113 protein-coding genes and 1 tRNA gene (2 of these 114 only partly in view) are annotated in these 115,343 nt (G+C 45.3%); 52 read left to right on the top strand and 62 right to left on the bottom strand.

The window, feature by feature from the left end:
- Positions 1 to 1,802: the 3' portion of a DUF4153 domain-containing protein gene (locus ABD960_RS14945; RefSeq protein ID WP_345331952.1), read on the top strand. It extends 82 nt beyond the left edge of the window; only the last 1,802 of its 1,884 coding nucleotides appear in the window; its start codon lies beyond the left edge, outside the window; the stop codon is at positions 1,800 to 1,802.
- A 125-nt stretch (positions 1,803 to 1,927) separates the two neighbouring features.
- Here the strand turns inward: ABD960_RS14945 and ABD960_RS14940 are convergent, their stop codons facing one another.
- Positions 1,928 to 3,580: a S8 family serine peptidase gene (locus ABD960_RS14940; protein ID WP_345331951.1), complete on the bottom strand. Its 1,653-nt coding sequence runs from the start codon at positions 3,578 to 3,580 to the stop codon at positions 1,928 to 1,930.
- A gap of 417 nt (positions 3,581 to 3,997) precedes the next feature.
- On the opposite strand from ABD960_RS14940, the gene ABD960_RS14935 reads away from it, so the two are divergent.
- The gene (locus ABD960_RS14935) at positions 3,998 to 5,401 is read left to right on the top strand and encodes a tetratricopeptide repeat protein (RefSeq protein ID WP_345331950.1); all 1,404 of its coding nucleotides are present in this window, start codon (positions 3,998 to 4,000) and stop codon (positions 5,399 to 5,401) included.
- Between the two features lie 58 nt (positions 5,402 to 5,459).
- Here the strand turns inward: ABD960_RS14935 and ABD960_RS14930 are convergent, their stop codons facing one another.
- Genes ABD960_RS14930 through ABD960_RS14920 form a run of 3 tightly spaced genes read right to left on the bottom strand, consistent with a single transcriptional unit; the run spans position 5,460 to position 7,764 of the window.
- Positions 5,460 to 6,452 carry an MBL fold metallo-hydrolase gene (locus ABD960_RS14930; protein ID WP_345331949.1) on the bottom strand — a complete coding sequence of 331 codons (993 nt, stop codon included), beginning with the start codon at positions 6,450 to 6,452 and terminating at the stop codon, positions 5,460 to 5,462.
- 44 nt (positions 6,453 to 6,496) lie between these two features.
- The gene (locus ABD960_RS14925; protein WP_345331948.1) at positions 6,497 to 7,330 is read right to left on the bottom strand and encodes an alpha/beta hydrolase family protein; all 834 of its coding nucleotides are present in this window, start codon (positions 7,328 to 7,330) and stop codon (positions 6,497 to 6,499) included.
- A 47-nt stretch (positions 7,331 to 7,377) separates the two neighbouring features.
- Positions 7,378 to 7,764 carry a DoxX family protein gene (locus ABD960_RS14920; protein WP_345331947.1) on the bottom strand — a complete coding sequence of 129 codons (387 nt, stop codon included), beginning with the start codon at positions 7,762 to 7,764 and terminating at the stop codon, positions 7,378 to 7,380.
- Between the two features lie 301 nt (positions 7,765 to 8,065).
- On the opposite strand from ABD960_RS14920, the gene hemA reads away from it, so the two are divergent.
- A complete protein-coding gene (gene hemA / locus ABD960_RS14915; protein WP_345331946.1) occupies positions 8,066 to 9,292 on the top strand; it encodes a glutamyl-tRNA reductase in 1,227 nt (408 codons plus the stop codon).
- A gap of 3 nt (positions 9,293 to 9,295) precedes the next feature.
- Here the strand turns inward: hemA and ABD960_RS14910 are convergent, their stop codons facing one another.
- Positions 9,296 to 9,787: a hypothetical protein gene (locus ABD960_RS14910; protein WP_345331945.1), complete on the bottom strand. Its 492-nt coding sequence runs from the start codon at positions 9,785 to 9,787 to the stop codon at positions 9,296 to 9,298.
- Positions 9,788 to 9,870: 83 nt separating this feature from the next.
- Here ABD960_RS14910 and ABD960_RS14905 point away from each other — a divergent pair, with 83 nt between their 5' ends.
- The 13 genes from ABD960_RS14905 (at position 9,871) to ABD960_RS14845 (ending at position 22,551) form a co-directional block, all read left to right on the top strand.
- Positions 9,871 to 10,701, top strand: coding sequence for a TlpA family protein disulfide reductase (locus tag ABD960_RS14905; RefSeq protein ID WP_345331944.1), 831 nt, complete (start codon positions 9,871 to 9,873; stop codon positions 10,699 to 10,701).
- 117 nt (positions 10,702 to 10,818) lie between these two features.
- Positions 10,819 to 12,393 (top strand): hydroxymethylbilane synthase, encoded by a 1,575-nt coding sequence (gene hemC / locus ABD960_RS14900; RefSeq protein ID WP_345331943.1) that lies wholly within the window; start codon positions 10,819 to 10,821, stop codon positions 12,391 to 12,393.
- Positions 12,394 to 12,481: 88 nt separating this feature from the next.
- On the top strand, positions 12,482 to 13,453 hold the full coding sequence (gene hemB / locus ABD960_RS14895; protein WP_345331942.1) for a porphobilinogen synthase: 972 nt from the start codon (positions 12,482 to 12,484) through the stop codon (positions 13,451 to 13,453).
- A 149-nt stretch (positions 13,454 to 13,602) separates the two neighbouring features.
- On the top strand, positions 13,603 to 14,973 hold the full coding sequence (gene hemL, locus ABD960_RS14890; protein ID WP_345331941.1) for a glutamate-1-semialdehyde 2,1-aminomutase: 1,371 nt from the start codon (positions 13,603 to 13,605) through the stop codon (positions 14,971 to 14,973).
- A gap of 47 nt (positions 14,974 to 15,020) precedes the next feature.
- Complete coding sequence (locus ABD960_RS14885) at positions 15,021 to 15,896, top strand: sensor histidine kinase (protein ID WP_345331940.1); 876 nt, start codon at positions 15,021 to 15,023, stop codon at positions 15,894 to 15,896.
- A 10-nt stretch (positions 15,897 to 15,906) separates the two neighbouring features.
- Positions 15,907 to 16,614, top strand: a complete 708-nt coding sequence (locus tag ABD960_RS14880; RefSeq protein ID WP_345331939.1) for a response regulator transcription factor — start codon at positions 15,907 to 15,909, stop codon at positions 16,612 to 16,614.
- Positions 16,614 to 17,141 (top strand): tetratricopeptide repeat protein, encoded by a 528-nt coding sequence (locus ABD960_RS14875; RefSeq protein WP_345331938.1) that lies wholly within the window; start codon positions 16,614 to 16,616, stop codon positions 17,139 to 17,141. The genes ABD960_RS14880 and ABD960_RS14875 overlap by 1 nt, the downstream gene beginning before the upstream one ends.
- A gap of 75 nt (positions 17,142 to 17,216) precedes the next feature.
- Positions 17,217 to 18,242: a uroporphyrinogen decarboxylase gene (gene hemE, locus ABD960_RS14870; protein ID WP_345331937.1), complete on the top strand. Its 1,026-nt coding sequence runs from the start codon at positions 17,217 to 17,219 to the stop codon at positions 18,240 to 18,242.
- Between the two features lie 417 nt (positions 18,243 to 18,659).
- Positions 18,660 to 19,193: a protoporphyrinogen oxidase HemJ gene (gene hemJ, locus ABD960_RS14865; RefSeq protein ID WP_345331936.1), complete on the top strand. Its 534-nt coding sequence runs from the start codon at positions 18,660 to 18,662 to the stop codon at positions 19,191 to 19,193.
- 66 nt (positions 19,194 to 19,259) lie between these two features.
- Positions 19,260 to 19,829, top strand: coding sequence for an RNA polymerase sigma factor (locus ABD960_RS14860; protein WP_345332844.1), 570 nt, complete (start codon positions 19,260 to 19,262; stop codon positions 19,827 to 19,829).
- The gene (locus tag ABD960_RS14855) at positions 19,801 to 20,607 is read left to right on the top strand and encodes a hypothetical protein (protein ID WP_345331935.1); all 807 of its coding nucleotides are present in this window, start codon (positions 19,801 to 19,803) and stop codon (positions 20,605 to 20,607) included. The genes ABD960_RS14860 and ABD960_RS14855 overlap by 29 nt, the downstream gene beginning before the upstream one ends.
- 31 nt (positions 20,608 to 20,638) lie before the next feature.
- The gene (locus tag ABD960_RS14850) at positions 20,639 to 21,481 is read left to right on the top strand and encodes an outer membrane beta-barrel protein (RefSeq protein WP_345331934.1); all 843 of its coding nucleotides are present in this window, start codon (positions 20,639 to 20,641) and stop codon (positions 21,479 to 21,481) included.
- Between the two features lie 71 nt (positions 21,482 to 21,552).
- Complete coding sequence (locus ABD960_RS14845) at positions 21,553 to 22,551, top strand: ABC transporter ATP-binding protein (RefSeq protein WP_345331933.1); 999 nt, start codon at positions 21,553 to 21,555, stop codon at positions 22,549 to 22,551.
- 17 nt (positions 22,552 to 22,568) lie between these two features.
- On the opposite strand, the gene ABD960_RS14840 is transcribed toward ABD960_RS14845, so the two are convergent.
- From ABD960_RS14840 to ligA, 10 genes are all read right to left on the bottom strand, one after another.
- Positions 22,569 to 24,452, bottom strand: coding sequence for a CocE/NonD family hydrolase (locus ABD960_RS14840; RefSeq protein WP_345331932.1), 1,884 nt, complete (start codon positions 24,450 to 24,452; stop codon positions 22,569 to 22,571).
- A gap of 79 nt (positions 24,453 to 24,531) precedes the next feature.
- Positions 24,532 to 24,792, bottom strand: coding sequence for a hypothetical protein (locus ABD960_RS14835; protein ID WP_345331931.1), 261 nt, complete (start codon positions 24,790 to 24,792; stop codon positions 24,532 to 24,534).
- A 148-nt stretch (positions 24,793 to 24,940) separates the two neighbouring features.
- Complete coding sequence (locus ABD960_RS14830) at positions 24,941 to 26,131, bottom strand: phosphoglycerate kinase (RefSeq protein ID WP_345331930.1); 1,191 nt, start codon at positions 26,129 to 26,131, stop codon at positions 24,941 to 24,943.
- A 184-nt stretch (positions 26,132 to 26,315) separates the two neighbouring features.
- On the bottom strand, positions 26,316 to 26,750 hold the full coding sequence (locus ABD960_RS14825) for a GNAT family N-acetyltransferase (RefSeq protein WP_345331929.1): 435 nt from the start codon (positions 26,748 to 26,750) through the stop codon (positions 26,316 to 26,318).
- On the bottom strand, positions 26,747 to 27,745 hold the full coding sequence (gap, locus tag ABD960_RS14820) for a type I glyceraldehyde-3-phosphate dehydrogenase (protein ID WP_345332842.1): 999 nt from the start codon (positions 27,743 to 27,745) through the stop codon (positions 26,747 to 26,749). Before gap ends, ABD960_RS14825 begins: the two co-directional genes overlap by 4 nt.
- A 72-nt stretch (positions 27,746 to 27,817) precedes the next feature.
- Positions 27,818 to 28,816, bottom strand: coding sequence for a GTPase ObgE (obgE, locus tag ABD960_RS14815; RefSeq protein WP_345331928.1), 999 nt, complete (start codon positions 28,814 to 28,816; stop codon positions 27,818 to 27,820).
- Between the two features lie 106 nt (positions 28,817 to 28,922).
- Positions 28,923 to 29,495, bottom strand: coding sequence for an adenylate kinase (locus ABD960_RS14810; protein WP_345331927.1), 573 nt, complete (start codon positions 29,493 to 29,495; stop codon positions 28,923 to 28,925).
- A 60-nt stretch (positions 29,496 to 29,555) separates the two neighbouring features.
- A tRNA-Arg gene (locus ABD960_RS14805) sits at positions 29,556 to 29,629 on the bottom strand.
- Positions 29,630 to 29,764: 135 nt separating this feature from the next.
- Positions 29,765 to 30,316: a hypothetical protein gene (locus tag ABD960_RS14800; RefSeq protein ID WP_345331926.1), complete on the bottom strand. Its 552-nt coding sequence runs from the start codon at positions 30,314 to 30,316 to the stop codon at positions 29,765 to 29,767.
- 52 nt (positions 30,317 to 30,368) lie between these two features.
- Positions 30,369 to 32,378, bottom strand: coding sequence for an NAD-dependent DNA ligase LigA (ligA, locus tag ABD960_RS14795; RefSeq protein ID WP_345331925.1), 2,010 nt, complete (start codon positions 32,376 to 32,378; stop codon positions 30,369 to 30,371).
- A 221-nt stretch (positions 32,379 to 32,599) separates the two neighbouring features.
- Between ligA and ABD960_RS14790 the strand changes: the two genes are divergently transcribed.
- Positions 32,600 to 33,070, top strand: coding sequence for a hypothetical protein (locus ABD960_RS14790; RefSeq protein WP_345331924.1), 471 nt, complete (start codon positions 32,600 to 32,602; stop codon positions 33,068 to 33,070).
- Between the two features lie 68 nt (positions 33,071 to 33,138).
- Here the strand turns inward: ABD960_RS14790 and ABD960_RS14785 are convergent, their stop codons facing one another.
- The 3 genes from ABD960_RS14785 to ABD960_RS14775 form a co-directional block, all read right to left on the bottom strand.
- Positions 33,139 to 33,885: an EcsC family protein gene (locus ABD960_RS14785; protein ID WP_345331923.1), complete on the bottom strand. Its 747-nt coding sequence runs from the start codon at positions 33,883 to 33,885 to the stop codon at positions 33,139 to 33,141.
- A gap of 105 nt (positions 33,886 to 33,990) precedes the next feature.
- Positions 33,991 to 34,620: an outer membrane beta-barrel protein gene (locus ABD960_RS14780; RefSeq protein WP_345331922.1), complete on the bottom strand. Its 630-nt coding sequence runs from the start codon at positions 34,618 to 34,620 to the stop codon at positions 33,991 to 33,993.
- A gap of 241 nt (positions 34,621 to 34,861) precedes the next feature.
- Positions 34,862 to 36,754 (bottom strand): DUF885 domain-containing protein, encoded by a 1,893-nt coding sequence (locus ABD960_RS14775; protein WP_345331921.1) that lies wholly within the window; start codon positions 36,752 to 36,754, stop codon positions 34,862 to 34,864.
- Positions 36,755 to 36,865: 111 nt separating this feature from the next.
- On the opposite strand from ABD960_RS14775, the gene ABD960_RS14770 reads away from it, so the two are divergent.
- Positions 36,866 to 37,342 (top strand): DinB family protein, encoded by a 477-nt coding sequence (locus ABD960_RS14770; protein ID WP_345331920.1) that lies wholly within the window; start codon positions 36,866 to 36,868, stop codon positions 37,340 to 37,342.
- A 48-nt stretch (positions 37,343 to 37,390) separates the two neighbouring features.
- On the opposite strand, the gene ABD960_RS14765 is transcribed toward ABD960_RS14770, so the two are convergent.
- Positions 37,391 to 38,695, bottom strand: a complete 1,305-nt coding sequence (locus ABD960_RS14765) for an alpha/beta hydrolase (RefSeq protein WP_345331919.1) — start codon at positions 38,693 to 38,695, stop codon at positions 37,391 to 37,393.
- A 162-nt stretch (positions 38,696 to 38,857) separates the two neighbouring features.
- Between ABD960_RS14765 and ABD960_RS14760 the strand changes: the two genes are divergently transcribed.
- The gene (locus tag ABD960_RS14760) at positions 38,858 to 41,302 is read left to right on the top strand and encodes an outer membrane beta-barrel protein (protein WP_345331918.1); all 2,445 of its coding nucleotides are present in this window, start codon (positions 38,858 to 38,860) and stop codon (positions 41,300 to 41,302) included.
- Here the strand turns inward: ABD960_RS14760 and ABD960_RS14755 are convergent.
- From ABD960_RS14755 to ABD960_RS14745, 3 genes are read right to left on the bottom strand one after another with little or no spacing between them, the layout of a single operon-like run.
- Positions 41,299 to 41,514 (bottom strand): KTSC domain-containing protein, encoded by a 216-nt coding sequence (locus tag ABD960_RS14755; RefSeq protein ID WP_345331917.1) that lies wholly within the window; start codon positions 41,512 to 41,514, stop codon positions 41,299 to 41,301. The genes ABD960_RS14760 and ABD960_RS14755 overlap by 4 nt on opposite strands.
- Before the next feature lie 37 nt (positions 41,515 to 41,551).
- The gene (locus ABD960_RS14750) at positions 41,552 to 41,911 is read right to left on the bottom strand and encodes a DUF1634 domain-containing protein (protein WP_345331916.1); all 360 of its coding nucleotides are present in this window, start codon (positions 41,909 to 41,911) and stop codon (positions 41,552 to 41,554) included.
- 3 nt (positions 41,912 to 41,914) lie between these two features.
- Entirely contained in the window at positions 41,915 to 42,751 is an 837-nt protein-coding gene (locus tag ABD960_RS14745) for a sulfite exporter TauE/SafE family protein (protein WP_345331915.1), read from the bottom strand.
- A gap of 145 nt (positions 42,752 to 42,896) precedes the next feature.
- Here ABD960_RS14745 and ABD960_RS14740 point away from each other — a divergent pair, with 145 nt between their 5' ends.
- Positions 42,897 to 43,847, top strand: a complete 951-nt coding sequence (locus ABD960_RS14740) for a 1-phosphofructokinase family hexose kinase (protein ID WP_345331914.1) — start codon at positions 42,897 to 42,899, stop codon at positions 43,845 to 43,847.
- A gap of 47 nt (positions 43,848 to 43,894) precedes the next feature.
- Positions 43,895 to 44,650 carry a L,D-transpeptidase family protein gene (locus ABD960_RS14735; protein ID WP_345331913.1) on the top strand — a complete coding sequence of 252 codons (756 nt, stop codon included), beginning with the start codon at positions 43,895 to 43,897 and terminating at the stop codon, positions 44,648 to 44,650.
- Between the two features lie 57 nt (positions 44,651 to 44,707).
- Here ABD960_RS14735 and ABD960_RS14730 read toward each other — a convergent pair whose 3' ends face one another.
- From ABD960_RS14730 to ABD960_RS14720, 3 genes are all read right to left on the bottom strand, one after another.
- Positions 44,708 to 48,097 (bottom strand): ThuA domain-containing protein, encoded by a 3,390-nt coding sequence (locus ABD960_RS14730; RefSeq protein ID WP_345331912.1) that lies wholly within the window; start codon positions 48,095 to 48,097, stop codon positions 44,708 to 44,710.
- 71 nt (positions 48,098 to 48,168) lie between these two features.
- Positions 48,169 to 50,268, bottom strand: coding sequence for a plastocyanin/azurin family copper-binding protein (locus ABD960_RS14725; RefSeq protein ID WP_345331911.1), 2,100 nt, complete (start codon positions 50,266 to 50,268; stop codon positions 48,169 to 48,171).
- Between the two features lie 21 nt (positions 50,269 to 50,289).
- The gene (locus tag ABD960_RS14720) at positions 50,290 to 51,735 is read right to left on the bottom strand and encodes a 3-keto-disaccharide hydrolase (RefSeq protein ID WP_345331910.1); all 1,446 of its coding nucleotides are present in this window, start codon (positions 51,733 to 51,735) and stop codon (positions 50,290 to 50,292) included.
- A 205-nt stretch (positions 51,736 to 51,940) separates the two neighbouring features.
- Here ABD960_RS14720 and ABD960_RS14715 point away from each other — a divergent pair, with 205 nt between their 5' ends.
- From ABD960_RS14715 to ABD960_RS14705, 3 genes are read left to right on the top strand one after another with little or no spacing between them, the layout of a single operon-like run.
- Positions 51,941 to 53,146 (top strand): glycosyltransferase family 4 protein, encoded by a 1,206-nt coding sequence (locus ABD960_RS14715; RefSeq protein WP_345331909.1) that lies wholly within the window; start codon positions 51,941 to 51,943, stop codon positions 53,144 to 53,146.
- Positions 53,143 to 54,147, top strand: coding sequence for a lysylphosphatidylglycerol synthase transmembrane domain-containing protein (locus tag ABD960_RS14710; protein WP_345331908.1), 1,005 nt, complete (start codon positions 53,143 to 53,145; stop codon positions 54,145 to 54,147). Before ABD960_RS14715 ends, ABD960_RS14710 begins: the two co-directional genes overlap by 4 nt.
- Positions 54,122 to 55,315: a glycosyltransferase family 4 protein gene (locus ABD960_RS14705; protein ID WP_345331907.1), complete on the top strand. Its 1,194-nt coding sequence runs from the start codon at positions 54,122 to 54,124 to the stop codon at positions 55,313 to 55,315. The genes ABD960_RS14710 and ABD960_RS14705 overlap by 26 nt, the downstream gene beginning before the upstream one ends.
- Here ABD960_RS14705 and ABD960_RS14700 read toward each other — a convergent pair.
- The gene (locus tag ABD960_RS14700) at positions 55,278 to 56,147 is read right to left on the bottom strand and encodes a phosphatidylinositol-specific phospholipase C/glycerophosphodiester phosphodiesterase family protein (protein ID WP_345331906.1); all 870 of its coding nucleotides are present in this window, start codon (positions 56,145 to 56,147) and stop codon (positions 55,278 to 55,280) included. The two genes, ABD960_RS14705 and ABD960_RS14700, sit on opposite strands and share 38 nt — an antisense overlap.
- A 180-nt stretch (positions 56,148 to 56,327) precedes the next feature.
- Between ABD960_RS14700 and ABD960_RS14695 the strand changes: the two genes are divergently transcribed.
- Positions 56,328 to 57,224 (top strand): magnesium transporter CorA family protein, encoded by an 897-nt coding sequence (locus ABD960_RS14695; protein ID WP_345331905.1) that lies wholly within the window; start codon positions 56,328 to 56,330, stop codon positions 57,222 to 57,224.
- A 114-nt stretch (positions 57,225 to 57,338) separates the two neighbouring features.
- Here the strand turns inward: ABD960_RS14695 and ABD960_RS14690 are convergent, their stop codons facing one another.
- From ABD960_RS14690 to ABD960_RS14680, 3 genes are all read right to left on the bottom strand, one after another.
- Positions 57,339 to 57,734 carry a DUF1801 domain-containing protein gene (locus ABD960_RS14690; RefSeq protein WP_345331904.1) on the bottom strand — a complete coding sequence of 132 codons (396 nt, stop codon included), beginning with the start codon at positions 57,732 to 57,734 and terminating at the stop codon, positions 57,339 to 57,341.
- A gap of 76 nt (positions 57,735 to 57,810) precedes the next feature.
- The gene (locus ABD960_RS14685) at positions 57,811 to 58,053 is read right to left on the bottom strand and encodes a hypothetical protein (RefSeq protein ID WP_345331903.1); all 243 of its coding nucleotides are present in this window, start codon (positions 58,051 to 58,053) and stop codon (positions 57,811 to 57,813) included.
- Between the two features lie 47 nt (positions 58,054 to 58,100).
- Positions 58,101 to 58,727 carry a hypothetical protein gene (locus tag ABD960_RS14680; protein ID WP_345331902.1) on the bottom strand — a complete coding sequence of 209 codons (627 nt, stop codon included), beginning with the start codon at positions 58,725 to 58,727 and terminating at the stop codon, positions 58,101 to 58,103.
- A 156-nt stretch (positions 58,728 to 58,883) separates the two neighbouring features.
- Between ABD960_RS14680 and rpsF the strand changes: the two genes are divergently transcribed.
- The 4 genes from rpsF (at position 58,884) to mtgA (ending at position 60,846) form a co-directional block, all read left to right on the top strand.
- Positions 58,884 to 59,249, top strand: coding sequence for a 30S ribosomal protein S6 (gene rpsF / locus ABD960_RS14675; RefSeq protein WP_345331901.1), 366 nt, complete (start codon positions 58,884 to 58,886; stop codon positions 59,247 to 59,249).
- Positions 59,249 to 59,512 (top strand): 30S ribosomal protein S18, encoded by a 264-nt coding sequence (gene rpsR / locus ABD960_RS14670; RefSeq protein WP_095705209.1) that lies wholly within the window; start codon positions 59,249 to 59,251, stop codon positions 59,510 to 59,512. Before rpsF ends, rpsR begins: the two co-directional genes overlap by 1 nt.
- A 17-nt stretch (positions 59,513 to 59,529) precedes the next feature.
- Positions 59,530 to 59,973: a 50S ribosomal protein L9 gene (rplI, locus tag ABD960_RS14665; RefSeq protein ID WP_345331900.1), complete on the top strand. Its 444-nt coding sequence runs from the start codon at positions 59,530 to 59,532 to the stop codon at positions 59,971 to 59,973.
- A gap of 162 nt (positions 59,974 to 60,135) precedes the next feature.
- Positions 60,136 to 60,846, top strand: a complete 711-nt coding sequence (gene mtgA, locus ABD960_RS14660; protein WP_345331899.1) for a monofunctional biosynthetic peptidoglycan transglycosylase — start codon at positions 60,136 to 60,138, stop codon at positions 60,844 to 60,846.
- Here the strand turns inward: mtgA and ABD960_RS14655 are convergent.
- From ABD960_RS14655 to ABD960_RS14645, 3 genes are all read right to left on the bottom strand, one after another.
- Positions 60,843 to 61,316: a hypothetical protein gene (locus ABD960_RS14655; RefSeq protein ID WP_345331898.1), complete on the bottom strand. Its 474-nt coding sequence runs from the start codon at positions 61,314 to 61,316 to the stop codon at positions 60,843 to 60,845. The genes mtgA and ABD960_RS14655 overlap by 4 nt on opposite strands.
- A gap of 14 nt (positions 61,317 to 61,330) precedes the next feature.
- A complete protein-coding gene (locus ABD960_RS14650; protein ID WP_345331897.1) occupies positions 61,331 to 61,957 on the bottom strand; it encodes a YdeI/OmpD-associated family protein in 627 nt (208 codons plus the stop codon).
- Between the two features lie 98 nt (positions 61,958 to 62,055).
- Positions 62,056 to 62,526, bottom strand: coding sequence for an ABC transporter ATPase (locus tag ABD960_RS14645; RefSeq protein ID WP_345331896.1), 471 nt, complete (start codon positions 62,524 to 62,526; stop codon positions 62,056 to 62,058).
- A gap of 46 nt (positions 62,527 to 62,572) precedes the next feature.
- Here ABD960_RS14645 and ABD960_RS14640 point away from each other — a divergent pair, with 46 nt between their 5' ends.
- Positions 62,573 to 63,058 carry a hypothetical protein gene (locus ABD960_RS14640; RefSeq protein WP_345331895.1) on the top strand — a complete coding sequence of 162 codons (486 nt, stop codon included), beginning with the start codon at positions 62,573 to 62,575 and terminating at the stop codon, positions 63,056 to 63,058.
- 4 nt (positions 63,059 to 63,062) lie between these two features.
- Here the strand turns inward: ABD960_RS14640 and ABD960_RS14635 are convergent, their stop codons facing one another.
- From ABD960_RS14635 to ABD960_RS14625, 3 genes are all read right to left on the bottom strand, one after another.
- Positions 63,063 to 65,444: an ATP-binding protein gene (locus tag ABD960_RS14635; RefSeq protein WP_345331894.1), complete on the bottom strand. Its 2,382-nt coding sequence runs from the start codon at positions 65,442 to 65,444 to the stop codon at positions 63,063 to 63,065.
- 71 nt (positions 65,445 to 65,515) lie between these two features.
- Positions 65,516 to 65,884: a response regulator gene (locus ABD960_RS14630; protein WP_345331893.1), complete on the bottom strand. Its 369-nt coding sequence runs from the start codon at positions 65,882 to 65,884 to the stop codon at positions 65,516 to 65,518.
- A 122-nt stretch (positions 65,885 to 66,006) separates the two neighbouring features.
- Entirely contained in the window at positions 66,007 to 66,576 is a 570-nt protein-coding gene (locus ABD960_RS14625) for a thymidine kinase (RefSeq protein WP_345331892.1), read from the bottom strand.
- A 74-nt stretch (positions 66,577 to 66,650) separates the two neighbouring features.
- On the opposite strand from ABD960_RS14625, the gene ABD960_RS14620 reads away from it, so the two are divergent.
- Genes ABD960_RS14620 through ABD960_RS14610 form a run of 3 tightly spaced genes read left to right on the top strand, consistent with a single transcriptional unit; the run spans position 66,651 to position 68,765 of the window.
- A complete protein-coding gene (locus ABD960_RS14620) occupies positions 66,651 to 67,823 on the top strand; it encodes a hypothetical protein (protein ID WP_345331891.1) in 1,173 nt (390 codons plus the stop codon).
- A 34-nt stretch (positions 67,824 to 67,857) separates the two neighbouring features.
- The gene (locus ABD960_RS14615) at positions 67,858 to 68,241 is read left to right on the top strand and encodes a YxeA family protein (RefSeq protein ID WP_345331890.1); all 384 of its coding nucleotides are present in this window, start codon (positions 67,858 to 67,860) and stop codon (positions 68,239 to 68,241) included.
- Between the two features lie 5 nt (positions 68,242 to 68,246).
- Positions 68,247 to 68,765, top strand: a complete 519-nt coding sequence (locus ABD960_RS14610; protein WP_345331889.1) for a hypothetical protein — start codon at positions 68,247 to 68,249, stop codon at positions 68,763 to 68,765.
- A 12-nt stretch (positions 68,766 to 68,777) separates the two neighbouring features.
- Here the strand turns inward: ABD960_RS14610 and rodA are convergent, their stop codons facing one another.
- The 6 genes from rodA to purH all read right to left on the bottom strand — a co-directional run bounded on the left by rodA (position 68,778) and on the right by purH (position 76,104).
- Positions 68,778 to 70,046 (bottom strand): rod shape-determining protein RodA, encoded by a 1,269-nt coding sequence (gene rodA, locus ABD960_RS14605; RefSeq protein WP_345331888.1) that lies wholly within the window; start codon positions 70,044 to 70,046, stop codon positions 68,778 to 68,780.
- Entirely contained in the window at positions 70,036 to 72,033 is a 1,998-nt protein-coding gene (gene mrdA, locus ABD960_RS14600) for a penicillin-binding protein 2 (RefSeq protein WP_345331887.1), read from the bottom strand. The genes rodA and mrdA overlap by 11 nt, the downstream gene beginning before the upstream one ends.
- Positions 72,034 to 72,549 carry a rod shape-determining protein MreD gene (locus tag ABD960_RS14595; protein WP_345331886.1) on the bottom strand — a complete coding sequence of 172 codons (516 nt, stop codon included), beginning with the start codon at positions 72,547 to 72,549 and terminating at the stop codon, positions 72,034 to 72,036.
- Positions 72,542 to 73,375 (bottom strand): rod shape-determining protein MreC, encoded by an 834-nt coding sequence (mreC, locus tag ABD960_RS14590; RefSeq protein ID WP_345331885.1) that lies wholly within the window; start codon positions 73,373 to 73,375, stop codon positions 72,542 to 72,544. Before mreC ends, ABD960_RS14595 begins: the two co-directional genes overlap by 8 nt.
- 83 nt (positions 73,376 to 73,458) lie before the next feature.
- Complete coding sequence (locus ABD960_RS14585) at positions 73,459 to 74,481, bottom strand: rod shape-determining protein (protein ID WP_194100907.1); 1,023 nt, start codon at positions 74,479 to 74,481, stop codon at positions 73,459 to 73,461.
- A 96-nt stretch (positions 74,482 to 74,577) separates the two neighbouring features.
- The gene (purH, locus tag ABD960_RS14580) at positions 74,578 to 76,104 is read right to left on the bottom strand and encodes a bifunctional phosphoribosylaminoimidazolecarboxamide formyltransferase/IMP cyclohydrolase (RefSeq protein ID WP_345331884.1); all 1,527 of its coding nucleotides are present in this window, start codon (positions 76,102 to 76,104) and stop codon (positions 74,578 to 74,580) included.
- Positions 76,105 to 76,213: 109 nt separating this feature from the next.
- Here purH and ABD960_RS14575 point away from each other — a divergent pair, with 109 nt between their 5' ends.
- Positions 76,214 to 76,462 carry a hypothetical protein gene (locus tag ABD960_RS14575; protein ID WP_345331883.1) on the top strand — a complete coding sequence of 83 codons (249 nt, stop codon included), beginning with the start codon at positions 76,214 to 76,216 and terminating at the stop codon, positions 76,460 to 76,462.
- An 11-nt stretch (positions 76,463 to 76,473) separates the two neighbouring features.
- Positions 76,474 to 76,758: a type II toxin-antitoxin system RelE/ParE family toxin gene (locus ABD960_RS14570; RefSeq protein ID WP_345331882.1), complete on the top strand. Its 285-nt coding sequence runs from the start codon at positions 76,474 to 76,476 to the stop codon at positions 76,756 to 76,758.
- Between the two features lie 33 nt (positions 76,759 to 76,791).
- Here ABD960_RS14570 and purN read toward each other — a convergent pair whose 3' ends face one another.
- On the bottom strand, positions 76,792 to 77,370 hold the full coding sequence (purN, locus tag ABD960_RS14565) for a phosphoribosylglycinamide formyltransferase (protein WP_345331881.1): 579 nt from the start codon (positions 77,368 to 77,370) through the stop codon (positions 76,792 to 76,794).
- Positions 77,371 to 77,434: 64 nt separating this feature from the next.
- Positions 77,435 to 77,944 carry a hypothetical protein gene (locus ABD960_RS14560; RefSeq protein ID WP_345331880.1) on the bottom strand — a complete coding sequence of 170 codons (510 nt, stop codon included), beginning with the start codon at positions 77,942 to 77,944 and terminating at the stop codon, positions 77,435 to 77,437.
- Between the two features lie 151 nt (positions 77,945 to 78,095).
- On the opposite strand from ABD960_RS14560, the gene ABD960_RS14555 reads away from it, so the two are divergent.
- Complete coding sequence (locus tag ABD960_RS14555; protein ID WP_345331879.1) at positions 78,096 to 79,139, top strand: NAD(P)-dependent alcohol dehydrogenase; 1,044 nt, start codon at positions 78,096 to 78,098, stop codon at positions 79,137 to 79,139.
- A gap of 92 nt (positions 79,140 to 79,231) precedes the next feature.
- Here ABD960_RS14555 and ABD960_RS14550 read toward each other — a convergent pair whose 3' ends face one another.
- Together ABD960_RS14550 and panB are read right to left on the bottom strand one after the other, a co-directional pair.
- Entirely contained in the window at positions 79,232 to 79,930 is a 699-nt protein-coding gene (locus ABD960_RS14550) for an RluA family pseudouridine synthase (protein WP_345331878.1), read from the bottom strand.
- 103 nt (positions 79,931 to 80,033) lie between these two features.
- Positions 80,034 to 80,849 carry a 3-methyl-2-oxobutanoate hydroxymethyltransferase gene (gene panB / locus ABD960_RS14545; protein WP_345331877.1) on the bottom strand — a complete coding sequence of 272 codons (816 nt, stop codon included), beginning with the start codon at positions 80,847 to 80,849 and terminating at the stop codon, positions 80,034 to 80,036.
- A gap of 289 nt (positions 80,850 to 81,138) precedes the next feature.
- Here panB and carA point away from each other — a divergent pair, with 289 nt between their 5' ends.
- From carA to ABD960_RS14520, 5 genes are all read left to right on the top strand, one after another.
- Positions 81,139 to 82,239: a glutamine-hydrolyzing carbamoyl-phosphate synthase small subunit gene (gene carA, locus ABD960_RS14540; protein ID WP_345331876.1), complete on the top strand. Its 1,101-nt coding sequence runs from the start codon at positions 81,139 to 81,141 to the stop codon at positions 82,237 to 82,239.
- A 196-nt stretch (positions 82,240 to 82,435) separates the two neighbouring features.
- On the top strand, positions 82,436 to 83,332 hold the full coding sequence (locus ABD960_RS14535) for a LiaF transmembrane domain-containing protein (protein ID WP_345331875.1): 897 nt from the start codon (positions 82,436 to 82,438) through the stop codon (positions 83,330 to 83,332).
- A gap of 53 nt (positions 83,333 to 83,385) precedes the next feature.
- A complete protein-coding gene (locus ABD960_RS14530) occupies positions 83,386 to 83,721 on the top strand; it encodes a DUF4288 domain-containing protein (RefSeq protein WP_345331874.1) in 336 nt (111 codons plus the stop codon).
- Between the two features lie 17 nt (positions 83,722 to 83,738).
- The gene (locus ABD960_RS14525; protein ID WP_345331873.1) at positions 83,739 to 84,773 is read left to right on the top strand and encodes a sensor histidine kinase; all 1,035 of its coding nucleotides are present in this window, start codon (positions 83,739 to 83,741) and stop codon (positions 84,771 to 84,773) included.
- Positions 84,770 to 85,519 carry a LytR/AlgR family response regulator transcription factor gene (locus tag ABD960_RS14520; RefSeq protein WP_345331872.1) on the top strand — a complete coding sequence of 250 codons (750 nt, stop codon included), beginning with the start codon at positions 84,770 to 84,772 and terminating at the stop codon, positions 85,517 to 85,519. The genes ABD960_RS14525 and ABD960_RS14520 overlap by 4 nt, the downstream gene beginning before the upstream one ends.
- A 115-nt stretch (positions 85,520 to 85,634) precedes the next feature.
- On the opposite strand, the gene ABD960_RS14515 is transcribed toward ABD960_RS14520, so the two are convergent.
- The 5 genes from ABD960_RS14515 to ABD960_RS14495 all read right to left on the bottom strand — a co-directional run bounded on the left by ABD960_RS14515 (position 85,635) and on the right by ABD960_RS14495 (position 89,636).
- Positions 85,635 to 85,811, bottom strand: coding sequence for a hypothetical protein (locus tag ABD960_RS14515; RefSeq protein ID WP_345331871.1), 177 nt, complete (start codon positions 85,809 to 85,811; stop codon positions 85,635 to 85,637).
- Positions 85,812 to 86,166: 355 nt separating this feature from the next.
- The gene (locus ABD960_RS14510; RefSeq protein WP_345331870.1) at positions 86,167 to 86,466 is read right to left on the bottom strand and encodes an FtsB family cell division protein; all 300 of its coding nucleotides are present in this window, start codon (positions 86,464 to 86,466) and stop codon (positions 86,167 to 86,169) included.
- 115 nt (positions 86,467 to 86,581) lie between these two features.
- On the bottom strand, positions 86,582 to 86,794 hold the full coding sequence (locus ABD960_RS14505; RefSeq protein ID WP_345331869.1) for a hypervirulence associated TUDOR domain-containing protein: 213 nt from the start codon (positions 86,792 to 86,794) through the stop codon (positions 86,582 to 86,584).
- 106 nt (positions 86,795 to 86,900) lie between these two features.
- Positions 86,901 to 88,235 carry a M16 family metallopeptidase gene (locus ABD960_RS14500; RefSeq protein WP_345331868.1) on the bottom strand — a complete coding sequence of 445 codons (1,335 nt, stop codon included), beginning with the start codon at positions 88,233 to 88,235 and terminating at the stop codon, positions 86,901 to 86,903.
- Between the two features lie 18 nt (positions 88,236 to 88,253).
- Positions 88,254 to 89,636 carry a M16 family metallopeptidase gene (locus tag ABD960_RS14495; RefSeq protein ID WP_345331867.1) on the bottom strand — a complete coding sequence of 461 codons (1,383 nt, stop codon included), beginning with the start codon at positions 89,634 to 89,636 and terminating at the stop codon, positions 88,254 to 88,256.
- 266 nt (positions 89,637 to 89,902) lie between these two features.
- Here ABD960_RS14495 and ABD960_RS14490 point away from each other — a divergent pair, with 266 nt between their 5' ends.
- From ABD960_RS14490 to ABD960_RS14450, 9 genes are all read left to right on the top strand, one after another.
- Positions 89,903 to 91,225, top strand: a complete 1,323-nt coding sequence (locus ABD960_RS14490) for a DEAD/DEAH box helicase (RefSeq protein ID WP_345331866.1) — start codon at positions 89,903 to 89,905, stop codon at positions 91,223 to 91,225.
- A gap of 175 nt (positions 91,226 to 91,400) precedes the next feature.
- Positions 91,401 to 92,162, top strand: a complete 762-nt coding sequence (locus ABD960_RS14485) for an ABC transporter ATP-binding protein (RefSeq protein WP_345331865.1) — start codon at positions 91,401 to 91,403, stop codon at positions 92,160 to 92,162.
- A 97-nt stretch (positions 92,163 to 92,259) separates the two neighbouring features.
- A complete protein-coding gene (locus tag ABD960_RS14480; RefSeq protein WP_345331864.1) occupies positions 92,260 to 93,441 on the top strand; it encodes an ABC transporter permease in 1,182 nt (393 codons plus the stop codon).
- An 89-nt stretch (positions 93,442 to 93,530) separates the two neighbouring features.
- Entirely contained in the window at positions 93,531 to 94,271 is a 741-nt protein-coding gene (locus tag ABD960_RS14475; protein ID WP_345331863.1) for a DUF2490 domain-containing protein, read from the top strand.
- A 95-nt stretch (positions 94,272 to 94,366) separates the two neighbouring features.
- On the top strand, positions 94,367 to 95,662 hold the full coding sequence (eno, locus tag ABD960_RS14470) for a phosphopyruvate hydratase (RefSeq protein ID WP_345331862.1): 1,296 nt from the start codon (positions 94,367 to 94,369) through the stop codon (positions 95,660 to 95,662).
- A gap of 76 nt (positions 95,663 to 95,738) precedes the next feature.
- Positions 95,739 to 96,143, top strand: a complete 405-nt coding sequence (locus tag ABD960_RS14465) for a hypothetical protein (RefSeq protein ID WP_345331861.1) — start codon at positions 95,739 to 95,741, stop codon at positions 96,141 to 96,143.
- A gap of 56 nt (positions 96,144 to 96,199) precedes the next feature.
- Positions 96,200 to 97,729 carry a glutamine-hydrolyzing GMP synthase gene (gene guaA, locus ABD960_RS14460; RefSeq protein WP_345331860.1) on the top strand — a complete coding sequence of 510 codons (1,530 nt, stop codon included), beginning with the start codon at positions 96,200 to 96,202 and terminating at the stop codon, positions 97,727 to 97,729.
- Positions 97,716 to 98,963, top strand: a complete 1,248-nt coding sequence (locus tag ABD960_RS14455; RefSeq protein ID WP_345331859.1) for an ABC transporter substrate-binding protein — start codon at positions 97,716 to 97,718, stop codon at positions 98,961 to 98,963. The genes guaA and ABD960_RS14455 overlap by 14 nt, the downstream gene beginning before the upstream one ends.
- Complete coding sequence (locus ABD960_RS14450; protein ID WP_345331858.1) at positions 98,960 to 100,129, top strand: RsmB/NOP family class I SAM-dependent RNA methyltransferase; 1,170 nt, start codon at positions 98,960 to 98,962, stop codon at positions 100,127 to 100,129. The genes ABD960_RS14455 and ABD960_RS14450 overlap by 4 nt, the downstream gene beginning before the upstream one ends.
- A 2-nt stretch (positions 100,130 to 100,131) precedes the next feature.
- On the opposite strand, the gene ABD960_RS14445 is transcribed toward ABD960_RS14450, so the two are convergent.
- The 5 genes from ABD960_RS14445 to ABD960_RS14425 form a co-directional block, all read right to left on the bottom strand.
- Positions 100,132 to 100,707 (bottom strand): MarC family protein, encoded by a 576-nt coding sequence (locus ABD960_RS14445; protein WP_345331857.1) that lies wholly within the window; start codon positions 100,705 to 100,707, stop codon positions 100,132 to 100,134.
- Between the two features lie 21 nt (positions 100,708 to 100,728).
- Positions 100,729 to 101,877 (bottom strand): MFS transporter, encoded by a 1,149-nt coding sequence (locus ABD960_RS14440; RefSeq protein ID WP_345331856.1) that lies wholly within the window; start codon positions 101,875 to 101,877, stop codon positions 100,729 to 100,731.
- Positions 101,878 to 101,971: 94 nt separating this feature from the next.
- Positions 101,972 to 103,456, bottom strand: a complete 1,485-nt coding sequence (locus ABD960_RS14435; RefSeq protein WP_345331855.1) for an amino acid permease — start codon at positions 103,454 to 103,456, stop codon at positions 101,972 to 101,974.
- 138 nt (positions 103,457 to 103,594) lie between these two features.
- Entirely contained in the window at positions 103,595 to 103,993 is a 399-nt protein-coding gene (locus tag ABD960_RS14430; RefSeq protein ID WP_345331854.1) for a response regulator, read from the bottom strand.
- Positions 103,994 to 104,189: 196 nt separating this feature from the next.
- Positions 104,190 to 106,424 (bottom strand): sodium-translocating pyrophosphatase, encoded by a 2,235-nt coding sequence (locus ABD960_RS14425; protein ID WP_345331853.1) that lies wholly within the window; start codon positions 106,422 to 106,424, stop codon positions 104,190 to 104,192.
- 251 nt (positions 106,425 to 106,675) lie between these two features.
- Here ABD960_RS14425 and ABD960_RS14420 point away from each other — a divergent pair, with 251 nt between their 5' ends.
- Both ABD960_RS14420 and dacB read left to right on the top strand, forming a co-directional pair.
- Positions 106,676 to 108,130 (top strand): APC family permease, encoded by a 1,455-nt coding sequence (locus ABD960_RS14420; protein ID WP_345331852.1) that lies wholly within the window; start codon positions 106,676 to 106,678, stop codon positions 108,128 to 108,130.
- Positions 108,105 to 109,514, top strand: coding sequence for a D-alanyl-D-alanine carboxypeptidase/D-alanyl-D-alanine endopeptidase (gene dacB / locus ABD960_RS14415; protein ID WP_345331851.1), 1,410 nt, complete (start codon positions 108,105 to 108,107; stop codon positions 109,512 to 109,514). Before ABD960_RS14420 ends, dacB begins: the two co-directional genes overlap by 26 nt.
- A 3-nt stretch (positions 109,515 to 109,517) precedes the next feature.
- On the opposite strand, the gene ABD960_RS14410 is transcribed toward dacB, so the two are convergent.
- The 7 genes from ABD960_RS14410 to ABD960_RS14380 form a co-directional block, all read right to left on the bottom strand.
- On the bottom strand, positions 109,518 to 110,105 hold the full coding sequence (locus ABD960_RS14410; RefSeq protein ID WP_345331850.1) for a DUF4230 domain-containing protein: 588 nt from the start codon (positions 110,103 to 110,105) through the stop codon (positions 109,518 to 109,520).
- A gap of 207 nt (positions 110,106 to 110,312) precedes the next feature.
- Entirely contained in the window at positions 110,313 to 110,732 is a 420-nt protein-coding gene (locus tag ABD960_RS14405) for an OsmC family peroxiredoxin (RefSeq protein WP_345331849.1), read from the bottom strand.
- Between the two features lie 178 nt (positions 110,733 to 110,910).
- Positions 110,911 to 111,981 carry an NADPH dehydrogenase NamA gene (namA, locus tag ABD960_RS14400; protein WP_345331848.1) on the bottom strand — a complete coding sequence of 357 codons (1,071 nt, stop codon included), beginning with the start codon at positions 111,979 to 111,981 and terminating at the stop codon, positions 110,911 to 110,913.
- A 99-nt stretch (positions 111,982 to 112,080) separates the two neighbouring features.
- The gene (locus tag ABD960_RS14395) at positions 112,081 to 112,446 is read right to left on the bottom strand and encodes a hypothetical protein (RefSeq protein WP_345331847.1); all 366 of its coding nucleotides are present in this window, start codon (positions 112,444 to 112,446) and stop codon (positions 112,081 to 112,083) included.
- A 26-nt stretch (positions 112,447 to 112,472) separates the two neighbouring features.
- Positions 112,473 to 113,723, bottom strand: a complete 1,251-nt coding sequence (gene ilvA / locus ABD960_RS14390; protein ID WP_345331846.1) for a threonine ammonia-lyase IlvA — start codon at positions 113,721 to 113,723, stop codon at positions 112,473 to 112,475.
- Positions 113,724 to 113,729: 6 nt separating this feature from the next.
- On the bottom strand, positions 113,730 to 114,893 hold the full coding sequence (locus ABD960_RS14385; RefSeq protein WP_345331845.1) for a 2-isopropylmalate synthase: 1,164 nt from the start codon (positions 114,891 to 114,893) through the stop codon (positions 113,730 to 113,732).
- Between the two features lie 131 nt (positions 114,894 to 115,024).
- Positions 115,025 to 115,343, bottom strand: partial view of a class I SAM-dependent methyltransferase gene (locus ABD960_RS14380; RefSeq protein ID WP_345331844.1) — the 3' portion only. 440 nt of this gene lie beyond the right edge of the window; 319 of the gene's 759 nt are visible here — the last part of the coding sequence; the start codon falls outside the window, past its right edge; its stop codon occupies positions 115,025 to 115,027.

The following is a 115,343-nucleotide window of genomic DNA, read 5'->3' as shown; positions in this document are numbered from 1 at the left end:
TTACGGCAACTATAGCCACCACCGTAAATATCGAGCTGAACACAATTGCCCGCGAAGCCGAAAGCTGGTGCCTGCGCCTTATCATGATGGGTAACCTGGGTTTGCTGCTCAACCTATCGGCCACGTTGTTTGCCGAGGCGAACGGCTATAACCGTACTAAAAAATTGTTGCTCAATGTGGTTGCATCTGGCATTGCCATAGCTATTCTACTCCTTATTAACCCGGTAGAACGCGAGGCCGACTATACCCGTTTCTTTTTGCTGAGCATTGCGCTGCACCTGGCAGTGGCGTATGCGGGTTTTACGCAAAGCGGGCACATACAGGGTTTTTGGCAGTTTAATAAAACGTTGTTTCTGCGGTTTTTAACATCGGCATTGTATTGCGTTGTTTTAGGCCTGGGCATTTCGGCGGCTGTTGGCGCGGTCAACTATCTTTTCGGGGTTAATTTTGAGTTTGATACCTACCGGATCATCTGGACATGGATCGTGTTCATGTTCGGCACCATCTTCTTTTTGTCGGGCGTGCCAACTGATTTTTGGGTTTTAGACGGAGACTTCAGTTATCCGAAAGGATTAAAAGTATTTACCCAATATGTGCTCATTCCGCTGGCTACCATTTATGTAGCTATATTATTAGCTTACGAGGTTAAAATATTAGTGGAATGGAACCTGCCTAAAGGGAATGTAGGCTACCTTATTATGGGTTATTCTGTATTCGGCATACTATCATTATTGCTGGTTTACCCTATACGCGAGCATGCCGAAAACAAGTGGCTTAAAACCTACGCCCGCAGTTTTTACTTTTTAATGCTGCCTTTGCTGGTGCTGTTGTTTGTAGCCATTGGCACAAGGGTATTTAAGTATGGTATCACCGAGTTCAGGTACTTTTTAGTGTTGCTGGCCTGCTGGCTGCTGTTTATTACCATATACTTTTTGCTGTTTAAAAAGCAGAATATAAAGTTGATACCAATAACGCTAAGCGTGCTTGCACTGCTATCGGTTTATGGTCCGCAAGGTGCGTTTTCGGTATCGGAGTTTTCTCAACGACGTATTTTAGTAAACATCATGGAGCGCAATGGTAGTTACCGCGATGGTAAATTCATTCCTGTAAAAAAGATAAGCAAGCAGGATGGTAACCGTGCGGCAGCCGTATTAGAGTATTTGGTACTTCGGCACGACCTTGCCTCTTTGCAACCTTATTTTAAAACGGATCTGCAAGTAGCAGGCGATTCATTAGGCAAACAAAAAAGCAAATGGAATAGCGGTTTTGTAGTAGATCGATACGAGTTAAAAAGCAATAAGTTAGCATGGGCCAAAAAGAGGTTGAATCTAAATATGTACAGCGGGAGGTATTATGATGGTGAAGTTTTAGATACCGATCATCAAGCGCCGTACAGCAACTTTGTTAATCAGGATGTTGTATTATCATTGGCAGGTTATGATTATAGTTTAAACCTTGATGCGTATGACTCCGTTGGTGTAACAACCCGGTCGGCGGGCTTAAACGTAAAGCAGGGCATAAGCAAGGCTCAGTTTAGCCTGTGGATCAATAATGAACAGATTACGCTGAATACCATGAAGATTATTCCTCAGTTAGATACTATTAAACTTAAACGCGCAGCAGAAGCTACTGAACATGAATATGACCCTATCAGCGTACCAGCTTCAAAACTTACCCTTACCGGCCAGTCTAAAAGCTTTGAGGTGAAGCTGGTTTTTAAAAATCTAAACTATGTTTACTATGATAACACAAAGGTTGACCAAGTAAACGGAACAGGCACTTACCTCATCAAGCGCAAATAAAATAAGCGGAGGCCCGGTAATTTACCGGGCCTCCGCTTATTTTATTTGCAATGGTCATTAGTCATTAGGCAATTGTAATTAGTAGTTTGTTTAATGACTAATGACCACAATGACCAATGCCCAAACTATTTTCTTTCGCCTTTTAAGGTAGCGGCTATCTCCAAGGCTTTTTGAGCGTTAACAATGCCGCCTGTTTTTGATAGGGTGGTAAAGTCAACTTTATCTGTTTTGCTGCCCGGTTTTAATACCATGGTACCGTTAAGCGGCGCTGCCGATTGCAGGATAACCTGTTTTAACTGTTTAGCGCTTAGCTTAGGGTAATACTCTAACACCAACGCTGCAACACCTGCTGTAATTGGCGAGGCAAAGCTGGTACCATCGGCGGTGTTAAACTCAGCATCCTTGTCAATTGACGTTACTTTTACGCCCGGCGCAAAAACGTCCACATTCTTTTTACCATAATTGCTGAATGATCCGGCCAGTTCCTGGTCGTTCTTCGCGGCTGATGCACCTACCACAATCACGTTGTCCATATCGGTAACCGAGCCATCCTCAAAAGTATCATTCGGGAATTGCGGCTTGGCATCAACATCCTGATTATCATTGCCCGCGGCCTGCACTAACAATACATCTTTTGATGCCGCATATTTAAAAGCTTCGTCGACCCATTTTTTGTGTGGCGACAGTTTTTTACCAAAGCTCATGTTGATGATCTGGGCGCCATTATCCACCGCGTAGCGTATGGCTTTGGCAATATCTTTATCATATTCATCACCATTCGGCACAGCCTTTATACCCATCAAACGCACATTGTCGGCAACGCCATCAATGCCATAGCTATTGTTACGCACAGCGCCGATCAGGCCGGCGACGCCAGTACCATGTGATGCATCCGGGAATTTAAGGATGTTGCTGCCGTAGGGCTTGGTATCCCATACATCCGGGTTATCGCCTACTATGCGCTGGCGCGAGGTAAGGTCGGGGTTAATATCGTTATTAAGTTTAGTAAGGTACTCGCTCAACTCTTTAATAACACCTGCGGCATCATCATCTCCGCCTTGCTGTGTAAATATCGACTGCCAGATGGCCTTGCTCTGCATTATTGTATCATTAGCCGAGGTGATCTTCTCCAGGTCGCCTTTCTTAAACGAGCCCTCAGCGTTCAACTTAAGTTCGCGTTTTATATAACCGCTGGTAGCCATCAACACATTCAATACCGGCGATAACTGGTCCGTCTCGGTTTTGGCTTTAGCAACGGTAGTATCGTGGGTTGCCTTTACCTTTTGCCAGTAGGCGAATTCTTTTTTATCGGTAGCGTTAGCCGCGGTAATGATGGCGTATTTGCCCTTCAGGCGATTGTACTCACGCACTTCTTCCGTAGTTTCGGTATAGTCGGCTTTGCCGCCCGGGCCGCCTAAAAAGTTCCAGCCGTGTACATCGTCGGTATAGCCGTTCTTGTCGTCATCCTTTCCGTTAGCAGCTTTTTCTTTCGGGTTTACCCACAGTACTGATGTAAGGTCTTTTTGTGCAGTATCAATGCCGCTGTCAATCGTTGCTACTATTACTGTTTTGCTTTTTTTGCCTTTTATCAATTCATAGGCAGGAGTAAGGCTTATGCCAAAATAACCATCAGTTTTCAGGTCGAGCAGGTGCCAGTTTTTAGGTAATTCGGCAGCCGGCGCAGCGGGTGCCGCAGGCGTTTGGGCATGTGCGCCAAGTGTAAGCAGTAAAGCGCCGGCCAGCAAAGGGGCGGCTATCGTATTTTTTAAATTAAGCATGTATAACTGTATTTTTTAAAGTGTTTGATGTATGATAACGGGCTGGCACTGATAATTTTCGGGGTAAAATACCTTTATGCGCGGCCATGTTTGCAGGTTGTACTAAATTTATAGTTTTTGTCGTTTATATGTAAACAGTAAACGGAATAACAACAAGGTTGCGTATAATGTTGTATCTTTATCAAAGGTAATTTTTTAATCCGATTTCGGCCATCAACTCTCCGCCGTATTCTATCCCTTTAATATTTGTTTATTATCAGGTAGTTACAGCTGCAGGTTGTTAGCTAATGTGCGGATGTGGAAAACTAAATAAATACCGCGTTGATTTTAGTTGTTAAATTCAATGCAAATAAGCCTTAAAAGCAATTTTAAATGATATTGCTTTATAAGCGAGATGTTCTGCAAACAAATAAGTGAATGGAAGAAGAATTTGAATTTGGTTTTACTGAGGATCCCAAGTTCTCGGTAGAACGTTACGAAGAGATGATTCGTAACCACGACCAGTACTTTTTTGATGCCCAGGCGTTTGAGAACATTATCGACTACTATATCGAGAAGAACGATCCGCCGAAAGCATTACAGGTAGTGGAGTATGCCCGTAACCAGCACCCGTTTGCCGCTGTGTTTTTAATAAAGCAGGCGCAATTGCTGATGGTTACCAACCGTGCGAGTGATGCTTTTGAAGCCCTTGATAAAGCTGCCATGCTCGAAGCGTCTGACCCGGATATATACATCATCCGCGGCAACCTTTACGAGAGCATGGAGCGTTACAGCGAAGCACTTGAGAATTATGAAAAGGCATTACAACTAGCTGATGATACTGACGAGGTGTTATTACACATGGCCTACGTGCATCAAAACATGGGCGAGTATGAGCAGGCTGTAGTGTACTTAAAACGCTGCCTTGAGCAGAATATGGAAAACCAGGATGCCCTGTATGAGCTCGCTTTTTGCTATGACGTGCTGGATAATCAGGAAGAAAGCGTACAGTTTTATCAGCAATATATTGATAACGAACCTTACAGCTATGCCGCCTGGTATAACCTGGGCAATGCCTTCACTAAGCTCGGTTTGTTTGAAAAGGCTATTGATGCCTATGATTATGCTATCCTGATTAAGGACAGCTTTGCATCAGCCTACTTTAATAAGGGTAACGCACTGGTTAACCTTGAAAAATATGCCGAGGCTATAGAGGTGTACCGCCAAACTTTTGAGTACGAGCAGCCTAATGCCGATACTTACTGTGCCATTGGCGAGTGCTATGAGAAGCTGGAGCAGATGGATGATGCCCGCGCCTTTTACAAAAAATCAGTTAAAATGGACCCAAAGCTGGCTGATGCCTGGTTTGGTATAGGGGTAACCCTTGATTTTGAGGAGCGATATTTTGAGGCACTGCACTTTTATAAAAAAGCGCTCGACCTCGACCTGTCAAACGCGGATTACTGGTTTGCCATTGCTGATGCCGAATATAAACTGGGCCATATTGAGGAAGCAGAAAAAGCTTACGAAAAGGTTGTGGAACTGAACCCGGTTGATGTTGATGCCTGGCTGGATTACTCCTCTATATTATACGAGCAGGAAAAGCTGGCGGACGCAATAGAGGTGATGACGCAGGCCATTAAGAACAATCCTGACGCTGCCGAGCTGTATTACCGTATGGTGGCTTACCTGTTTGCCCAGGGCGACTATAACGAGGCGCTTAACCAACTGGAACTGGCGCTTTCAACCGATCCTGAAAAACATTATATCCTGTTTGATTATTTGCCGCAGCTGCAAAAAAACAAGGTGATTATTGATATCATCAGCAGGTATACAAGATAGTTTTTTGATTAATGCTTTATTTTTATTCAGCGGCCGGTATAACCCGGCCGCTGTTTTTTTATAGGCTCATGTATGGCGTCCACCAGTTGGAGATCAGGTTTTCGCTAACCTCAGTAGGGGTCCCGGGCGATGGCATAAATAAACTGATGCCTTTTTGCGCGGCATAGTTGATCACCTTTTCGGCAGGCTCGTACCAGGCGTGCGGGGCAAGATTGAAAGTGCCCCAGTGTATAGGCATCATTATTTCACCCTTAAGCGCTAAATGGGCGTTTGTAGCATTATCAGGCCCCATGTGTATATCGGGCCAGTACTTTCCGTAAGCACCAACTTCAAGCATGGTCAAATCAAACGGACCAAACGCATCGCCGATATCTTTAAAGCTCGGTGAGGGTCCGGAATCAGCTCCGAAATATATATTATGCTGCGGCCCTTTGATCACAAATGAAGACCACAGTGTTTCATCGCGGTTAAACAGTCCCCTGCCCGAAAAATGCCTGGCCGGAGCGGCGGTTATCGTTAGGTGGCCCAGCGTAGTGCTATCACCCCAGTTTAATTCGGTAACCGTTTTTACACCCCATTTGCGCAGGTACCGGCCTATACCTAATGAGCAGATAAACGGAATGTTTTTAGTAGCAAGGTATTTAATTGTGTTCTCATCCAGGTGATCATAATGATCGTGCGAACTGATGACGGCATCAATATGCGGTAATTGGTTTAAGGATAGTGGTGCATCAAAAAAACGCTTGGGCCCCATGCGTTGCGTAAACGATACCCGCTGGCTCCAAACCGGATCGGTAAGCAGGCGTTTGCCATCAATTTCGATGATAATGCTGGAGTGGCCTATCCAGGTAATGCGCAGGCCGGTGGCGGGCGGTGTACTATATAAAGCGGCATCCGTTTTAAATGGGCCTAACGTTTTTTTAGGTACGTTTTCCTCTTTATTAAGCATGTACTCGCGCAGTATCGGCAGCATGCGGCCAAGTCCGGCGGCATCAGTAGGTATAATATTTGCAAATTTTTTGCCCTCTTTTTTGGCGGGTTGTATGCCCATAGTGTGGTGTGTTAATTATAAACACTAATATGGTGCTTTGTAAATCAATCGCTTTGTAAAAAAGTAATGCATTTGTCGCAAAAGTTTTTTAGTATCTGCGGCAGTTCTTTAGCAATATAAGGATGCGTGCCGCCAAACACATGGTCGCCACCTGGAATGATATAGAGTTTTGTGTTTGGTTGTGCCGCATGTAATTCTTCCGCATGGTTCAGTGGTACCGTTGGGTCCGCATCGCCATGCGCTATAAGCCAGGGCTGCGTGATCTCCGTAGCACGAACAATAATGTTCAGCCGTTCTGGGTTTTTATCCAGATCGTCCAGCAATGTGGATTTTACCGGCATTTGCTGCCCGGTACGGTAATTAGGGAAGTGCATTACCCCCGTTAGCTTCCATTGTTTTTCGGCCTGGCGCGGCCACAGGTTTCTAAAGGTGGCCACCGCCGCCATGGTGATCAGCTTTTTTATCCGAGAATCCTCTGCCGTATGTATAATGCTGATGCCGCCGCCCATACTGTGACCAATCAGGTAAACTTCATCAGTGCGTTTAAATGCCGCGCCACTTGCTGCAAAATCGAGCACATGTTTCAGGTCATCCAGTTCAATCGAAAAAGTATTTTCGCTGAAACTGGTCAGATCAGCAAATTCAGTGGGCTCTTCGGCCGTAGTGCCATTATGCGAAAAATTAAACTTCAGGAAACGATAACCATTTTGCGCGAAGTAGCGCGCTACCAGGTTATGCGTGCCCCAATCCTTAAAGCCTTTAAAACCATGCGCAAAAATAACAAGCGGTGCATCACGATTATCCGTATCAACAGTAATGTCAAGCGAGATGGGGCGGCCTTTGGCGCCAGGGGTAACAAAATGGTCCTGTACTATCATTCGTAATAAACGGTTGTAATGGTGTAACGGTGCGCCGGTTGTTTTGTTTAAGCAGGGCGTTCGTCGGTAACCGATGCGCACCACCAGGCCCAGGCAATCAGCAAAGGCTGCAATGCAATCAACCTTATCCAGGCCAGCAGAGGCGTTACGGTTATGCTGCCTAATTGCAAAGGTGCATGGATAACCATATCAATATGTACCGGCAAAAACGCGATCAGCATCAGTATAATGCCATGGGCAGCTAACTTTCTTGTTCGCTCAAATATCAGCATCAGGGCAAAAAGCACTTCAAAAGCGCCTGCCAGTATATTAAGCACGGCTGGCATGGGCAGGTAAGGGGGGATAATTTTGATGTATGATGCCGGGTGTACAAAGTGATTAATACCTGCAAGCAGGTAGCCGATTATCATGATAATTAATGGAGCTTTTTTCATGTATCAGTTTTGTAGCCGGATAATAACCTGTTGAAAAGCACCGCCCTGCATAATTATAAATTAATGCAGGCAACCATGTAGCCAATTAACAGGTACTTGCTAATATGGATAAGTGATAAGCGGCAAACGCAAAATATTGTTTTGCCATGTTGCAGGTGCGGGCTGAAAAATGTTTATTTGCGGCCCCGTAATCAAGAAATGTATGTTATTTATATACATTCTAAATACGGCTGTTTGACAAAGTGTTGACATAAGGGGTTTTTATTCCTGTTATTTTTGTTGGGTTAAATTTAAAACTGCTTTGAAGTATTTAAAGGTTATAGCTTTTACGCACAAACAGATCGAGCTGAAGGAGTTGGGGAAATTGGTGATATGCCAGGAGGATCTGACCGTTAAACTTCAAAGGGTTAAGGTTGAATTTGGCATCTCCGAATTATTTTATCTGGCTACCTGTAACCGTGTAGTATTCGTTATGGCTACCTCGCAGGAGGTTGACAGGCCTTTTGCAGAGAAATTTATTGGTTCGCTTGAGATGGGCTTATGCTCACACTACATGGGTACCTTTATGGATGCTGCTGTTATTTACGAAGGCCAGGACGCATTGAACCACTTGCTACGTACCTCCTGCTCGTTAGAAAGTTTGGTAGTTGGCGAAAAGGAAATCTTGGCCCAGATACGCAAAGCTTACGAGCAAGGCAGGGAAGGCGGCCTTACCGGCGATTACCTGCGTATGGTGATGGGTTGTGTAGTTAAAACCGCAAAAGAGGTATATACACATACCAATATCTCTAAAAACCCAATCTCTGTAGTATCACTGGCTTACCGTAAATTAAAGGATCTTAAGCTTTGCTCAAACGCACGCATCCTGATTATCGGCGCCGGCGAAACCAACCGTAACCTGAGCAAGTATCTTCAAAAACATAAATTCAGTAACTTCACCGTGTTTAACCGGACGGTAGGCAACGCCGAGCAGTTAGCTGCTGATCTGGGCGGCAAGGCTTACGGACTTGAAGAGCTGGCCAACTATAAAAACGGGTTTGATGCTATCATTACCTGTACGTCAGCAACATTGCCTATCATCACGCCTGAATTATATGCATCATTATTAAATGGTGAAACCGGACGAAAAACCATAGTTGACCTTGCTGTGCCTAATGATACAGCTGCCGACGTATTGGAGCAGTTCCCGGTAAACTTTATCGAGGTACATTCGCTTAACGAGGTGGCTAAACGCAACCTGCAGGAGCGTTACCAGGAACTGGTACACGCCGAAGCGATTATTGACGAAAACATCACTGAGTTTAACCTGCAGCTTAAGCAACGCCGTGTGGAGATAGCCATGCGCCAGGTGCCCGAAAAAATTAAGGAAATTCGCACTACGGCCTTAAATACCGTTTTTGTTGATGAAGTACAAAGCCTTGACCAGCAATCGCGCGAGGTGTTGGAGAAGGTGATCAGCTATATGGAGAAAAAATATATCAGCGTACCCATGGTTATGGCGAAGGATATATTGATCAACGGTAATTAATACTTATCGTATAACCCGGGTCAGGTTTCCATTCTTGTCAAAACACAAAATATACTTATTTAGTAAAGCGGCACCGCTGCTATCTGTAACCGTAAAGTGGTGATCTACCTTGTAGCCTATAAAATTTGGCTCTACCTTTTGCTTAATACGCTCCTGCTTTTTCCGGTATTCGGCTTGTTTCTTTTCATAATATCCGCTCTCTTTTCGCTCGTTAAATAACTTGAAATTCTCGCCCATTTCCTGGAAACGCAAGGCCTCTATCTGCATTATTGAATCCTCAAGGCGGATGTACGCGCTATCGTTTCGATAGGAAAGAACTATGCTATCTATGCGGCTATAGTTAACAGATTTGTAGCCCGGCTTATCGGCGAGGTTTTTAACTACCCAATTTTTTGCGTTGCTATCTATCGTTGCCGCTATGTGCTCGTCCACCTTCTCATTGGAGCAAGCCGCTGCCAAAATTGTGAGCAATAATAAGCAAAAGGGTAAACGCATGGCGCAATTTAGCTTTTTCAGGGTGCTTTGATAGTTTAAGTATTGTATTATTTACGATGTAATTATTTTATTTACATTGCAATATGATAAAATCAAGGCTTTTTTGGGTGGCGGCAATTATGCTGGCGGTTATTCCGTGGTTGGGTATTGATATTGCCGAACATCGCCTGGCTTGGGAGAAAGATGTACGCGAAGAAATGATCAACGTAGTACAAAGTGTTTATGACCTCAGCCGTGAACAAAAAGCACATATTCTAGACAACATCCTCGAGCGTAATTCCACCCTGAATATGCTGATCTATCTGAAAAGCTTATTGGTATTAGCATTGTTAATAGGGGGAGTGTGGTTGCTTATAAAGTATAAACGGGCAACCGGTAAAATAGCTAAGCCGCTGGCCTTAACCTTTGTGTTGATGGTGTTGTTTACCGGAGCCAAATTTGTTTGGGCACTAACGCTTGATCCGCAAAATAAAAAGATAAAGTTTGTAGATATTGATGAAAGTGAAGCTGATCTTAATAAAATTATAGTCGATAATTTTAAAGGCAAAGTAGTTTACGTTGACTTTTGGGGTACAACCTGCGGCCCTTGTATGGCCGAATTCAGGGATTTTACAAAACCGTTGAAGGATAAATACCGTCAATCCGGCAAAGTGGGTTACCTGTATATCTCACAAGGAAACAAATATCTTTGGAAAAAGCAGGTAGACAAATACGATGTGGAAGGCACGCATATTTTTGTAAGTGATGAAAAATACGCCCGGCTGTTTCAGGATGCTGTGCATGACACCTCAAGACGCATATTAATGCTTACCTACGTTATTGTAAACGCTGCCGGAAAAATTGTTGATACCGATGCCAAACGCCCGAGCGATAGTAAAGCATTGTTCGCGCAGTTAGATAGACATCTGCGATAACAACAGCTATAGCGTTAGCTTGCAGGCTTTTCAGTCACTTCAATTTCATATCGTTAATAATTAAATAAATCAAAGCCGTAAAAAACTAAATTTGTGGTCGCTAATACATAATATCTTTTGGATAGGACACTCATAATAGGAACCCGCGGAAGCGACCTCGCGCTATGGCAAGCCAACTTTGTTAAGGATAGTTTGGCAGCTATAAATATTAAAGCCGAATTAAAGATCATTAAAACCCAGGGCGACCGCATACTGAACCTGAGTTTTGATAAACTGGAAGGCAAGGGCTTTTTTACCAAGGAACTGGAAGAAGAACTGCTTGCCGGTACCATTGACCTGGCCGTGCACTCGCATAAGGATCTGCCGACCGAAAACCCGCCGGGGCTCATCATCGCCGCGGTATCTGAACGTGAGGACCCTGCCGAGCTGTTGCTTATATTGAAGGATTGTGTGGATGTGCGCCAAAAGCTGTCGGTTAAATATGGCGCTATTGTAGGCACATCATCCAACAGGCGCAAGGCGCAGTTATTAGCTGTTCGCCCTGACCTGGAGATCGAGGATCTGCGTGGTAACGTGCCGACCCGCATAGGTAAACTGCGCGACGAGGATTATGATGCCATTATGCTGGCCAAGGCCGGTGTTGCCCGTTTAGGGTTAGACCTGAGCGAATTTCATGTAGAAGAATTAACACCAACCGAACTGATACCTGCGCCCGCACAAGGTGCGTTGGCCATACAAATAAGGGAAAACGACCCGGAGCTATTTGAGACGCTGCAAGCCCTTAACCATGCCAATGTTGCCGAAGAACTGGCGGTAGAGCGCAAAGTGCTTAAGCTGTTTGGCGGTGGCTGCCACCTGCCATTAGGTTGCTACTGCCGTAAGGATGAAAATAAATTCCAGGTATTTACTTCAAAGGCCGATACCGGCGAGGGTTTCCCCGACCGTTTATTTGTAGAAACCGATACCACCGAAGGCCTGGCCGAAAAAATTGTGGCCCGGTTTAGTGCCGAACGCAAGCATCCGGCTAAAGTGTTCATCTCGCGCGAGGTGAGCGAGAATAGTTATTTCCGTAAAGCGTTATCAAAAAACAATATTGAGATTGAGGCCCGCTCGCTGATACGTACCGTAGCGGTAATTACCAAGCTCGATCCGTTTATACTGCGTAATACCGACTGGGTGTTTTTTACCAGCAAGAACGCGGTGGAATACTTTTTTAAACTCGACCCGCAACTGCCTAAAAAAGTAAAGTTCGGAGTGATGGGCAGCGGCTCAGAAGATGCGCTGCGCCGCCACGGCTACTTTGCCGACTTTACCGGCGAAGGCACCGATACAGCCGATGTTGCGGCGGAGTTTGCCGCGTTAGCCAACGGTACTACCGTAACTTTCCCGGGGGCGGCAAGCCCGATGCGGAGTATTCACCAGGGTTTATCAGCCGATACCAGGATCATCGATCTGCCGGTTTACGAAACCGTGCTGGAAGAAGACGTGGAAGCCAGCTCGGCAGATGTGGTAATATTCACCAGCCCATCAAACGTTGATGCTTATTTTGCGGATAACCTGCTCGATCCACATCAAAAAGTGATCGCTATAGGCAAATCGACCGGTAAGAAATTTGAAGAAATGGGTGTACGCTACACGCTGCCTTTCTCGCCCGATGAGGTAGGATTGGCCGAAGCGGTGTTTGGAATTTAGTCCATGGTCCATAGTCGATAGACCATAGATATTTTAGATATATACAAGAAAACCATGGACCATCGACTATCGTCCAAGGACTGAGCTTATGTTACAACGACCAAGAAGAAACAGGAAAAGTGAAGCGATACGCCAAATGGTGCAGGAGACACATGTGAGTGCAGCTAACCTGATATTTCCGCTGTTTATTGTGGATGGTGAAAACCAAAAAACGGAGGTAGCCTCCATGCCGGGCATTTACAGGTATTCTATTGATAACCTGCTGCGCGAGGTAGAGAGCTGCATGAAGCTGGGCTTAACGTCGTTTGATTTGTTCCCAAATATTGAGGAAGCGCTGAAAGATAAACTCGCTACCGAAAGCCACCGCGAAGGAAGCCTTTACCTGCGAGCGATCAGCCAGGTAAAAAAGGAATTTCCGGAAGCCTGCATAATTACCGACGTGGCCATGGACCCATACAGCAGCGATGGCCACGATGGTATTGTGGAAAACGGTGAGATACTGAATGATGAAACGTTGGAGGTATTAGGCAAAATGGCCCTGGCACATGCTCAAAGCGGTGCTGACATTATCGCTCCGTCGGACATGATGGACGGCCGTGTGGGTTACATACGCCGGGTGCTGGATGAGAATGGTTTTAAACACGTAAGCATCATGTCGTATTCGGCTAAATATGCCAGTGCATTCTATGGTCCGTTCAGGGATGCGCTGAACTCTGCACCTAAATTTGGCGACAAAAAAGGTTACCAGATGAATCCGGCTAATCAGCGCGAGGCATTAATCGAGGCCCGTTTAGATGAAGCCGAGGGTGCCGATTTCCTGATGGTTAAACCGGCATTGCCTTACCTGGATGTGATCAAGCTATTAAAGGATAGCACCGAGTTGCCCATAGCGGCCTACAACGTAAGCGGTGAATATGCCATGATCAAAGCCGCCATACAAAACGGCTGGCTTAATGAACAGCGTGCCATTACCGAGGTATTGCTGAGCATCCGCCGGGCAGGCGCTACCGCCATTTTAACCTACCACGCTAAGGAAGTGTTGGAGAATAAGTGGCTGTAGGCTGTCACCCATGGCGTGTCGAAAGGTGCGAGCGAAGGACTAACAAAGCGGCCAATGCTTCGACAAGCTCAGCATGACAATGGCGATGAATAACGAAAACAAACAAAAGCTTTAAGCTTTATGCTTTCAGCTTTCAGCAAATAAATAAAATGTTCGATTCAATAAAGAAGATATTTTCAGATGACGAGGGTAAGCCGGTGAGCACTACTGCCAAGCCGGATATAAGCAGGGAAAAATCTGCCGAATTGTATGAGAAGGCTAAAACCTACTTTCCGGGTGGGGTTAACTCGCCGGTAAGGGCGTTTAAGTCGGTTTACGGTACGCCGCTTTTTATACAAAAAGGCGATGGCTGCCATGTGTGGGATGCCGACGGTAACCAGTTTATTGATTTTTGCTGTTCATGGGGTCCGCTGATCCTTGGCCATAATAATGCCAAAGTGCGCGAAAAGGTGGTTGAAACTATCCAAAATGGTATGTCGTTTGGTGCGCCAACAGCATTGGAGAATGAGCTGGCCGAACTCATCCTGAAAAATAATAAATACATTGAAAAGATACGCTTTGTGAGCTCGGGTACCGAGGCAGTAATGTCGGCCATCAGGCTGGCAAGGGGTTATACCAAACGCGATAAGATATTAAAGTTTGAAGGCTGCTACCATGGCCACTCCGATTCGTTACTGGTTAAAGCAGGTTCAGGCCTGGTAACCTTTGGCGAAACATCATCGGCAGGCGTACCTAAATCATTCGCTGATGAAACTATAGTGGTATCATTAAATGATAAGGAAGCGCTGCAAAAAGCCTTTGAAGAATTTAAGGATCAGATAGCCGCCGTTATTATCGAGCCCATACCGGCTAACAACGGTTTGCTTTTACAGCATAAAGAGTACCTGCAATTTCTACGTGAGATATGTACCGCCAACGGTACCATGCTGATATTTGATGAGGTGATATCAGGTTTCCGTGTAGGCTTTGAGGGTGCTGCAGGTTATTACCAGATCAAGCCGGATATTATTACTTATGGTAAAATTATCGGCGGCGGTATGCCTGTGGGCGCTTACGGTGCATCGGCACAAATTATGGATCATATATCGCCGGTGGGCAGCGTTTACCAGGCAGGTACATTATCGGGCAACCCGGTAGCTATGGGCGCAGGCATTGCGCAAATTACCGAGCTGCTACGCATGGGCTTTTACCGTGATCTGAACAACAAAGCGCAAGAGTTTACCGAGGCGATACAGCGCTTTGCAACAGCCCGTAATTATAAATTAAAAATATTCAGCATAGGCTCCATATTCTGGTTCGCGTTTACGGATAAGGATATCCGCACGGCGGAAGATATTGACCCGGCAAGTATGGAGAAATTCAAAAAAATGCACCGCGAACTGTTGAACCGGGGTGTTTATTTTGGTCCTTCGGGCTACGAAGTAGGTTTTATTTCATCAGCCCATACCAAAACTGATCTCGAAAAAGCTAAACGTGCTATATTTGATAGTCTGGATGTAGTGTTCAGGCCTAATAATTAATAAATTAGCGGTATTGGTTATATAAAAGCATATCAGAATTGTAGACGATGAAAAGGTCATTAATCATATTTTACGCGTTAATTACTTACGCTGTAGCTGAGCTGATCTGGTGGGGATATATGCTGGTTAAAATGCAACCAGAGCGCAGCGGCATGATCATGGGCGAAGGGTGCATGTTTGTAGGCGTGTTCTTTTTGGGCGCGTTCTATCTGCATAAATCAATGAACCGTGAGCGCAAGCTACAGGAGCAAAAGAAGAACTTTTTACTATCCGTAACGCATGAGCTGAAATCGCCGCTGGCATCTATCAAACTGTTGTTGCAAACTATACAAAAGCGCGATCTGACTAAGGCTCAGGTGCTTGATTTTATTGACAAGTCGCTTAACGATATTGAACGTTTGGATGATATGGTAGAGAATATGCTGCTGGCCTCAAAAATTGAGAACAGTTCTTACACTTTTCCAAAGGCAAGTTTCAACCTGTCAAACCTTGTTGATAATATTGTTAACCGTTTACAGATCAGCAAATGCGATTGTAACCAGCAGATCATCAATGCCGAGATCGAACCTAAAATTGAAATAACCGGCGACAAATTCGCCCTTACCTCGGTAGTTACCAATCTGATAGAAAACGCGGTAAAATACTCAAGCCCTTGCCAGTCTGTAGATGTAAAATTATACAAAAACGACGGACAAATATTTTTTGAGGTGGCGGATAACGGCATCGGTATAGCTGATACCGAAAAGGCCCGTATATTTGACCGTTTTTACCGCGTAGGCAGCGAAGAAACCCGTAACACAAAAGGCACTGGTTTGGGGTTATACATTGTTAAGCAGGTGCTTGATAAACATCAGGCCAGCATAAAGGTAAAAGATAACAATCCATCAGGCAGTATATTTGAAGTTACTTTCGGATTAACCTAAAACACATAACATGCAACACAAAAAACGTATATTATTAGCAGAGGACGAAGAACACCTGCTGGAAGCTATAAAACTTAACCTTGAGCTTGAGGGCTACAAGGTATCAACCGCCAAAAACGGAAAAAAAGCGCTGCAACTGTTTAAAGAGGAGCGCTTCAACCTGATTATACTGGATGTAATGATGCCCGAAATTGACGGCTTTGTGGTTGCCGAAACCATCAGGCTGGAGAACAGCGAGGTACCGATCATGTTCCTGACCGCTAAAAACACCAATGAGGACAAGATATCAGGCCTAAAAAAAGGCGCTGATGATTACCTGACCAAGCCTTTCAATCTGGAAGAGTTGATACTACGTGTTAATAACCTGGTAAAACGCAGCCTGAAAGGTGAGGACCTGAAAGAATTTAACAGTTATAAGATTGGCGATAAAACCATCCACTTTAACTCGTTTGAGCTGGTTAACGAGGATGGCTCTATCACTGCTCTTACTAAAAAGGAAACCATGCTGCTTAAGCTGCTGATAGAGCGCCGCAATGAGGCGGTATCGCGCGAGCAGATATTGGAGACTGTATGGAATTATGATGTATATCCGTCAACCCGTACAATTGATAACTTTATACTCACCTTCCGTAAATATTTTGAACCTGATCCTAAAAATCCGGTGTATTTTCACTCGATACGTGGGGTAGGTTATAAGTTTACCGAAGATCATCACTAATGTTCACTAACAAAGCGCGTATTATAGTAACGCTTTTGTTTTTGGCTTTGGCCGTTGTGTTCGCATATTATCAAACCTATCAGCTCACCGCGGTTGCGGTAATGCTGGCAGGTTTGGTAGTGTGGGGATATTTTAAGGAAGGCACCGTTATTTTAGCCGCCAAGCAATTTCACCATAAGGAGTTTGATAAGGCCGAAAAGCTGCTGCTTCAAATTCATAACCCTAATTATTTGGGTAAAAAGCGGCGCGGGTTTTATGAATTTATATTTGGTAGCATCAGCCTGCAAAAGCGGGATTATGAGGAAGCCGAAAAGCATTTTGAAATAGCCGCCCAATATCCGCTGCGTACGGTTAACGATCATGTGGCGGCGCTGGTACATGTAGCCACCATAAGTTATCGCAACGGTAATTATGAAAAAGCCACCGCCTTTTTAGGCCTGGCCGAAAAGCATCGTGACAACATAACCGCCAAAATGCGCGAGGTGTTGAACACATTAAAACAAGAGTTAAACAACAAAAAGAAATAGTACCTGCCATTATTAAGATGACAGGAAAAAAGTCCTCTCCTTTGGAGAGGATTTAGGAGGGGTTTTAAGAGGTTTATGAAAGATTCGTTATTTATAAAGGCAGCTTTTTCCGAAAAAACAGAGCGCCCACCCGTATGGATGATGCGCCAGGCAGGCCGCTTTATGAAAGAGTATTGGGACATAAAGAATAAATACTCGTTTTTAGAGATGTGCAAAACGCCGGAGATCGCCGCTGATGTTACCATGTTGCCGGTTGATCTGTTGGGTATTGATGCCGCTATTCTGTTCTCGGATATACTGGTAACCGGCGAAGCTATGGGTGGCGATTTGAGCTTTACCCAGGGCGTAGGCCCAAAGTTTGCAAACCCGGTACGTACCGCTGCCGATATTGACGCATTGGAGACTGATGTTAACCACCGTCTGCAATACGTTGCCGATGCCATTAAGGTGATACAGCAGCGTTTAGATGGTAAAATACCGCTGATCGGTTTTGCTGGTGCGCCGTTCACGGTAATGAGTTATTTGGTTGAGGGCGGATCGTCAAAAGATTTTAAGCTGACCAAACTGTTAATCCACAACCAGCCGGAGCTGGCTCATCGCCTGTTAGCAAAAATTGCTACCGTAACCGCCGATTATCTTAACCTGCAAATCGCTGCCGGTGTAAACGCCGTGCAGATATTTGACAGTTGGGCGCAGGCGCTATCATGGGATGATTATACCGAATTTTCGCACCGCTACATCACCGAGATCATTAGCAAATTGAACCGTAAGGATATCCCGGTAATATCGTTCTGCAAAGGTAGTTCGGTTTTCGCGCCGTTGATGTCTGAAGCTAAGCCAGACGTGATCTCTATCGACTGGAATGTTGACCTGAAGGATATAAAACAACGTTTACCGCAAGGCATCGCTGTACAAGGTAATCTTGACCCGCATATTTTATATGCTGATAAAAAAGTGATCAAGGAACGGATACACCGCCTCTTCGAGCGTATGCGCGGCGAAGATGGTTTTATATTCAACCTCGGCCATGGTATTATGCCCGATATTCCGTTTGATAACGTGAAGTATGCGGTTGAGGTGATAAAGGAGTTTCGCTATTAGAGACCCCCTAACCCCCTGAAGGGGAATGTACAGATAATAATAAACAGTGGTGGCTTGTCACCCTGAGCTTGTCGAAGCGTACGAGCGCGGGGGAATTAGCCAGGCGGTGAGTGCTTCGACAAGCTCAGCATGACAATAACAAGTAACGTTATCACGCGGCAATGACTTGTGGTGTTGAATTGATAAGTAGTTAAGAAAATAAAAGTAAAAACCTCTCATAACCCAATCCTCCGGCCTCTTAATTTTCGGGTAGCAGGTTGAAGCACTACCGCTAATAGAAAATTAAAAAGCCGGCGATTTATTCGTTGTGTTGTTTGTTTTTAGTGGCACTCATGATACCGCTGACGCTAAGTTTTGTTCTTTTGATCGCTCAAAAGAAATTTAGGACAGGTAATTAAGCTGTTTAACCGGGAAGACATGTACGAATACATTAAAGCCATACACATCATATTTGTAGTCTGCTGGATGGCGGGGCTGTTTTACATTGTGCGCCTGTTTATTTACCATACTGAGGCGCAGCAAAGACCCGAGCCGGATCGCCGTATCCTGTCGGAGCAGTTCGAGATTATGGAGCGGAAGCTGTGGTATATTATTGCCGTGCCATCTATGGTGCTTACCGTGCTGGCCGGTATAAGTATGCTGGTAATGGTACCTGCCTGGCTGCATCAGGGCTGGATGCATATTAAGCTCACCTTTGTTATAGGACTGATCGCTTACCACCACATCTGCCAGAGCAAAATGAAACAGATGCGCAAAGGCATCTTTAAATGGACATCAACACAGTTACGCATCTGGAACGAACTGGCCACCATATTTCTGTTCGCCATTGTGTTTTTGGTGGTACTCAAAAACTCGCTGAACTGGATCTTCGGCGTAATCGGCATTATCGTTTTCTCGATGATCATCATGTCTGCCGTGAAGATCTATAAGTACTTCCGCGAGAAAAAATAAAATTCTTGTCTTTTTTTCTTACCCCTTGCAACCATTTCCTGCAAACATTCATCTTACCTTTAAATGATGTTTTTGGAGCCAACCTTTACAATTGATGATGTGATACAGCGATGCCAAACGGGCGACCGTAAAGCGTGCGAAATGCTGTATAAGCAGTATGCTTCAAAAATGCTGGCGGTTTGTATGCGCTACGCGGTGGACAGGATGGAAGCCGAAGATATGTTGCAGAATGGTTTTATCAAGGTATTTAAAAACCTGGTAAACTACCGCGGCGAAGGATCATTTGAGGGTTGGATACGGCGCATCATGGTGCACAGTTCTATCGAATACTACCGCAAGCATCACAAAATGATGCAGGTGGTTGATATCACCGAGCATGGGCACGAACAATCGGTTAACCCCGCAGCCGTGGCTAACCTTGACGCGAGGGACCTGATGGGTATGGTACAGCAACTGGCTCCGGGTTACCGTATGGTTTTTAACCTGTACGCTATTGAGGGTTATACCCACAAGGAGATAGCCGAAATTGTGGGTATAACTGAAGGGGCATCAAAATCGCAGCTATCAAGGGCGCGCACTATTTTAAAGGAATTAATTGCTAAAAGCGATGGAAAAAGGTATGAATATGCAGGATAACGAACTCGACGATCTGTTCAGAAACAAGCTGAATGGTTTGGAAGTAGAACCATCCGGCAATGTGTGGGGCAATATAGTGGCCGGGCTCGATGGAGACAAAAAGAATAAACCGCTTTGGGCTTACATCAGCGCCGCCGCATCTGTAGTGGTAATTGTTACGGCAGGCATATTATTTATACAGCAGGAAGATAAGCCCGAAGAACACACCCAGCGTATTACTAAAGTACAACCCGCCAAAAAAGTGGCTGATAATATGGCTAAGGGTGAGCAACCGGCTATAGCTCAAAATATTAATAAGAGTGAGCCTCCGGTAACAACGCCGGTTGAGGAAGTAAGCAAAGAGGATAGTAAAAAGGAAAAACCCGCCCCGGCTAAGTTAGCCAGGGTACGCGCAACCCCTTTAAAACCGATAGCGGGCATTAAATCAAAACCTGTACTTATTGCCGAGGTAACGCCGGAACCGCAGAAAAGTATTAATACCCCTGTGCTGCCTGATGCAACGATAACGCTTAGCGAAAAAAGTATTTCGGCCGAGCCCGAACCATTTAAAACAAAGCCTGTTGTAATTGCTTCGGCAGGGTTGCCGCAAACCGGAAAGGCGCAGGCTGATGAGCCGGTGAAAAAGAAGCGCAGAGGCTTTGGTGGACTGCTGAACGCCATCGTGTCAAAAATTGATAAACGTAAGGATAAGATAATTGAATTTGAAGATAACGGCGATGGGCAAAGGCTTACGGGCATTAACCTCGGCATTATAAAAATAGAAACGGAAGAAGAATAGATCAACCTAAAATAACTATACAATAATATATATGAAACGCCTGATTTTTACCCTAATAGCCGCCGGCTTTACTACGGCCCTGTTCGCCCAAAATAATGCCGACAGCGTATTTACCACTACTACTACTATAACTACTACCACCACCGCCAAAGGTACGGTTACCGATACCGTGATCCGTAAAAAACGCAAGCTGAAATTCAGCTTCAGTACTGAAAACCGCGATACGGTGTACAAAGAAGCGTCCAAACATCCGGGATGGTCGTTCACGCCTACATTTTCACGGGTTGATATCGGTTTCGCTACGTTGGTTGATAACGGCAGCTTTACCCTGTCGCCCGAGAATGAGTTTTTGCGCTACCGCTCATGGAAGAGCAGCAACTTTGGTTTCGACCTGCTGGAGTTGGGCTACCGCTTTAACAGCTCGTTTAAAATATACGCCTCAGCCGGTTTCGACTGGACACGCTTCCGCCTGCGTGAAAACGTTACCCCGCTGCGTTTCCAGGATCAGTTAACGTATAGCGTTGATGATATTGACTATGATAAAAATGTATTTTCATCAACCTACCTGCGCTTACCGCTATCGTTTTACTGGCGAAGCAAAAATGATAATGCAGGTCATCGTTTCCATATTGTGGCAGGCCCCATATTCGGTTTGCTGATAGATGGCCACGTACGCCAAAAAAGCCTGGAGAACGGTGATCAGCACTTCAGGGCAGGCTTTAACCTGGCCAAGGTAAGATACGGTGGCTTTTTACGCGCGGGCTACGGCGGCATAGGTTTCTTTGCCAAGTATTATGCTAACGATATGTTTGAGGATAGTCCGGCACAAAAAGGCTTAAAAAACTTCTCGTTCGGCGCTACCGTTGGTTTCTAACCTATCAATTATCATACGCTATAACAAGGCTGCCCTCGGGTGGCCTTTTGTTTTGTGTATATTTGCCGGTGATGACTGATAATTCATTTTTGCAGGCCGCAAACGTAAGTATGCGTTATCCCGGCGTACATGCTGCGGGTGTAAACAATGTGGACCTGCATATAAAGCCTCATGCCATTACCGCCATTGTAGGCGCGAGCGGTAGCGGCAAAACAACCTTGCTGCGATTGCTTTATGGCTTGATTTCGCCTGATTCGGGGCTGATCACCTTTAAACGCGAACGTATTTGGGGCCCGGAGGAAAAGCTGATCCCTGGCCATGACGGTATGAAGATGGTAACTCAGCATACCGATGACCTGAACCTGTTTGCCAAGGTGGCCGATAACGTTTCCATCCTGTTACCCAGCACCAACCTGAAGGCGAAAAAGGAAAAGACCGAGAAAGTACTACAGCAGCTCAATATGCTGCATCTTGCCGGTAAGCGTATAGCCGACCTGAGCGGCGGCGAAAAGCAGCGTGTAGCCATAGCCCGCGCGCTGGTTACGCAGCCTGAAGTGTTATTTCTGGATGAACCCTTTAACCAGGTAGATACTTCCTTTCGGGATGGTTTGCAGCGCGACATCAGGCAGGTGGTAAAGGAAACCGGAATCACCGTTGTAATGGTATCGCACGACCCGGCAGAGGTACTCTCGATGGCTGACGTGCTGGTGGTGATGAAGGATGGCGAGATTATCGAATCCGGCACTCCGCAGGAGTTATACCGGCATCCGGGTAGCCTGTATACCGCCAAGCTTTTAGGCAATTGCAACGTACTTACCGCTGAGGAAGCAAAGCTGCTCCATATATCCGCAGAAAAACAAACCGTAGTTATTTACCCCGATGAGTTGACGTTGACCAATAGCTGGAGCCACCGCGACTGGATAGTAAAGGAAATACTGTTTAAAGGCTTTTACGAAGAACTCTTACTGGGGCGCGATGGCGTGGCTATCCATGCTTATAACATTAAAAAAGGAACCCACCATATAGGCGAAAAGCTACATGTAAAAGCAAACAGGTGGCTTGAATATTAAGCCACCTGCTGTAAGATCTATTTCTTTTCTATCACCCGTACCTTTAAAAAGCTCGGGCTTGATTTCGATGTATAAACTTTGTGTGTAGCCTTTTTAAAGTCGCTATCCTTAGCTTTCATAATATCCTGAAACTGCTGCGTGTTTCTGTCAATAAGCGGGAACCAGGTGCTTTGTACCTGTACCATAATGCGGTGCCCCTTTTTAAAGGTGTGCAGCACATCCTGCAACTCAAAGTTTACAGGCGTGATCTCTCCGGGCTTAAAAGGTTCAGGTTTTTCAAAGCTGTTACGGAACTTGCCGCGCATAGCCTCGCTGCGCACCATTTGCTGGTAGCCCGACATTACCACACCTTTTCCGGTGAACTTGTTGCTGCTTGCCGAGTCCGGGTAAACATCAATTACCTTCACAATCCAGTCAGCATCGGTACCTGTGGTTGATACTTTTAGGTTGGCCCAAATATCACCGGCTAGGGTAATATCATCCGCCAATACATCGGTTTGGTAAACCAGTACATCAGGGCGTTGTGCTGCAAAACGCTGATCGGCAGTCATGTACTCACGGTTCATATCCGTGCTAATGCCGTTAATAAATGGTACGGGCTTGTTCGAGTCTGACACGAACTCGTCAAAACTCTCCCCGGCAGCGGGTGCCGTGAAGGATAATTTGCCGTTGGGTAAAAAGTACAGGTTTTTCTCGGCAGCCTCTTTTGGCGGCCAGGTAGTGTAAGTGTTCCACTTGTTGACGCCGGTTTCAAAGGCGTTTATTTTAGGCAGATTAAAATCGCCGGTGCCTTTGAGGTAATGGCTAAAGAATTTAAACTCTATGCTCTCGCGATAAAAGGGGCTGGTTTCGCCCCCGAATTCTACATCACCTAAATGATCACCTGCGCCGCGTGCCCAGCCGCCGTGTACCCAAGGGCCAATGGCCCAGTACACCGGTGTTTTCGGGTTGTTTTTAGCTAACACTTTATAGGTATTGATGCCACCGTACAGATCCTCCGCATCATACCAGCCTCCGGTAACCAGCACGGCCGTTTTTATATCGTGCAGGTGGGTTAATACATTCCTGTCCTGCCAGTGTTTATCATGGTTAGGATGATCCATCATCTCGTTCCACAGGCGGATAGTATCTTTAAAATACTTCACGTTACTGTTACGCATCGAACCCATTTCCAAAAAGAATTTATAACCATCCTCGGTACCAAAATCAACCCGGCTGCCGCGGCGCTGGGTTGGCTTATCATCCTGGCGGTTGGTAAAACCGGGGTAAAACCCAAAGTTGGCAACCAGCATAAACGCGCCGTTGTGGAAAGCATCATCGCGATACAGATCAGCAATGGGTGCCTGCGGCGATGCGGCCGCTAATGCCGGGTGACGGCTCAATAAAGCCGTTGTGGTATAAAAGCCGGGGTAGGAGATGCCCCAAACGCCCACCTTGCCGTTATTACCGGCAACGTTTTTCAGCAGCCAGTCAATGGTGTCGTACGTGTCGGTTCCCTCGTCAACATCCTTTTTAGTTTTGTGCTTTTCAAGTTCGGGTGTCATTTCTTCATAAATGCCCTCGCTCATCCAGCGGCCACGCACATCCTGGTAAACAAATATGTACCCATCCTTTAAAAACAGCGGCGAAGGGCCAAGGCTACCCTTGTATTTATCGGTACCATAAGGCGCAACGCTGTAAGGTGTGCGGTCCATCATGAAAGGATATTTTTTCGTTCTATCCTTAGGCACATACACTGAGGTAAACAGTTTAACCCCATCGCGCATGGGTATCTGGTACTCAAATTTTTGGTAGTTGGCTTTTACATACTCGGCATCAGGATTAACAGATTGAGCCTGTAGGCCCGGTATGCCGAAAGCTAAAAGCAGCAGGCATAAAGCTATGGTGTAGCGTTTTTTCATGTATGAGGGGTGTAGTTAATAGTATGCCAAATTAACCATAAAAACATGAAATTAATAGTGAAGGCAACACGTGCTACACCTAAAAAGTGAGCAGGTAAGCTAACAGCAGACCAAATAGAAACTCTGTTTTATAGTCGAGAGCTTTTTTATGAACTATGAAAATGCCCAACGTTAAAAAAGTAGTTAATACCACGGGTTTTTTAAACGCAGCAACTAACGATATATGGATAAAGTTATCCATGCCAACTCTTTTGGCAAACGCATAAAAATTATCATGGCTAACGTTAAAATTGAATCGATAGGTATAATAAGCAATTATTGATAACCGTGCTATTTCCATCAATAAATAATAGCAGCAGATAACAAAGAGCATAGCTAATATGCTTTGGTATATGTTTTTATTAATCGATAAGGTATTCATTGTTGAGCTAAAGTAAACAAAAAAGGCGACCAAATGGCCGCCTTCCGTTTATCTCGACATGCAGATATTACTCATTGATTGCTTTTACGCCCGGTAACTCTTTGCCTTCCATGTACTCCAGCAAAGCGCCACCACCTGTTGACATGTAGCTAACCTCGTTTGACAGGCCGAACTTGGTTACAGCCGCGGCTGAGTCACCGCCACCAATCAGCGTGAAAGCACCGTTTTCAGTAGCTTTAACTACTGAGTCGGCAACCGCTTTGGTGCCTTTATCAAAGCTTTCCATCTCAAAAACACCCATCGGGCCGTTCCACAGAACCGTTTTTGATTCTTCGATCACCTTGGCAAATGCCTCTCTTGATTCAGGACCGATATCCAGGCCCATCCAGTCAGATTTAATAGTGTTATTTGGCGATACCGCTGTTTGCGCATTGTTGTCGAATTTATCAGCAACTATACAGTCGGTAGGTAAAATCAGGTTAACGCCTTTGGCTTTAGCTTTTTCAACCAGCTCGTTAGCCAGGTCAAGCTTATCGGCCTCTAATAATGAGGTGCCGATTTCGCCGCCTTGCGCCTTAACAAAAGTGTATGCCATACCACCACCGATGATCAGGTTGTCTACCTTCTCCAGTAACGACTCGATCAGCTGTATCTTGTCAGACACCTTGGCACCACCCATAATAGCGGTGAAAGGGCGTGCTGCGTTGTTCAATACTTTTTCGGCATTGTCAAGCTCTGCCGCCATCAGGTAACCAAAGTATTTAGCCTCAGGGAAAAACTGTGCTATAACGGCTGTTGAAGCGTGTGCACGGTGAGCCGTACCAAAGGCATCATTCACGTATACATCACCCAATTTCGAAAGTTTTTCGGCAAAATCCTTGTCGCCTTTTTCTTCTTCCTTGTAAAAGCGCAGGTTTTCCAGTAAAAGCACTTCGCCTTTTTCAAGCTCAGCAGCTTTTTGGGTAGCTTGTTCGCCAATGCAATCGTCAGCAAACTCAACTTGCTGGCCCAGCAGGTCAGACAAATGCGCTACAATATGTTTTAGGGAATATTTATCAGTCGGACCATCTTTTGGCCTGCCCAGATGCGACATCAGGATAACCGCGCCGCCATCATTTAATATTTTTTTGATGGTGGGCAATGCCGCGGTAATACGGCTATCATCGGTAATTTTATAATCGCCGTCAAGCGGAACGTTAAAATCAACCCTAACAAGGGCTTTTTTGCCCGAAAAACTTATCTGATCAATTGTTTTCATATTCAAACTGGTTGTAAATTTCAGCAGTGCCGCAAAATCAGCAATTTATTTTAAATACGGAACGCAAATGTTAAAAAACGGGCAGCTTTTTGGTAAAATTCATGGTAGGTTAACAATGGGCGAATGGTGTGCAGATATCTCCTCGTACCTCGTCGATATGACAATAAATAAAATGTTGTGCAACTTACCTGATACGTAAATACATTACATGGTGAGGCCCTATGCCCGGTACATCAAACTCGGGTGATATCACCTCGAAGCCGATATTGTGATAGAAAGCCAGTGCTTTTTTACGGGCATTGCACCACAGGTAGTCTGCCTTTTGGCCGCGTAGGTAAACAATCGCAAAGTTTAACAACTGGTTACCCAACCCCTTGCCACGATATTTTTCGATAGTGGCCATACCACGTAATTGATAACCAGTGCCGGAAAAGTCGCCGTAGCTTTGCGGGTGGAATGATGCTATGCAAGCCAGTTCATCATCAACATACCAGCCCAGGTGAAATGCCCCGTCAATTTCATCCGTCGGGAAGATACATTCATGTAACTGGAGCCTGCCTTCGCGCAATACCTCATTGCGCACCGCTAATAACTCCTCAACCTCAATGAATTTTATCATGATTTGAGGGCGCTTATTTTTACAACTAAGTCGGCAAGGCGGCTGGAGTAGCCCATCTCGTTGTCGTACCAGCCTACCACCTTTACCAGTCCGCCCACTATGGAGGTTAGCTGCGCATCAAATATGCAGCTATGCGGGTTGTCCAGTATGTCGGTTGATACGATAGGGTCTTCGGTGTATTCCAGTACGTTTTGCATTGATCGCGTTGCGGCCTGTTTAAATGCGGCGTTGATCTGCTCAACTGTAGTATCTTGCTTCAGGCTGCAGGTAAAATCCGTAAGTGAGCCGTTAAGCACGGGAACGCGTATGCCGGCTCCGCCCAGCTTTCCTTCCAGGTGCGGAAAAATATTGGTAATGGCCTTCGCCGCGCCTGTAGTAGTAGGAATGATGGATGCTGACGCCGCGCGTGCGCGCCGCAGGTCTTTATGCGGAGCGTCGTGCAGGTTTTGGTCGCCCGTCATGGAGTGAACGGTGGTGATATAACCATCCACAATACCCCAGTTGTCATCCAGTATTTTTACCATTGCCGCCACGTTATTTGTTGTGCAGGATGCGTTGGATAATATGGGCGCGGTAAGATCAATTTGCTTATCATTAACACCAAGAACTACAGTAGGTACACTTTTATCAGTTGGCGGGGCAGAGATGATTACCTGTTTAGCACCAGCCTTTAAATGTTGTTCAGCACCCTGCTGTGAGGTAAACTTCCCGGTTGATTCGATCACCAGGTCGATATCAAGCTCAGCCCAGGGAAGTTGTGATGGGTCACGCTGCGCGAAAACTTTTATTGTTTTTCCGTTGATAATAAGTTCAGTATCGGTATGTGCAACTGATCCCTTAAAGCCACGATGCACAGAATCATACTTAAATAAATGAGCAAGGGTATGGGTATCTGTCAGGTCATTTATCGCGACAACCTCTATGCCGGGTATATCAAGAATGTTTCGCAAAAATATACGGCCAATTCGCCCAAATCCATTTATAGCAATCCTCATCATCATTGCACAGATAATTTAGGCGACAAAGCTACATAATTACGCAGACTGTAATTTCAGCAGGGCGCAATATTACTGATTGATTGCCTGCCAAAGCAAGTCCTTCAGCTTATCCAGATTTTTTTGCGCTACTGACGAAATGAATACGTAAGGGATGCCTTTTGGTACTTGCTGTTTCATCTCCTCGGTCAGCTCATCATCCAGCATGTCTGACTTGGTGATTGCTAATACACGTGGTTTGTGCATCAGTTCGGGGTTGTACTCCTGTAATTCATGCTGTAATATTTCATACTCTTGGGTAATGGTACGTGTGGTATCCGCAGGTACCATGAATAATAATACAGAGTTACGCTCTATGTGGCGAAGGAAACGGAAACCCAAACCTTTACCTTGCGATGCCCCCTCGATAATGCCCGGAATATCGGCCATTACGAATGATTTGTTATCGCGATACGATACGATGCCCAGGTTAGGTACCAACGTGGTAAAAGCGTAATCGGCGATCTCCGGTTTGGCGGCAGATACCACCGAAAGCAGTGTTGACTTACCCGCGTTAGGGAAGCCTACCAAGCCTACATCCGCAAGTAATTTTAGTTCGAGAATGTTCCACACTTCCTGGCCCGGCTCGCCGGGTTGCGCAAAGCGGGGAGTTTGTTGGGTTGACGTTTTAAAATGCCAGTTGCCTAATCCGCCGCGGCCGCCCGGTGTCAATATTTTGGTTTCGCCATCGTGCGATATCTCAAATATCACTTCTCCGGTTTCGGCATCTTTAGCAATAGTGCCCAGGGGCACTTCCAATATCTCGTCGCGACCGGTTTTGCCGGTACACAGGGCGCTGCTGCCCGGATCACCGTTGCCGGCAATTACGTGCTTGCGGTATTTAAGGTGCAGCAGCGTCCATAACTGGGCGTTGCCCTTTACAATAACGTGTCCGCCACGGCCGCCGTCGCCACCATCCGGACCACCTTTAGCGGTATGCTTATCGCGGTGTAAATGCGTAGAGCCTGCACCCCCATGCCCTGAGCGGCAGCATATCTTCACATAATCAACAAAATTGGAGCCCTGAGCCATGGTGTTGTAAGTTTATTGTCCAGAAGTCCGATAGACAATAAGTCCGGAAGACCGAAAGATTTACTTACTTTCTGACTTCCGGACTTACTGACTTTTGGACTGAATATTAATATTTTTCAATTACCGCTACAATGGCGCTAAATATCTCATCTATTGAGCCAATGCCGTTAATGCTGGTAAATTTATCCTGGTTTTTGTAGTAACCGGCAACCGGTGTGGTTTTATCGTTGTACTCTTTAATGCGTTTACGGATGATGGCCGGGTCGGCATCGTCAGGGCGGCCTGAGTCTTTACCGCGAAGCAAAAGGCGGCGTTCCAGTTCATCGTCATCAACCTCAAGGGCTATCATGCCTGAAATGGCTGATGCTTTTGATTCAAGCAATGCGTCTAAAGCTTCGGCTTGTGCAACCGTGCGTGGAAAACCGTCAAAAATAAACCCTTTAGCATCCTTATTCGCATCCAGCTTATTACTGATCATGCCGATAACTACGGCATCAGGTACTAATAAACCTTCGTCCATCAGTTTTTTGGCCTCTAAACCAAGCTCGGTGCCCTGCGAAATTTCGCCACGCAGCAAATCGCCGGTTGAAAGGTGAATCAGCCCGTATTTGTCAATAAGTTTTTGTGATTGAGTGCCCTTGCCTGCGCCGGGAGGGCCGAACAAAACCAAGTTTAGCATGCTTGTTAAATTTAAATAGCCTTTCTGTACGATTACGGAAAGGCTATATTATTATTTGAGTGAACTTGAAGGGAGTCGAACCCCTAACCTTCTCATCCGTAGTGAGATGCTCTATCCAATTGAGCTACAAGTCCGTATCGTTTATCCCTTTTGATTGGGACTGCAAAAATACGTTTCTTTTTAATCGATGCAAATTTTTTTTAAAAAATAAGCGGTTTGACAGGCTATTTGCCTCATAGCAAGGCTGATTATTGTTGGAGATACAACTGCTATTGCTCGCTTTGTAATTTAGGTAAAGCGGATTTGTGAATATACCAGCGCCCTTTATAATGTTTAAATTCTTTTAAAATTGCTTTTTGCGGTGACGGAACCGTTCTTAATAAAACATGTTTATTTGATTTATAAGGCCTGATGTAGACGTTTCCTACACTATCTGCCTCAATCATAAAGAAGTCATACTCGTCAATCGCGGAGGTCATATGTTTTATTTGATTGTCACTCATATAATCCGGACAGTTATTTTGTAACACCAGCTTATTACTAATATCAAAAAGTTCCATAATAATGAATTTGCTATGCTTTACAGCATAAGGCGCGCAATTGAATCCTTTCACCCTTACTCCTGCAAAATATATTTTGGAATTAGGATAATTGCCAGAGCTTTGGTAGTGTATGTAAAATTGCTTAAAAAGGCTAAAGTCTGTTTTATCGTACTTTTTTATTAAGGCATCGGTAGCCTCTTTATAAGTTATTGGCTTAGTGCATGAACTCCAGACAGCAATTAGCAGTACTAAAGGCAGGTATTGTTTTAAAGTAATCATGAAACTTAAAGTTTAAACTCAATTCCGCAATCAAACTTCCGCCATCCGAAATCTAAATCATTCCCATCAACTCATCATCGCTAATGATCGGTATATTCAGCTTATTGGCTTTCTCGAGCTTTGCCGGGCCCATGTTGTCACCTGCAACCAAATAGTTTAGCTTGGCTGATATGCTGCTGAGTATTTTACCACCATTTTGCTCAATAATATCTTTCAGCTCATCGCGCGAAAATTTCTCGAAAACGCCCGAAATAATAAAGGTTTTACCGGCGAGCTTGTCGCTGGCCAGGGTTATCTCCTTTTCCTCAATCGCTAATTGCAGGCCTTCGTTTTTTAGGTTTTCTATTTCCTGCTGATGTACGTCGCCGCTAAAATATTCAATCAGGCTTAGGGCTATACGGTCGCCAATTTCTTCGGCGGCTATCAGTTCATCGTAAGTGGCTCTACTTAGCGCATCAATATTTTTAAAATGAAGCGCAAGCTTTTTGGCAACCGTAGCACCAACGTAACGTATACCCAAGCCAAACAGCACACGTTCAAAAGGCATTTGTTTTGAACGCTCAATGCCATCCAGCATGTTGGTGATCGATTTTTCGCCAAAGCGATCCATGTGCTTCAGCACATCAGCATGTTTATGCAGGCGATAGATGTCGCTTATGTGGCGCAGCAAACCTTTTTGATAAAGCGTTTCGATGGTTTCGTCACCTAAGCCGTCAATGTTCATGGCCTTGCGGTTAATAAAGTGTTGCATTTTACCAACAATTTGTGGAGGGCATCCTTCATCATTAGGGCAATAAAATGCAGCCTCGCCCTCCTTGCGCTCAAGGTGTGTGCCGCAGGCCGGGCAATTAGTAATGTATTCAACCGGCACAGCATTCTGATGCCTTTTTTCGGTATTTACGCTGATGATCTTGGGGATGATCTCGCCGCCTTTTTCAACATAAACACTGTCGCCCTCGTGCAGATCAAGCCTGATGATCTCATTGGCATTATGCAGCGTGGCGCGTTTAACCGTGGTACCCGCCAGTAAAACCGGTTGTAAATTGGCTACGGGCGTAACCGCGCCTGTACGGCCTACCTGGTAGCTTACACTTAATAATTCAGTTTCAACGCGTTCGGCTTTAAATTTATAGGATATGGCCCAACGCGGTGATTTGGCTGTAAAGCCCAGCTCCTGCTGCTGGCCATAGTTGTTTACTTTGATTACAATGCCGTCAATATCATAGCTCAGGTTAAAACGCTCTGTATCCCAGTAGGTAATAAACTCCAGAACCTGATCTATATTACCGCATAAACGACTATGATCGTTCACATTAAAACCCCATTTCTCAAGCGCTTCAAGGCTTTCCCAATGGGTTTTAAACAAAGTCCGGTCGGTATATAATCCGTATAAAAAACAATCCAAAGGGCGTTTAGCTACCTCGGCCGAGTCCTGCATTTTTACCGTGCCGGAGGCAAAGTTACGCGGGTTGGCATAGGGTATTTCGCCGTTTTCAATACGCTCATTGTTAAGGCGTTCAAAGGCTTTGCGGTGCATAAATACTTCGCCGCGAATTTCAAAAAATTCGGGGTAGTCGCCCTTGTTAAGTTTTTTTGGGATGGTATGTATGGTGCGTATGTTAGTGGTTACGTCATCGCCCTGTACGCCGTCGCCACGGGTTACCGCCCGGGCCAGTTGCCCGTGCTCATAAGTTAAACTCATGGAGAGCCCGTCAAATTTAAGCTCACATACATACTCAAAGTTGTCGCCGATTGCTTTGCGTACACGCTGGTCAAAATCAAGCAATTCCTGCGCGTTGTAGGTATTGCCTAATGACAGCATAGGCCAGCGGTGCCTAACGGTTACAAACTCCTTGGTAACTTCGCCGCCTACCTTTTGGGTAGGCGAATCAGGATCAGCAAAATCCGGGTGCTGCCTTTCCAATTCGGCCAGCTGCTTTAATTTCTGGTCAAAATCGTAGTCGGCAATGGTGGGCATTGCCAGCACATAATAATTATAATTGTGTTGTTTAAGTTCCGCGGTGAGCGCCTCGATCTGCTTTTTTACCTCGTTAGATGACATAGCAACGAAGATACAGATTTGCCTGACTTAAGCGGAACGTGTTTACTTAAGCACCAACAAAACTTGCAAATTTTGCTTTTAAATAAAGCGTAATAAAAACCTTTGATGTGGAAAGGTGTTATAGTTGATAGCAGTGAAAATGCATTATTTTAACGTGCAAATGGCATAAAAATTGCTTAATGCACAGAAATTAATTTATCGTTTACCTTATTATTCAACTTATGAAGAAAATTTTTCTTTTAGCCGTAATTGCAATCGCACTTTCCGCTACGCAATCTTTCGCACAAAGCTACAAAACCGGTGCTGGTTTAGGCATTGACTTTGGCGATGGTTCAACTCTTGTTGGTCCTACCTTCAAGCATTTTTTTAATGGTAATGACGCTATCCAGGCCGATCTTTTATTCGGTGCCGACGCCGTGTGGCTGGGTGGTTACTATCAATACCACCAACCACTAAAAGGTACACCTTTGAAATGGTATTTAGGTATTGGTCCGCAACTGGCATTTGCAGATGACAATGGTTTTAATGATAACAGCACATTTATCTATCTGCGCCCGATGGTAGGTTTGGATTTTAAAGTGCCATCAGCGCCGCTTAGCTTTAATTTAGACTGGAGACCAGCATGGCGCCTGAACAATGATTCAGAATTTGAGCCTGCCCGTTTTGGTCTTGGTTTCCGTTATACTTTCTAATATAGGATAGTAAAACATATCAATAAAAAAGCCGCGTTAGCGGCTTTTTCGTTTTTCATAAATTGTATTTAAGGTGTAGGGTAGGTTAAAATTTTTAGCGGACTAATTTTACGCATCCTATAGCAATTCATGGCGGTTTCACCCAGTTGGTTCAGTAGCCGGTAGTTCACAACTGCGCCAACAGCCGCGCCAATAAAAGGGATGAGCTGTGCCATTTTAGCCAGGTCAATGTAATCCCTGTATTCCTGTTGAAAGGTTCGCCAGTCAAACTCCTGTTCATCATCAGGCAGGCCCTGGCTGTAGCCCTGCCACGCAGCTATCTTTTGATAAACTACGTTGCGCTCCTGCTGGCTGCTAAATGCCAGCTGGAAAATGTAGAGTATATACAACCGCTCTTTGTAATCGTGAACATCGTAACCATAAAGGGCGGCTATTTCAAATAGCAATTTTATTTTTATACCGATCAGTATCGGGAAATCGGCCAGCCCCATCAAGATGCCGCCTGCGCCGGTAACAGCACCCTCAACCGATGCTGTGCGTTTATAAAACTCAATTTGCTCCTTAACGTATGCTTCGCGCATTTGTAGTGAAGCATCAGCAAGCGGAGCTTTGGTGACATGCTTTGCGCCGAAGAGCACTCCCTTTATCATCTTCTCGATGGCTGTGGTTATGGCGGCGTGTACCTTTTCAGGTATAATATTATTGAGCTTGGTTTGCAGCCTCTTGGCTATACGGTTGCCCAGCGAAGGCTTTTTTTGCATGCGGTGCTGCCAAAACTCCAATTGTATGTATGCCTGCTGCTCATAAGTTGTCATAGTTATAAAATGTATGTTAAGAGTATGACAATTAATAAGGCAAGCTTGTTACGATAAATTTAAAATCCCTCTCTGCATTGCTATGCAGAGAGGGTGCGCCGGTATCTACCAGCTATAGAAAAAACCAAGGTTTAGGTAATTGACTAAATTGGCGCTGAAAGTATTGGCTGAGCCGGTGTTGTATCCTGTTGATTTAGAATGACTGTAGGATACATTAGCAATATTTGAAGTTACGCCCAAATGTTTAGTAGAATAGAACACGAAATCAAGTCCTACACGTCCGGTATAGCTGTTGGTAGTAGTTACATTGTCTGATTCTTCATTAAAATTGGATGTTTGCCTGTCGCGAGAATATTGCAAAGACGGCCCTGTGCGTATGCCTACTTTATCGTTAAAGAGTATGTATTTACGTAATTGTACGCCAGCAAATAAGCCCTTGTATTTTTGCAAATAATCAGAATTATCGCTTTCCTGACGGTTTTCCTGAAAATCGTAACCGGCCGATACGCCAATGTCCAGTTTATCAGCTATAAAATAGCCATAGTTAGCGCTTACGCTGTATGCATTTAATTTGTTCTTATCTGTTGTGTTGCCAACTCCGTTAAAATAGGTATTCTTACTATCAGTATTTTGGATGGCGAATGAAGCACCGATATTCTGTGTTCCCTTTTCGGTTTGGGCAAAGGCAGCTAAGGAAGCAACGCATAGCAGCATTGCAGCAAGAACTTTTTTCATAAAAATTGTGAAGTTGTGTTAAGTTGAAATTGTGTGTTTGTTGTTTGTATGACGGTGCCAGAAATGAATGGTTTAACGGCTGTTTTAAATTTTAGTTAACACGTTAATAATGAGATTTTAAATGTTTTGAAGCATTATATGTGTAACAGAAAAAATCATCTATACAATTTCAGTTAATCCTTTATAACGCATAAAAGCGACGGCATATGCCATCGCTTTTATGCTCTCTATTAAAATAGTGTTATGATTTCTTTTTATCGCCGGTATCGGTTTTAGCCGGTTTCTTTTCCTGGGTTTTAGGTTCCTTTTTGTTCTCGGCATCTTCAGGCTGATCGGCTTTTTTGTCGCCCGGCTTTTCAACTTCGTTAGTCAGCATCGCTTCCTTGATGTATTTAACAGGGGCACTGCCGTAGCTTAAAAATTTCTCGTTAAATTCTTTGAGGCGGTACTTGTCGGCCATTTTTTTCTTGTACTCTTCGCGCAGTTGTTTTATATCATGATAACCGGTGAAATAACTGGTTAACTGCACGTTGCTTACTGTTACGCGCTTCCATTTACCCTCGGCTTCGGCCTGTTGCTGGAAGGCCTCTTTGATAAGTAGCTTCAGCGCCTGCTCGCGCGTCATGCTGCCGGCGTGTACATTGTAGTCTAATATGGCGTTGCATACGGCACGCAGGTTCCATTTGCACCACATCAGACGCATTTCGGGTTCGTTGTTGCCGTAGCCGGCATCCAGCATCATCTCTTCGCTATAAACAGCCCAGCCTTCAACCATAGCGCCGTTGCCCATAATTGCTTTTATAAGGCTTGGCGTTTTGTTGGCGTAAACCAATTGGGTATAATGTCCGGGTATCGCCTCGTGTATGTTGAGTATTTGCAAGGTGTAGTTATTATACTCGCGCAAATAGCTTTCGGCGCGTTCTTTGTCCCAGCCATCTAAACTGCCCACGTTATAATAGGTATTGCCGTTTTTTTCGTATGGTCCCGGCGATGATACAGATGCACCCGCAACGCCGGCCATATAAGCAGGCTCCCTGCGCACAACCAGCGGCTTGGTTGGATCCATGGTGAGCAATTCCTTTTCTTTAACAAAGGCGCTTAGCTTGGGTATCTGTTTTTCAATGGCCGATTGAAATTGTGCCGGTTCAACGTGCTTCAGAGAAAGCATCTCTATCACATCGCCCACAAGTGCCAGCGAGTCCGACGGCATTTTTTTATCGCCCATGTATTTCGGCCACAACTCTTTGCTAAGCTTGATCATTTCCTTGTGTAGCACCTTTTTGCGTTCAACCGCCGCATTGAACATTTGCTGTGAGGTAAGGTTTGATTCTATTTCGTAAGCAAACTTTTCGTCATATAATGATTTGCCCAGCCTGAAGCTGCGGCCTTTATCGCTGCGGATGGTTTTTAGCCAGGCGGTAAAGCCACGTATGGCAGCTAAGCTTGTTTTTGCCCGTTCGCGCATGAGTTTTTGCTCCGCATCCGTAATGCTGCTTTTGGTAAGCGAATCAATAAAATCCTTTTCGATTACACCTGCGCCCCCGTTTAGCTGGTCTATCGCCAGGTCGGTAAGTTCCGGAACGGGGCTTTTAACCAGCTTTTGTGCATCCTTATAGTAGGCAGGTATGGTTTCCATCTTCTGATAAAAGCTCTTAAGTCTTTTGGCGAGCGGCGCATACTTTTCGTTCAAAATATACGCAAAAGTGCCGATTACGTTGTACGATGTCGGATCCCACTCATAAGCCTTAAGCGAGCTGTAAGTCCATTGCGTTTTACGCAGATAGTTTTGGATGAGATAATAATCCATGCGGTTGCTCGAAGTAAGCTCGTTTTGCGGGTAATGGCTCAACGAGTCGAGGTGGTTTTTGGCAAAGTCAACCAGTTTCTTCTTCTGGTCGGCAGGTGTTAGTAACACGCTATCATACATATGGTAGCCAACGGACGTAGCCCAATCCGGGTTAAGCTTCCAAAGCTCGTCTAAAAACTTGCCCTCGTAACGGGTGAATGATTCGTTGTTTTTTTCCTCGTCAGAGATTTGGCCACCCATGCCGTCCTTTTTACAGGCAGTAAAAAAAGTGAAGCCGCAAATGGCTGTAACCAATAATTTATAAAGGGTGCGGGTATTGATCATCATGCGCATAAACTTAAGGCATTTACTTTGAATTATACAGCGCGGCAGTTACAAACCTTTAAATTATGCCAACTTTAGGGCGGGCGGCTTGTTAACTAACAAAATTTGGATTGTATGAATGAGCAACATAACACTTTGATAAACGAGCTGGTTAACTTTTTAAACGGCAAAGGCGCGCACGTAAGTTTTGCTGAAGCGGTTGAAGGCCTGTCCGCAGAGTTAAGGGGCAAAACGCCTGACAATATGCCGTATAGCATCTGGCAACTGGTTGAGCATATACGCATTGCCCAATGGGATATGCTGGAATTCAGCCGGGATGCCGGCCATCAATCTCCAAACTGGCCTGATGAATACTGGCCCGAAGAGGCGGAGCCTGCAAGTGATGATGCCTGGAATCAATCGCTCTCACAAATTGAGAATGATTTAAATGAGTTTATCAGCCTGCTGAAAAACGCAGATAATATTTACGAGCCGTTTGCGCACGGCTCCGGGCAAAACTTATTGCGCGAGGCGCTGCAAATAGGAGACCATACGGCATACCATACAGGCGAAATACTGGCCATCAGGAGGATGCTTGGGGCTTGGAAGTAAGACCTCACCAACCCTCTCCAAAGGAAAGAGTTTTTAGAAAAATGCCCCCTACTTTACCTTCCCTATAAAATCAACAATACCGGTAACCAATTCGGGTTTCAGCGGTAAATCCGGATTGCTATAGGTGGCCATGTTCTGCTTGGTATCTGCAGGCGCGGCTTTGAGTATATGGTTCATCTCGGGGATGATAAGCAGTTGCGCGTCTGATTTGGCTTTCTTTAACTTTTCGGCCTGTGCAACGGGCACCTGCAAATCCGTTGTACCCTGCAAAATCAGCACGGGCATTTTAAGTTTTTTGATCTCGCGCTGCGGATCATACCTGCACCACGACATGATATAGTTTTGGATGCTCGGGCGCGCCACAGCATACAGCGATGCATCAACGTTAGGCGTGGTTTTGCCACGTTTCAGGCTGTCGAGCACACGTTTAAATCCATCGGCAATGTAAGCCGGCTGGCTTTTCATTTGCTCGGTAAGTATTTTTTCGGCGGGATCTCCGGCTCCGGCCACGGATATAAAGGCTTTAACCGGCGCGTCGTTAGCGGCAAGCATACCTACCAACGAACCTTCGCTATGGCCTAATACAATTATTTTTGAAAACCCGCCCTTATCATTTATGTCATTGATAATGCCCACGGCATCTTCCACCATATCCTCAAATTTCAGTTCCGACTCTTTGGTAGTGCTAACCGATTGCCCTATGAGGCGTTTGTCATACCGCAGCGTAGCTATACCTTTTTTACCCAGTTCGTTAGCCAGTTGTAAATAGGCATTTGTATTTAAGCCAAGCTTGGCGCCGTTGCCGTTACGGTCTGTAGGGCCCGAGCCGGCAATAATAAGCACCAGCGGCACTTTTCCTTCCGTTTTCGGTTTAACAAGCGATCCGGCTATGCTGCCCGAAAACGTTTTCAGCGTATAAGGCGATTCTGTTAGCGAGGCATCAATAGCGCCGCCTTGTTTTGCTGCCTCGCCCGGCGTTGGCTCATACGGGCGAAGCAATAAGCCCATGTACTGGTTTTGTGCGTTGACGGCAATGTTCAGGGTAAAGGTGGCCTTTTCAAAATTAGCTTTGTAAACACCTACGTTATTTTCCAGCTTTAAAAAATTAGTGCTCTTTAAGATGCCCAACTGATTTTTTAACTGTATCGTGGTGCTGCGGAACTGGTCTGCCGTAAGCGCGGCCTTCATTTCGGCACCAAAGCGGGCATACACACTATCCGGATGGCCGGTATTGTATTGCTTGACGAAGAATTGCGCGGCTTTTTTTACAGCTTCAGGCTCTGCCTGCCCTAATGCGGTTAGCGCGGTAAAACTTAGTATTAATAACGTGAAATATTTTCGGAATATGGCCATATGCGTTTGCTATTGCTGAAAAGCAAAGCTAATAAAACACTAATTTATGCCGCTATTTACAACAACATATTTTCGGCTTTGCCGTAAAAAGGTTATTATTGTGATACCATCATTAATTTTTTATTACCGGATGGTTTAAGCGAGTTTTCTTTCTGCTGATTAATGAATAAACTGACCCGGGCCTTACTGCTGATTGTATGGAGCTTTGCTTACGTTGAAAGCCGGGCGCAAACCGATACAAAAGCGATAGAAGGGAAAGTACTTACCGAAGCAATGAGGCCTGCAGATGCGGCCACCGTAAAACTACTGAATCACCCTGATTCAGCGCTCATAGCTTCCACCATAAGCGATCAGAACGGTTTTTTTGAATTCAGGAATATAAAGCCGGGTAAGTATTTTATCGCCATAAGTAAAGTAGGCTATAATCGCTTTTTTACCGTTCAATATGTAATTGGCGAAAATACCGGGAATATAAAAACGCCTGACGTTAAACTGGTGCCGCTTAACTATCAGCTTAAAGAGGTTAAGGTTACCGCTAAAAAGGATTTTGTTGAGGTTAGGCCTGATAAAACGGTAATCAATGTTGAAAAAAGTATTGTATCGGCAGGTAATAATATGCTCGATGTGTTGCGCAACGCGCCGGGTGTAAAGGTATCGGGCGAGGATGTGCTGTTCAAAGGCGGGCAAAAAGCGCTTATCGCCATCAATGGTAAAGTTACCCAGCTAACCGGCGAGCAACTGGCCGAACTGCTAAAAAGTTACCAGAGCAGTATGGTGAATTCAGTTGAGCTGATCGCCAATCCATCTGCTAAATATGACGCGGCCGGCGGCGGACTCATTAATATCGTATTAAAGAAAAACCGCGACCTGGGGTGGCGTATAAGCGTTTCGCAAAGCGCGGCGGCAGGGGAGAACTACAAGTTCAATTCAGCGGTGAACCTCAATTATCGCTCAAAAAAAGTTAACCTGTTTGGTAGCTACGTTTTCGCGGCTAACGAGATTCCGCGATTTTGGGATGTTGACCGGCTGATCAATGTTGGGCCAAACGTGTCTGAATACCGGATGCGTTATAAAGGCACCACCCGGTTAAAAAGCTACACGTTTAATACCGGCGCCGATTGGACAATATCGCCAAAGCAAAACCTGGGTTTTATTGTACATGGCTACAGTACTCCGGCTGATATCGACAAACGCAACACTACCTATATCGCTAACAATAGCGTGCCTGATTCAACTATCACCACCCGCTCCGGTATCGACAGGACGATCTATAACCTGAATTATAATATTAACTATAAGGGTTCGTTCGGTGCTGATAACAAACACGTGTTATCGGCTGATCTCGACCTGTCCGACTATAACCGCCGCTCGGATGAAAATCTGCGTAACGACTTTTTTAACCCGGCTGGCGCCGTAGTACGCGATCCGCTTTTTTACCAGGTTTATTCACCCGCCGATATTAATGTGTATTCGGCAAAAGTGGATTATACACGGGTAATTTCAGCCAACACCAATGTTGATGCCGGTGTAAAGGTGAGCAAGGTAAACAGCGATAACCGTATTGATTTTAGTGAGCAGGTAAATGGCGCCGCTCAGTTGGTGCCCGGCCTCACCGATCATTTTGTGTATAAAGAACGTATTGAGGCCGGTTATATAAACCTGCATACCAAAATTGGGTCGACTGATGTTACTGCCGGCTTACGTGCAGAGCAAACCCACGCTAACCGTACCTCGTATAACCCGAACCGTGTAGCCGATACTTCGTACTTTAATTTATTCCCGAGCATTCAGCTGATACGGAGTGTTGGCGAAGAGCATCAGTTCACCCTTTCGTACAACCGGCGGATAGGGCGACCGAACTACCAGGACCTGAATCCGTTTGTGGCGTATATCGATCCGTATGCCTTTAGTACCGGTAATCCATTTTTAAAGCCGCAGTATGTCAGCTCGGTTGAGCTGGCTGATACCTATCTCATCAAGTTCAAGGCTGCTTTAAGCTTTAGCATAACTAACGATTTTTATACCACTATTTACGAGCAGAACAATGCTACCGGGGTTTACACTACCACTAAAAGCAATGTGGCAAACCGGCATGTATACGGGCTTGAAATTACGGCTCCGTTTGATATTACGCCATGGTGGCAAATAACCAATTACATAGAGCTAAGCCACAGCCGTTATTTTTATAAGGAAGCAGGAGCGGGGAATAAACACGCTTACGACTTTCTGACGCAGGTGAACCAATCATTCAATATTACCGATAAGTTTAAGGCCGAAGTTAACGCCAATTACGAAACGCCTACTTACTTTGGTATCAAGAATTATCGTGAACAGTATTATTTCAGTGCGGGCATGAGCCATGCGATATTGCATGATCAGGGTACCATTAGGTTAGCCATGAGCGATATTTTTAACACGCAGATTGACCGTTATGATACGCGCTTCTTAAACCTCAACATGCGCGGCCGTGAAAAACCCGGAACGCGCTTTGTAACTGCAACCTTCACCTACCGTTTTGGCAATAACTCGTTGAAAGCGGCCCGTAAACGCACCGGTGGTTCGGGTGAGGAAGTATCACGAATGGGGGGCAGCAGTAATGAAAATTAGGGGACGCGCTGTTCGCTATACTTGCCTTTTATCTTTTTTACAAAGTAACGGCCTAACGAAGTAGCTTTGGCGAATTTTTTAAATGCTGATGGCTTAAAGCCGAAGTATTGCCAAACGCCGCCATTGTCTCTGAATTCCAGTTCGAGTACTTGGCTTTCGGCATCGTAACCAACACTTTCAAGGGCTGATGATTCTACGTGGACGCGTTTCATAACTATCCATCATACAATCAAAATATATACCACGTTATTAGCCTGCCTTGCCGGTAAGCATGCTGAAAATAATGATGCCCAGCACCAGCAGGGTGATCAACATATAGCGGTAATCCTTCTCGGCGGCGAAGCCAATGGCTGAAAATATGAGCCGCACCACCGGCGTAGCGATCAACAGTATAATACCGATTTGAATTATGGCCCGGCCGCGCAGGGCAAACATGCTGCTGAAGAGATTGCCGGGCTTTACATAATCAGGCACACCTTTAAAGGTAGCGTAATCAACTATCTCGTGCCCATGGCGGGTAAGGTATATAATGCCCCCGATAAATGCTATGCCAATGGATGCGAACACGCCTATGCGCAGCAACTGGCCTATTATAACTTGTATCTTCATTTGTTAAACCCTTCCTAATATTCCGTTATAGATCATCTGTATAGCCAGTATTAAAATAATGCCGGCAAACAAATATTTAAGCCACGCAGCGGATGCGGTACGCACCAGTATTTTTGAGCCGCTTAAAGCACCCAGTACTACACCAATAACTACCGGCATGCAAATGCCAGGCTCAATATAACCGCGTTGCAGGTAAACTACGGCACTGGCTGCCGCGGTTACGCCAATCATAAAATTACTGGTAGTGGTTGATACCTTGAACGGGATCCGCATTACGCCATCCATCGCCACAACCTTTAACGCGCCCGAGCCAATGCCCAAAATACCCGATATAATACCGGCTACAATCATCATGGCAAAGCCGCCTGCTACGTTAATAACCCGGTAAGCTACAAATCCTCCTGCTTCCGGGAAATGCCCGTCGAGCTGTAGCTTTTCTGCCAGATAGCTTTTTTTGAGGTTTACCTCATTTGATTTTTTCTTGAGGGATATAATGGCCGAGCATATAAGCACCGTACCAAAAAGGATAGCGATAAAATGCGCCGGGATGAATGCGGCCAGCACCGCGCCCGTAAATGCGCCAATGGTTGTGGCAATCTCCAAAAAGATGCCTAAGCGCATATTGGTAATGCCTTCTTTTACATAAGCAGCCGCCGAGCCCGACGATGTTGCAATAGCTGATACCAGCGATGCGCCTATGGCATAATGTATATCAACGCCCAGCGCCAAGGTAAGCAGTGGTATCACCACAAAACCGCCGCCAAGGCCTGTTAATGAGCCTAACAAGCCGGCGGCATATGCTCCCGCCAACAGTATCAGGGTAAAAGTAAGTACTGTCATAATCAACTCCTGCGAGCCGTAAAAGTACAGTTTTTACAACACGATGAAAGTTAGAATACCATTAAAAAGGCAGTTTGAACATTTATTGAGCGGGATGATTTGTATCTTTGCGGCTTGATTTTTTAAGATAACATACCCCTGTTATATGAAACATATTTTAACGCTAACGTTAAGCCCTACTATAGATAAGAGTACATCAGTTGAGAAAATTATCGCGGAGCACAAGCTGAATTGCGACGAGCCTAAATTTGAACCGGGCGGCGGCGGTATCAACGTATCACGCGCTTTAAAGCGCCTGGGTTTAACCTCCACGGCTGTATTTACCTCCGGCGGGCTCAGCGGGAAACTTTTGCAGGAACTATTGCACAAGGAGCAGATTGAGCAGCACCCCATAGAAACTTTTAACCTTACCCGCGAGAACTTTATTGTAGTAAACAGGGCCACTAATGAACAACTGCGCTTTGGCATGCCGGCCCCCGCATTGGTTGAAGGCGAAGAGGAAACGATATTAAAAGCCGTAAAGCAAATGGCCGCCAAAGCCAGCTACATTGTAGCCAGCGGCAGTATACCAAAAGGCGTGAGTACAGATTTTTTAGCCAAGGTAGCCCGCATTGCACATCAGGAAGATGCGCGGTTGGTGATTGATACATCCGGCGAAGCGCTGGAGCAGGCCATCGAAGAAGGTATCTATCTGCTTAAACCCAACCAAAACGAATTGCGAAAGCTTACCGGTATAGAGGCCGAGGATAATGACGCGATTGAAGAAGCCGCCCGTATCATTGTTAATAAAGATAAATGTGGTATAGTGGTGGTATCAATGGGGCCGCAAGGCGCCTACGTGGTAACTAAGGATTATGCCGAGTTTGTGAGCGCACCATCGGTAAAAAAACGTAGTACTGTAGGCGCTGGTGACAGTATGGTTGCCGGGATGGTATACGGTTGTGTAAATAATTACGATTTAGGCCACATGGTGCGCATGGGTATCGCCTGCGGCAGCGCAGCCACCATGAACCACGGTACTGAACTATTTAAAAAAGAGGATGTTGACCGATTATACGAATGGTTAAATAAGCAAACTACTAATTATTTAGTTTAAACTATAATTTTAGGTGATTTGTGTCGTTATGAAGTAAAACCTACATCATGACACGCCTTGTCTTAATTATTACCGCTGTAGTACTTTTAACAGTATCAGCCTCGTTTACTGATGATGCCACCTTTATGCGCGACCAGAAACGGAGCATACGGGTAAAGCAGGCTTACACGGAAAAAGAGAAACAGTTGAATGAAAATCTTAAACCGTTTGGCTTGTCGCTTAATCAGGTTAATATCCTGATAACAGCGTTTAAAACCGAGCAGCACCTCACGGTTTATGTTAAGGCGCCGGCAGAGGTAAAATACCGTAAATTTAAAACGTACAGTGTTTGTTCTATGTCGGGGTTGCTGGGGCCTAAGCGCCGCAAAGGCGACAGGCAGGTTCCGGAGGGGTTTTATTATATCGACAGGTTTAATCCGGCAAGCGCTTATTACCTGTCATTAGGTCTCAACTACCCGAATGCTGCCGACAGGATCAGGAGTGGAAGCAATGATCCCGGCGGAGATATCTTTATCCATGGTAAATGCGTAACCATAGGTTGCCTGCCGGTAACCGACGATTATATTAAAGAGATCTATCTGCTCGCTCTACAGGCCTACCAAAGCGGGCAGCGCAAAATTCACGTTTACATTTTCCCGTATAAGTTTAACAGTATTTTTGCCGATCGTTTTTCAGCACCTTATGCCGGAGATAAAAATACCATCGCTTTCTGGGCTAAGCTCAAAAAAGGCTATGATCAGTTTTTAACAAAGCAGCAGGAGTTAGCAGTTACGATCAATCCTGCGGGCGAGTACGTCTTTTAGCTAACAAAAACGCCCTGCTTTTTGGCAAGGCGTTTTTGTTTAATTGTGGTTTCATCCTCATAACGGAACAAACCGTATTGATTTTAGCAAAGGCGGGTTTTTAACAGCCGTGCTTTGCTTTACTTCAATATAATAATCGCGCAAAGCAGGGCTAACCGCTTTGGCTAACGGAATTGTGGCAACTGTTTCCTGGCTGCCTGTGGTAAAGCTGATGCTTCCGCTGCCCAGTTTAACGCCGCCTTTACCGTTGTAAACCGTTATGGTGTAGCTGGCCGCTGAGCCGTTACATACGCCGGTAAACTCAAGCGCCTTAATGCTTGTGCCATCAAACTTACCGGCTTTAAAGCTGCCCGTTGTTGCCGGGAACACCAGGTATTTTGTACCATCAGTCTCTTTGTTTGTAAAACCGTTAACGGCGGTAAAATCGTCCGCGTTAATCACGCTGCTACGCAGTGCCGCAGTGCCCGAGCCTGATAGCGGCCTTACGCCATTGGCACCCGCATCAGTATAATTAGCCTGTATGGTATAAAGCATATCGGGCTTTTGCGCGTTCTGCGCACTTGGTGTTACGCTGCCGTTGGCCGGTAACGATTTAGGCTTGTTGTCGTCCGCCAGCGAACGTATCCAGCCGACAATCAGCTTGGTATCATCCTCTTTTAGTGATGGGTGCGCTGGCATAGCAACCTCGCCCCAAACACCGGCACCGCCTTTAATAATTTTGCTTACCAGGTGCGTATTGGCATTTCTTGAGTTCTTATACTTCTGTGCAACCTTCACAAATGACGGACCGATCGAAGCCTCATTCTCTTTATGGCAGGCCTTACAATCTAAAGTTAGCATAATGTTTTTGCCCATAGTAGTAGCCTGTACCACCTGGTGGCCAAGGTTGGCACCGGCCATATCACGCCCTTTAATCATGTTGGCGGTAACATAAAGGTTAGCCAGGTTTACCGGCGCGTCCTTATCTTTAACGCTCACTTTATAGTTAATCGGTTTGCCCGGGAAGTAAAAGCTGCGGTTGCCACTTACATTTACAGCGACGGTTGGCTGCACGTTACCGGCATACACCGTTATGGTATTGCTGGTGGTTGATGCCTTTTTGGAGTCTATAACATCAACACTTATATCATACTCACCTGCTTTGGCTACTATATGTTTTAATACAGGTACTTTGGTTGTCTTTTTTATTGTGCCAATGTGCCAAACGTAGGTAAGCGCATCCTTTTCAGGATCGGTAGCTTTTACCGTTGCCGATATGGCTAAGGGTGTACTTCCGCTGGTTTTGTCAACCTTTAATGAAGCGATTTCCGGCGGACGGTTTCCTGCCAGGTAATCAATGCGGGATATCGCCGCGTCGGGGTTTTTGTTGAACCAGCCGTTACCGTATTCTAACACGTAGATGCGTCCGTCAGGTCCGGCTTCCATGTCTATCATGGAGTTAAACTTCATACCGTCAACAAAAGGCTCTATCTTGTCCACATCACCTGCAGCTGTTTGCGATACGGCCTTGATCCATCCGCGCACAAAATCATAGATAATCAGCTTGCCATCATAATAAGAAGGATAGCGGGTAGTAGGCAGATAATCTGAGCTGTGATAAACAGGGCCGGTCATGGCCGTGCGGCCACCGCTGCCCAGTTCCGGAAACTCCGGCGATTGCGCGTAAGGGTACCAGATATAGGCCGGTTGCGCAGGCGGTAACTCGTTTAAACCTGTATTGTTGCGTGAGTTGTTTATCGGTTTCGCCGGATCAGCCGGTGCACCGTTCTCGTTAGTGTTGTAATTGTGAATATTGTAAGCGTAATTATTACCTACAAAAAAAGGCCAGCCAAAGTTGCCTGCTTTACGGGCCTGGTTCACCTCATCGTAACCGCGCGGACCACGGGTGCCTATGCTGTCCACATTGGCATCGGGGCCGACTTCACCCCAGTACAGGTAGCCTGTTTTTTTATCGATGGATATGCGGTACGGGTTACGGTTACCCATTACGTAAATCTCCGGGCGGGTTTTGGCGGTACCTTTAGGGAACAGGTTGCCTTCCGGAATATCATAACTGCCATCGGCATTAACTTTTATACGAAGTATTTTTCCCCGCAGGTCATTGGTGTTACCTGCCGAGCGGCGCGCATCATACTGCTCATGGCCCGGGCGGTCATCCATCGGCCCGAAGCTATGGGTAGGATATTTCTGACCGGGCTCGTCAAAAGGAGTGGAGTTATCGCCGGCTGATACATACAGGTTGTCATCCTTGCCAAAGGCGATAGAACCACCGGTATGGCAGCAGATTTCCCGCTGCGTTTTAACTTCCAGTATTACTTTCTCCGAGCCGTTGTCCAATGTATCGCCCTTAAAAACAAAGCGCGATAAACGGTCTATCGACTCATCGCCTGCCGGGCTGTAGTACATATAGATGTAATGATTGTTAGCATAATTAGGGTCGGCGGCTATACCCAGCAAACCCTCTTCGCTGTTTACGTTAGGCACTTTCGTTTTAAAATAAACATTGAGGTAGCCCACTTGTTTAACCGTTTTTTTAACAGCATCAAACTTCATCAGCTCGCCACGACGCTGTGCAACCAGAATATCGAAGTTGGGCAATATGGCCATCTCCGTAGGCTCAAACAATGTGCCTTCAGTAAGTACACGTTTAATAAAACGGTTAGCTTCGGGTGTACGCTGGGTTTTAGCTTTGCTGTAATCGATTGCATTACCATCACCAATAGCATATTTTATGCCCCCTAAAACATGTTGCAGATATTGCGGATCAGCGTATGATTCATCGGTATGGCCAAGCTCAGTATAGAACGCACGGCCGCCGTCAAAATTATGATACCAGGCCATCGGGTGTTTGTTGCCGTTTTCGCCGCCTTTGTAGCTTTTTTCGTCGATGTTGATCAACACTTTAACGCCCGGGTTAAGCTTTTTAAAATTATACCACTCGTCGGTACGGGTCCAGGTATCATGCAGGTGTTTGGTTGATGGGTGATTTTTATCAACCACATTTAATATGGCCTGCTGCGGTGCCGGGTGGCTTTTAAAGTAACCGCCAACTAAACGGCCATACCAACCCCAGCCATACTCGGTATCGCTTGCGGCATGGATGCCTACAAAACCGCCTCCGGCCTGTATGTAACGTTCAAAATCAGCTTCCTGATATTGATTTAAAACATCGCCGGTAGTACTTAAAAATACAACCGCCGCATACTTTTTCAGGTTAGCTTCAATAAAGGCGTTTGCATTGGTGGTGGTATCCACATCGAAACTGTTTTCGGCACCCAGTTTCATCACGGCGGCAAGCCCTTTGGGAATGGATGAGTGGTGGAAGCCTGCTGTTTTGGCGAAAACGAGTACCCTTGGCTTGGGTGCCATCTTTCCGCATAAAAACAGCACGATGCAAATGCCCAGTGTGGCAAAGCCCGATAAGCGTAAATAAAACGTACTTTTCACAGTTAAAATTGGGTTTAAAACAAATAAACCGGTAACTAAGTACCGGTTTATTCTGTATGGTGTAATGTTGGTTAATTCACTATGAGTGTGCCCTGCATCACGTAAAAGTGTCCTGGTACGGTACAAACATAAGTATATTTTCCGGGTTTGCTTGGCGCCTCAAAATAAATGGTTTGCGAACCTCCCGGCCCAACCAGCGTGGTATTATATAATACCTTTGGCGTGTTAGGGATGTGGCTTAGCTTAACGCTTGATAAACCCAGTTTCATGGCCAGTTCACCTACAGCTACCGCCTGCCCGTCAGGTACCAATACAAAGTTGTGCGGCATATCATCATTATTGCTGAAGGTAAGCTTTACTTTGCTGCCTGCTTTAACAGTCAGTTCTGATTTATCAAACTTCAAACCTGGTTTGGTACCCAGTGTTATGGTTTGATCGATCTCTGTCCATGAAGCGGGTTTAGTAGTCTGATTCTTTTTCAAGCCTGTACTTGCCGGCGTTTTAGCTGTAGTAGCTTTAGCAGGGGTAGTGGTTGGTTTGCCCATGTTCATATGGTCATGCCCTGCCATTCCCGTTTTTGGCTTACGTTGAGGCACGTTAAGTTTAGCTCCTTCCGGAATGTTATTCAACGTGTAATAAGCTACAGGGTGCAGTACTTTGGCAGCGCTATCAGCCGAAACGATCTTGTCATCAAGGGTGATCTCGTGAACATATTTTTCACGAAGGCCGTCAACCACCAGGCGAACTTTTGTACCATCAGTTGATACGATAGCCGCGTTAACCACGTGTTGTTGCTCACGCACGGTATTACTACCGTAAACCGGGTGATATTTGTAAATAAAGCCGGTTATCGCGTAAGCATCCGGATCGGCAGCCGCTTTTTTATCAACCGGTTTGGTAAATTCAATCTCGAAACCATCTGGCATAGCCTTAACGGCTTTCATTTCAAACGGTGTGCGTTTGCTCCAAACTACGCGCTCTAAGCCAAAATCCTTTTGACCTTTTGAACCCCAGCCGCGGTTGGTTTGGCCAACGAAAAGCGAACCATCATTACCCCAGGCCAAACGCAGTACGCCTGACTCAAAACCTTCGCGGAAGGTAAAGGCAGCGCCCTGGTATTCGCCTTTTACCTGCTCTAGGTAAACGCGGTTCAGGCGGCTCTGGCCCTGATCGCCGATAATTACCTGCCCTGCAAACGGACCAAAACGGTCGTCATTCGGTATTTGTATCATGGATGATGTTGAGGTACCCAATATAGAGTGCGGCAGCCATACCGTTGGCAACTTCATGCCCGGTACTTCTTTAGCTACCTCAAAAAATGTTTTGTACGGACGGTTCGGATCATCATCCTCAATTTTGCCCTGGTTAAAGCGTGGGTCAACACGTGAGTAGATGTCCTGGGTGCGTGCCTTAACCGGTGATTCCGGACGTGCAGCCCAGTTTAAACCGGCAGGGTGTCCTGCAAAATCACCTTTGTTTAATTGCATCATGTGGCCCGAACCTACCCAGTCACCCTGGTTTTCAGAGTAAAAATATTTGCCATCAATTAAGCCTTGGCCTGCAGGTGAACGTAAACCGGTAGCAAATGGCATCATTTTACCATCAGGCGTGATCTCCATGGTCCAGGCTCTCCAAGGCACATGGCTTTTACCTCTCCACCATTCAAAGCCATCGAACCCTACGTTGGCGTTCACCATAAAGTTACCGTTAGGCATAACTACCGGGCCGTACGAGTACTCGTGGTAGTTACCGGTTAATGGCCATGCAAATACGGTTTCGTACACATCGGCTTTGCCGTCGCCGTTCTTGTCAACCAGTTTGGTTAACTCGCCGCGTTGTACGGCATATAAGGCGCCATCTTTGTAGGCAAGGCCAAGCAGCTCGTGCATACCGGTGGCAAACTTGCGGTAGTGCGGAGTAGTGCCGTTAAGCATGTACGGGTTTTCAATAATGTACACATCACCACGGCGGGTTGATGCAGCCATATCGCCGTTAGGCAACAGGGCTAAACCGCCAACCTCAAGCTCAATACCCTCAGGTATGGGCAGGGTAACAATGCGGTAAAAATCTTTTTCGGTAGCTCCCGCTTCCTTATTTTGTGCTTTAGCTGTAAACCCAACAACGGCAGTTACAGATAAAGAGAGTAATATATTCTTTAAATTAGCTTTCATTTATAACAGTATTTGTTGAGGTTACCAGATAATTGAATATTTAACAGATGCGCCTTTATCCGCATCCTTCACCGGGATAAGCAGCTCCTGGCCGTTGCCTGCGTTGCGCAGTACCGGTTTGGCGCCTTTATCAAACTGTACGTAGTACTCGTAGTTGTTCACCGCGTACATGCCGTTACCGGCCTCAACAATATCGCTGCCTGATGCGGCGCGCAGGTAAAGCTTATCTTTAACCGGGCCGTTAACCGTAACCACGCGGGTTAAACTGCGTCCACCGTCTTCGCTGGTTAATTTATCATCTACTTTTAACTGGCTAACCTCGTATTTAAAGGTTGGGTAACCTTTGTCGTCAAGCTCATAACCGCGGCTGCGGAATGCCTGATCGGCAAGCAGTGAATCAGGCCATACCGTGGTTTCTGATCCTAATACCGCAATGGCAGGTGCATCAGTTAAAGGCACTTTGCTGCCAATAACGGTGGTATTGCCATCGCCACGGAACAGCCACATTGGCGTTCCATCCACAAAGCCTCCTTTCCATACCTGGAACAAGGCTCCTGTACCTAAATCATATGAGTAGCTGATGTTGCCCGGGTAGCCCGCGTTAACAGCATGGGTAACACGTTTTTTATCGTTAATGTCAACAAAGCTGCGCAGCAACACCGGCTCATCGGTAACGGTAACAAACACCTGTTTCTCGCTGAACGTACGTTTTGAACCGTCGGTTTCCTTAGTATCTACAGAGGTGCTGTATTTAATATTTTTGAACGCTACGGCGCCATGATCGCCTTGCAGGCGGATAGGGCCGGTGGCAGCCTCGTTAGGGAAGGCCGAGCCACGGGTTGGCGCTTGTAATTCTGCGTTTTCAATAATGTTAACACCATTTAGCACAATTTTAACAATACGGGCATTAGATGTTTTTTTACCCGAAGCATCAAACTTTGGCGCCTGGAAAACAATGCGGATGTTTTGCCAAAGGCCCGGTGCACGGCTTACATTGATACGCGGCACTACGCCCTCGTAAGCAAACTGGCCTTGCGGACGGCTTTCATCCCAACGTGGGTACACAGCGCCCAGATCCTGGTAAGTCAACTTGTCCTTGCCCCAGGCGTCGCTCAGCTGAATTTCGTAACGGCCTTGTAGGTAGATACCCGAGTTTGAGCCCTTGGGCATCAAAAAATCAGCGCTCAGGTCAATGTCGCCATGTTCAAAATTGGTAAAAAGGTCTTCATTTTTTCCCTTGCCCGGGATGGTAACCAAAATGCCCTGGCCATCTTTTTTTTCAAGCGATTCTTCTTTGTTAAAGTCGCTTTTTACTGAACCGGCGACAGACCAGTTTGCAGATGGCTTTTTAAATGCCGACAGATCGCTCAGAGGTATCTGTGTATTCTGCGCGTAGCCGGTAAAAGGTATAGCAGCAGCGGACAGAAACAACAGAGATGTTGTTTTTAGTAAAAGGTTTTTTCTCATAATCCGTTTTTATCGAGGTGGGCTAATATAGAGATTTTGGTGATACCTGAATAGCCTGATTAACTTGTTTTTAAAAATTACCTGAATGTCTAAACAAATTGTTACAAAACAGCTCGTATTCTTTATAATTTGATAACATTGTCTAACGCCAATCAATGCAGCCGTACAGCCATTAACAATATTAATTTAATAATGAGATTACAAGTTGCCCATAGTTTTGGGTATGATATACCGCAGAAGAACAAGGGTTGTATTTTTTTCGGAGATACTTGATAAGGATCATGATGGCGCCGTCCGGACGATGTACCAGCTTATCAGCCGTATTGATGCGGAGCGTTATGAGTTTTTGTTTATATGCGGCACTGGGCCCGATGAGCTTTGCGGTTTTGAATGCATAAAGGTGCCCGCCCTTACGGTGCCGGTTAACCGTAGTTACAAGCTTGCACTGCCCGGCCTGGTACAGAGCAGCCTGAAGGAAAAGCTTAAAATCTTTGATGCCGACGTAGTGCATATAGCCACACCATCATTTTTGGGTGAATTCGCGCTTAAATATGCCCGGCAGGAACAATTGCCGGTAATCACCATTTATCATACACACTTTATATCATACATCGATTATTATTTTAAACAAGCCCCTTTCCTGATCGATTTTATACGATCACGTGTTACAGAAAGCCAGCGCAACTTTTACAACGGTTGCGACATGATCTATATGCCGTCAGAAGGGATAAGCAAGTGGCTTACTGACATTGGTGTAAGGGCAGATAAAATGAAAAGCTGGAAACGCGGAATAGATACCAGCCTTTTTTCGCCTGCCAAAAATGATGCTGAACTGATGCGCAACATCACGGGTGATAACGCCCCGGTAATACTGTTTGCCAGCCGCCTGGTTTGGGAAAAGAACCTGGAAACGTTGTTTAACATTTATGATGGCTTAAAGGCTACCCATGTACCGTTTAACCTGGTTGTTGCGGGCGATGGTAAAGAGAAAGCGATATGTGAAGAGCGCATGCCCGATGCCTTTTTTACCGGCCGGGTAGATCATGAAACACTTTCAGCCTTATATGCATCCGCTGATGTTTTTGTATTTCCTTCGGTTTCCGAAGCTTATGGTAATGTTGTGCTCGAGGCAATGGCATCGGGGCTGCCGTGCGTTATTGCGGATGGCGGTGGCTCGGCTGATTTTATTGAACAGAGCATTAATGGATTTAAATGCAACCCATATGATGCCGCGGCTTATATAAGCAAAATTATGCTGTTGCTGAATGATGATAAACTGCGCCGGGATATTATACAGGCCGGTTTACAATACAGCTGTGCATTTGATTGGGATGAACTTGCCGGCATATATTTTAATGATATTAACCAACTGGCCGGGCAAACCCAGGGTCAACTGCTGCCCGCCGAATGAAATACCTGAAGTTTTTATTAATAATTATTGTACTCATCTGCGCCTGGTTTTTTCTTCGCCATGCCGATCTTGATAGCGTAGGCCGGTCATTGCAGCGGGTAGGTTTGCATTTTATATGGTTATTAATTGCCAGCGCGTGCTCCTACACATGCGGTACCATTGCCTGGCGGTATTGCATGGGTGCTGAAGGTCGCCCGGTTAAGCTTTTCCATCTGTTTTGGGTGCGGCATGTGGGCGAAACGGTGGGTATCATTAATCCGGCAAGCATAGTTGCGGGCGAGGCGCTCAAGGTTTACCTGCTTCGCAATTATGCGATTGAAAAGCAGGTAGTGATCACCTCTGTATTGTTATCGCGCGTGCTGATGATGGCTACGCATTTATTATCGCTATTGTTGATAACCATACTGTCTTTCGCAGTTATTCCGGCGCTGCATTTTTCGTTTAAGGTTACAGGGATAGCGCTCTGCGTAGCGGGTGCGATAGTGTTGTTTATTTACTTGCTCATATTATTTCTCAAACAACTCCGAAAAACCCGCTTAGGCAACTGGCTGGCAGTGCGTACCCAAAAGTTAAGGGCTAAGGTTGCAGAAGCTAATTCCGCCTTAGGTACATTTTATCATACCAACAAAAAGGATTTGCTGATGGCCTGCGGTTTTTTTATGCTGCACTGGGCATTAGGTTCGCTCGAACTTTACATCATATTGCACCTGCTGGGTACCGGTGCTGGGTTTATACCGGCCATGTTTGTTGACATGAGTGTGATCGTATTTAAATCGGCAGGGGCATTTATACCGGCGCAGATAGGGGTGGAAGAGTACGGAAATAAACTGATGCTTGCCGCCATTGGCCTCACTGCTACCGAAACATGGGTTACTGCTTCATTACTGCGCCGCGCCCGCCAGCTATTCTGGATAGTGCTGGGGCTGGTGGCTTACTTTTTTATAGACGGGAAACAAACTATTACATCTTATAAAAATGGAAATCCTGTTTGTGAGTCATAAACATCCGCCTGCTACAGGCGGAATGGAAAAACAAAGCTACGAACTGGTGCGGGGCATGAGAAAGCATACCCGTGTGCACACTATTATTTACAAAACAGGCACAAGTAAACTGCGTTTTTTTATGTCGCTTAACCGGCGCATTGTGGCCATGTGCCGCAAATATCCGGAGATCAGTATTATACATTATAATGATGGATTGATGGCGGCGATATGCATGCGCCATAAAGGCTATGAGCATTTAAAGCGTACCGTAACTTTGCATGGGCTGGATGTAGTATTCCCCAATCACACTTACCGCCGCACGGTGCTGCCCGAATATAAAAAGTTCGAAAAGGTTTTTGCCGTAAGCAATGCCACGGCCGAGGCCTGCCAGCGGTATGGTATCCCTGCCGATAAGCTAAAAGTGATAAGCAACGGCGTAGACGCCTCCATTGCCGACTGCCAGCCTAACCCAAACAAGTTAAAGGATATAGGTAAACAGTACGGTATCGATCTCACCAATAAAAAAATACTGGTATGTATGGGGCGTGCAGTAAAGCGCAAAGGCTTTGCCTGGCTGCTAAAACACGTGCTGCCGGCGCTGAGTGACGATTTTCTACTGCTCATGATTGGCCCGTTCAAGCCACGGGCGCCGCTGGCCGATAAGGTGATACGCTCGTTGCCGCCTAAAATGCGTAGGCAGGTAACCTCGTTTTTAGGTTGGCCTACGGATGAAGAAGAGATTCGCCGCCTGCTGCAGCGTGCCGGGGCGACTGAGCGGGTGAAACACCTTGGCCGTATGCCTTTTGAGGATATATTGCAATTATTAATGGCCGCCGAAGCGTTTATTATGCCCAACATCCCGGTTAGTGGCGATCTGGAAGGATTTGGCCTGGTATGTCTTGAAGCCTGCCTGTGCGGAACAAAAGTTTTTGCCTCGAATATTGAAGGAATTAAAGATGTAATAACCAATGGGCGAAATGGCTACCTGCTGCCTGCTGCCGATAAGGCTGCCTGGATAAACGCGCTTAACCGCCTTGCAGATGGGCGATCAGCCTATACTTTACAACCACAAGAGATAAAAGCATACACGATGCAGCACTTCAGTTGGGACAAGATGGTAAAGGAATACCTGGATTGTTTTGAAGAAATTACAAAGACGCAACCCGAGGCTTGCCTGCAAGATTAATTTTTTCATGAACTAAGGTGTTGTTGACAAGGAATTTGCGCAGCGTTGTTAGTTCATCCGTGTTAATCAGGTCAACACCGCAGTTTAGCAGTTGTTTCCATACGCTTTCCTTTTCAGGAGAGGCCCACAGACGTACTTTTTTGCCCATACTGTGAGCCTTGGTTACATAGCTGCATAACCGTTTGCGCTCTTTTTCGGGCATGTTGCCGTTGCCATCCCAGTTTAATAGCGAGCTATATTTGCAGCTGGCCATCTGGTAAACGTTGGCATTGCATTTATCTTTGCCTACATCCCGTAAATCCTCATCAATAAACGCCAGGCGCTGCCTTTCGTTTTTAATGGAGCGGTATGGTTTATTGCCCGATAGCACAATGGTAACCTGCCGCTGATGTACTTTTCCATTTTCATAGCTGGAGAGGATGGAGCTGTATTTGTTGAGCAAGGGCTTAAGCGCGCGGTAGGTATCGTCGGCACCGGTCTTGATGTCGATCATCAGCGTTATCGGCGTATCGTATCCCTCAAATATATTGCCTTGCTTTTTAACACGTTCGGCAAGTGGTTTCAGATACAAATTTTCCAGCGTGCGTTTGCCCTGAAAAAACGGGAAGAAATGCGCCACCACCATTTCGCCGTTTATATAAAATATATCAGCTTCTATATGGGTATACCCGTTATCAAGAGCGTCAAACAAGGGGCGTTTGTGCCAGTAATCATTATGAGCGAAACCGTTTTGGAGGGGAGCGTTTTGCGCGCGGACGAGGAGTGGGCCGCAAATGAGGATGATTAACGAGGCGGTTTTAAGGAATTTTACTGTCAATTTTGCCGTTCGCATATTAAGTTAAATTTCTTAATTCAAAGCTACTTACCGGCAGTTTGCAAATGATAAAATCAAGGTTAAATAAACTCTAAATCAGCCATTTTAATATTAATTTTTTGTAATTATCCAAATTCCAACCGTCAACCGCTTGTAGAACTTATTTTACAAGTTGATGTTAATAGCTTTATTTGTATCATGCTTAGACAACTTGCCAGCAAACCGGAGAATGATTTTGAGTGGATAGATATTTACGAGCCGCAGCACGAGGAAATTCATGCTACGGCCGAAAAGTACGGCCTGCACGAAGAACTGCTGGACGATAGCTTACAGCCTGACCACCTGCCCAAGTACGAGCAGATGGAAAATTATGCTTTCATTATCTTCAGGATACATACGGATAACCGAGCCACTGAAGCTGATACCGTGCAGCAGCTTACCCATAAAGTAGCCATTTTTTATGCTAAGGACTTTATTGTTACCATTCACCGCAAACCGCATAAGCTGATAGAGGTACTGGGCGATCAGGTTAAACAGGGCAAATGCAGCAGCACTTTCCATTTGCTGAATAATATTATTAAGGCTTGTTTGATGACTTATGACGAACCATCAAACCACCTGGCACGAAGCCTGGAATATTACGAGGAACAGATTTTTTTGCGTACCCGCAAAGCGCCATTATTAAAAGGCATGTACTTTTTAAAACGTAAGGCCGACCTGGTGAGGCGTATGCTTATGCTATCGTACGATATTATTGATACCATTGATGCGGAGGACGGCGATGTAAGTACGCGCGATACCCGCGATATGTATGTACGCCTGCAAAATATTTACGATGCCTTATCTGAAAATATAAACCACTTGCTTAACCTGTACTTCAACGTATCGGCGCAGCGTACTAATGATACCGTGCGCGTATTAACGGTGTTTTCGGTGTTTTTTATGCCGCTAACGTTTATTGTGGGTATATATGGTATGAACTTCGATTTTATGCCCGAACTGCGCGCGCATTACGGCTACCCGATTGTACTGGGCGTTATGGTAATTATTACCCTGCTTATATATTTCTGGTTCAGGCGGAAGGGTTGGCTGTAAGTTAACCCGACAGAACTCAACGGTTCAATAACAATTCCGGGTTTTTTGAACAAACGAAAACAGGCCTGGCGTTAGCGATTGAGTGATCATCGATAAACATGCGTTTGTGCAATTTTACTTCAACCTTTCTAAAACACCTCTGCGCTTTACAATGTTCTTATAATCCCACTGTATATCGCGCGCTTTGCTGAGCCAGCGTTGCAGCGCTTCGGTATCAATTTGTGATGCCGATGTGTACCGCGCTTCAGCGGCTTTAAATTTGCCTTCGCTTTGCAAACCGGCTTCCTCAAATGTTTGTCCGCTCCAAAACAGCAGCCGTACACCGCCTTTCAGCTTGCTGTAACCTACCACAGGATTGCCATCCAAAAACCAAACAGGATGCGCATGCCAGATCTTTGATTCGGCTTCGGGCAAATTATCCGAGATGGTATTAGCCAGCAAGTTGCACAAATCACGGTCAGCAGGTGCCTGCAGGTTGTTATAATCCTGTATTTGTTGCGGAATAGCCATTTGCTTTTCAGGTTTAACGAGATAGTAAATCTACCCATGACACCAATAAAAAGCAAATGGCCTGTTTTATATGTGTTTATTGCAGGTCATCATCCGGCAGGTGGTCATCATCATCTTCGTCTATCTCATCCCAATCATTATCCCGGCGGATGCGGCTGATCTCATTTTCCGACTCGATCAGGTCGTCAAATTGTTCATCTTCTTCATCATCCCAATCGCCCTCATAATTGTCGTTACCGCCGGGGGTGAGTATCATGGTGTTGATGATAATGCCGGTAACCGGCTTCTGGCTATTTTTTACGGTTGTTTGTGTTTGCATGGTTTAAAATACTATAACACAAACATGCAAAATTGGCTCAAGATTTTTTACAGTACTTCGATGCCTTTAATTTCTTTTACTTTGTAATAACCTTTGGCTGCGGGCACGTACGCTTCAACCTCTTCGGATGTAATGATTATTTTTTTGCCTGTGAATTTCGCAGCCGCGCCGGTCATGAATTTTTCAGACCCCGGGAATTGCCTCAACCATAAAAATGATTGCTCACCACTGGCGGTTGATATTACGATGTAATTAAAGCCTTTAACATCAATTCGTTTAAATGTACCCGCTGTGGTCTTTAAACCGGTTTCCTGATTTAATTGCTGGCCGGCCATGATGGTTGATATCCTGATAAAACCCGGACATTTTTGCTTCATCATGTTAATGCCGATTGATTGTCCTAACTTATTCATAGCCTGTTGATCAGAAGGGTCAACACCTCTTTCAGCTGCTATTTCCATCATTTGATCTGCATGCGATGCAAAGGCCGTCATAAATAGCTCGGTAGCTTGTTGCTTTGTTTTAACATTGCTTAAATCCAGTTTGTTGAGCTTATCGCATAACGAGTCGATGAGTTTTTGCTCGGTGGGCGTAACTGCCGATGTAGTGGTTTGAGCAGAGGCGGTAAATACTAAGGCCGATAAAATCAGCAGCAGGGGTAAAATTTTTTTCATTCAATTAAAAGTTCAGGTTGTAAATTCCTTGTGTGCCGCAAATATATAACAAGCAGCTTAAACTAATATTAACTTATTGAATATTTGAACAATTGAAAAAAACTTATTACTTTTGCAGCCCCGTTAATAGCGGGTAAATAACAAATTAACAAACAAATGCAACAGTACGAAACCGTAGTAATTCTTACCCCGTTGCTGTCAGAAGAAGTAGCGAAAGAGGCGATTGCCAAATTCACTAAGATCTTAATCGACGGCGGAGCCGAAATTGTCCAGGAGGATAATTGGGGTTTGAAAAAATTAGCGTACCCTATTCAAAAGAAAACAACAGGGTATTATCACTTAACTGAATACAAGGCTCCGGGTGATTTAATCAACAAATTGGAAATTGAATTCAGACGTGATGAGCGCGTTATGCGTTTTCTGACGATTGCATTGGACAAACACGCCATTGCTTACAACGAGAAGAAACGTAGCGGTGCTTTCAACCAAAAGAAAACTAAAACAGAGGAGGCAGCAGGCTAATGGCAAACGATCAGATTAAATACGTTACCGCTCCGAAAGTGGAGGATAACCGTAAAAAATACTGCCGTTTTAAAAAGAACGGTATCAAGTATATCGATTACAAGGATGCTAACTTCCTTTTAAAATTTGTTAACGATCAGGGTAAAGTATTACCTCGCCGTTTAACAGGTACTTCATTAAAGTTTCAGCGTAAAGTAGCCCAGGCTGTAAAGCGTGCGCGCCACATCGGTTTGTTACCTTACGTTACAGATTCACTTAAATAATCAGGAGGTAAGAAGTAATGGAACTTATTTTAAAACAAGATGTAAAAAACCTTGGCGATAAAGACGACGTAGTGAGCGTTAAGCCGGGTTATGGCCGTAACTACCTTATCCCAAAGGGTTATGCTATATTAGCAACTGTATCTGCACGTAAGGTTTTAGCTGAAAACCTGAAACAAGCGCAGTTCAAACAAGAAAAAATCCGCAAAGATGCTGACGCGATTGCTGCAAGGTTGGAAAGTGTAAAACTTACCATCGGCGCTAAAGCCGGCGAAACCGGAAAAATTTTCGGTGCCATCAACACTATCCAGATTGCTGATGCATTGAAAAAAGAAGGCTTCGAGGTTGACCGTCGTCGTATCACTTTCGATCAGGAACCAAAAGTAATTGGCGAATATGTAGCCAACGTTAACCTGCACAAAGAGGTTAAGGTAAAAGTTCCTTTCGAGGTAGTAGCTGAATAACGTAACTTCGGAATTCGGAATTTCGATTTCGGATTTTGATAACTGATATTAGCGTAGACAAATGAACTACATTTCGAGATCGAAAATTCGAACTTCGAAATAAAAATAAAAGGGTGTTTGGTATTGTACCGGGCACCCTTTGTTTTGTAATTTGCTTTTTTTATGAAGCGTAAAGGGATAGTTAAAAATAGTATAGTAAGGCTTTTATTACGGATAGTTAAGCTGGCCCTGATATTTTTTGTTGGCGCGAGCTTGTTTGGCGTGTTGTTATTCAGATTCATCAATCCGCCTTTTACCTGGCTGATGATTGAGCGCGGCTTTGAGCGCAAAGCCGCAGGCAAGGATTGGAAGATAGACAAGGACTGGAAGGATGTTGACGAAATATCCAACAATATGAAGCGCGCCGCCGTGGCTGCCGAGGATCAATTATTTTTGGAGCATCACGGGTTTGATTTTCATGCCATAGAAAAAGCTATTAATAAAAACATGCACAGCAAAAAGCTGATGGGTGGAAGTACCATAACCCAGCAAACCGCTAAGAATGTGTTTTTATGGCAAGGCAGGTCGTTATTGCGTAAAGGGCTCGAGGCCTGGTTTACCATACTTATTGAGGCCTTTTGGAGTAAAGAACGCATTATGGAGGTTTACCTCAACGTAATTGAAATGGGCGACGGTATTTATGGTGCCGAAGCCGCCGCGCAGGCTTACTTTAACAAACCGGCATCAAAACTTACGCAAAGGCAGGCAGCGGCTATAGCTTCTATTTTTCCGAGTCCGCTAAAATGGTCGGCCACTAAACCAAGCAGGTATGTAAGGCACCGCCAGTTTTTAATACGTAAAAATATGCGCAGGCTGGGGCCTTTGAGTTTTTAAGCAGTAAGTACCTGCTTAAACTCATTGATAGCCTTGTTACGCGCTATAATATACAAGCCATGTATAAACAACCTAAAAGCCACGGCCCCGAATATCAACAGCGCGAATGGCAATGGCGAAAACACATAGGTTGCCTTTAACAGATCAGGCAGTACAGCTACAGCGCTTATTACCACCATCCATATAACTACCAGCCATATAAATATGCGTTGGGTGCGGGTTTCAATATCAATATGGGTATTGTTTTTGCCGTTGCCGCGGCTTAGTTTACCACGCAGGGTGCAGGCCACGCCAATGGCTGACGATGACATAATGTAAAACTCATCTGTTTCAACAGTACCGATAAACGTTTTGTCTGTTTTTTCAGATGTCAGCCGATCTTTAATAAGGGTATTCTTGCTGATCCTTTGCCTTACATCAGTAACTGACAGGTTTGATGTAAAGTGAAACGTATTTCGTCCGAATGCCATGTGTAAAAAGTACCCTATTTTTGGTATTTCCAGTTGCGTTGCTTGCCTTCGCTTATCCATTCCATAGCCTGTTCAAGGCGCTTTTGCAGGGTGGCTTCGGTTTTGGCTTCGGTAAACCAGGAGATATATTCCTTTTTTGACGACGGGCTGAATTTTTCAAACACGGCCATAGCCTGCGGATTTTGCGTAAGTAGTTGCATAAAATAAGCAGGCGTTTCAACCGGGGCAGAAGTTTTGGATATTACAGGCTTTTTAACCGTGGGTTTCTTTTCCTCCTGCTCCTGCGCGTTAATGGCAACCATTTCGGCAATATATTCAATCAGTATCTCATCGGCTGGAAGATCGGCCAGACGCGTGATCTTGCCAAAGCTGCCTGCGCCGCTGCCCTCTTCTTCGTGCAATACCTTATGAGGGTCGCTCAACCGGCTGCTTTTCCAAAAGCCAAAGGCGCAGTGGTTTTTAAATGCGGCTATATAACAAACGGGGCCGTTGCATTCAAAAAATGGCATACTCCACTTGGTGGTTTCTGCAATTTCAGGTACCGTACGATGTGCCAGATCGCGTAGGTGCATCAATATGGGTTTTGCAAAATCGGCAGCCTTATCAATATAGGCATCTATACGGGGATCGTAGGTTGGCATGGAAGTGTGGTGATTGGATTTAGTTAGAGATTAGTTGAACATTATGCAAGTTACTAATCACTATTTAAAATTCACAAATGCCATTCACCATTCACCAATCAACCAAATACCCGCGCATGCCAGCTATCTTTAAACGGCACTTCCCATTTGGTGTTAAGTTCAGCTACGTTTTGGGCGAGGTTATTAAAAACTATCGTATCGGTGGTAATATCACCTTGTTTAATCAGTTCCTCAAACTCATTCCGGTTGGCCGAAAGTATTTCACCGCCGCTGCGGTAAGCCATATTAAAGCGGTCGAACAGATTGATGTTATACTGCCGCTCAAGCTGCTGCATAAAACGTACCGATTTATCAATGGAGCAGCCGCTGGCGCCCGCCGCTTCTTCGTCAACAATCAATATTAAAAACCGGTTATAACGCACCTCAGCCGTAGCTTTCAGTTGGTTGTTATGCGCCGTCCAGATGTTGGTAAATTCTGTTAAACTTTTTTGAATATCAATCGTTTCAGCATCAGATAATTGCCTGTTCGACTGGTATATCCACACTCTTGAATGTTCAGGAAACTGCATGTGCAAAGTTATTAATTTGTTAATTTAGATACCGGATTTTGTTGTCATGTTAAAACCACATCTGCCCGGCGCGGTAAAGTATATTGTAACAGGCGTTTTGCTGCTGGCCAGCACAGTTAATTACGGTTTTGATCCGGATGTTTCTGAGCTCAAAATGCTTGGCTGGGGCAACAAGTGCCTTACACAATGTTTTGATGCTGACGCTACCGGAAAGCTGAAGAAGTGGGAGCTTACCCTTAACGCTAACGCGTTCATCCGCTTACGCCGAACCTATCAAAACGGTAAACTCGAATACTTCTCTTTTCAATTGCAGCGCCTGGATGATATGGATTACCTTGGGACGGTAAACGCCGGCACAATAAAGCTGCGCACCACAGACGCCGATATTATTGTACAAACGTATAATGACCGTAAAGGCGGGGATGTTGACAGCATGGCATCTGTATTATCAATCCCTGTGAAAAATATGGAACCCGAGAAGCTGGACAGCCTGCGCAACGTTTTGCTTTATTTTAAGAACCGGAATATGTAAGTACTTACGTAAGTGGTAACTCAAAACTGAAGGTAGTACCCTCACCAACTTCACTATTAACCCAGATGCGGCCCTTATGGTAACGCAGTATCTCAGCGCATAAGTAAAGACCAATCCCAAAGCCGGCGATAGTTTTGGTATGCGGACTGCTTACCCGGTAAAAGCGGTCAAAAAGGCGCTCCATATCGGCAGGCTTAATACCGATACCTTTGTCCTTAACCGATACCAATACGGTATTGTCCTGCAGTTTACAGTTAATTGAGATATTGCTGCCCCGCGGCGAATATTTGGTAGCGTTGCTAATTAGGTTATTAAGTACCTGGCCTATCTTTTCGCGATCAGCCTTAATGCTTACCTGGCAATCGTGTTCTAATACTATATGATGCGAGTCAAGTGTAATAGCGGCTTCTTCAATGGCCTCTTTAATTAAATTATTGAGGTTGAATTCTTCAATGTCGAGATTTATTTTGCCCGACTCCAGCCTCGCCACGTCAAGAAAGCCCTTAATAAGCGTATTCATCTTATTTACCTGCAGCAATGATTTATCGAGGGCGCCGGCGGTAAAGTTATCATTGTTTTTAACCGCCCGGGCTTGCAATACTTGCGTATAGGCTTTAAGTGAGGTGAGCGGCGTTTTCAGCTCATGGCTAACCATCGCAATGAAGTCGTTTTTGCGCTGCTCGTCCTCTTTTTTATCGGTAATATCAATCACAATGCCCATAAAACGCTGCGGGATATCGTGCTCGTCAAAAAACACCTTGCCTTTGGCGCCTACCCATCTTGTTTTTCCGTCCTCAAAGCCAATAGTGCGGTATTCCACATCATAGTTGCCGTTGCTGGCCGATCTGTTGTACGAGTGCTTAATAACTTCCTTTACCCGCTCGCGATCGTCGGGGTGCAGGCCCGCCAAAAAATGATCGTCATAAGTAACGGTATCATTATGGGATATACCGAACAATGCCCTGCACCGGCTATCCCAGTCAAGCGTGTTGTTAACAATATCCACATCAAAAGTTCCCAACTGGGCTGCTTCCGCCGCTAGCCGGCTCCGTTCCTGTTCATGAAGCATTCGCCGCCTGGAGTGAACCCTTTCCGTAATGTCACTCACGGTTACCAATATGGCTTCAACATTTCCGCCGGCATCAAACAACGGGTCGTAACTAAAATCGAGGTGATACTTCACAATGGTACCGTCAGGCATACCTACATCTGCCGTGGTTTCGTCCATCCCAAAAGGCTGCCCCGTGTCAAATACCTGCTGGAGCATATCCGGAAAAGGCTGGCCTATCAGTTCAGGGAATATTTCAAGCAGGCGTTTGCCTTTAACCTGGTCAATATTCCGGTTCCATATGGTTAAAACGTTCTGGTTGGCAATTTCGATGATCAGTTCCCTGCCTTTCAAAATGGTCATCCCTATTGGCGAGGTCATCACCATGCGGTTAAGGCGGTGCTCACTTTTTTCTATCTCCCTGCGCGCGTTAATTTGCTCGGTAACCTCGGTAGCAACTACCATTACGCTCATGGTATTGCCGCTGCCATCCTTTAAAGGATGATATACAAAGTTAAAATAGCCATGTTCCAGCTTTCCGTTGCGCACTAATGACGCCCTGGTTTCGCTGCCATAAAAGGGTATACCACTGGTGTAAACGTCATCCAGCAACTGTAAAAACGGTTGCCCCTCAAGTTCAGGCAACGCTATGTTTAGTGGCTTATCAATTACGCTATCGTCCTTGCCCCAAATTTCGAGTATGTAAGCGTTAGCCGTATCAATTATCAGGTCGCGGCCGTCAAGTACGGCAATGGCCACGGGCGCCTGTTGTACCATGCCCCTAAACCAGGCTTCATTTTCTGTGAGGGTTTGATTTAAAAGTTGCAGGTTATCGTATGATTCCTTTAACTCTTCGTTGGTGGCAAGTAACTCCTCGTTTGACGCAGAGAGCTCCTCATTTATAGCGGCGAGTTCATCCGTTAGCTCTTTTTCACGTTGTTGCGCGGCGCTCATTTGCTGCGCGTGCAAAACGTCGTCCGTTACGTCAAACGCGGTATGCAAAATGCACTGCATTTCACCGGTGGGATGTTTAATGGCGCGATATTCAAAATCGAAATAAAAAGTATTCAGGTCTCCGTCAACCAGCAGTTCGGCGCGGGCGCCGTTATCTACATATGTGTTGCCGGTTAGCCAAACATCACGTAAAATATCTAAAAATGGCTGGCCGCGTAGTTCGGGGACGGCATCAGCGAGTTTTTGGCCTATCACACCGCGGTCTTTACCCCAAAAGCTGATCATGGCGTCGTTAGCAAATTCAATTACTGCATTTTGAGTAGTGTAAATTGCTGTAGCGTTTCGTGATAAGCAGAGTACATCCAGCAGCTGTTGGCTGTTCATTGGTGAATAATGATTGAGGGGCTAATATATAAAAATTGAACAGCTTGCCGGCGTTGTGCTGTTTAAAATAATCAGGCGGTAAACTTGTTAACCAGGCTGATCAGCTCGTTCACATCAAACGGTTTCATCAGGAATGCGTCGGCCATGCCGGCCTCGGCAATTTGTTTAACGTTACTAACCGCCGATATAATAATTACGGGTATATGGCTTGTTGCCGGGTTGCTTTTAAGCTCCTTGCTAAGCTGTTGCCCGTTGGCATCACTTTTCCATTCGGTAAGCCAGTTATCAAGCAAAATAATGTCGGGCTTTTCAGTATCTACTGATTTCAGCAGTTTTGAACTTTCAGAAGAACGCACCTCAAAGCCTTCTTCTTCAAGCACGTAAACAATAGTTTCGCGAATGTCGCGGTCGTCCTCAATCACAAATACCTTTTTAGCCATGGTTTAGAGCAGTAAATACCTCAATTAATTTACAGGCTCACGTGGCCTGCTATTGTTTAATTACTGCTTATAACAATTGATACAGGTCTTTTTGTTTTAGGTTGCGATACAAAAAACAGCGATTAACTGAAATAACAGTTGCGGCAGCGTGGTTCGTAATGGTCGGTTTCGCCGAGCATAATTTTTTCTTCGTTGGGCGCCAGCCGGTAGGAGAATGATGCGGGGTTGCCGCACTTAACACAAACAGCATGCAGTTTGGTGACAGACTCGGCAACGGCCATCATTGCAGGTATCGGGCCAAAGGGGCGGCCTTTAAAATCCATATCAAGCCCGGCAACAATAACCCTTACACCTTTGTTGGCCAGTGTGTTGCAAACCTCAACCAGGTCGGCGTCAAAAAACTGGGCTTCATCAATAGCTACCACCTGCTCGTTATTGTAAAACAGCAATATGGAAGCTGAATTATCGATAGATACGCATGGGAAACTTTGCATGTTGTGCGATACGACGGCGTTTTCATCATACCGGGTATCAGTTTTAGGTTTAAATATCTGCACGCTTAGTTTGGCTATGCGAGCGCGGTTTAAACGGCGCATCAGCTCCTCGGTTTTGCCCGAAAACATTGACCCGCAGATTACCTCGATACTTCCGCCTTTTTCGTTTGTGCGCTTGAAAATTTCCTCGTTAAACACGCTTTTTGACCGTTAATTTGGAAACTAATATCAGTATTTAATGTTATTTTTGATAGATAATATTATAACAAGCTATGAAGCAACAGGATGTATTTAACAAGATAGGCGCCATATTAAACGAACTTACTGAACAATATGATTACCTGAAAAAAGATACATCACAACTTAATGAGCTTGAACTGGAACTGTTTGTGGCCAATGCCCATTTTTTAATGGACCATGCCGATATACTCCGCAAAATTAACGCGCAGACAACCATTATAACACATACCCCTGCCTTGCCGCAACCGGAGCCCGTTAAAGTAAAAATTGAACATGTGGTTGAAGTGCCGCTTCCTGATTTTGTTGAACCGGATACGCAGGGGCAGCAGGAAGAAGAGCCTGTTAAAGCAGATGTACAGCCTGAAGCGCCGGCTATAGCAGATACGCCGGCGGAACCGGAAGAAGTTGCTGAGCCGGTTTTTGAAGATAAGCCTGAACCTGCGCAACCCGTTTTTGAACGCCCGTTGATTGAAAAACCGGCAGAAGTGCACGAGCAAAAGTTTTTTGAGCCAGTGGTGCAACAGCTACGCCCGGTGGTTACTAACGAGTTGAAAGATACTCCTAAAGCGGTTGAATATGTAGAGGAGGAAGAAGGGACCCAATCCGACGACCATACAACGATAGATGCGGACGGTACCATACGCCACGAACTGGTGATTGATGATGCCGATAACTGGGAAGATGAAGAACAAGCAATAGAAGAGCCGGAACTGTTTGAGGAAGATGAAGTGATTGAAGTAGAAGCAGATAAGCCTGAACCCGAGCCTGAAGAACCTGCTTACATTGCTGAACTGCCTACAGAGCCTGTTACCGTTGAACTGGCACCTTTAAAAACCGTTAAAGAGGAGTTGCCACCCGTTGTGATAGCGCAAACCATTGCGGTTGACGATAAAAAGGACGAACAGGTATTCACCATAAACCAGCGTATATCAGTACAAATGGCGGATAAGGGTACATCGACTGCTCCGCCAATCAGCGACCTGAAATCGGCCATTACATTGAATGATAAATTGCTTTACGTGCAGGATCTATTTAACGGCTATAGCCTGGCTTACAGCGAAGCTATTGATATACTGAACCGCTTTAACAGCTTTGCCGAGGCCGAGCGCTTTTTAACAGCCAACTACGTAACCAAAAATAACTGGCAAAGCAAATCCGCCACCGCCGAAAAGTTTTATAACCTGCTTAAAAGACGGTACGCGTAAATACAAAAACAAACTAAACCTACACATTAAACAAATGAAAAAAATTGCATTATTTCTCTTCGGAATTATTACTGTTGTATTGATCGGTTGCAGCGGCTCGGAAGATTACCGAGGCGACTGGAAGGGAATGACACCCGGTGGCGAAAAGGTACAGATTACTTTTGAAGCCAAAAAGTTTACCATTAAGGATAGTACACAAAAAGCTAAAACATACGAATACACCCAAAACTCCGTAAGCATAAAAAACGGCGTTAAAACTTATGGTATAAAGCTTGGCGACGGCCGCGGTTACCGCGTTCATTTCCCCGCGTCAGGTAATGAAAGTATCGGGTTAATTTTAGCCGAAAGCGGAACAATCCTGTACTCCATAAGCCGCAAGGACTATATCAAGATTGACGATATCTACAGCTTGAAGTAAGTTTTATGCCGTTCCCGGTTGACGTAATTTATGATCGGCGTTTAAAGTCAATAGTTACTGACGATAATGCGGAAAGTATATTGAGTTACATCAGGAAAAGCATTCTCGAAGATAAAGCGGATAACGTTTCTGTAGACGGTATGACGGTCATATACAGCGGGTCAGCTTCTAACTGGAGAGGATCGCTGTATGGCGGTATTGACGGGGGCAAATTCAGCTTAATTTATAGAGACGATGCTTGGTATCTGATTTACCACATCGGCTTACGGCAACTTTTTATCTTTTCTTCATTATTTTCGTTATGCGCGGCCGGGTTTATGTTTTTTAATAATGGGCCTTGGTGGGTTGGTATCATCGCATTTTTATGGTTAGGTGGCTTTAATTGGGTTATCAGTTATTTACGGCATGGATTTGTTGCGACAGATATTGCCGCCGGAATTGACAAGTTGATTTCCGGCGAACCAGATGAGCCTGAATCCGAAGTTGAAGATAAAATGACCGGCAAGCTCAAAAGCTGGTTTTAGTAAACAGCTGATTTAATAAGTATATCCCGTCCTGTTTGAATCCAGCTTAAGCAAAATAAACAGCAGCGCGGTAAAACTTATTAAGGATGATCCGCCGTAACTTATAAAGGGGAGCGGTATGCCGATAACCGGCATTAACCCGATGGTCATGGCGATATTGATAAGCACGTGGAAGAAGATGATCGACGCTACGCCGTAGCCGTAAATGCGCGAGAAGGCCATGTGCTGCCGCTCGGCGATGTGTATAACCCGCAACAGCAGGAACAGGTATAGCCCGATAACTATCAATGAACCCACAAAGCCCCATTCCTCGCCAACAGTACAAAAAATAAAGTCAGTACTTTGCTCGGGCACAAAAGAGTATTTGGTTTGCGTACCCTTCAGATAGCCTTTACCCCACAACTGTCCGGAACCGATGGCTATTTTTGATTGGGCAACATTATAGCCCGCTCCGCGCGGATCAAAGGTTATACCCAGCAATTCGTCGATACGGGCACGCTGGTGATCCTGCAATACATTGGTGTAAAGCGGTTTTACAGCTAATACGAAACCCAGCGAGCCGATTATCCATACCAACAGACCGAAAATAAACTTACGGTTGCGCAGGTTGAAGAATACCAGCAATGCCCCGATAATGGCTATAGCAGCCACCAGCAGCCATTGGCTAACCAATAACGACAGGATGAACAATGTTGCCGTTAAGGCGATGATGATTAAAAAGTACGGCGACAAGCCTTCTCGATACAACACAAATATCAATGAGCAAAATACCAGTGTCGAACCCGTATCCGGCTGCAGCATAATCAGGGCCATGGGGAGCAAGATGATGCCTGCTGATATAAAGAATGATTCGGTATCGGTAATTTTAATATTAGTACCGCTTAGATATTTGGCCAACAACAAAACGGTTGCCAGTTTAGCGAACTCTGACGGCTGGAGCCTGAACCCTCCGCCAAGCGGAATCCACGCCTGGTTACCGCCCACATTACGGCCAATAACCAATACCAGTATAAGCAGCAATACCGTTACAATATAGATAGGTGGTGCCAACGCGCTGAAAAAGCGATAATCAAGCAGCAAAATAATCATGGCCACTACCAGCGATACCATGATGAAGATGAACTGCTTACCATAGTTTGTATCGGTATCAAAAAGGCTACGATTGGTTTCATCATAAACAGCCGCATGGATATTAAACCAGCCAATGGTGCACAGGCACAGGTAAATCAGTATGGTTACCCAATCAATATTACGGAAAAAGCCACGCTCGTTACTGCTCATCTTCTCTCCTTATCGCCTGGTTGGCATAGTAAACTGCCGGTGCTTGTTTTTTAGTTTTACGCTTAGCGGCTTTTAATACCGGTTGCGGTTTTTCGGCGCTGTCGGCTTTACCTTTTTTAAGGGTATCAACCTTAGCAGGCTTTGCCTCTTTTGCCTTACTGCCTTTTGGCGGAGGTAGCAGGTTAGCGTTCACAATGTATTCAACCTGGGCTTTTGGCTTGGTAATGGTATCGCGCAAATATTGTTCAACCATGTAGCTGGCAATAGGCGCCGCCCATGATGAACCGTAACCAGCGTTTTCAACCACCACGGCTATGGCTATCTTGGGCGTATCTCTTGGTGCAAAGGCAACAAATATAGAGTGGTTTTTACCGTGGGGGTTTTGTACCGTACCGGTTTTACCGCACATAATAATGCCCGGTATACGTGCCGCCGCGGCCGTGCCATGGTCAACCACCTGTTGCATGCCATCTATCACCGGCTCAAAGTATTGCTCGTCAACACCAACATAATTACGCTCCGTGTATTCTTTCTTGATCACGTCCTTATCGCCAATAGCTTTAATAAGATGCGGGCGATAGTAATAGCCCCGGTTAGCAATGGTACATTCAATATTTGCCAGCTGCAGGGGGGTAGCCAGTAATTCGCCCTGCCCGATTGCCAGCGATATAATAGAACTTGAACGCCAGCGGTTTTCGCCAAATATCTTATCGTAACGTTCGGGCGCCGGTACGTTACCCTTTTTTTCGTTAGGCAGATCGACGTTCAGCTTAACACCAAAACCGAACTTGTTAACCTTGGCCTTCCAGTCGATAAAGGTTTGGCGGGTACGTTTAGCGCCGTTACGGCTAATCAGCTTGTCGAACACGTTACAGAAATAGGTATTGCATGACATGGCAATAGCTTTACGCAGATCCGTAACGCCGTCAAAGTGCTCGCAACCCACCCGGTGGTTACCCGCCATATAATAATGCGGGCAAAAGAAGGTAGTCTGCGGGTTGATCATGCCTTCCTGCAAGGCGATCAAACCGTCCAAAGGTTTGAATGATGAACCCGGCGGATAGTAGGCCTGTATCGGGCGTATCAACAATGGATTATACGGATCCTGGTACATGCGCGCCATGTTGTTGCCGCGCTCGCGGCCTACCATCATGTTCGGGTCGTAGGTTGGGCTGCTCACAAACGCCAGTATCTCCCCGGTTGAGGGCTCGATGGCTACAATGCTGCCCACCTTATTGCGCATCAGCTTTTCACCAAGTTTTTGAATATCGATATCTAATGATGATATAAGCCTTTCGCCGGCTACGGCGGCGGTATCATAAGCGCCGTTGGCATATTTACCTTTTGGTACATTGCGCGAATCTACCATCTGGTTTTCAACACCACGCTGACCCCGCAGTACCTCTTCGTAAGCTTTTTCAACACCGGTTACGCCAATGTAATCGCCCAAACGATAGTAGCCGCCGGATTTTTCGATGTCCTTATCGCGCACCTCGCCGGTATAACCTAAAAATTGCGCAGCTACGGAATCCGGGTAACTGCGTACCGAGCGAAGTTGGCCGTAAAATCCGGGAAAATCGGAAAGTTTCTCCTGTAGCGACCGGTACAGCGAAACCGACATTTGTTTTTCAAACGTTGATGCCAGGTATAACGAATAGCTTTTTGCCTTGTTAAACCGTTTGTCAAAACCTTCTTTATCAATGCCTATCAGCTTACAAAACTCAAGCGTATCAAAAGGTTTTACCTGCTTGGGTATTACCATCAAATCGTAAACCGGTTCGTTTTGTACCAGTATGTGGCCATTACGGTCGAGGATTGGCCCCCGGGCAGGGAAAAGTATTTTTTTACGGATTACGTTATTATTGGCAAAGTAAAGGTAGCGGTCGTCAATAAGCTGAATATAAAATAAACGGCCAAGTAGTATAACCATAAAGGTTATAAATATCGCCGCTATAACATACCTGCGCTCAAAAAAACTATTGTTCATTTACGCCCTTTTCTTCCTGAAAAATAATAAACCCGTAATCAACATCAAAAATACTGTAAATACAGAACTCATTAAAAACCGGGTTAGTGTGTACTCCATCTCCGAGAGGCGAAATACTTCTAAATTAAACAGTAAAAAATGATGTACAAGCGTGAGTATTAACGAGTAGGTGAAAAACCACCTGAAGCCCATGCTGCTCAACGTAGGCTCAGGCTCGTTATCAAAGCCATCTTTTTGTACCGTTATGCTGATAAACAGCACACGTACAAATGCAATTAAAACCGTTGCCGCAGCATGCAACCCCGGTGTATCATAAAAAGCATCAATACTTAAACCCATTAAAAAAGCCAGCGGGAAAAGTATAATGTTTGGCGTTTCAAACGGCAGCAGCATTACAAACAGGATGTACGGGTAGGGTACAGACAGATCATAAACCGTAACGTTCTTCAATAAAAACGCCTGTATAAATACCAGCAATACAAAGCGCAAAAAATTGGCGAATAATACCCTACTCATCAGTTTTTTGTAGGGCCTCCAGTCCCTGCTGCTCCTGCGCAAATTTATTGTTGATCACATATACGTATTCTAATTTGCTAAAATCAACCGATAGTTTCACTTCCATATTCAGAAAAAAACCGCCTGTTTTTGGTTTGAGGTTGCTCACCCTGCCCAGCGGAATACCTATGGGGAAAAGTGAATGCTGATCGGTAACTACGGTATCGCCCAAATGTGGTTGCGCGCTGTTGGCAACATCATACAGCAAGCCCTTGTGCGGATCCATATCTTCAGCCCACATAAATGAGCCGCCCTCTTTGGAGTTGGCCAGCATCGCACTAATGCGGGTGTCCTTATGTAACAGCGAACGTATCACCGAAAAATGCGGCGATGCCTGCATAACAATACCTACCACGCCACCATCCGCAATTACACCCATACCTTTGGCAATGCCGTTAAGGCTGCCTTTATTTATAGTGATGTAATTCATGCGTTTGTTTACCGAGTTATTGATAACGCGGGCCTCAATGTAAGTGTATTGTTGCTTGTAAACCGTATCGTTTATTTTTTTGCGGCCGGCGGTATCTACATATAATGATGACATCAGCTGGTTACGCAGCAAGGCGTTTTGATGGGCCAGACTATCGTTTATCTCTTTAAGCTTCAGGTAATCATTCACGTTATTGATGTTTCGGTACAGGTTGCCCGTAACCTCATTACTTGTGTTAATGAATGATGCCCGCTGAAAGTTATTGTAATTGATGAAAATAAACAGTGCAATACCCTCAAATATCAGGAACAGGAAAAATGCGCTATACTTAGTGATAAATATCAGCAGGTTACGCATGTGGTGAGTGGTGAGTAGTGAATGATGAAAAATAGAAGGCGAATGGTAAACAACTCACTGCTCACCATTCGCCGCTCACTAAATTATTGCATTAAAAACTTAAAGTTGCCTATGTTTTTAAGGGCGGTACCGGTGCCGCGAACTACGGCACGCAGCGGATCTTCGGCCACGTGAACCGGCAGCTTGGTTTTGGCAGCTACACGTTTGTCTAAACCGCGCAGTAACGCGCCACCACCTGTAAGGTAAATTCCGGTTTGATAAATATCGGCCGAAAGCTCAGGAGGGGTGATTTCCAATGCTTTCAAAATAGCTTCTTCAATTTTAGAGATCGACTTATCAAGACAGTGCGCTATCTCGGTATACGATACCATGATCTGCTTAGGCACACCGGTCATCAGGTCACGACCTTGTACGGCGAAGTCGCCCGGAGGGTCGGTCAGTTCAGGCAATGCCGCGCCAACCTCTATCTTGATCTTTTCGGCAGTACGCTCACCAATCATGATATTGTGCTGACGGCGGATATACTGTACAATATCAGCATCAAAATTATCACCGGCCACACGGATAGACTGATCGCAAACTATACCTGAAAGGGCGATAACCGCGATCTCGGTAGTACCACCACCTATATCGATGATCATGTTACCCATAGGCTCCTCCACATCAATACCGATACCTACGGCGGCTGCCATTGGCTCGTGTATCAGGTAAACCTCTTTGGCACCGGCACGCTCGGCTGATTGATGCACGGCACGTTTCTCCACCTCGGTAATGCCCGATGGTATACAGATAACCATACGCAGCGACGGGAAAAACCAGCCTTTGCCTGAGTTGATCATCTTGATCATACCGCGTATCATGTACTCTGCAGCATCAAAATCCGCAATTACACCATCCTTTAGCGGACGTATAGTGCGTATATTATCGTGGGTTTTGCCTTCCATTTGCATGGCCTGGCGCCCAATGGCTATAACCTTGTTGGTTTTACGGTCAAAAGCTACTATTGATGGTTCATCAACAACAACCTTATCATTATGTATGATCAGCGTATTCGCTGTACCTAAATCTATCGCTATCTCTTGGGTAAAAAAGTTAAACAGGCCCATTTGCTCTTTTCTTCAAATAATTTGCTGATTATAAAACTACACTAATTTAGTTGTAGTTTAAAGCGTCAAATTATAATGATTATTGTGTTACGTTAATTAATGTTTAAAGTGGCGTACACCTGTGGTAACCATTGAAATGTTTTTCTGGTTAGCCATGTCTATTGAGTCCTGATCTTTTATTGAACCACCGGGTTGCAGCACCGCTGTAATGCCTGCTTCGGCAGCCAGCTCCACACAATCCGGGAAGGGGAAAAAAGCATCTGATGCCATTACCGCACCGTTCAAATCAAAGCCAAAGCTGTTGGCTTTAAGCACCGCCTGCCTCAGCGAGTCAACCCTTGAGGTTTGACCCACGCCGCTTGCCATCAACTGGTTGTTTTTAGCAAACACAATGGTGTTTGATTTAGTATGCTTTACAATTTTATTTGCAAAGTACAGGTCTTTCAGTTCCTGCTCGGTTGGCTTACGGTTAGTAACCGCGTTCATTTGCTCAGGGCCTTCAATAACGGCATCCTTATCCTGCTCAATCACACCGTTAAGCAGTGTCTTAAACTGTTTAACAGGCAGCTCGGTACGCTGGCGAACCAGTATAATGCGGTTCTTTTTTGATTGCAGTATGCTTACAGCTTCATCAGTATAAGCAGGCGCTATCAATACTTCATAAAATATCTTGCTGATCTCCTCAGCAGTGGCTGCGTCAATTTCATCATTAGCAATAATGACACCACCAAAGGCCGATACCGGATCGCAGGCCAGGGCATCAATCCACGCTTCTTTAATAAATGAGCGGGTAGCTACGCCACAGGCATTGGTATGTTTTAATATGGCAATGGTAGGCTCCGTAAATTCATCTATCAGGGCAACGGCGGCATCAACATCAACCAGGTTGTTGTATGATAATTCTTTGCCGTGCAGTTTAGTGAACATGGCATCAAGATTACCGTAGAAGGTGCCCTGCTGATGCGGGTTTTCGCCATAACGCAGCACCTGGCTGCTTTGTATGCTTTGTTTGAATACCGGCAGCGGATCTTCCTCATTAAAATAGTTGAAGATAGCGGTATCATAGTGCGATGATATGTTGAACGCGTTGCGGGCAAAAGCACGGCGCTGATCAATATTGGTTTGTCCGTCCTGTGTTTTCAGGATGTTCTCTAAGGTGCCGTAGTCATCTTTTGACGCAACGATAACCACATCCTTGAAGTTTTTGGCCGCGGCGCGTATCAATGATATACCACCGATATCTATCTTCTCGATCACATCCTCTTGCCCGGCGCCTGATTGTACAGTTTCTTCAAACGGGTACAGGTCAACAATTACCAGGTCAATTTGCGGAATGTCGTACTGGGCAAGCTGCTGTTCATCGCTTTCAAAGCTGCGGCGGGCTAAAATGCCGCCAAATACCTTCGGGTGAAGGGTTTTTACCCGGCCACCCAGGATGGATGGGTAGGAGGTAAGGTCTTCAACAGCTACTACGTTAACACCAAGGTTACGGATAAAACTTTCGGTACCGCCGGTTGAATAAATGGTTACCCCAAGCCTGTTCAACTCGTGAATTATAGGCTCAAGATTATCCTTGTAATAAACTGAAATTAAAGCGTTTTTTATTTGAACGGGATTGCTCATGTACTACTGCGAATTTTAAGCCGCAAAGGTAGTGATTAGCAGCCTTAATTAGGTTATCCGGTTAAACAAAAATTAAATCAGTATTAAAAAGTTTTAGTAATTTAGTGTCATGACCACTGTAATCATAAAATCTGATTCGGAAACCAAAACCGATCTGCTGATAAAACTTGCTAAAGAACTGGGTTTGGAAGCTGAAGAGCAACCCGATTTTGTTGAACTTGATGCAAAAGCTTTAGCCTTTGGTATTGGTCGCCGTGCAACCAATGCAGAGTGGGAGCATTATTTTGAGAAGCACAAAGACGAAAAATTCATTGATATTGATGAGGCTTTTTCTAAATATTCAGACGACGATAAATAGGTATTAGTGTTTTGAAGGCAATAATTTCTGAGAGGGCTTTAAGTACTATTGATAGTATCGCAAAGTTTGTTGAATCTCAAAATACAAAAGGAAGTGGTGCCCGTTATGCCCTTAAGTTTAAAGAAGCGATTAAAAAGTTAGCTGTACCAAATGTGAATTATACTTTATGCAATCACAAAGTATTTCTGAAAAGTGATTATTCCTGCAGTCATTTTAATGATTGGGTAATTGCTTTTAAAATAGATGACGACAGATTGGTTGTGCATGAAATAGTGCATGGCTCATTACTGACATAAAAGCTCAATATTCACCACTCCTAACTCCCGAAATCAGCTCTTCATCTTTCTCAGCAAATTCTCAACCACACGCGGAAAATGGTGATGTTCCAGTTGCTGGCCTTTAAATTTTACGATCTCGAGGGTATCGCCCGGTTCAATTTTAAAACGGGATTGATGAATTACCTCACCCTCGTCAAAATGCTCGTTCACAAAGTGGATAGTAATGCCTGATTCTTCTTCGCCTGCGGCCAGGATGGCTTTATGAACATTATCGCCATACATACCTTTACCGCCATATTTGGGCAGCAGGGCAGGGTGCAGGTTGATGATTTTATTAGGGAATGCTTTTAACAGCGATTGCGGTACCAGCCATAAAAAACCGGCAAGCACTATAATATCAATATTAAGGTTTTTTAGCAGGCGTATAACATCGTCGGTTTCGTAAAACTCGTGGCGGGTAAAAACATGTGAGGGTACCTCGAAGTTATCGGCACGTTGCAGCACATAAGCCTGTGGATTGTTGGTGAGTATAATGGCCACTTCGGCGTCGTTATGCCGTTTAAAATGCTCCATTATTTTTTGAGCATTTGAACCTGATCCGGAGGCGAAAATAGCTATACGTTTTTTCAAAGTGCAGATTATTTAGTGCTACAATATGTTCAAATATAAAATTTTGAACATATGTTTGCTATCATTAGTTATTTCTTTGGCGTATAAAGCTGTATTGTACCACCCGGCGTGGCCGGTTAGGCTGGTTGGTCTCCTGGAAATCGCCGGTTTGCAGTACCATAGAGTATTGCCCCAGGTTTACAATTTTGGTGTTGGTAAAAGGGCGTAAACTGCCCGAAGCTGTTGAACCGGTATCATTAGCCGCCGTATCAACCAAAATATCTGACAGCAGGTACAGCCTGTCGCGGGATAATGACCAGTTGCCCGTGGGCGCCTGATCCAAGCAGTCGTAATTGCTGTACGTACAGGTATTATCGTCGTTAAACCTAAGTATCTGTTTTTTATCGCAATTGGTATTAAGCGTATCCGTTTCGTCAAGCGTGGTACCTACGTAATTAAACACTTGTAATGATGCAAGCTCCCAAGGCCCGGCGGTAAACAGGTTGCGTATATTGGTCGGGTCATCTTTTTTGCACGAGTTATACAAGCAAATGGTGATGAATGCTGCAATAAATAATAGGGATTGTCGCTTCATTTGTAATTATGCGTTCAAAAGTAACAAATTATTGTGGTAAGCGGTTATCGTAGCTGCTACCTCTGCAACAACGTAAATATTACTTTTCCATTATCATGGGCAAAACATAAGCCTGTACTTTTGTTTTGTTTTATAAAATACCACCACTATTATGATAGCAACTAAAGCTTACGCTGCAAAGGCAGCAAGTGCACCACTGGCTCCCTTTCAGTTAGAACGGAAAGATGTAGGGCCTAACGATATCCAGATCGAGATACAATACTGCGGTGTTTGTCACTCCGATATTCACCAGGTGCGCGACGAATGGGGCGGATCAATATTCCCGATGGTACCCGGCCACGAAATAGTGGGCAAAGTGATTAAAGTTGGCGATGCTGTTACCAAATTCAAGGTAGGCGAAACGGCTGGCATCGGTTGCTTTGTTGATTCGTGTCGCCATTGCCCAAGCTGTGAGGCAGGTGAGGAGCAGTATTGCGATAATCACCTTTCGTTTACCTATAATGGTACTTACAAGGATGGTGCCCCAACATACGGCGGTTATTCGGACCAGATTGTGGTTGATGAAAGTTATGCCCTGCATATATCCGACAAGTTACCTTTGGAAGGTGTTGCGCCATTACTTTGCGCAGGTATCACCACCTACTCACCGTTGATGACCTGGAAAATTGGCAAAGGCCATAAAGTTGCCGTTGTTGGTTTAGGCGGCCTGGGCCACATGGGCGTTAAGTTCGCCGCATCATTAGGTGCCGAGGTTACTGTGTTGAGTACGTCCGCCTCAAAAAAGGATGACGCGTTGAAACTGGGTGCGCATCACTTTGTGGTTACCAAGGATGAGGAGCAGGTTAAAGCCGTTGCTGGTACGTTCGACTTTATTCTGAACACCATTTCGGCACAGCACGAGTATGATTTTTATTTGCAGATGCTGAAGCTTGATGGTACTATGGTGCTGGTAGGCATTCCGCCGGAAGCACCGCAGGTATCAGCCTTCAACCTCATCAGCAAGCGCCGTCGCATAGCAGGCAGCATGATCGGCGGCATCAAAGAAACACAGGAAATGCTCGACTACTGCGCCGAGCAGGGTATCGTGTCTGACGTGGAAGTGATCAACATTGATTACATTAACGAGGCTTATGAACGTATGCTTAAAAACGACGTGCGTTACCGTTTCGTAATTGATATGGAAAGCCTGAAATAAGCGGTAAACTGCTACAAAACAAAAAATGCCTCATTGATTACATGAGGCATTTTTGTTTTGTAGCGACCATGGTCAATGGTCCATGAACTCAATTACTCCATCAAATGCGCAAACTTATCCCAAAAGCCGTCCTTTGGTAGCGGGGCTTTTATTTCGACGGGCTCATTTTTTACGGGGTGGATAAATTGCAGTTTGCGGGCATGCAGGCTGATACTTCTGCGCAGGCTGCCGCGCGGATAGCCGTATTTATTGTCGCCCACAATCGGGCAATTCAGGGTGGATAGCTGTACCCGTATCTGGTGCGGGCGGCCGGTTATGGGGTTTACCTCGATCAGGTAATAGCCGTTGGCCTCGCCGGCCAGGCGGTAATGCAGTTCAGAACGCATACTGCCCGGTACCTCATGCCCGTGGGCTTTGGTAACATTCTTTTGTTGGTTTTTTACCAGCCAGTGTACCAGGTCGCCATACTCGGGCTCCGGCTTGTTACGCACCACGGCATAATAGGTTTTGCGTATCTGGCGAGTTTTAAAAAGGTTGTTCATTCTGTCCAGAGCCTTGCTGGTTTTGGCGAACAGGATAACGCCGCTCACCGGCCTGTCCAGCCTGTGTACCACGCCTAAAAAAGCGCCGTTAAGTTTGTTATATTTTTGGGCGATGTATTTTTTTACCTTCTCATCCAGCGGCTCATCACCGGTTTCATCAACCTGCACAATGTCACCCGCGCGTTTGTTAACGGCAATCAGGTGATTATCCTCATATAAAATATCGTTATCGGTAATAGGTTCGCTCATATCACTTTAAACAGCGATTAATTAAATATGTTGGCATAGTCGCCATGTTGTCTCAAACAATAAATAAATTAAAACCAATTCACCAATCACTGCTCACCGCTCACTAATACTGTTCCTTCTCATTCGGGAAATCTGCTGATTTTACGTCGGCCACATAGTTTTTAATGGCGTCGTTCATCACATCGTACAAACTGGCATACTGACGTAAAAAGCGGGGTTTAAAACCTTTGTTAATACCCAGCATGTCATGTATCACCAGCACCTGGCCATCGCAATGCTGGCCTGCGCCAATGCCAATAGTCGGTATGCTCAGGCTTTCGGTAACTTCTTCGGCCAACAATGCGGGTATTTTTTCGAGCACCACCCCAAAACAGCCAAGTTCCTGTAGTTTGGCGGCATCCTCGCGCAGTTTTTGCGCTTCGGCCTCTTCTTTCGCCCGTACAGTATAGGTGCCGAATTTGTATATCGATTGCGGCGTAAGGCCCAAATGCCCCATAACAGGTATGCCAGCGGCTAATATGCGGGTAACTGATTCGGCTATTTCAATGCCGCCTTCAATTTTTACCGCATGAGCGCCTGCTTCCTTCATGATACGTATGGCGGAGTTCAGCGCTTCTTTAGAGTTGCCCTGGTAGGAGCCAAAAGGCAGGTCCACCACCACAAGCGCACGCTTTGCCGCGCGTACTACCGATGCGGCATGATAGATCATCTGGTCAAGCGTAATAGGCAGAGTGGTTTCATGCCCCGCCATTACGTTGGAGGCCGAATCGCCTACCAGTATGATATCCACCCCGGCATCATCAACAATAGTGGCCAATGAGTAGTCGTAAGCGGTAAGCATGGACACTTTTTCGCCCCTGATCTTCATCTCCTGTACGGTGCGGGTGGTTACGCGTTTTATCTCTTTATTAACAGACATGAGTTTGCTGATTTTGAGGCAAAGGTATATAAATGTACAGCGCTTTTTGTACACGGAATGCAATGTTAAGGCAAATAGCTAATTGCATGGCAGTTGGCCGTGATTAACACGGTGTTAACATGCCATTATTCAATTATTAAAAAATGCAAAAACATACTTTAAAATTACACTGCTTTGCCCTATCTTTGCGGCGTGAAAATGGAAGTGCCTTACTTCAATCTTTCTTTAAGTTTCATCGGCGCGTCGCACCAGGCAAACCGGGTTTTTAAATCATTTAATTTATTTTATAATGACCAACTACACCAAATTACCGGCTGTATTATTACTGGCTGACGGTACAGTTTTTCGTGGCAAAGCAGCCGGAAAGATCGGAACCACCACCGGCGAGATCTGTTTTAACACCGGTATGACCGGCTACCAGGAAATTTTTACCGATCCATCTTATTTCGGACAAATTATGGTAACCACCAACGCCCACATAGGTAACTATGGCATCAGCGGCGAGGAGGTTGAATCAGAAAGAATACAGATTGCTGGTTTGGTTTGTAAAAATTACAACATTGCCTACAGCCGCAAGCAGGCCGACGAGTCTATCCAGGATTATTTCCAGGAGCAGAACATAGTAGGCATATCTGACATTGATACCCGCCAATTGGTGCGCCACATCCGTGATAAAGGCGCCATGAACGCCATTATATCATCAGAGATACTGGATGTTGAGGAGTTGAAAGCCAAATTAGCTCAGGTACCATCGATGGATGGCTTGGAGCTGTCATCACAGGTATCAACTACCGAAACTTATACCTTTGGTAAGGAAGATGCGCCTTACCGCGTTGCCGTGCTTGACCTGGGTGTTAAAAAGAATATCCTGCGCAACTTTGCCGACCGTGATGTGTATGCCAAGGTTTACCCGGCCAAAACATCTTTTGAAGAAATGGAAAAGGACTTCGCGCCAACCGGTTACTTCATCTCAAACGGCCCCGGCGATCCGGCAGCGATGCCTTATGCGGTTGAAACTGTTAAAGAAATATTAGCGGCTGATAAACCTATGTTCGGCATCTGCCTTGGCCACCAGTTACTGGCTTTGGCAAATGATATCCCGACCAAAAAAATGTTCAATGGTCACCGTGGCTTAAACCACCCGGTGAAAAACATTATTAAAGATCATTGCGAGGTTACCTCACAAAACCATGGCTTTGGCGTGGTGCAGGAAGCTGTACGTTCGTCAGACAAAGTGGAGATAACCCACGTTAACCTGAACGATCAATCAATAGAAGGCATTCGTGTAAAAGATAAAAAGGCGTTTTCGGTGCAATATCACCCGGAATCATCACCTGGTCCGCACGATTCACGTTACCTGTTTGATGATTTTATCGAGTTAATGAAATAAGTATCTAAAGCAAAATATATAGCGGCCGGTTAATTACCGGCCGCTTTTTTTATGCCTTGATTTTTTCATTCCGGAATTTTCACCGCCAAAACTACCGCGTTTACCGAGTAGTTACCTTACGCCACCCAATTGGGGTTTGCCTGTTATAAATGTTATAGTAGTTTTATACCATCAAATAATTGTAGAGAAAACTAACATGAGCAATAATATAGAATACAAAAAAGGACCACGTAACGGCAAGGCCATCGCCGGCGTGATCTTGCTGGTGCTGGGTGTAGGGATGCTCATCCAACAACTAAATATAGTTTTATTCCCAAGTTGGCTAATTAGCTGGCCGCTGTGGTGTTTAATAGTACCGGGCCTTTACATTGGTACCCGCAGTAATTTTCAAAAGGCGAGCTGGTTTATACTGGTAGGTCTGGGTTTAGCCTTTATGGCCGATGAAGCGTTGGATAGTTACAACATTAATGGCGATGGCGTTATATGGCCCGTAGCATTTATTGTATTTGGTATTTGGATGATACTGCGCCGCAACAACAAGCATGATGCCGTCCAGTGGGACAAATTTAATAACGGAAGCAACAAGCAACCATTAAATTTTGGAACGTCATCATCATCAACGCCGCCGCCGTTTACGCCGGATCCGGTGGTTGATTATCGTATAACACCTGAACCTGAGCAGCCTATTACCGCCGATCCGCCTAAAGCAGAAGCGCCTAATGAACCCTTTACCGTAAAAGGCAGTGTTTTTAGCGACGATATACTGGATGCTACAGCTGTTTTTGGCGGAGTAGACAAGATCGTCCTGTCAAAAAATTTTAAAGGTGGCGAGATCGTGAACATTTTTGGCGGCAGCGCGATAGACCTTACCAAGGCCGACATTCAAGGCCACGTAATGATTGAGGTAACCCAGGTTTTTGGGGGCACTAAATTGATCGTTCCGCCGCACTGGCATGTAATATCTGATGTATCGGCCATATTTGCCGGCGTTGATGATAAGCGTATGCGCCACACCACTACCATAACCAATGATAAAGTGTTGATAGTTAAAGGCGTGAGCATTTTTGCAGGCATCGAGATACGTAGCTACTAAAGACACTTAAAAAGATAAACCTCACAGTTATATACTTAAAACTATTAACCGACATGAACTGGTACGTAACAAAACTCATCTTCCGGATAATCAGCGGCGACGGCAACCACCCCGCTCAGTTTGACGAGCAATTGCGCCTTATTAACGCTGATAACGAACAGGCCGCTTTTAAAAAAGCCAGCAGCATAGGTATCGATATTCAGGACAGCTTTACCAATGCGCAAAAGCAAATGGTGCGCTGGCAGTTTGTTGATGTTACCGAGGTAAACCCTATAAACAGCCTTACCGATGGTGCTGAGTTGCACTACCACATACACGAAGCGCCCGATGCTGACCTATATATAGCATGGGCACACCACAAATCGGCTTTACTGGCTATTAATAATTAATTAAAAGTCGCTCCGTTTTGGCTATCTCTAAATCAGAATTATCACGGGCTTACCTGGCTATTGCCATAGGTGGCGTTGCCTGGGCGGCATTGCAAACCTATGTTATACATAGCTTCGGGTTTGATTGGTATATGGCCATAGTTGATGGTGTGGGCAGTTCATTACTGCTTTGCGGCGCCTGCTGGTTAATTAATAATAACCTGCGTTACTATCAGCCGGGCAGAGGCAGCTACATTAACCTGTTTATTTGGTGTGTGGCGCTGGCCGGTATATGCGCCGCCGGCGCGCGCTACCTGCTGCCGCTGTTAAAACCCGGCGAGGTTTATGTCAACTTTTTACAGCAATCGCTCATCATTCGCCTGTTCACTAACTTTTTGGCTATCGGCTGGATGGCCATGCTAAGCGCTATATGGTTCTCTCAGCTCGATCAAAAGGAAACAGAGAAACGCCGTAACGAAGCCGAAAGCCTCGCCCGCGATGCGGAGTTGTATAACCTGCGCCAGCAATTACAGCCTCACTTTTTATTTAACAGCCTTAACTCTATCAACGCGCTGATAGGCTTTAAGCCCGACCAGGCGAGGAAGATGATTCACCAGCTGAGCGATTTTTTGCGGGGTACTTTGCGTAAGGACGATCAGCAACGCATAACCCTGAATGAAGAACTGGGGCACCTGAGCTTGTACCTCGAAATAGAGAAAGTGCGCTTTGGACACCGCCTGCAAACCGAAATAAGCTGTGACCGCAATTGCGGCGAAGCCATTATGCCGGCTATGCTGCTGCAGCCTATTGTGGAGAACGCCATTAAGTTTGGTTTGTATGATACCACCGGCGAAGTAACCATCAGCATACGCGGCGAAATGGATAATAATTACCTGGTACTGATGGTGCAAAACCCTTACGACCCGCAAACGTCGCGCCCTAAGCAGGGCACAGGTTTCGGGTTGCGCGGGGTGCAGCGCCGCTTATATTTATTATTTGCACGTAACGATTTGATGGAAACTCATGCAAATGATAATATATTTACAACCATTATTAAGGTACCACAGGGATGAAACGCGCATTAATTATTGATGATGAACCATTGGCACGGATGGTTGTAATGGAGTATTTGCTTGATTTTAAGGACAGGATAGAACTGATACAGGAGTGCGGCGATGGTTTTGAAGGTTTAAAGGCTATACAACAGCATAAGCCCGACCTTATATTTCTGGATGTGCAGATGCCCAAAATAACCGGCTTTGAAATGCTCGAACTGGTTGACCAGCCACCATCAGTAATATTTACAACTGCGTTTGATGAATATGCGATAAAAGCCTTTGAGGCGCACGCAATTGATTATCTGTTAAAACCCTTCAGCAAAGAACGCTTTCATAAAGCCATAGAGAAATACCTGGCCCTTTCCGCAGCTGACGATAAGCCCGCCGCCAGAACAGAGAAACTGCTGGAAGATGTTGCCCAGGCTCAAGCACAGCACGAGCGCATTGTGGTAAAAACGGGTACCAAGGTAAAGATTATTCCGGTGCGCGATATTTTGTATCTGCAGGCCGATGATGATTACGTGAGCATCATAACCGCCGAGGGCGCTTACCTCAAAAACAAAACCATGAGCTATTTTGAGCAAACGCTGGATGGTGCACAGTTTGTGCGTGTACACCGCTCTTACATACTAAGCGTTGCAGAGATAACCCGAATCGATCCGTATGAAAAGGATTCGCACCTGGCCATACTTAAATCAGGCGCTAAAATACCGGTAAGTAAAACAGGGTACGCTAAGTTAAAGCAGGTATTGGGCATTTGATATAATATCCTCACACTTTACATACATTTACTACCTGTCTTAAATTTCTTTTGAGCGATCAAAAGAAACAAAAATCGCCGGCTATGTCCTGCCCGGTGAAAAGGTTGTGCTTAGGCTATACATGTGCTACTCCGGCATTTCTGATGCCGGGAATATAGTCATTTACGGTTCGTGCCCCACGATAACACGTTGCTTCAAAAAAAAGCGCGTCGGCCTGCCGGAAAACCGGGCCAGGGAGTATGGCCTGTGTGGCTGAAGGTTTTTTCCGGCTTGATGTTTGGTTACTTTGCATCTAAGGTAAAGTAACTGGCCTCTGCGGCCAAGAGCAGACTGACAATGTTTTCGAGTATAACCACTTAATCAAAGCATCTTCATTACATATCATAAATTTCTTTTGAGCGATCAAAAGAAACAAAAATCGCCGGCTACGCCCTGCCCGGTTAATGTTTCTACTTAGGCAGGGCTTGTGCTACTCCGGGCATTTCTGATGCCGGTAATAGAGGTTATTAGCGGTTTGCGCTTTTGTTTGTTTAATATTTTCTTGTCATTTTGACGCGTTAGCGAGAAATCTGTTTGGGTTCATATTAGCACGGGGATTTCTACTCGTGCCTCATTCGAAATGACAAAAATTATAATAAAGAGTAAAACTATTCCTCTTTTGCTTCCTTGCTCACCATGTAAACATCCTCATTTTCTTTTTTCATGAGGTATTTTTCGCGGGCGAACTTCTCGAGGTGGCGGGGATCGGAGTTTAATTCGTCAAGATCTTTGGTAACCTTGTCAGTTTCCGTTTTGTAGAAGTCGCGCTCCTGCTCAAGTTTATTTAATTGCTGATGATATTCGTAGCGGGATAACACATCATTCGTGTCAAAAAAAGTCATCCACACCACAAAAGCAACCGTTACCAGGAAGAACTTGTTGCTAAACAAAGCAATAAGGCGTTTCATTTTTTCAGGCGCTATAATATTCATCTAAAGCTATCTATATTTTTTGAGGGATGCAAATATCATTATTAACTTATTAACATCAATGGTGTTTTAAGTTATTATTTGAATGGTCAGCTTACTTACTGCCCTTCTTCAGCTCGCTTTCTGATTTTAGCGCCTTGCTGCCATCCTTCTGTTTTACCTCGTAAGCGGGGTTATCTTTGGTGGCGTTGCGCGTTATTTTACTGCCTTTAATGGTCTTTTCCACCTTACCGGTGTGTTTCTTTTCAATCTTTCCTTCAGCCTCGCTGCTGCCCCAGTTCCAGTGTACGGTATCGCCTTTTTTCATTGTAGTTTTTTACAAGGCAACAGGTTTACGGTATATTAAGTTTGTTTGTGGGGCCATAAAAAAATGCCCGCTTTCGCAGGCATTTTTTTTCGGATAGTGAGATTTGTTAGTGACTTACCGGGTTATCCGCTTTTTTAAGCGAACCGTTAATGAACAGAGTAGGTGTAACCTTTTTAGGGTCGCCCTGGTAAACCCAGATGGTGTTACCAATGTATTTGCGAAAAGCGTTATTTACATCAGTGAGCGTAAGTTTCTTAATGTCAGCCATCATGGATAGTGACCGCTTCCAGTTGTTAAACAGCACTTCGTTTGATACGATAGACGAAGCCTGTGCGCTATTAGTTTCATTTTTATAATAAAAGCCGGTAAGGTAAGTAACCTTCATATCAGCCACTTCATCGGGTTTAAAGCCTTCGGTTTTGATCTTATCAACCAGTTTATCAAACACGGCTATATATTTATCAGGCTGAGTGGTTGAAACTGAGAACCTGGCCGCTGACGTTGCACCAGCGCTAAACCACGATTGCGGCGCGTATGAAAGGCCGTTGTTGGTACGTACATCCAGAAAGTGGCGGTTGGCGAAAATACGCATGGCCACGCTGAACGCATCATAATCAGGCGCGCCCGGCAGCGGACCGCTGGTTACGCCCTCAACATAATTAGTAGCCAGTTCGCGCGCCTCAGCATTAAAAGTGTTTTTATACGGGCGAAAGAACTCCTTTTTAAAGGCATATGGTGCGCCTTGCTTAACACCGCCCAGCATGGCTTTTACCTTGCTTTCAACAGCCGAACGATCCAAGTTGCCTACAACCACAATCAGCAGGTGCGATTTGGTGAAAACCGATTCATAGTAAGCTTTTGTTTCCTGTGGGCCTAGTTTGCTTAGCGTGGCCACACTGCCCGAAGGATCTTTAGCATAGTTACGGCCTTTAAAAGCGATGCTATCGGCAAATTTATCAATAGCCACATCAGGCTGCGATTGCTCTGATTTGAGCCTGGTGATGGTTACTTTTTTAATACGGTCAAACTCTGTAGCATCAAATTTGGGCTCCGTCATGGCCTCAACGTAAAGCGGCCAAACGGTATCAAAATCGCCTTTTAAACAGTTCATGCGGATAACCGCGTAGTTTTTGGCGGCATAGCCATACACCTGAGCGCTAACTTTATCCAGCTCGTTTTTAAAATTGTTTTTGTCGCGTTTGTCGGTACCACACTCGGTAAGCGCCGTCATGGCCAGCGCTTCAATGCCGATTCGTTGCGGCGTGTAGTTTTGCACACCGCCTTTAATAACGGTTTGCACCTCTACTATTTCGTTTTTAGTAGGCTGTACTATCACTTTTACACCGCTTACCATCATCTCGTAAGCATCATCCTGCGCTGATGCTGGTTGCGTATATATTGCTGCCGAAGCAACCAGTATTGCAAATAGGTATTTCTTCATCGTAATAAAATTTAAGGTTTATTTAGCTACAAAAAACGAAGCTACATTGTATTGTTTACTTGCTTCTGGCTGCAGTATAACGCCTGCTACCTTTGGCTTGCCGATGATGTATTTATCAATATAATTTTTGATGTCCTGGCGTGTTACTTTCTGGTAGTTCGCATCCAGGTCAGTAAAATAATTCAGCGATGTGCTGCACCATTGGTAGGTTAGCTGGCTGGCCAGCGACGACGGTTTTTCCTGACGGCGAAGATTGTTGCGCAGCATAATAGCCTTAGCATCCTTCAATTGCTCGTCGGTAAAATAGTCGGCTTTGTCCCACATGGCAATCTGCTTCATCAGCACCTCATGGCACTCCTTAATTTTTTCGGGACTGGTAGGCTCAACGCTTACGCTGATGGGGCCTACGTAACGGCAGGTGCTGTAGCTAACATCAACTGATGACGCCAAACCCTTATCAACCAAAGCCTGTTGTAATTTTGATGAGTTTAAACCTACTATAGTCGAGAATACATCGGCGGCAATGGTGGCGGCAGAGTCGGTTAAGTATGACGGGCCATGCCATGAATACATCAGTGCCGGGGTTTTAGCTATGCTTGATTCTTTTACAAAAAACTCATCCTTAGTAAGCGGCTTAAACGGCGGGATAGGGTATTTTGCATGCGGATCAAAGCCACTTGATGCCCAGTCGCCAAAAATGCTTTCGGCCAAACTGAAGGCGGCATCGTGCTTAACATCACCGCAAATTACCAGCAGACTGTTGTTAGGGTGGTAGTATTTATCTTTGATAATCATCATTTTCGCAGGGGTTGCAGTATTGATCACTTCGTGGTCGCCTATCGGATTTTTGCGGGTTACCAGGTCGCCCCAAAGCTTTTTTTGCTCCTCGTACCAAAGCTGAAAATATGGGCTGCTTTCGGCACGCTGAAATTCGCCGTCAACCACGGGGCGCTCCTTGGTCATATCTTCTTCGCGATAGATAGGGAAACGGATTGCCGCGTTCATAAACTTTAAACCGGCTTTTAAACTATCGCGGTCAAAAGTGAAAAAATAGTTCACACGCTCCACGTCGGTAGTACCGTTCCATATTGCGCCAAGCTCCTGGGTACGTTTCAGGAATTTTTCCTGGTCAGGATAATCCTTATTGGCTTTAAAAAACATGTGTTCAAACAGGTGCGATAGTCCGCTGTACTCCGGGCCTTCGGTATAGGCGCCATTTTTTACAGCAATTTCGATAGTGGCCAGCGGAACTTTGCTGTTCTCAATAACCACTATTTCGAGGCCATTAGGGAGTTTTTTCCAGAAATAGCCTTCGGGCAGCTTAGGCTGCGCCACAGCGCACAAGGCACAAAGCAGCCCTGTAACACTTAACGATAAATGTTTGATAAATTTCAAGGTCATAAACAGTTAATTAATTAGAATATAAATATATCGATATAATTAAGAAAGCAGGAGCAACCGGCACAAAAGCTTGCGCGTTTGCATAATAGACGCTGATTTGTAAAATACGTTACACAATTACTTATAAAAATAGCCGCCCGACAATAAAAATTTATGTTGAATAATTAATTGTATCTTTGCTGAAATTGAATACCCGCTCGTTTACAAGGCATATCGCCTGCATCATGGCTTAAAATAGAACATAGCCAGCAAATAATTTACAATACATGTCATTTCAGCAACTTAATTTAATTGATCCTATATTAAAGGCATTACAAACCGAAGGTTACACTACACCTACTCCTATACAGGCACAATCTATACCCATCATCCTGCAAAAAAAGGATTTGCTGGGTTGTGCGCAAACCGGTACAGGTAAAACGGCCGCCTTCTCAATACCTACACTGCAACTGCTTTACCAGCAACGCCAGCAGCACCGCGAACAAAAAACCATAAAGGCACTAATATTAACACCAACCCGCGAACTGGCCATACAAATTGGCGACAGCCTTGCCGCTTACGGCAAGCATACAGGCCTAAAGCACCTGGTGATCTTCGGTGGTGTATCGCAAAACCCACAAACTGATTCGCTAAAAAAAGGCGTGGATATTTTGGTAGCTACTCCCGGCAGGTTATTAGACCTGATGAACCAGCGTTTTGTTCACCTTGACCATATCCAAATGCTTATACTTGATGAGGCCGACCGTATGCTGGACATGGGCTTTGTGCATGATGTTAAGAAGATAATAGCTAAAGTACCTGCCAAAAGGCAAACGCTGTTTTTTTCGGCTACTATGCCCAAGGAGATACAGCAGCTGGCCGACAGCATTTTGAACAAGCCTGAGCGCGTTGAGGTTACCCCGGTATCGTCAACCGCCGAAACAATACAGCAGGAAATGTACTTTGTTGCCAAAGGAGATAAAAAAAGCCTGCTCAACTTTGTACTGCAGGATAAATCTATTGTAACTGCACTGGTATTTACCCGTACCAAGCACGGTGCCGATAAGGTAGTGAAAGACCTGAATAAAGCCAATATAACTGCCGAGGCTATCCACGGCAATAAATCACAAAACGCAAGGCAGCGTGCACTTAACAACTTTAAGGCACATACTACCCGTGTACTGGTGGCAACTGATATTGCCGCCCGTGGTATTGATATTGACGAGCTGGCCTTTGTGATCAACTACGAACTGCCTAATATACCTGAAACTTACGTACACCGTATTGGCCGTACCGGGCGTGCAGGTGCAAGCGGCAAAGCTATTTCGTTTTGTGATGAGGAAGAAAAGGAGTACCTGAAAGATATTGAAAAGTTGATAGGTGTAAAAGTTCCGGTTAATGACTCGCACCCATACCCGTTAGCGCAGCTTACCCGCGAGCAACGTATTTTGCAGGACCTGAAAAAGCAGCCGCACCACAACAAGGCATCATCGGCCGAAAAGCAGCGTAACAACCGGCGCCGTAACAACAACACTCGCGGAGGCAACAACAAAGCCAAAGGCGGCAGCAGTGGCATGAGCGGTGCAAGGCCAAGCGGTAAAAGAGCATAATACCCCTCCTAAATCCTCCTCATGGGGAGGACTTTTTTATTAAGCCCTCCCTTTGGGAGGGTTGGGTGGGTGCACCTCGTCGAAATGACAACATTATATGTTCCCCGCTGTAAAAATTCCGTCAATCGAATTAAAAAATTGTAAGAATATCAATAATCTGTGCCATTTTTACAGCATGGAAAAACAGCCTATTATCAGCGTAAAAAACCTGGTTAAAAACTATGGTGATTTTGAAGCTGTAAGGGATATAAGTTTTGAGGTTTACGAGGGGGAGATATTTGGCTTGCTTGGGCCAAATGGCGCGGGCAAAACCACCACGCTCGAAATTATTGAAACCCTGCGCGATAAAACCTCGGGTGAAATTATTGTTGACGGCTTTTCGGTTGATACCAATGCCGAGAGTATAAAACAGCGCATAGGCGTACAACTACAGGCAGCGGGTTATTATCCCAACCTTAACCTTTCTGAACTGATCGAGCTTTTCTCCGGATTATACGGCATCAATAAAAAACCTTTGGAGATGCTGGAGATGGTAGCCCTCACTGATAAGGCCAAGGCCAAATACAAACAACTTTCGGGCGGGCAAAAGCAGCGGTTCTCCATCGCTACAACGCTGATTAACAATCCACGCATTATATTTTTGGACGAACCCACAACCGGGCTCGACCCGCAGGCACGCCGTAATTTGTGGGACCTGATCATCAAGATTCGCGACAGCGGTACCACCGTGGTGATCACCACCCACTATATGGATGAGGCCGAAGTGCTGTGCGACCGTGTAGCCTTTGTTGACGGCGGCAAAATTGTAGGTATTGATACCCCGGATAATTTTGTTGACAAACTGGTAGCATCAGGTTTTGAACGCAAAAAAGAAGTAAAAGCCGCCACCCTGGAAGATGTATTCATTGATCTGACAGGTAAAGAGTGGAGAGGATAGTTCAGAAGGTAGCAGTTGCAGTTTGCAGTTAGGATATATAATTAGTAAATAAAAATATAATGCCCATCTTTTTTGGAGAGAGGTTGGGGTGAGATTTATGAGTAAATACAATCATGTTGGGGCCACGCTGGCCATTGCGAAGGCGAGTTTACGGTCAATCCTGCGCAGTCCGTCGTCGGTGGTTTTTACATTGGCGTTCCCGCTGATATTTATTTTGGTGTTCGGCTTTATTGGCGGCGGCGGCGTAAAGGTTGATGTAGGCGTAGCACCGGGTACAGATACCGCAAACCCCATCTATAAAGCGCTTGAACAAACATCCATCATCAAACTCCACAAAGGGTTGGACACCCAATCGCTTAACCAAAATCTATCAAAAGGTAGTTTGGATGCGGTATTGCAAATTAAATCGAACAACTACGTTAAAACCGGCGATGGCAAAATGCGTCTCACATCCGGCAATGCTCCTTACACAGTTAATGTAAACTATACCACATCATCAGCCAAAGGCGATATATTTAAATCGATAATCACCAATATAAAAAATGAGGTGAATATCAAATTTATGCAGCAAGTGCTGGCAAGTCGTTCTGGCGGCGATGCAGATGCCGCTGCGCGTGCCGCCGCTGGTTTTCAAATGGCCGAAGTGCGTGAAAGCACCATCACAGGCCGCGCTTACAAAACCATTGATTTTATCTTACCCGGTCAGTTAGGTTTCTCGTTACTGAGTACAGGCGTATTTGGTACGGCGTTCGTGTTTCTGAGCCTGCGTATCACCTTAGTTATTAAGCGCTTTTTTGCTACGCCGGTTAAGCGGGCAAGTATTGTATTGGGCGAGGCGCTGGCACGTATCTGTTTCTCGCTGATTGGGGCCCTGTTTATAATTCTTATCGGCCATTTCGCTTTTGGCTTCACGCTGGTGCATGGGGCGGTAACGGTAATTAACATGCTCATACTGTCAGTCATCGGGTTGATCGTTTTTATGGGTTTTGGTTTCACCGTATCGGGCATCGCCAAAAATGAAAGCTCTGTGCCGCCGATAGCCAATATTATCACCCTGCCGCAGTTCCTACTGTCCGGCACTTTTTTCTCTATTGATAACTTTCCGGCCTGGTTACAGCCCGTAAGCCGCATTTTGCCCTTAACTTATTTAAACGATGCCATGCGCAAGGTGGCTTTTGAAGGTGCAGGGCTTGGCGACGTAACGCATCAGCTTTTAATATTGCTGATTTGGGGAATTGTGATTTATACCATCGCGGTAAAAACCTTTAAGTGGGAATAGTTTAATTAACATTAAAATAATATTAGGGACTTTCTGCTTAACATTAAAATAACATTACCGAAATACATTTGCATCATAATGTTAATCTGATGTTAAAAAATATCTTTTCGGGCTTACTGTTAATTCTGATATTAATTTCTTGTTCGGTAAATGTTAAGGCGCAAAACAGCAAAACGGGTACCTGGGGTATAGTAACCGTTGTTTTACCCGGCGATAGCGCGCACAAATGGGGTGGCTATATTGAGTTGCAAACCCGTACAAACACTTTGTTATATAACCAGCCTTTTTATTACGAAGTAAAAGGCGGCATAAGTTACGATATTGCTAAAAACTACACTGCCCTTATTGGTACAGGCCGTTACATCACTTATGATTATGACAACCTGGATGAGCCGCCAACCGCACTTGAAACCCGTTTGTGGGAGCAGTTGGTAGTTAACCAGTTTCTGGATCGCATCAAGATAGAGCACCGTTACCGTATTGAACAGCGCTTTTTTGAAAATACCGGCTACCGCAACCGTTTCCGTTACAGGTTAAACCTGGCCATACCCTTAAATCACCGTAAGGTAGATCCTAAAACCTGGTACATTGCCCTGTTTAATGAGGTGTTTTTAAATAATAAGGCACCGCATTTTGAGCGTAACCGTTTTTCGGCAGCTTTGGGTTATCAGTTTGATAAATCATTAAGCGTACAAGCCGGCTGGATCAACCAGTATAATTATACGCTTACATCGGCAGGGGCAAAAAATAACCTGGCCATTTTGCTGCAATACCGCATTAACAGTAAAAAGGTCAAACCAAGGGAGCATATACCGTCAATCCACGATTAAATAATCATTAAATACTAAATTGTAATTGCGTTTTAGCTAATTAGCTTTAACTTAGCGCAGTTTAAAGTTTTAATAAAAAACGCTGATAAATAACTATGAGTATAATAATTGATGTTCATGCACGCCAGATACTTGATTCGCGTGGTAACCCTACAGTTGAAGTAGATGTATTAACCGAAAATGGTGCACTTGGCCGCGCCGCAGTACCTTCAGGCGCATCAACCGGTGCCCACGAAGCTGTTGAATTAAGGGACGGCGATAAAGCTGTTTACCTGGGTAAAGGTGTTTTAAAAGCAGTTGCCAACGTAAACGAAAAAATCGCCCCTGCTTTAAAAGGCGTAGATGTATTTGAACAAAATACGATCGATGACATCATGATCAAATTAGATGGTACCGAAAACAAAGGTAACTTTGGTGCCAACGCTATATTAGGTGTATCATTAGCGGTTGCTAAAGCTGCAGCTCAGGAGAGCCGCCAGCCGTTATACCGTTACGTAGGCGGTGTTAACGCTAACACTTTACCTATCCCGATGATGAACATTGTTAACGGTGGTTCGCACTCTGATGCGCCTATCGCTTTCCAGGAGTTCATGATCATGCCTATCGGCGCTACTTCATTCTCTGAGGCTTTGCGTTGGGGTGCTGAGGTGTTCCACACACTTAAAAAGATATTACATGACCGTGGCCTGTCAACTGCGGTAGGTGACGAGGGTGGTTTCGCGCCAACCTTTGGTGGAACTGAAGATGCTGTTGAAACCATCATTCAGGCTATTGAAAAAGCAGGCTACAAAGCAGGTGAGCAAATTTACCTGGCGTTTGATTGTGCTGCTTCTGAGTTCTACGTAAACGGTAAATACGACTACACTAAATTTGAAGGCGAAAAAGGTGCTATCCGCACCAGCGCTGAGCAAGCTGAATACCTGGCATCATTAACTGAAAAATACCCTATCGTATCAATCGAAGATGGTATGGCTGAGGATGATTGGGATGGCTGGAAATTATTAACCGACCGTATTGGCAAAAAAGTTCAGTTAGTTGGTGATGATTTATTTGTAACCAACGTTAAGCGTTTGCAGGATGGTATTGATACCGATACTGCTAACTCTATCCTGGTAAAAGTAAACCAAATAGGTTCGTTAACTGAAACCATCAATGCGGTAACCTTAGCGCAAACTAATGGTTATACGTCAGTAATGAGCCACCGCTCGGGCGAAACTGAGGATGCTACTATTGCTGATTTGGCTGTTGCCCTTAACTGTGGCCAGATCAAAACCGGTTCGGCTTCACGTTCAGACAGGATCGCGAAATACAACCAGTTACTGCGTATCGAAGAAGAATTAGGCGAGAATGCCCGCTTCATCGGTAAAAACTTCAAGTTTTTGAAAAAGTAATTTGTTGATAGCCAAAAGCTAATTGCAAATTCTAATTATATTAAGGCCGGTTAATTCCGGCCTTTTTTGTTTTAATATGAACCGTATCTCAATTATTTGTCTTTCAATGTTTCTTTCTTTTTTCCTTGGATGTAATACTTCCGACGAAAAGTTACGTCTTACCTCGCCCTCAAAAAAATACAATTTGGTTGTTGATGTTAATAATGAAACAGAGAATAAAGCGAATAAAGGTTGCTTAAGATTAAAACTATATAATCAAAGCCACGAATTAGTGTATTTCATGCAAACCGGAGTATCGGATAACAATAAATGGCAGGTTTTGTGGCATCCAACTAACGATACCATTATTGTAGATAGTAAGGATATTGGTAATGCAGCATATCAAATAACAGCGGGAAAAAATATTAGCCCTGTTACATGGACAGATGAATTAAAGGTGGTAGCCGACAGCGCTTTTAAAACTAAGTATGATGATAATTAGACAAACTATCTTCAATCTCATTTATTACATATCGCATCTAAATCCTATCTTTGCCCATGCAAGAAAAAATCCTCATTCTTGACTTCGGTTCGCAGTTCACCCAGCTTATAGCGCGCCGTGTCAGGGAGCTTCGCATTTACTGCGAGATCCATCCCTTCAATAATTTTCCTGAAGTTGACGGCAGCGTAAAGGGCATCATCCTTTCAGGTTCGCCTTATTCGGTTCGTCAGGACGATGCGCCGCATTTTGATTTCGCTAAGTTTCATGGCTCATTGCCTATACTTGGCGTATGCTATGGCGCGCAGTACCTGGCCCACTTTAACGGCGGCGAAGTATTGCCATCAAGCACGCGCGAATACGGCCGTGCCAACCTGCAATACATCAACCACGAAAATCCGTTGCTGAAGATGATCCCGGCTGACTCGCAGGTGTGGATGTCGCACGGCGATACCATTGCCCGTTTGGCTGATAATTTTGAGGTAATTGCCAGTACCGATAGCGTACGTGTTGCCGCTTACCATGTAACCGGCTCACAAACCTACGGCATCCAGTTTCACCCCGAGGTAACGCACAGTGTGGATGGCAAGCAGCTGCTGCACAACTTTTTAGTTGATATATGCGGATGCGCGCAAGATTGGACTCCGGACTCATTTGTTGAAACTACCATCGCGCAGCTTAAAGAAAAATTGGGCGATGATAAGGTAGTGCTTGGCCTTTCAGGCGGTGTTGATTCATCGGTTGCGGCAGTATTGCTGCACCATGCTATCGGCAAAAACCTGCACTGTATATTTGTTGATAACGGCCTGCTGCGCAAGGATGAGTATGAGTTGGTGCTCGACTCATACAAGCACATGGGCTTGAATATAAAAGGCATTGATGCCAAGCAACGCTTTTACGATGCCCTGGCTGGTTTAACCGACCCTGAACTGAAACGTAAAGCCATAGGCCGTGTATTTATTGAGGTGTTTGATGATGCCGCGCACGAAGTGCAGGATGTAAAATGGCTTGGCCAGGGTACAATTTATCCTGACGTTATCGAGTCGGTATCGGTTAAAGGCCCATCGGCAACTATTAAATCGCACCATAACGTAGGTGGTTTGCCTGATTTTATGAAGCTGAAAGTAGTTGAGCCATTGAATACCCTTTTTAAGGATGAGGTACGTAACGTAGGCAAGGCTTTGGGTATTGATCCTAATATTTTAGGCCGCCACCCATTCCCTGGTCCGGGTTTGGCTATCAGAATATTAGGTGAGGTAACACCCGAGAAAGTGCATATATTACAGGAAGCCGATGCGATTTACATCAACAATTTAAAGGCTGCCGGTGTTTATGATAAAGTTTGGCAGGCGGGCACCATATTTTTACCGGTACAATCGGTAGGGGTAATGGGCGATGAGCGCACTTATGAAAATGCGGTAGCGCTTCGCGCGGTTGAATCAGTTGACGGTATGACGGCCGATTGGTGCCACTTACCGTATGAGCTGTTGGCCAAAATATCAAACGAAATTATCAATAACGTAAAAGGCATAAACCGGGTAGTATATGATATCAGTTCGAAACCACCGGCCACTATTGAGTGGGAATAAGTGGTTACTTATTTTAGTTGTTGCACTTGCTGCAGCGTGTTCGCCAAAAACACGCCCTGTTGGTAAGGGTACAACTAAGCCAACTGATAAAACTTCGGATAAGCCCGGCGATAAAGCCGATAAAAATAAAAAAGAGGACAAGGATGCCAAAAAGGTATCTGATAAAAGAGTATCGAACATTGCGTTGATACTGCCTTTCGGCTTGGATCATTTAAACCCCGGCGCTAACTACAGCGCCGCGGGTTTAAAAAAAGCTTCCATCGCGTTAGATTATTACCGGGGCTTCAAGCTCGCGCTTGACTCACTTACCGGCGAGGGCGCTAATTACCGTGTGCAGTTGTTCGACTCAAAGGATGAACCCTCACACTCGCACAGCCTGGCGTTAAACCCGCAGATAAAAAGCAGCGACCTGATTGTTGGCCCAGTATTTCCTGACGGGATGAAGGCCTTTACCACGGTACCGGGTAATAACAAAAAGCTGATCCTGTCGCCGTTGTCGCCATCGGCGCCAACAACCTATAATGCCGAGAACCTTATAACGGTTATACCGCCGCTGGAATATCATGCCCTGCGTGCGGCTGAATTTGCGGTAGAAAAGTCGAAGACAAAAAAGATATTCGTGCTTACATCCGGCTACAGCGCCGAGCTGCCTTACATCAGGTACTTCAAGAAGGCTGTTGACAGTTTAAGTAAAAAGAAAATAAAGGTGGTTCAACTAACCGTAACCCGGGGAAACCTGAAACCAATTGTTGCGCAGATGACCAGGTTTGACCGCAACTTTATGGTTATTCCCTCAACCAACCAGTCTTTTTTAAAGATTACGCTTTACTCGTTAGATACATTGGCCAAGCGTTACCCCATGACGGTAATCGGGCACCCCAATTGGGAGAAATTCAGCTTCCTGAAATCAGACCAGATGCAACGACTCAATGCGTATATCACCTCGGCAGACAGGGTGAATTATCGCTCGCAGGCTACCATAACTTTTATGCGCAATTATCGCCGTGCTTACCGCGCCGAACCAACAGAATATGCTATCAAAGCATTTGATGAAGGCATGTACTTTGGTCAGTTACTGGCTGATGATACCGATAAGCTGAAGAGCCTGGATGATAATGAGTTCAGGGGCTTACATAACAGCTTTGACTTTATTTATAAAAAAGGCCAGGGTTGGGTAAACAAACATGTTAACCTGTTGCGATACGAAAATTTTGAATTAAAGCAGGTGGAATGAAAGCACTGAATCAGCTAAAAACGTTTTTACGTATTTTGGATGAATATCCGGCTGATACGCCGTTAGGTAAATTTTTGCCGGGCTTTTACCGCCTCAACAAACAAATGGGCTCAACCGACCGTAAGGTGGCGGGTCGTTTGGTGTATAACTACTTCCGCCTCGGCCGGGCACTGCCTGCGCTGCCCCCCGAAGAGCGTTTGATGGTTGCCGAGTTCTTATGCAATACGCAATCCAACTCCTTCCTTCAGCATTTTAAACCCGAGTGGGCTGCTTGTATCGGCTTCAGCATTAACGAGAAGATCGCCCTTATCAAAACCACACATCCTGATTTTAAACTGGATGACGTTTTCCCCTGGACGGCTGAGCTCTCTGCCGGGGTAGAAAAGGATAAGTTTTTGCGCTCGTTCTTTATTCAGCCCGATTTGTATATAAGGGTGCTGCGCGGGCACGAAGCGCAGGTGAAAGCCGAACTGAATAAGGCCGATATTCTTTTTAAGGATGAGGGCGACGGCTGCCTTTGTTTACCCAACGGTACCAGGCTCGAAAACATCCTGCCCCGCCAGCAACATTTGTATGAGGTGCAGGACTATTCATCACAACAAACTGCCCGATATTTTAAACCAGAGCGCTGGGATAAATGGTGGGATGCCTGTGCAGCATCAGGCGGTAAATCATTATTGCTGCATAGTTTGCAGCCGGACATTAAGCTGGTGGTGTCTGATGTGCGCGAATCCATTCTGGCCAATCTTGACGAGCGTTTTCACCAAGCAGGTTTATTCAAATATCAAAAAAAAGTGCTTGATCTGACCCAAAACCCCGAACAGGAAATGCACGATTATGCATTTGATGGCATTATATTAGATGCCCCTTGCAGCGGCTCGGGTACCTGGGGGCGCACGCCGGAAATGATCAGCCAGTTCAATCCACAACGTATAGCTTTTTTTCAGCGTTTGCAGCAAAGCATCGCCCATAATGTAGCTAAATATCTTAAACCCGGTAAAGCGCTTATATATATCACATGCTCGGCTTTTAAGGCTGAGAACGAAGATGCGGTTGAATTTTTAACAACAGAGTTAGGCCTCCAACTGGAAAGCCAGCAAATTCTGAAGGGCTACGAACGTAAGGCTGATACCATGTTTGTAGCACGGCTTATTCGACAGGAATAAGTTTACAACCCGCTATTGCTCCTGAAAAGCTTTATCGCGATAGCTAATAGTATTACACCAAAGGCTTTGCGTAAAATGCTTAATCCGGCTTTGCCCAGCAGATGTTCCAGCCATTTTACATTTTTAAGTACCAGGTAAACAATGGTGGTGTTGATTACAATAGCCGCCAAAATATTCTGGGTTTGATATTGGGACTTTAAAGACAACAAAGTAGTCATGGTACCGGCACCGGCAATAAGCGGGAAGGCTAAGGGAACGATAGATACCGTTTTGGCCATCTCCGGGTCGTCCTTGAAAAATGTTATGCCAAGGATCATCTCCATCGCTATAATGAATATCACTATAGAGCCCGCTATAGCGAAAGAGGAGATATCAAGGCCAATGATATCCAACAGCTCGTTACCTATGAATAAAAAGGTTACCATGAGCACCAGCACCGCGATACTCGCTTTTTCAGATTGTATATGGCCGGCTCGCTGGCGTAACTCAATAATTACGGGTATTGATCCTAAAATGTCAATAATGGCAAACAGGATCATGGTAACGGAAAGTACCTCTTTAAAGATAAGTGGCTGCATAATTATAATGAAGGTCAGTGTTTAGCAATCCTGCCGTTTAAGCTTAAAGCTAAGCATTAAAGCGGTTAGGATGTACAAAGATGCTAAAAAGAAAATACTATGCAGTGATATGGCCGTAACAAAACCCGCTGTAACAGGGCCGAGGGTTTGCCCGATGGATGTGTACGATTGATTGATGCCTAAAACCTTACCTTGCTCATCGTCATTTGAATTGTCGGCAATTATGGCATTGAGCATGGGGTTACGCAGTCCGTTAAAAAGGCCGTATATACCTATCGCGATAGCGAATAGCCATAATCCGGCGAAGCCGGCAAGCGTCATGGCGCCTAAACACACCAACGTTGATAGCAGGAGTATTAAAGCTTTTGACCGGCATGCCCTTGTAAAAAAGGGCACCAGCAATTGCATAATAATACCTGTAACACCAAAACCGGCATAAAAAATCCCGGTTTGAGCCGGAGATAGTTTAAGCTCATCATTAGTAAATGTTTGGAAGCCGATGATCATGGCAAATTGTGCCATGGTCAGCAAAAAGCCGATAAATATGCTTACCCCAACGGTTTTTTGTTTGAGCACAGTAACCAGCGATGTAAAGCTGAATTTATAAGCCCGCCGGTCATCCTTTTTACAGTTGGTTTCCTTAAGTATAAAAACGGTTAATAGCACGCCGACAAGCGCTATAGCTGCCGCGAAGTAAAAGGGCACATGCATGCCGTATTTGCTGAGCAAGCCACCCAATGCAGGCCCGGCAACAAAGCCAAAACCAAACGCTGAGCTGAGTATGCCGAAATTCTTCGCCCGGTCTTCAGGGGATGAAACATCAGATACCATAGCTTGTGCCACCGAGATGTTGCCGCCGGTTAATCCATCCAATATACGCGCTGCAAAAAGCATGATGATGCTGCGTGCCTGCGCAAACAATATAAATGATATACAGGTGCCGATGAGGCTGATAATAAGTACCGGTTTACGGCCCCACTTGTCAGACAGTGAACCAAGGAGCGGCGTAGCAAAAAATTGTGCAATTGAAAAGGCGGCGGTGAGTAAACCCAAAGTTTCGCTGGTGATGCCAAATTTTTTACCGTAGCTGTATAACAGCGGCACAACAATGCCAAAGCCCATGGAGTTAATAACGCAAACAACGGCCAGTATCCACAGGCTTTTCTTCATTCAGTTTAGTTTTTTGTTTAAGTAGAAAGTATAAAAAGCAAAAAAGGTTCTGAAAATATTTTCAGAACCTTTTTCATATAAGTTTTAAACAAGATTATTCAGTGTAATGCGGGTTTGGCGGATCATTAGGAATGCTCAATTTACCGTTACGGATAAGCGAGTGCTTTTTACCGTAAACCATGTAAATAATTAAGCCTAATAGCATCCAGATAGCCAAACGTAACCAGGTATCTCCAGGTAATGAAACCATCATTGAGATACAGATTAAGATACCTGCAATTGGCACAAAAGGAACCCATGGCGTACGGAACGGACGAGGCGTATTTGGGTCGCTTTTACGCATCACCATTACACCAACGCAAACCAGTACGAAAGCAAACAGGGTACCGATAGATACCATTTCGCCTACCACGTGTACCGGTACAAAAGCAGCGAATAAGCTTACAAATACCGCAAACAGTAAGTTTGATTTATAAGGAGTCTGGAATTTTTTGTGAACTTTTGAAAATACAGATGGGATCAAACCATCTTTTGACATGGTATAGAATATACGCGACTGGCCCATAAGCATCACCAGGATAACTGAGGTATAACCGGCAAGGATAGCCAGAATGATGGCTTTTTGTAACCACGCGTAAGGTGTTTTAGCGATAGCTACGGCAACCGGGGCAGCACTGTCTTTAAATTCTTTATAGTTGGCAACACCTGTCATCACGTGCGAGAACAGTACGTATAATAATGTACAAGCCAATAACGAACCGATGATACCGATAGGCATGCCGCGCTTAGGATCTTTAGCTTCCTGGGCAGCGGTTGATACGGCGTCAAAACCAATAAATGCAAAGAATACCACACCCGCGCCGCGCAACACACCCGACCAGCCGAACTCACCGAATTTACCGGTATTCTCAGGGATATAAGGAACGTGGTTTGATGGGTTGATATAGCTCCAGCCCACTGCGATGAATACCAATACTACAGCTACTTTTAAAACTACCAGGATGTTATTTACAAAAGCTGACTCTTTAGTACCGCGGATAAGCAGTAACGAAAGGCAAACGATTATAAATACCGCCGGTAAGTTGAAATAGCCGCTAACTACGCTGCCGTCAGCAAGGGTTACGCTTTCCCATGGCGACATGGTAAACTGCGGCGGTATATGTATATCGTATAAATGGAGAAATTTGGTAAGGTATTGCGACCAACTGATTGATACTGTTGCCGCGCCAAGGGCATACTCCAACACTAAATCCCAACCGATTATCCATGCCATAAATTCGCCCATGGTTGCGTATGAATACGTATACGCAGAACCGGCGATAGGGATCATACTGGCAAATTCGGCATAGCATAAGCCGGCAAAAGCACAGCCAATAGCGCCAATAACAAATGAAATGGTTACCGCAGGGCCTGCATTGTTTGCAGCGGCTAAACCGGTTAGCGAGAATAAGCCCGCGCCAATGATAGCTCCAATACCCATGGTTACCAGGTTGAAGCTGCTAAGCGTTCGGCGTAAAGTGCCTTCGCCGCTTGCTGATGCTTCTTTTAGTAATACATCAAGTGGTTTTTTAAATCTCATATATAATGTCAGTTAATATATCAAGTCCAAACCTACTTAATTTTATTGATATGATAAAGCACTGATTATATCATCAAAACAAAACAATATTTTTTGTGTATGCCGGTGCAAATATTTCAAAATTGTTACCGTTAGGTGCTAAGCTTTGGCGCGGTCGTTATAAATTTTAACTAGGATATCTGCACTTAGCGGCTTTACCAGATACGACTTAACAAAGGGATAAGTTTTCGATTTCAGCATGTCGTCAGCATCAATAGATGAACTGACGATGTATATATCTATCGGCTTGCTGATATTTTGGTGCAGCTGTTTGTACCGGTCTAAAAATCCCCAGGCATTAATATCGGGCATGTTAATGTCAAGCAGGATAACGTCAGGGAGTTCGTCGGTATTGGTTAAATTCTGCTCTATAAATTTTAAGGTTTCCAATCCGTTGGTAACGTGCTTAGTGTTTTCAAAAAGGCCGGTATTCTTAAGCAGCTTCAACGCGATAAAATGTTCCATCGGGTTGTCGTCTATCATCAATATTCTGTTCATGTTATCGTAATTATACAAGTATCAACCAAATACTATACCTACGCGTTAAAATCGGCTTTTGAAGGTGAAATTCACTGCCTTGATTTACCGTTTAAAAACTGTGGGGAAATTACCGCCCACAATGTGTGGAATGCAGCAAACATTACCTCATAAAAAGCAAATGGCACAACCTGTTGCAGTTGTGCCATTTTACGTATTAAAGCCGGTGCTTTTGCGGGCTGGTTATTGTTTTTTCTAATGATTGTTCCTTGATCTGCTTTTGTATCCGTTCGTTGGTATTTACTTCGTGATGCAGATGCGGGGCGATAACCAGGGATACGATGGACATTAGCTTGATCAGGATGTTCATTGACGGGCCTGAGGTATCCTTAAACGGATCGCCCACGGTATCGCCGGTTACTGATGCCTTATGCGGTTCTGATTTTTTATAGTAGATCTCCCCATTGATCTCCACGCCTTTTTCAAAGGATTTTTTAGCATTATCCCAGGCGCCGCCCGCGTTGCTTTGGAAGATGCCCATTAGCACACCTGAAACGGTAACCCCTGCCAGCAAGCCACCCAATACTTCGGGGCCAAAAGCAAAACCGATGATAATAGGTGTGATCAGAGCGATAAGCCCTGGGGCCACCATTTCGCGAATGGAGGCTTTGGTTGATATGGCGACGCACTTTTCGTATTCGGGCTTGGCTTTATATTCCATTATGCCGGGTATCTCCCTAAACTGGCGACGCACTTCCTCAACCATAGCCATAGCCGCCCTGCCTACAGCTGATATGGCCAATGCCGAGAAGATGAAAGGTATCATACCGCCCACAAACAAACCGGCCAATACGTCGGCCTTGTAAATATCAATATGCTCAATACCGGCAACGCCAACAAAAGCCGCGAACAAAGCTAATGAGGTAAGCGCCGCCGATGCTATGGCGAAGCCCTTACCTGTGGCGGCGGTAGTATTACCTACCGCATCTAAATTATCGGTACGGTGCCTTACTTCTTCGGGCAGGCGGCTCATTTCGGCAATACCGCCGGCATTGTCGGCAATAGGACCGAAGGCGTCAATGGCCAGTTGCATGGCGGTGGTAGCCATCATGCCTGCGGCGGCAATAGCAACGCCATATAATCCCGCAAAATAATATGAACCGTAGATACCCGCCGCCAACACCAGTATAGGCAATACGGTTGACTCCATACCGATAGCCAAACCGCCGATTATATTAGTAGCGTGCCCTGTTGAAGATTGTTTAATAATGCTCAGTACCGGACGTTTGCCCATAGCGGTATAGTATTCGGTGATGATGGACATGAGGGTGCCCACAATTAAACCAACGATGATGGAAAGGAATACGCCTGTTTTATCAAATACCTTGGCGCCCTCTTTAACCGTATCTGTACCTGGTACCAGATCGCGGGTAAGGTGCAGGTTGCCGTCGGGCAGCATCCAGTTAACCACAAAAAATGTGGCTATGGCTGTAAGTATAATGGATGCCCAGTTGCCTATATTCAGTGCGCTTTGCACACTGTCTGTTTCGTTTTTAATTTTTACGAATGAAGCTCCTACGATGGAAAAAACAAGTCCCAAACCCGCGATCACCATAGGCAGCAATACCGGGGCAATGCCGCCGAACGCGTCGAGTGAAACGATCTCTCTGCCCAAAACCATCGTAGCCAGCATGGTAGCCACGTACGATCCGAAAAGGTCGGCGCCCATACCGGCTACGTCGCCCACATTATCGCCCACGTTATCGGCGATTGTAGCGGGGTTACGTACGTCATCTTCAGGTATACCCGCTTCAACTTTCCCTACAAGGTCGGCACCCACGTCGGCAGCTTTGGTATAAATACCGCCACCCACACGGGCGAATAAAGCGATAGACTCGGCACCCAGCGAGAAACCGGCCAGCACTTCAAGCGCTTTTTCCATATCCTCGCCATTAACCTCGGCGCCAACGTACATTTTATAGAAAACGATAAACAGCGACCCTAAACCTAGAATAGCTAAACCGGCAACGCCAAGGCCCATCACGGTGCCGCCGGTAAATGATACTTTAAGCGCTTTAGCCAAGCTGGTACGTGCAGCTTCGGTAGTGCGCACATTGGCTTTGGTGGCAATGCGCATACCAATGTAACCCGCAAAGGCAGATAGCAGCGCGCCAATAACAAACGAGATAGCGATTACCGGGCTTGAGGTACTAACCGTAGTGCCCGACCATGCCAGCAATATTACCGCAATGATCACAAAATAACTCAGTACCTTCCACTCGGCACGTAAAAATGCCATGGCGCCCTGGGCTATGTAACCGGCAAGTTCAGTCATGTTGGCATCGCCGGTGGGCTGTTTGCTAACCCAGGCCGCTTTACCGGCCATTACAATGATACCCACAATGCCCAATAGCGGGATCAGATAGATCAAGTAGTTGTTTAAAAACTCCATAAAAATTGGTTATAATTTGGTTTATAATACCCCGTAGAAGAAATAATGGGGTTAAATGCAAATTAGTAAAAAATATATTACAAAGGCATGATATTAAACTTTTTAAAAAGTACATAACAGCTTATTTACAGTAATACGGGCAGTTGCCCGTTGGTTAATTTCGGTGAGTAAGTGGCTAATTTCGGTGCTTTTGGTTACTGAAATTTATACTTATCTTAACCCACATATTAACTAACCCTCAAAACAATTGTATGAAAGAAAACACTTCTTCCTCCGGAATGAAGCATGAACTTGGCCTGCTTGACGGCACTATGCTGGTTGCAGGTTCCATGATAGGCTCGGGTATTTTTATCGTAAGCGCCGACATTATCCGTAATGTAGGTTCGGCAGGCTGGCTGATCGCCGTATGGCTCATCACCGGTTTCATGACGCTTACCGCGGCTGTTAGCTATGGCGAGCTGAGTGCCATGTTCCCCAAAGCAGGCGGGCAGTATGTTTATCTTAAAGAGGCATACAATAAACTGATTGGCTTTTTATACGGATGGAGTTTTTTCGCGGTGATACAAACCGGTACCATAGCGGCGGTAGGGGTGGCATTCTCTAAATTTTTTGCCTACCTGTGGCCTGCGGTTAGTGAGGATAACGTTTTATTCAGCTTTAATTATTGGGGCGATAAGGTTTTTAATTTCAGCGCGGCGCAGCTGGTGTCTATTATCCTGATCATCTTGCTTACCTACATTAATACTAAAGGTGTTAAGGGCGGTAAAATCATTCAAACCACTTTTACCATTACCAAACTGGTGAGCTTATTCGGCCTCATCATCTTCGGTTTTATTATGGCCAAAGGCGATGTATGGACAGCCAATTGGACAAACGCCTGGGATTTGCATAACCTGAACAAGGATGGATCAACCGTAAACCTTACGATGGTTGCCGGTTTGGGTGCCATAGCGGCATCGCTGGTAGGTTCAATATTCAGTAGCGACTCTTGGAACAGCGTGACTTTTATTGCCGGGGAGATGAAAAACCCGCAGCGTAACGTAGGCCTGAGTTTATTTTTAGGTACGCTGATCGTAACTATTATATATGTAGCGGCTAATGTAATGTATACTTCGGTTCTTCCTTTGCAGGAGATCGCGAATGCGGAAAAGGACCGTGTGGCCGTATCAGCCTCAACCGTAATTTTTGGCAATATAGGTACATTGCTTATCGCCCTCATGATTATGATCTCCACCTTCGGCTGTAATAATGGGTTGATTTTGGCCGGAGCGCGTGTCTATTACACCATGGCTAAGGATGGCCTGTTCTTTAAAAAGACAGGTACGTTAAATAAGTTCTCGGTGCCTGAGTACGGCCTCTGGCTGCAATGCGGTTTAGCTTGTATTTTATGCTTGAGCGGCACATACGGTAACCTGCTGGATATGATATCATTGGTCGTAGTGATATTTTACGTGCTGACTATCATTGGCATATACATACTCCGCGTAAAAAGCCCGGATGCGCCTCGCCCATACAAAGCTTTTGGTTACCCCGTGTTGCCTGCTATTTATGTGTTGATGGGTATTGCGTTTTGTGTATTACTATTGATATATAAACGTGAGTATTCATTACCCGGGCTTATTATAGTTTTAATTGGCATACCTATCTATTATATTGCGAAGCGAAACATAAAAGAGGACGATGAGAAAACGGAGCTGGTTGGTTAGCTTTTTATTAGTTACAGGATACGCCCATGCCCAAACGCTACAGCAGCAATTGCAAACAGCGTTTGGCAAATTACAGCAAGACAGCCAGTGCCGCTATGCATCGGTATCATTAACCGTGCTAGATGCTAAAACCGGCGAACAGGTATTTGCCGCTAACCCCAACATGGGGCTGGCCACGGCATCGACATTGAAAACCATAACCTCGGTAACGGCCTTTAACCTTTTGGGAGCTAATTACCAGTATCAAACTACCGTTGGCTATACCGGCAGCATTGCCGCTGATGGTACCCTCAATGGCAGCATCATTATAAAAGGTGGCGGCGACCCAACCCTTGGTAGCTGGCGCTGGAATACGACTAAAGAGAATTACATATTAAACCTGCTGGTGGCCGCGGTGCAAAGGGCGGGTATTAAAAAAATAAGCGGCAGTATTATTGGCGACGACAGCGCCTACGGCACACAAGCCATTCCAGACGGCTGGATATGGCAGGATGTAGGCAACTACTATGGCGCAGGTATCAACGCCCTGTGCTGGCACGAAAACCAGTTTGACATCAAGCTGAAAACCGGTGCTGTTGGTACGCCTATCTCAGTTGACCGTACCGTACCGCTGATGCCTTACCTGGGTTTTAAAAGCGAGCTCACCAACGCCCCTGCCGGTACCGGCGACCGTGCTTTTATTTATCTGCCGGTTGGTGGTAAGCTAATGTATCTGCGTGGTACTTACGCGGTCGATCAAACCAAGAAAACGGTATCGGGTGCAATACCCGACCCGGCTTTTGACGTGGCCCTGCGGCTGACCGATACCATGAATCGCCTCGGCCTCAAGGTAAGCGGCGAACCACAATCAACCCTGACGCTTGCCGTTAAAGGGGAAGCCGCGCCTGCTATAGCAAAAACGCTGACCGTTATTGAATCGCCGGAACTGAACAAGATTATTTACTGGCTTAATCAAAAAAGCCTTAACCTGTATGCCGAGCAGCTACTAAAAACCATCGCCCTGAAGGCAGGTAAAGAGCCTACTACACCCAATGGTATTACCGTACTACAGGATTTTTGGAAAGCTAAAGGCATCGATATAAAAACACTTAATATTTATGATGGCAGCGGCCTGTCGCCGGGTAACCGGGTAACTACGCTTACCATGGCGCGCATACTGCAATCGGCCAAAAGCGAGGCTTGGTATAAGTTTTTTTATGAGAGCCTGCCGATATATAATGATATGAAAATGAAAAGCGGCAGTATTGCCGATGTACTGGCTTATACAGGCTATCAAACCTATAAGGGCCGCGAGCTATGTTTTTCCATCATTGTAAATAATTACAACGGTACCACCAAAGGCATCAAGGAAAAGATGTTCCGTGTGCTGGATGTGATGAAATAAGTGTTACTTGAATTTGAGCACAACCTTTTTGCCGGAAATACTTTCGAGCAGGGGTTTAAATATAAGCTGGGCATTGTCGCGCGCTTTGCCGGTAATGTTCATCTTCTTGCTTTCTTCAAGTATCTTTTTCTCGGCTATCTTGTAAACATCCTCCACCATATCCCGCGCATTGCTCGGGAACCAGGCACCAGTAATGTCATACACCTTTGATTGCTGATGATCGAGCTTGGCGTAACAGATTTCGGGCTGCGGCAGAACAACAATAACGCTGTCTTTATTTTGGGTAATGTCTTCCTGCTTAACCTTGGTTAGGTCAATACAGGCGGTAACCTCGCCAACGGCCAAAAACAATACTTTTTCATCGGGCAAAAAGGTATGTACTTCCTTCTTCTCTACAATATCTTTCATGGCATATTTAACCAGTTCCAGCTTGCCCATGCTGGTTATTTTTTGCACCATTACTACCTGGCTTACCTCGGTTTTAGTTTCGGTAAACTGGCGCTTAATGTAAAAGAAAAGGAAAGCCAAAAAGCCAACGATCACTAAAAGGATAATCAGGCTGAGGGACACACGACTGCGGGTACTTGACATTTTTTTTGTTTTAAACTAACGTATTCTGGAATGCGTCATTGCAAGGTACGAAGCAATCTCTTTATACAAGTTACGTCTGAATATCCTAAAAAGATTGCTTCACTATCGTTCGCAATGACGAAAACTAATTATCTCATTCCAAACTTCCGTTAAACTAAAAGAGCAGACCTGAATCTGCTCTTTTAGTTTAATTACGGTATTTAAAGATTACGCGTAGGTTACATTCAGGCTGATAGGCACGCTCAAAGCTTTTGATATGATACAGTTTGCTTTAGCGCCTTCGGCAACTTCTTTAAATTGCTCTTCAGATACGCCATCAATAACAGATGCTTTCAGTTCCAGGTGGATGGCGGTAACTTCAAGTTTAGCCATGTCCAGCTCAAGGATGGCTTCAGTGTTCAAATCACCGGCAGTGATGCCCTGCTGAGTTAACGTAGCGCTAACTGCCATAGTGAAGCAGCCTGCATGAGCGGCAGCTAAAAGCTCCTCAGGGTTGGTACCCACGCCACTTTCAAAACGGGTTTTAAATGAATATTGCGTTTGGCTAAGGGTGGTGCTTTGCGTGCTTAATTCGCCTTTGCCTTCTTTTAAATTTCCGGCCCAGTGGGCGGTTGCTGTACGTTTCATAGTTATTGATTTATTGTTTAGTTTGTATGTAAAGTTAGATATTAATAAGCTAATAGTTCATAGATCATAGTGATTGAAATTTTCAGTCCTATTTGATGATTACAGGTCATTGTGAGTTAAGTGTTTATTAAACTCCGGCCATGAACTATCAACTATGATCTATGAACAACTGACTAAATCAACTCCACTTCGCGCGCTCATACTGCACCGGCCACTGTATTTCCTGGCCAAGTTCGTGGGCGGCACGTAGGGGGAAATGCGGGTCGCGTAATAATTCACGGGCTAATAGTACGATATCAGCCTGACTGCTTGCGATAATGGCATTAGCCTGCTCCGGTTCGGTAATCATACCTACTGCGCCGGTAAGTATGCCGGTGTCTTTCTTAATGGTTTCGGCAAACTCCACCTGGTAGCCCGGTTTTACGGGAATGGACGCGCGCGGCACGTTACCGCCGGTTGAGGTATCGATCATGTCGACACCGGCTTCTTTCAGCTTTTTGGCCAGCTCAACGGAATCTTCAATAGTCCAGCCGCCTTCAGTCCAGTCGGTAGCCGAAATGCGTACAAACAAGGGCAGGCTGGCAGGCCAAACCTCCTTAACAGCCTCAACCACTTCAAGTACCAAGCGTATGCGATTTTCAAAACTGCCGCCATATTCATCGGTACGGTGATTACTTAACGGCGAATAAAACTGGTGCAATAAATAACCGTGTGCGGCATGTATCTCAACTACTTTAAAACCTGCTGCTACGGCCCTCGAAGCGGCGGCTTTAAAATCAGCCTTTACTTTTTCGATGCCTGCTTTATCCAGTTCAGCCGGAGCTTCGGTGCCTTCTGCAAAAGGCAGTGCACTGGGCGCTACGGTTGGCCAGCCGTTAGGCTGGTCAGACGGGATAAGTTTACCGCCTTCCCACGGTTTTTGATGGCTGGCTTTACGGCCCGCGTGGGCCAGTTGTATGCCCGCCACCGCACCTTGCTCATGTATAAAATTGGTGATCTCTTTTAGTTTTTCAATGTGTTCATCCTTCCAGATACCCAGGTCGGCAGGAGATATACGGCCTTCGGGTGATACGGCCGTGGCCTCGGTGATCAGCAAGCCTGCGCCGCCAATAGCACGGCTGCCCAGGTGTACCAGGTGCCAGTTATTTGCGAAGCCATCAGTACTCGAATACTCGCACATTGGCGATACGGCAATGCGGTTACGCAGGGTAACCTCTTTTATAGTTATAGGTGAAAAAAGCGTGCTCATTATTTAAATGTTTCAGCAAATATGAACACTCAGGTTTTGGTATTGTTCAGCGGAGTGTAAAATGGATTTTTATAAGATATATGTTATAAATAGATGACATTATGGTCGACTGACACGCTCGCTAATCTCAGGATTGCTGATAACATATTTTATAGTTACGGTATCTAACGGATGATATTCGTAATCATCAGTATCTCCCTCATAGTATTTTCCATCAACAAAATAGCGGTAGGAATACGTTGGTTCACCTTTGTTCCCGGGAAAGTTTTTTTTATTAATTACGATTGCTTTGATAGTTCTAACAGGCTCCGTTGCCAGTAAGTTTCTTTCATAAGAATTCTTAGCTATCGTGTAGAAAAACCATCCTACAGAAAACAGACCAATAAAAATCCTCAGATATAAGAATAGACTTATAGATGAGGATTTTTTAGGATTTTTACGATTACTCATGTTTTGATTCTGCATCAGCCTTTATAAAAGGTTGACGCGAATTATACCAGGTACTCAAATAAAGTTTGATCGCGGTTTATCTCGATAACATCAAAGCGGTGGGCAGCCATGCGTTGTAGCAGGGCAGGGTAGTCTTCGGCCGATTTTAGCTCGATACCTACCAGTGCCGGACCGTTCTCCTTAGCGGTTTTTTTGATGAACTCGAAACGGGTAATATCATCACCGGGGCCAAGCACATTGTTCACAAACAGTTTAAGAGCGCCAGGGCGTTGCGGAAAGCGAACAATGAAGTAATGTTTCAGTCCTTCGTACAACAATGATTTCTCCTTGATCTCGGCCATGCGGTCAATATCATTGTTACCGCCGCTGATAACGCACACTACTTTTTTGCCTTTTATCTGCTCCTTACAAAGGTCAAGCACGGCAACAGACAGGGCGCCGGCAGGCTCCACCACAATAGCATCCTCATTATATAATTTCAGGATGGTGGTACATACCTTGCCTTCGGGTACCAGCAGCATATCATCCAGTACCTCGCGGCATATCCGGTAAGTTAGCGTTCCCACACGTTTTACCGCGGCGCCGTCAACAAAGCGGTCAATTTCATCGAGCGTTACAGGCTCGTTATTCGCAAATGCACCCACCATTGACGGCGCGCCTTCCGGCTCAACACCAATTAATAATATATCAGTATTATGCTGCTTTAAATAGGTACCGACACCGGCAGCCAACCCGCCGCCGCCAACAGGCATTATTACAGCCTCAACATCGGGCAGTTTATCCAGTATCTCAACACCTACAGTTCCTTGTCCCTCAATAACCCGTTGCGTATCAAAAGGGGGAATAAAGGTCATGTTATTAGCTTCGGTGTAGGCTAACGCTTCGCGCAGGCAATCGTCAAACGTATCGCCGGTAAGTACGATCTCAACATTGTCGCCGCCAAACATCTGGGTTTGTTTCACCTTTTGTTTCGGGGTGATCTCGGGCATAAAAATAACGCCTTTGGTACCTAACCTGCTGCATGAAAAGGCAACACCCTGGGCATGGTTACCCGCGCTGGCGCAAACCACGCCACGGCTTAGCTGCTCGGCATTTAACTGGCTGATCATGTTATAAGCGCCGCGCAGTTTGTAGGAGCGTACTACCTGTAAATCTTCACGTTTGAGGTAGATCTCGCACTCGTATTTTGCTGACAGGCCGGCATTGTATTGCAGGGGGGTATGGTTAACCACCCCGTCAAGCCGTTGGTAGGCCTGTTCAAAATCAAGCTGATGTTCGGTTTCAGTACTCATCAATAATTATTTTACTAAGCGATAAGCCATCAAACCTTGCAGATCGGTATCGTTTATATCCAGTTTGCTATCCGCCAGCGTTAAAAAACGTTGGTAAGTTTCAGCCAGTTCTTCTTTATTAAGCTGGAAGCCCAAGCGCTCCAGGTGAAATTTCAACGCATGGCGGCCGCTGCGGGCCGTCAGCACAATGCTCGCGCTCGGGAAACCTACATCTTCCGGACGGATGATCTCGTAATTCTCACGCATTTTCAAGAAACCATCCTGGTGTATGCCCGAGCTGTGTGCAAAAGCATTAGCCCCAACGATAGCCTTATTCGGCTGAACGGGCATACGCATTTGGGTGCTCACCATGCGGCTCATCTCGTAAAACTTGGTACTGTTGATATTGGTATGCAGGCCAAGGGTTTGATGCGTTTTCAGGATCATTACCACTTCCTCAATAGAGGTGTTTCCTGCACGTTCGCCGATACCATTAATGGTGCCTTCAATCTGGCGGGCACCGTTTTGTAACCCGGCAATAGAGTTGGCGGTGGCCAAACCCAAGTCGTTATGGCAATGTACCGATATAATGGCCTGATCGATATTGCGTACATTCTCTTTCAGGAAACGGATCTTGCTGCCGTACTGATCGGGCAGACAATAGCCATTAGTATCGGGGATGTTTACTACCGTTGCACCGGCGCCAATAACGGCTTCAACCATTTTGGCCAGGTACTCAATATCGGCACGACCGGCATCCTCGGCGTAAAACTCAATATCCTCAACAAACTTTTTGGCGTATTTAACGGCATCAACAGCGCGCTCTAATATCTCCTCACGGGTGCTGTTAAATTTGTGCTTGATGTGCATATCGCTCGAGCCGATACCGGTATGTATACGCGGGCGTTTGGCATATTTAAGCGACTCGACAGCGGCATCAATATCACCTTTGTTAGCGCGTGTTAAAGCGCAAACGGTAGGTTCTTTTACGGCTTTTGATATTTCAACAACGCTTTGAAAATCGCCTGGGCTTGAGATAGGGAAGCCCGCTTCAATAACGTCCACGCCGAGCGCTTCCAGTTCGCGTGCTATCTCAATTTTCTCAGGGGTTGTTAACTGGCAACCCGGTACCTGCTCGCCATCGCGCAGCGTGGTATCAAAGATGTAGACTCGGTTGGGATCGTGTAACATATTTTTAATCTTTTTAGATGTGAGATATTAGATGCGGGATATAAGTTCCTATCTAAACCTTACACTGGTGTTTTTTTATAATTATACGCTTGGTGAGAATGATCATCTCACATCTTATATTCAAATCTTTATTAACTTTCTTTAACTGCTATAAACCTTAAGCGCTTATAGTCAGCATACCATTGCCCGCCTTCGTTGTAGTGCGGTTCAAGCAGGGCGGTAACTTCCTGCAACATTTGTTGTTTTTCATGTTCAGGCACGCCCACTAAATACAGCGGCGCAAACATGGTGATCCATTTGGCTACGCCCTGATCGCCATCCTGCAATGGTGTCTTGCGGTCAAAGTGCGCCGCGAACGATACCCTGAAACCATGTGCTTCCAGTTTTGATGTGTATTCGCCCAATGATGGAAAATACCATATTTCGCTTTTTGCCTGCCGATGATATCCG

It is taken from the genome of Mucilaginibacter defluvii, assembly GCF_039543225.1.
Taxonomy (GTDB): Bacteria; Bacteroidota; Bacteroidia; order Sphingobacteriales; family Sphingobacteriaceae; genus Mucilaginibacter; species Mucilaginibacter defluvii.
Note: the sequence above shows the minus strand (reverse complement) of the source record. Positions and strands in the feature narration are given on the sequence as shown.

Bases quoted from the DNA above. Each gene is read 5' to 3' on its own strand.
- ABD960_RS14385 (WP_345331845.1), bottom strand. From the start codon at position 114,893: ATGTTACACGATCCCAACCGAGTCTACATCTTTGATACCACGCTGCGC.
- ABD960_RS14490 (WP_345331866.1), top strand. From the start codon at position 89,903: ATGTCATTTCAGCAACTTAATTTAATTGATCCTATATTAAAGGCATTA.
- ABD960_RS14515 (WP_345331871.1), bottom strand. From the start codon at position 85,811: ATGCAAAGTAACCAAACATCAAGCCGGAAAAAACCTTCAGCCACACAG.
- rplI (WP_345331900.1), top strand. From the start codon at position 59,530: ATGGAACTTATTTTAAAACAAGATGTAAAAAACCTTGGCGATAAAGAC.
- ABD960_RS14935 (WP_345331950.1), top strand. From the start codon at position 3,998: ATGGAAGAAGAATTTGAATTTGGTTTTACTGAGGATCCCAAGTTCTCG.
- ABD960_RS14760 (WP_345331918.1), top strand. From the start codon at position 38,858: ATGAATAAACTGACCCGGGCCTTACTGCTGATTGTATGGAGCTTTGCT.
- ABD960_RS14905 (WP_345331944.1), top strand. From the start codon at position 9,871: ATGATAAAATCAAGGCTTTTTTGGGTGGCGGCAATTATGCTGGCGGTT.
- ABD960_RS14880 (WP_345331939.1), top strand. From the start codon at position 15,907: ATGCAACACAAAAAACGTATATTATTAGCAGAGGACGAAGAACACCTG.
- ABD960_RS14550 (WP_345331878.1), bottom strand. From the start codon at position 79,930: ATGAGCGAACCTATTACCGATAACGATATTTTATATGAGGATAATCAC.
- ABD960_RS14810 (WP_345331927.1), bottom strand. From the start codon at position 29,495: ATGCTAAACTTGGTTTTGTTCGGCCCTCCCGGCGCAGGCAAGGGCACT.
- eno (WP_345331862.1), top strand. From the start codon at position 94,367: ATGAGTATAATAATTGATGTTCATGCACGCCAGATACTTGATTCGCGT.
- ABD960_RS14835 (WP_345331931.1), bottom strand. From the start codon at position 24,792: ATGGAAATAGCACGGTTATCAATAATTGCTTATTATACCTATCGATTC.
- ABD960_RS14750 (WP_345331916.1), bottom strand. From the start codon at position 41,911: ATGAAGATACAAGTTATAATAGGCCAGTTGCTGCGCATAGGCGTGTTC.
- ABD960_RS14645 (WP_345331896.1), bottom strand. From the start codon at position 62,526: ATGCAGTTTCCTGAACATTCAAGAGTGTGGATATACCAGTCGAACAGG.
- ABD960_RS14925 (WP_345331948.1), bottom strand. From the start codon at position 7,330: ATGATAGTACAGGACCATTTTGTTACCCCTGGCGCCAAAGGCCGCCCC.
- ABD960_RS14930 (WP_345331949.1), bottom strand. From the start codon at position 6,452: ATGGGCATACAACCCGCCAAAAAAGAGGGCAAAAAATTTGCAAATATT.
- hemE (WP_345331937.1), top strand. From the start codon at position 17,217: ATGAAAGATTCGTTATTTATAAAGGCAGCTTTTTCCGAAAAAACAGAG.
- ABD960_RS14410 (WP_345331850.1), bottom strand. From the start codon at position 110,105: ATGTCAAGTACCCGCAGTCGTGTGTCCCTCAGCCTGATTATCCTTTTA.
- ABD960_RS14940 (WP_345331951.1), bottom strand. From the start codon at position 3,580: ATGCTTAATTTAAAAAATACGATAGCCGCCCCTTTGCTGGCCGGCGCT.
- ABD960_RS14785 (WP_345331923.1), bottom strand. From the start codon at position 33,885: ATGACAACTTATGAGCAGCAGGCATACATACAATTGGAGTTTTGGCAG.
- ABD960_RS14775 (WP_345331921.1), bottom strand. From the start codon at position 36,754: ATGATGATCAATACCCGCACCCTTTATAAATTATTGGTTACAGCCATT.
- ABD960_RS14530 (WP_345331874.1), top strand. From the start codon at position 83,386: ATGAACTGGTACGTAACAAAACTCATCTTCCGGATAATCAGCGGCGAC.
- ABD960_RS14595 (WP_345331886.1), bottom strand. From the start codon at position 72,549: ATGAGTAGGGTATTATTCGCCAATTTTTTGCGCTTTGTATTGCTGGTA.
- ABD960_RS14720 (WP_345331910.1), bottom strand. From the start codon at position 51,735: ATGAGAAAAAACCTTTTACTAAAAACAACATCTCTGTTGTTTCTGTCC.
- ABD960_RS14640 (WP_345331895.1), top strand. From the start codon at position 62,573: ATGTTAAAACCACATCTGCCCGGCGCGGTAAAGTATATTGTAACAGGC.
- ABD960_RS14650 (WP_345331897.1), bottom strand. From the start codon at position 61,957: ATGCCAACCTACGATCCCCGTATAGATGCCTATATTGATAAGGCTGCC.
- ABD960_RS14635 (WP_345331894.1), bottom strand. From the start codon at position 65,444: ATGAACAGCCAACAGCTGCTGGATGTACTCTGCTTATCACGAAACGCT.
- ABD960_RS14395 (WP_345331847.1), bottom strand. From the start codon at position 112,446: ATGCAGAATCAAAACATGAGTAATCGTAAAAATCCTAAAAAATCCTCA.
- ligA (WP_345331925.1), bottom strand. From the start codon at position 32,378: ATGTCATCTAACGAGGTAAAAAAGCAGATCGAGGCGCTCACCGCGGAA.
- ABD960_RS14480 (WP_345331864.1), top strand. From the start codon at position 92,260: ATGAGTAAATACAATCATGTTGGGGCCACGCTGGCCATTGCGAAGGCG.
- ABD960_RS14615 (WP_345331890.1), top strand. From the start codon at position 67,858: ATGAAAAAAATTGCATTATTTCTCTTCGGAATTATTACTGTTGTATTG.
- rpsR (WP_095705209.1), top strand. From the start codon at position 59,249: ATGGCAAACGATCAGATTAAATACGTTACCGCTCCGAAAGTGGAGGAT.
- ABD960_RS14885 (WP_345331940.1), top strand. From the start codon at position 15,021: ATGAAAAGGTCATTAATCATATTTTACGCGTTAATTACTTACGCTGTA.
- purH (WP_345331884.1), bottom strand. From the start codon at position 76,104: ATGAGCAATCCCGTTCAAATAAAAAACGCTTTAATTTCAGTTTATTAC.
- ABD960_RS14735 (WP_345331913.1), top strand. From the start codon at position 43,895: ATGACACGCCTTGTCTTAATTATTACCGCTGTAGTACTTTTAACAGTA.
- gap (WP_345332842.1), bottom strand. From the start codon at position 27,745: ATGAGGATTGCTATAAATGGATTTGGGCGAATTGGCCGTATATTTTTG.
- mreC (WP_345331885.1), bottom strand. From the start codon at position 73,375: ATGCGTAACCTGCTGATATTTATCACTAAGTATAGCGCATTTTTCCTG.
- hemB (WP_345331942.1), top strand. From the start codon at position 12,482: ATGTTACAACGACCAAGAAGAAACAGGAAAAGTGAAGCGATACGCCAA.
- ABD960_RS14435 (WP_345331855.1), bottom strand. From the start codon at position 103,456: ATGAGATTTAAAAAACCACTTGATGTATTACTAAAAGAAGCATCAGCA.
- hemJ (WP_345331936.1), top strand. From the start codon at position 18,660: ATGTACGAATACATTAAAGCCATACACATCATATTTGTAGTCTGCTGG.
- ABD960_RS14520 (WP_345331872.1), top strand. From the start codon at position 84,770: ATGAAACGCGCATTAATTATTGATGATGAACCATTGGCACGGATGGTT.
- ABD960_RS14745 (WP_345331915.1), bottom strand. From the start codon at position 42,751: ATGACAGTACTTACTTTTACCCTGATACTGTTGGCGGGAGCATATGCC.
- ABD960_RS14430 (WP_345331854.1), bottom strand. From the start codon at position 103,993: ATGAACAGAATATTGATGATAGACGACAACCCGATGGAACATTTTATC.
- ABD960_RS14740 (WP_345331914.1), top strand. From the start codon at position 42,897: ATGAAACATATTTTAACGCTAACGTTAAGCCCTACTATAGATAAGAGT.
- ABD960_RS14860 (WP_345332844.1), top strand. From the start codon at position 19,260: ATGTTTTTGGAGCCAACCTTTACAATTGATGATGTGATACAGCGATGC.
- guaA (WP_345331860.1), top strand. From the start codon at position 96,200: ATGCAAGAAAAAATCCTCATTCTTGACTTCGGTTCGCAGTTCACCCAG.
- ABD960_RS14825 (WP_345331929.1), bottom strand. From the start codon at position 26,750: ATGATAAAATTCATTGAGGTTGAGGAGTTATTAGCGGTGCGCAATGAG.
- ABD960_RS14755 (WP_345331917.1), bottom strand. From the start codon at position 41,514: ATGAAACGCGTCCACGTAGAATCATCAGCCCTTGAAAGTGTTGGTTAC.
- ABD960_RS14485 (WP_345331865.1), top strand. From the start codon at position 91,401: ATGGAAAAACAGCCTATTATCAGCGTAAAAAACCTGGTTAAAAACTAT.
- ABD960_RS14510 (WP_345331870.1), bottom strand. From the start codon at position 86,466: ATGAAACGCCTTATTGCTTTGTTTAGCAACAAGTTCTTCCTGGTAACG.
- ABD960_RS14700 (WP_345331906.1), bottom strand. From the start codon at position 56,147: ATGCGAACGGCAAAATTGACAGTAAAATTCCTTAAAACCGCCTCGTTA.
- ABD960_RS14500 (WP_345331868.1), bottom strand. From the start codon at position 88,235: ATGAAGAAATACCTATTTGCAATACTGGTTGCTTCGGCAGCAATATAT.
- ABD960_RS14440 (WP_345331856.1), bottom strand. From the start codon at position 101,877: ATGAAGAAAAGCCTGTGGATACTGGCCGTTGTTTGCGTTATTAACTCC.
- ABD960_RS14695 (WP_345331905.1), top strand. From the start codon at position 56,328: ATGCTTAGACAACTTGCCAGCAAACCGGAGAATGATTTTGAGTGGATA.
- obgE (WP_345331928.1), bottom strand. From the start codon at position 28,816: ATGGCTCAGGGCTCCAATTTTGTTGATTATGTGAAGATATGCTGCCGC.
- ABD960_RS14830 (WP_345331930.1), bottom strand. From the start codon at position 26,131: ATGAAAACAATTGATCAGATAAGTTTTTCGGGCAAAAAAGCCCTTGTT.
- ABD960_RS14875 (WP_345331938.1), top strand. From the start codon at position 16,614: ATGTTCACTAACAAAGCGCGTATTATAGTAACGCTTTTGTTTTTGGCT.
- ABD960_RS14465 (WP_345331861.1), top strand. From the start codon at position 95,739: ATGAACCGTATCTCAATTATTTGTCTTTCAATGTTTCTTTCTTTTTTC.
- ABD960_RS14420 (WP_345331852.1), top strand. From the start codon at position 106,676: ATGAAAGAAAACACTTCTTCCTCCGGAATGAAGCATGAACTTGGCCTG.
- ABD960_RS14535 (WP_345331875.1), top strand. From the start codon at position 82,436: ATGAGCAATAATATAGAATACAAAAAAGGACCACGTAACGGCAAGGCC.
- rpsF (WP_345331901.1), top strand. From the start codon at position 58,884: ATGCAACAGTACGAAACCGTAGTAATTCTTACCCCGTTGCTGTCAGAA.
- carA (WP_345331876.1), top strand. From the start codon at position 81,139: ATGACCAACTACACCAAATTACCGGCTGTATTATTACTGGCTGACGGT.
- ABD960_RS14855 (WP_345331935.1), top strand. From the start codon at position 19,801: ATGGAAAAAGGTATGAATATGCAGGATAACGAACTCGACGATCTGTTC.
- mrdA (WP_345331887.1), bottom strand. From the start codon at position 72,033: ATGAACAATAGTTTTTTTGAGCGCAGGTATGTTATAGCGGCGATATTT.
- ABD960_RS14780 (WP_345331922.1), bottom strand. From the start codon at position 34,620: ATGAAAAAAGTTCTTGCTGCAATGCTGCTATGCGTTGCTTCCTTAGCT.
- ABD960_RS14765 (WP_345331919.1), bottom strand. From the start codon at position 38,695: ATGGCCATATTCCGAAAATATTTCACGTTATTAATACTAAGTTTTACC.
- ABD960_RS14450 (WP_345331858.1), top strand. From the start codon at position 98,960: ATGAAAGCACTGAATCAGCTAAAAACGTTTTTACGTATTTTGGATGAA.
- ABD960_RS14710 (WP_345331908.1), top strand. From the start codon at position 53,143: ATGAAATACCTGAAGTTTTTATTAATAATTATTGTACTCATCTGCGCC.
- panB (WP_345331877.1), bottom strand. From the start codon at position 80,849: ATGTCTGTTAATAAAGAGATAAAACGCGTAACCACCCGCACCGTACAG.
- rodA (WP_345331888.1), bottom strand. From the start codon at position 70,046: ATGAGCAGTAACGAGCGTGGCTTTTTCCGTAATATTGATTGGGTAACC.
- ABD960_RS14800 (WP_345331926.1), bottom strand. From the start codon at position 30,316: ATGATTACTTTAAAACAATACCTGCCTTTAGTACTGCTAATTGCTGTC.
- ABD960_RS14575 (WP_345331883.1), top strand. From the start codon at position 76,214: ATGACCACTGTAATCATAAAATCTGATTCGGAAACCAAAACCGATCTG.
- ABD960_RS14560 (WP_345331880.1), bottom strand. From the start codon at position 77,944: ATGAAGCGACAATCCCTATTATTTATTGCAGCATTCATCACCATTTGC.
- ABD960_RS14475 (WP_345331863.1), top strand. From the start codon at position 93,531: ATGTTAAAAAATATCTTTTCGGGCTTACTGTTAATTCTGATATTAATT.
- ABD960_RS14790 (WP_345331924.1), top strand. From the start codon at position 32,600: ATGAAGAAAATTTTTCTTTTAGCCGTAATTGCAATCGCACTTTCCGCT.
- ABD960_RS14845 (WP_345331933.1), top strand. From the start codon at position 21,553: ATGACTGATAATTCATTTTTGCAGGCCGCAAACGTAAGTATGCGTTAT.
- ABD960_RS14920 (WP_345331947.1), bottom strand. From the start codon at position 7,764: ATGAAAAAAGCTCCATTAATTATCATGATAATCGGCTACCTGCTTGCA.
- ABD960_RS14690 (WP_345331904.1), bottom strand. From the start codon at position 57,734: ATGGCTATTCCGCAACAAATACAGGATTATAACAACCTGCAGGCACCT.
- ABD960_RS14405 (WP_345331849.1), bottom strand. From the start codon at position 110,732: ATGAAACGTACAGCAACCGCCCACTGGGCCGGAAATTTAAAAGAAGGC.
- ABD960_RS14655 (WP_345331898.1), bottom strand. From the start codon at position 61,316: ATGGCATTCGGACGAAATACGTTTCACTTTACATCAAACCTGTCAGTT.
- ABD960_RS14555 (WP_345331879.1), top strand. From the start codon at position 78,096: ATGATAGCAACTAAAGCTTACGCTGCAAAGGCAGCAAGTGCACCACTG.
- mtgA (WP_345331899.1), top strand. From the start codon at position 60,136: ATGAAGCGTAAAGGGATAGTTAAAAATAGTATAGTAAGGCTTTTATTA.
- ilvA (WP_345331846.1), bottom strand. From the start codon at position 113,723: ATGAGTACTGAAACCGAACATCAGCTTGATTTTGAACAGGCCTACCAA.
- ABD960_RS14445 (WP_345331857.1), bottom strand. From the start codon at position 100,707: ATGCAGCCACTTATCTTTAAAGAGGTACTTTCCGTTACCATGATCCTG.
- dacB (WP_345331851.1), top strand. From the start codon at position 108,105: ATGAGAAAACGGAGCTGGTTGGTTAGCTTTTTATTAGTTACAGGATAC.
- ABD960_RS14620 (WP_345331891.1), top strand. From the start codon at position 66,651: ATGAAGCAACAGGATGTATTTAACAAGATAGGCGCCATATTAAACGAA.
- ABD960_RS14850 (WP_345331934.1), top strand. From the start codon at position 20,639: ATGAAACGCCTGATTTTTACCCTAATAGCCGCCGGCTTTACTACGGCC.
- ABD960_RS14505 (WP_345331869.1), bottom strand. From the start codon at position 86,794: ATGAAAAAAGGCGATACCGTACACTGGAACTGGGGCAGCAGCGAGGCT.
- ABD960_RS14585 (WP_194100907.1), bottom strand. From the start codon at position 74,481: ATGGGCCTGTTTAACTTTTTTACCCAAGAGATAGCGATAGATTTAGGT.
- ABD960_RS14630 (WP_345331893.1), bottom strand. From the start codon at position 65,884: ATGGCTAAAAAGGTATTTGTGATTGAGGACGACCGCGACATTCGCGAA.
- namA (WP_345331848.1), bottom strand. From the start codon at position 111,981: ATGAGCACGCTTTTTTCACCTATAACTATAAAAGAGGTTACCCTGCGT.
- ABD960_RS14685 (WP_345331903.1), bottom strand. From the start codon at position 58,053: ATGCAAACACAAACAACCGTAAAAAATAGCCAGAAGCCGGTTACCGGC.
- ABD960_RS14680 (WP_345331902.1), bottom strand. From the start codon at position 58,727: ATGAAAAAAATTTTACCCCTGCTGCTGATTTTATCGGCCTTAGTATTT.
- ABD960_RS14705 (WP_345331907.1), top strand. From the start codon at position 54,122: ATGGAAATCCTGTTTGTGAGTCATAAACATCCGCCTGCTACAGGCGGA.
- hemL (WP_345331941.1), top strand. From the start codon at position 13,603: ATGTTCGATTCAATAAAGAAGATATTTTCAGATGACGAGGGTAAGCCG.
- ABD960_RS14840 (WP_345331932.1), bottom strand. From the start codon at position 24,452: ATGAAAAAACGCTACACCATAGCTTTATGCCTGCTGCTTTTAGCTTTC.
- ABD960_RS14770 (WP_345331920.1), top strand. From the start codon at position 36,866: ATGAATGAGCAACATAACACTTTGATAAACGAGCTGGTTAACTTTTTA.
- ABD960_RS14725 (WP_345331911.1), bottom strand. From the start codon at position 50,268: ATGAAAGCTAATTTAAAGAATATATTACTCTCTTTATCTGTAACTGCC.
- ABD960_RS14610 (WP_345331889.1), top strand. From the start codon at position 68,247: ATGCCGTTCCCGGTTGACGTAATTTATGATCGGCGTTTAAAGTCAATA.
- ABD960_RS14495 (WP_345331867.1), bottom strand. From the start codon at position 89,636: ATGACCTTGAAATTTATCAAACATTTATCGTTAAGTGTTACAGGGCTG.
- ABD960_RS14425 (WP_345331853.1), bottom strand. From the start codon at position 106,424: ATGGAGTTTTTAAACAACTACTTGATCTATCTGATCCCGCTATTGGGC.
- ABD960_RS14910 (WP_345331945.1), bottom strand. From the start codon at position 9,787: ATGCGTTTACCCTTTTGCTTATTATTGCTCACAATTTTGGCAGCGGCT.